Below are 110,858 nucleotides of genomic sequence, written 5' to 3' on the forward strand. Positions count from 1 at the left end.
TCGCCCTATCGCGGCCCTGGAAAAGGCGAACACGCCACGAGTCAACGGAGGGAGCGGGGGCTGGTCTACAGGTAGAAGCCTGTTGCGGACGAGGGGGGCTGCTGGGTGGTGGGGGCCTTCTCGCCCTTGCGGAGGGCGACCAGCTCGGCGAGGGTGGCGCCGTCCGAGGCGATGTCGGCGTCGGGGGCCTCGCCGTCCAGCCAGGCGAGCGACTCGCCGCGGGTGAGCGGGCCCACCTCGATCTGCGCCAGGCAGCGGCCCGGGCGGACGATCGCCGGATGCAGGCGGGTCAGGTCCTCGTTCGTCGTGATGGCCACCAGGACGTCGCGGCCTTGGCCCAGCATCCCGTCGGTGAGGTTGAGCAGCCGGGACAGGCCCTGGCCGGTCGACTGCTTGGCCTCGCCGCGGATCAGCTCGTCGCAGTCCTCCAGGATGAGCAGCCGCCACCGGCGCTCCTCGTCCTCGTCCTCGCCGACCGCGACCTCCATGAGGTAGCTGGGCGTCCCGAACAGCGACTCGGGGTCGAGCACGCAGTCGGCCTGGCACCAGGAGCCCCAGGAACGTGCCAATGCCCGCAGCGCGGTCGTCTTGCCCGTACCGGGCGGGCCGTGCAGCAGCAGGAGGCGGCCCGCCACCTCGTCGCGGGTGAGGCTCATGACCTGGTCGAGCGCGTCGGCGACCGGGGCCGTGTAGTTGCGCCGGATCTCGGACCACGCGTCGGCGGAGATGGCCCGTTCGGTACGGACGGGGCCGTGCGGGCCCATGTGCCAGAAGCCCATCTCGACGTTGGTCTCGTCGGTCTTGGGCGGCTCGGTGGCGTCCCGTACGCAGTCGTCCATGACGGTCTCGGCCAGCGCTTCGGAGACCGCGGAGACCGCGACGTAGGCGGCGCCGTTCTTCCAGCGGTTGACGAGCAGCGTCCAGCCGTCGCCCTCGGCGAGCACCGCTTCCTTGCCGCGCTCGTGCGCGACGCGCAGCAGCCGCGCGTCGCCGGGGCGCAGCGGCGCGTCCGGCTTCACGTGCTCGAGGCGGGCGGACCGCGACCAGGGCTGCTCGCCGGACGCGAACGGGCGCAGCGACAGCACGTCCATCACGTCGGCGGGGGAGTTGTTGTCGCTGAGGTTGAACACCACCGGCAGCGCGGGATCGGCCCCGGGACCGGTGCCGTCCGGTGCCTCCGGCGGCCCGACGAGATGCAAGATCTCCTGCGGCCTCTCTCCCGACACGGTCATGACATTAATGATCAGGGGCGCCCAGGGGAGCGTCCACTGATTTAACCGTCCGTTCCCTTGGCCTTGCGGGCCTCGATCTCCTTGCGGTCCAGCTCCTCGGCCTCTTCGGGCGTGGGGGCCGTACCGCCGAGGTAGGCGGGCTGCCACCAGCGGTCGGCGCCGGTCGGCAGCACCGGGTACTCGCGCTGGGCCTTCTCCAGCAGCCCCGACAGCTGGGCGTGCAGGTCGCGGGTGACCTGGTCGTAGTCATCGCCGCGCTTGGGGTACATCGGCTCGCCGACCAGGATGGTGACCGGGATGCCGCGCTGCAGCAGCCGGCGCTTGCGGCCCTTGGTCCACAGCCGCTGCGGTCCCCACAGCGTGATCGGGATCAGTGGTACGTCGGCGGCGACCGCCATCCGCACCGCGCCGTTCTTGATCTCCTTGACGGTGAACGAGCGGCTGATCGTGGCCTCGGCGAACACCCCGATGATCTCGCCGGACTTCAGCGCGGTCAGCGCCGCCTTGTACGAGGCGGCGCCCGCCTGCCGGTCCACCGGAATGTGGTGCATGCCACGCATCAGCGGGCCGGCGATCCGGTTGTCGAAGATCTCCTTCTTCGCCATGAACCGCACCAGCCGGCCGGCCGGGTGGGCCGCGAGCCCGGCGAAGATGAAGTCGAGGTAGCTGACGTGATTGCTGACGAGCACCGCGCCACCGGTACGGGGGAGGCGCTCGGTTCCTTCAAGGCGGAACTTGATGCCGAGGGCCTTGAAGAGGCCCTGGGCCGCCTTGATCACCGGTGGGTACACGATTTCCGACATGGGAGCACGCTACCGGACCGTGGGCACCGCCCTACGGCGAGTCGCCCGCCGCCGCGAACGATCGCGCGGCGGGGCGTAACTCTGAGAAGGTGGACACCAGTGATCTGAACGCTCCGGTGAAGGGGGATGAGCATGGAACCGTTGGACGCGGCGGTGGACGTGCACGCGCTCATCCGGGACCTGCTGCCGGTCGTGGCGCCCAGCGCCTGGTTCGATCCCGGGACGTCCGAGGTGGTGCTTCCGGTCGGCCGTTCGGAGGCCCGCGCCTCCACCTGGACGGTGCTGGAGCGGTGCGCCCGCGAGCCCCGCGAGACCTGGCCGGGCGTCGTGGACGAGTGGGTCCGCGAGGTCGGCCACCGCGCGTTCCTGGCCGTCGGGGAGATGGAGCTGTTCGGCGACGTGCGCGAGCTGCTGCGGCTGCGGATCGTTCCCAAGCTCGCGCCGCGCGACCGGGAGGGCCTGGTCGTGGTCCCGGCGGGCGACCACTTCGACGCGATGGTGATGATCGAGCATCCGCGGTACGGCGGGCCGCTCACCAAGGCGCGCGCCGGCCTGCTGGGACTGCGCAAGCTCGGCTACGTGATGACCAACACCCATGACCGCGAGCTGGCCGACGTGTCGGTGCGCGACCAGCCGCTCCTGCCTGGCCGCGACGTCCGCGTGGTGACCAAGCCCGGCAGCCGCTACGTGTCCGCGCTGCTCAGCGAGGTGGAGCAGTTCCTGCCCGGCCCGAACGCGCACGGCGCCCTGGTCGGCGTCCCGTGCCACAGCACGCTGCTGCTGTATCCGATCACCTCCACCGCGGTGCTGGAGGTGCTGCCGGTCTTCGCCGACGTCGTCAAGGAGATGCACGCCGACGCCGAGGACCCGTGCGCGCCTGGGGTCTACTGGAGCCACGGCGAGCGCCGTCTCACGCCCCTGTCCGGTGCCCTGGACACGGCCGCGCCCCGCGAGTTCACCTCGCTGCTGCTGCGCCTGCCCGACCTTCCCTAGCGATTCCCAAGGCTTTAGGGAAGCTTCCAGTCCACGGGGGCCGCGCCCTGCTCCTGGAGGAGCTGGTTGGCGCGGCTGAACGGGCGGGAGCCGAAGAACCCGCGATCGGCCGACATCGGGCTCGGATGGGCCGACTCGATGCACGGAACGCCGGGCATGAGGGGCTTGAGGTTGCGGGCGTCGCGGCCCCACAGGATCGCCACCAGCGGGCGGCCGCGCGCCGCGAGCGCGCGGATGGCCTGCTCGGTGACCTCTTCCCAGCCCTTGCCGCGGTGCGAGGCGGGCTTGCCCGGCATCACCGTGAGGGACTTGTTGAGCAGGCAGACGCCCTGCCCGGTCCAGGGGGACAGGTCGCCGTTGGACGGCTGCGGGTGGCCGAGGTCGGTGCCGTACTCCCGGAAGATGTTGATCAGGCTGCCGGGCAGCGGCCGTACCTCGGGCGCGACCGAGAAGCTGAGCCCGACCGGATGGCCCGGGGTGGGGTACGGGTCCTGCCCGACGATCAGCACCCGGACGTCGTCGAACGGCTGGGTGAACGCGCGCAGGATGCGGTCGCCGGCGGGCAGGTAGCGGCGCCCGGCGCCGACCTCGGCGCGCAGGAAGCCGCCCATGGCCGTGATCCGGTCCGCGACCGGGTCCAGCGCCTTGGCCCAGCCCGCTTCGACGATCTCCGAAAGTGGTCGTCCCGTCATGACCGGTCAGCCTAATGCCGTGATCTTCCGGGCGGTCCCGGAACGGGCCTTGATCACGGCAGTGAAGTTATTTGACCAGAAGAGGTCGGAAAGTGTGGATCGCCGACCGGTGCGAGGGATCTCCCAGTTGAGCCCAGTGATACGTCCGGTTAAGTCGCTGTTACTTCCCTATTGCCCGCATTGACGTACCGTCCGGTATTTCATACCTCCTAGAGGAGACAGGCCGGCGTACTGAACGATTCACTCTGGGACGGACGAGTATGAGCCAGCTGACCACCGTTGACGCCACCTTCCTCAACGCCGAGACGAGCACCACGCACGCGCACATCGCGGGCCTGGGCATCCTCGACGCCGCCTCCCGGCCCGGCGGGCGGCTCACCGTCGCCGCCGTGGCCGATCTCGTCCGCGAACGCGCCCACCTGGCGGCGCTGCCCCTGCGGCAGCGCCTCGTCCAGGTACCCCTGAGCCTCGACCGCCCGTACTGGGAGGACGATCCCGGCTTCGATCCCGAGCGGCACATCTTCGAGATCGGGCTGCCCGCGCCCGGCGACGCGACCCAGCTGGCGAACGCGGTCGCGATGCTGCACGAGCGGCCCCTGGACCGCGGCCGCCCGCTCTGGGAGATGGTGCTGATCCAGGGGTTGGAGGGCGGTCGTACGGCCCTCTACGTCAAGGCCCACCATGCCGCCATCGACGGCGTGCTGGCCGCCGAGACGCTCGCCGCCTTGCTCGATCTGTCGCCCGAACCGCGCGAGTTCCCCGCCGACGACGCCGAACCTCAACGCGCGCCCGGAGCGCTCAGCATGTTCAGCACCGGGTTGCTCAAGGCCGCGGCGCATCCGCTGCGCAGCGTCCTGTCGATGGCGCGCACCGCCCCGTACCTCGACGAGATCCCCGGCGTCTCGCAGCTCCCCGGCGTCGGGCGGATGAGCCATCTGATGCAGGGCGCGCTGGGCCGCGAGGAGGTACCGAGGGCGCCCCGGGTCAGCGCGCCGCCCACCTCGTTCAACCTGCCGATCGGACGGCACCGCACGGTCGCGTACGGGGAACTGGACCTGGCCGACATCAAGGAGATCCGCAAGGGGCTCGGCGGCAGCGTCAACGACGTGGTGATGGCGCTGTGCGCGACCGCGCTGCGGCAATGGCTGGACAAGCGCGGCGAACTGCCGGACGGCCCGCTCGTCGTGGGCGTGCCGGTGTCGCTGCGCAAGGACGGCGGCGGCGGCGATCCCGGCAACCAGGTCTCGATCATGACCACGCCGCTGGCCACCCACCTGCCGGACCCGGCCGAGCGCTACGCCGCCGTACGGGGCGATCTGGATCTCGGCAAGCGGCGGTTCGTGGCCAGCTCGGGCAGCTGGCTGCGGGAGCTGACCGGCATCCTGCCCGCGCCGCTGATGGGGCCGATGGCCCGGATGGCGATGCAGGCGCTGCCCAGCCTGGACCTGCGCCCGATGAACCTGATCATCTCCAACGTGCCGGGCCCGCAGTTCCCGCTCTACCTGTGCGGGGCCCGGGTGCTCGGCTACTACCCGATCTCGGTGATCACCGATATCAGCGGCGGGCTCAACATCACCGTGTTCTCCTACGACGGCAAGGTGGACGTCGGCATCGTCGCCTGCCGCGACCTGGTGCCCGACCCGTCCGAGCTGATCGACCACCTCGCCGACGCGCTGGACGAGCTCAAGGCGCTCGCGAAGGCCTAGCGGCCCAATTCCTGTTGGTGCCGCCACGCCAGCCTCAGCGCGGCGGCACCGGCCGGCTGCATCGGGCCCGGGACCGTGCCGTCGAACGCGGCGAGCCTGACCCGCCCCTCGGCGTTGACGTCCACGAGCTCGCCGAAGAGCGCGCCGAACGTCGCGTCATCGACGACCGCGACCGTGAGCACGTCCACCGCGAACGTCAGCGGATCGACCCCCAGCCCGAGGCAGTGGACCCGGATCCGCCCCTCCCGGCGAGCGGCGCTGATGTCCCGATGGAACGGCCATGCCTCCTGGTCGAAGCCGGTCCCGTAGTCCTCGCTCGCGCCCAGCAGTTCCTCGCTGAACTCCCGGACCATGCACCGCCACAGATCCAGGTCCGCGTGCTCGTCCGCCAGGGGCTGGAAGACCCCGACGGGCATCACCTGATGCAGCCCGCCCGCGTGCGCGACCTTCTCCGGGTCGCGCCAGTGCAGTACGTACGAGCCGGACGTGGTGACGGTCAGCGTGGTGATGGCGACCAGCGCCGTACGGCGGGAGAGGTCGCAGGGATCCCCGACACGTCGCCTTAGGGGCAGCCCAGGAGTCTCGGCCGCGAGTTCGTGCGCGGCGGCCTCGCCTACGTTCACCGCATCGAAGTAGCGGCCGGGGCCGAAGGACAGCGTGCCTGCCTTCAGGTCCGCGTCGAGCAGCCGGTAGCTGGGACGGTCCTCGAAGATTCTTGGAGGCGCCAAGGCCGCCAGTGCCTCCGCGTACGTGCGGTAGCCCGGCGGGAGACCTTCTGTGGGGTCGGCCACAGCGGGAGGTTCAGGACGAGGATTCCAGTCGAGCCGTACCGACTCCAAGGGGAGCGGCTCGTCCGGGACCCACTCGGGCCGGGTCAGCAGAGGAGTCCCCTCTACGCGAAGCAGGTCGGGATAATGCCGGCTCGCGGACTGTCCCAGTGCGTGCCGGTTCGCGTTGAGGTGCCCGCAGACCTCGCGCCACCGGTTCTCGTGCCACCTGGAGTCGCCGACATCACCCTGCTCGATGGAACGAGCCATATCCGACCTCGCATATCGTCGTATGACGTGCCTGACGATCCGCCCTCCCCCAGCAAGCCCCCCGCGACATCCCGGGCCCCCAAGCTCGCCTGGGTGCTGTGGTCGGTCGGCATCCTCGCCTACATCGTGGCCATCCTGCACCGCACCTCGTTCGGTGTCGCCGGGCTCGACGCGTCCGACCGGTACGGCGCGTCCGGCGGGATGCTGGCCTCGTTCACCGTGCTCCAGCTGCTCGTCTACGCCGGGCTCCAGGTCCCGGTAGGGCTGCTGCTGGACCGGATCGGGCCGCGCTGGATGGTCGCCGGCGGCGCGCTCCTCATGGCCGCGGGGCAGGCGCTGCTGGCGTTCTCCAACGACATGGCGGGCGCCGTCGCCGCCCGGGTCATGGTCGGCGCGGGCGACGCGATGACGTTCATCAGCGTGCTGAGCATCGTGACGATGTGGTTCCCCGCGCGGCAGATCCCGGTGGTGACGCAGCTCACCGGACTGCTCGGCCAGCTCGGCCAGATCCTGAGCGCGGTCCCGATGGTGGCGCTGCTGCACGGCCCCGGCTGGACGACCGCGTTCGGGTCGGCCGCCTCCCTCGGCGTGCTGGTCGGCGTGCTCGCGCTGGCCTTCCTCCGGAACGGTCCACCCGGAGCCGCGCGTCCCGCCCCGCCGTCGCTGCGCGAGGTGGGCGGCAACCTCGTCGCCTGCTGGCGGCACCCCGGCACCCGGCTCGGGCTCTGGACCCACTTCGTCACGCAGTTCTCGGCGAACACGTTCGCGCTGATGTGGGGCTTCCCCTACCTGGTCTCCGGCCACGGCCTGTCGCCGGGCGCCGCCAGCACGCTGCTCACCGTCTTCGTGCTCACCACCATGGTGTCCGGGCCGATCATCGGGCAGCTGGTCGCCCGGCATCCGCTGCGCCGCTCCTGGCTGGTGCTCGGCATCGTCGGCCTCATGATCACCGCCTGGACGGTCACGCTGGCCGTACCGCCGCCCGCGCCGACCTGGCTGCTGGTCGCGCTGGTGCTGTGCGTGGCGCTGGGCGGCCCCGGCTCCATGATCGGCTTCGACTACGCCCGGACGTTCAACCCGCCGTCCCGGCAGGGCACGGCGACCGGCATCGTGAACGCGGGCGGCTTCGTCGCGGCCCTCGTCGCGATCCTGCTGATCGGTCTCGTCCTGGACGTGATGTCCCCGGGCCGCGAGTTCACCCCCGAGGCGTTCCGCGCGGCATGGACCGTTCAGGCCCTGCTGTGGGCCGTCGGGCTCGTGGGCGTCCTCCGTACCCGGAAGCTGGCGCGCCGCGTCTACCCGGGGAACCTCAGCTCCAGCGTGCAGCACTTGGGACCGCCGCCCGCCTTGCGCAACTCGGAGAGGTCCACCGGTACGGGGTCGTAGCCGTGCCGCCGCAGCGTCTCGATGAGCCCGGTCGCCTCGGCGTTGATGACGACGTTGCGGCCGTCGCAGACCGCGTTGAGGCCGAGCACCGCCGCGTCGCGCTCGCCCGCGATGACGGCGTGCGGGAACAGCCGTTCCAGCACCGCGCGGCTCCCGGGGGAGAAGGCGCCCGGGTAGTACGCGACGTTGTCGTCGCCGAGCGGGAACAGGGCCGTGTCCAGGTGGTAGAACCGCGGGTCGACCAGGCGCAGCGTCACCACCGGGCGGCCGAGGAACTCCTGGGCCTCCTGGTGGGCGGCGAGATCGGTACGGAACCCGGTCCCGGCCAGGATGATGTGGCCGAGCGTCAGGAAGTCGCCCTCACCCTCGTTGGTGTGCAGCCCTTCGAGGACCTCGGCGAAGCCGTTGCTCCGCAGCCACTCCACGTACGCCAAAGCCTCGGCCGCACGCTCGGGGTAGGCGAACCGCGCCCCGTACACCCGGCCGCCGACCACCAGCGCGCCGTTGGCGGCGAAGACCATGTCGGGCAGGCCCTCGATCGGGTCGATCAGGCTGACCTCGTGCCCCAGCGTGATGTACGCGGCGCGCAGCGCCTCCCACTGCTCGACGGCCAGCGCGGCGTCGGCGCCGGTCTCGGGGTCCATCCACGGGTTGATCGCGTACGTGACGGCGAAATGCTCCGGGCGGCACATCAGGTAGCGGCGCTTCAGCGCGGTACGGACGGGCGGCGCGGTACGGACGGGCCGGGCGGTCGGCTCCATCGCCGGCGACACGGTCATGGGCGCTCCTGGTCAATGATCGATCATCTGCCTGAACGATCGAAAGCCTAGAAGCCGCGGCGCCCGGATCACAGCCGCCGACATTGCGCTGACCTGGTAGTTCGTTGCTTTCACGGTCGCGGGACGGCGATTCGTTGCGCGGTCCCGCGACCGGTGCGAAAGCGGGACCGTCACATGTTGATCATGTGGCCGGCCAGTCCGTGCACGGCCTCCTTCATGGCCTCGCCCAGCGTCGGGTGCGCGTGCACGTTGCGGGCCACCTCGTGCACGGTGAGGTCCCACTGCTGGGCCAGGGTCAGCTCCGGCAGCAGCTCGGTGACCTCCGGGCCGATCAGGTGCGCGCCGAGGATCTCGCCGTACTTGTCGTCGCTGATCACCTTGACGAAGCCGTCGCCCTCGCCCATCCCCAGCGCCTTGCCGTTGGCGCTGAACGGGAACTTGGCCACCTTGACGTCGAAGCCCTGCTCCTTGGCCTGCGCCTCGGTCCAGCCGAAGCTGGCGATCTGCGGCTGGCAGTACGTGGCGCGCGGGATCATCACGTACTCGAGCGCCATCGTCTCGGCCTCGGCGATGGACTCGGCGGCGACGATGCCCATCGCCTCGGCCGCGTGCGCCAGCATCAGCTTGGCGGTCACGTCGCCGATGGCGAAGATGTTCGGAACGGACGTGCGGCAGTAGCCGTCGATGTCGATGGCGCCGCGCTCGGTCAGCCGGACGCCGGTCTTCTCGAGCCCGTACCCCTCGACGTTGGGCTGGAAGCCGATCGCCTGGAGGACCTTGTCGGTCTCCAGGACCTGCTGGTTCCCGTCCTTGCCCGTGACGGTGACCTTGACCTTGGGGCCGGAGTCGTCGATCGAGTCGACCCGGGTCGAGGTCAGCACGTCGACGCCGAGCTTGCGGTAGCGCTTGGCCAGCTCCTTGGACACGTCGGCGTCCTCGTTGGGCACCATGCGGTCGAGGAACTCGACGATCGTCACCTTGACGCCGTAGTTGTGCAGCACGTACGCGAACTCGACGCCGATCGCGCCCGCGCCGGCGATGACGATGCTCTCGGGCAGGTCGGCGCTGAGGATCTGCTCCTCGTAGGTCACGACCCGTTCCGACAGGGAGGTACCGGGCAGCAGCTTGGTGTGCGCGCCGGCGGCGATGATGCAGTTGCCGAAGGTGACGGTCTCGGTGCCGCCGTCGGTCCTGGCGACCTGCAGGGTGTTGGGGTCGGTGAACGTACCGCGCCCGTCGAATGTGGTGATCTTGTTCTTCTTCATCAGGAACTGGACGCCCTTGACGAGCTTCTCCGAGACCTCACGGCTGCGCTGGAACGCCTTGCCGTAGTCGAAGGAGACCGGCCCCTCGGCCTTGATCCCGTACTTGTCGGCCTCATGGGTGAAGATGTGGGCCAGCTCGGCGTTCCGCAGCAGCGCCTTGGAGGGGATGCAGCCCACGTTCAGGCAGACCCCGCCCCAGAACCGCTCCTCGATGATCGCCGTCTTCAGCCCGAGCTGTGCCGACCGGATCGCGGCGACATATCCACCCGGGCCCGAGCCCAGGACCACGACGTCAAAGTGATTGCTCATTCTTAGGACGATATTCCGCGGTGGGCGGTGCTCGCATCCCGACCGGCCCGTACGGGCGGCCGTACCCGGCGGGCGCGCCGGGCGGCGGGACACGATCAGTGACGGAAAGCCCTTGATGGAGGCTTCTTCGTCACATGCTGTTAGGCTCAGGGAGGCCCCACATGCCCGCCGACCGAGTTAGGGGCGCGCCTGTGGCGCGAAACTCAACCCGTCCAGGAACATGCCGAGCCGGTCACACCGTTCATGAAGAGCACGGTGTTCATGAAGTGCCAGTGTTCATGAAGAGCCGGGCGGGCACCGGACGAACGTACGCCCCGCGAGCCCGCCGAACACGACCGCGGAACCCTGAGGAACGGGCTGCCCTCGTACGCCCGCACTCGGACCAGGCCCGGGCCACCGCGTGCAGGACCCGGGCCGTTGGACGGCCGTTGGACGACCCGGGCCGTTGAAGACGAAGTAGGGAGGAATGGCGAGTGAGGATCCCCAAGCGCGTCAACGCCGTCCTGGACCGGGCGGAGCGACACGCCGGCGCACTCCTGGCGGTGATCGTCCTGGTGGCCGCCGCCCTGGCGGCGATGTGGGTACCGCTGCTCGCCGGGTTCATCCTCGGGATCGCCTTCGGCGGTTTCGCCGTCCATGTGCGGATGAGCAAGCGGATCGCCAGGTCGCGCCGGGAGATCGACGACCTGCTGCGCGAGAACGGCGGGCTGCGGCACCGCTACACCGTGCTGGCCAGCGGCGTGATCACCCGCGAGGCGCAGGTGACCCAGGCGCTGGTGGCGATCCCCGAGTACGAGCCGAACGAGGACCCGCAGCGCACCCAGGCACTCCCGGCCCTCTTCGACACCGAGGCCGACGAGGCCATCGAGGCCGTCGAGGCCGTCGAGCCGGACAAGGCCGTCGAGTCGGATAGGGCCGCCGAGGCGGACAGGCCTCGCCAGGCCGACAGGGCCCGTAAGGCGGGCAGGGCTCGCAGGCCGGCCAAGAACGGCAAGGCCGCCGACGGTGACGAGGAAGCCGATGACGGCTCCACGTCCGATACCGCCGACCTGGCCGAGATCCGGCAGGCCAAAGCGTCCTAGGGACGAGCGGTCTTAGGGCGGGCGGCGGTGAAGTTGGTCGGCTTTCCCGCGGGCCCCAGCGGTCGCAGCGAGCCGTTGACGTAGACCTTGGCGGCGCTCGCGTCGCTCAACTCGACGTCCAGTCGCGGATCGCCGAAGCGGACGGTCCTGCCGCGCGGCAGCCGTTCCTTGAGCAGGACGGCGCCGTCCGCGCGGCGCACCTTGACGTCGCACGCGGGGCCGGTCACGGCGATCACCAGCGTCTCCGCGCGGCCGATCGGCGCCGACCGGGCCCCGTTCGGTACGGGCACGGCGGTACGCCCCGGGCCGCCGGTCGGCGGTACCCCGGCGACGGCGAAGACGGTCGCGCCCGCTCCGGCCAGGAGGGCGACCAGGACGGCCACGTGAACGCCCGTCCGGCGGTGGTTCTCCGGTCCCTGCCGCTCCCGCGCGCTCGTGTGTCGTCCCATCAAGGGCACATTAGTGACCTTGATGGGATTTATCGTCATTTCTAGTCGAATTGATCGTCCGGACGGCCCGGTCGCCATGATCTTCCCGGCGTTAGGTCACCCGTTCTCGGGGGACAGCTACCGGCATGTCGTTGAAGGACGATCCCGTGTCCGACGGTCCGGGAAAGGGCGAGGACCAGGAGGCTCCCCCGTCCCCGGCGACGGTCCGCAAGGCCGTCGTCGCCTCGGCGATGGGCAACGCGATCGAGTGGTTCGACTTCGGGGTGTTCAGCGCCGGTGTGATCACCTCGATCGTCGGCACCGTGTTCTTCCCGCCGGACGAGGGCGGCAGCGCCACGCTGCGCTCGTTCGCGCTGATCGCGGCGGCCTTCATCGCCCGCCCGTTCGGCGGGATGTTCTTCGGCCCGCTGGGCGACCGGATCGGGCGCAAGCGGGTGCTGGCCATGACGATCATCCTGATGTCGGGCTCCACCTTCGTGATCGGCATCCTGCCGGGCTACGCGACGATCGGGATCGCGGCGCCGCTGGCACTGCTGGCCGTACGGCTGGTGCAGGGCTTCTCCACCGGCGGCGAGTACGGCGGCGCGGCGACGATGATCGCCGAGTACGCGCCGACGGAGAAACGCGGGTTCTACGGCAGCTTCCTGGAGCTCGGCACGCTGTCGGGCTACGTCGCGGGCGCCGCGCTGGTGCTGGGCTTCGATGTCGTGCTGAGCCACGAGGCCATGCACTCCTGGGGCTGGCGCATCCCGTTCCTCATCGCGCTGCCGCTGGGCATCGTCGGCCTGTACGTGCGGACCCGGATCGAGGACACCCCCGCGTTCCAGCACATGGAGGCGGCCGGCGAGACGTCCAAGGCGCCGCTGCGCGAGACGCTGCTGCACGCCTGGCCGATGATCCTCAAGCTGATCTGCATCGTGTTCCTGCTGAACGTCGCCGACTACACGCTGCTGACGTTCATGCCGTCCTATCTCACCGCGTACCTCGGCGTCCCCGAGGTACGGGCGCAGCTGATCACGATCGGCGTGGAGCTGGCGATGATCGCCGTGATCATCCCGCTGGGTGCCTGGTCGGACCGGATCGGGCGAAAACCGCTGCTGATCACGGCCGCGGTCGGGTTCGTCCTGCTGAGCTGGCCGGCGTTCGCGTTCATGCAGTCGGAGCGGGCGCTGGGCGTCGCGGCCGGCTACGCCATGATCGGCGGGATGCTGGTGCTGATGCTGGCGGTGATCGGGTCCACGTTCCCGGCGATGTTCCCGACCAAGGTCAGGTACGGGGCGTTCGCGATCGGCTACAACATCTCCACCTCGCTGTTCGGCGGGACGTGCGCCGTGCTGGTGGGATGGCTGATCAAGGTGACCGGCTCCAACTACATCCCGGCCTACTACCTGATGCTGGCCGGGCTGGTGGCCATCGGCCCGCTGCTGGTGATCCCCGAGACGGCGGGCGTCCCGATCGAGCAGGCCGGACGCGAGGACGCCCCGAAACGGGTGGGTTCCGGGGCGTCCAGGGACGGGTGAGTCCTGCCGTTCGTCGGGCGTTCGTCGAGCCCGCTCAGCGGCGGGCGAAGCGCTTACGGGACCAGGCGGCCAGAGTGGCCGATATCGCCAGGCCGACGCCGGTCTCGAGCAGCAGTGCGGTCCATACGGTTGTCACTCTGGTTCCTCCCCTCGGATGCGCCGGGCCCATGCGCCGGGCCCGATCCTCACTTAGCGCAACTCCCATGATGCGGTCAGGGATTTCCTCCTCAGGCCAATCAGGCACGTGACCTCAGTCACTTCAATCCCCGTTGACCTGGGGCTAAACCGGCGAGAACGCAAAATCACTGGTCATCGCCCTGATCGGCGTCTCGGTCCGGACGGGCGGCTCGGACGCGAGCATGCGGGTGGCTGTCTATTCGATCATACGTTCGACTACAGTGGTGCCGTGCAGCCGACCCGCCGTGAGCATGTGCCGTTCCTGTGCCCTCGGGGCCACCGGCTGGCCCCTGGGCGCGTCATCGTCGGCTGGTCGCCCTGCATGTGCCCGCCCTGCGCCGGACGCGGTCGCGGGCTGCGCGGTCACCGCACCTATCTCTGCCTGAGCTGCAAGGACGAGCATGTGACCACGATGTGCTACGAGCCGTACCACGTCCGGGGCGAGGGCACCGCGTACCGCTGGCCCTGACCGGAGGCGGGTGGCCCTAGTCGGCGGCAGGCCGGTCTAGCGTGCCTGCGCGGTTTGTGGCGGAGGCCATGCCGAGCCAGGTGTGCGGGTTGCCGGCCCAGCACCAGCCGAGCTTGGGCGCGTTCTGGCTGATCCAGATCGCCGGCACCCGGCGGTCTCCGGAGCGCGATCCGCCCAGCGAGAAGCACTTGTTCTTGGCCAGGACGGCGGGGAACTGGGTGACCAGCGCGATGCCCTCCTCGATGGTCAGCAGGGTGCGGCCGCGCCCGGCGATCGCCGCCATCGCGTCGTTCGGTACGGCCCCGCAGAACTCCTCGCCGCGCTCGATGCCGAAGAGCAGGTAGGCGCGGGCGTCGGGGAGGTCGACCTCCTTGGTGGCGACGAAGTCGGTGATCTCTCCCTCGGCGTAGTTCCGGTCGATGATCCCGGGCTTGTCCTTCCTGGCGAGCGTCGTCCGGGCGATGGTCTCCGCGATCGGAGCCAGCTCGCGTGTGACCACCAGGACGAACGGGACCGAGCCTTCGGCCGGCGGCTCCGGCTCGCCGCCGCGCTCGATCGCCGTCGCGCGCAGCGGGGCCAGCAGTGCGGTGAACTCCGCCTCGCCGAGCCCGGCCAGGTGGTGGTAGCCCTTGCCGATCAGCGTCCCGGCCTGCCGGTCGAACTCGCCGCCCACGTCGAACCCGTTGAGCGTCAAAGCGCCTCCATGTCGGTGGTGTCCTGTCCGGGATGCCCGGTGTAACTCTGTACAGCATACAGAGTACCGAATCCATTCCCGGTCCGCGAGGATCGCGATCCGCCCGGGTGCGGTTCCCTTGTGCTCCTCCGCTAGCCTCGCCGCGTGGTGCCCCTACGCAGCAGGCTGGCCGACGGCCGCGAGATCCTCTACTTCGACGAGAAGCCCGGCCGCGTTCCGGTGCCCGATCCGCGCCCCCTCCCGGCCACCGAGCCGCTCTGCGAGACCCGGCGCGATCCCCTCACCGGCGACTGGGTGACGGTCACCGCCCACCGCAACACCCGTACGTTCCTGCCGCCGCCGGACCAGTGCCCCCTGTGCCCGGGCGGTCCCGCCTCGGAGGTCCCCGACGCGTCGTACGACGTCGCCGTGTTCGAGAACCGCTTCCCGTCCTTCTCCTCCCGAACGCCCGGCGTAGCGTCCACGGTCGACGGCCAGGAACTGTTCGCGCGCGCGCCCGGCAACGGCCGCTGCGAGGTCGTCTGCTTCACCGACGACCACGACTCGTCCCTCGCCCTGCTGCCGGTCTCCCGCGTCCGTACGGTCATCGAAGCCTGGGCCGAACGCACCGCGGCCCTGTCCGCTATGCCGGACATCAAGCAGGTCTATGTGTTCGAGAACCGTGGCGTCGAGATCGGGGTGACACTCCACCATCCGCACGGCCAGATCTATGGGTATCCGTTCGTCACGCCCCGGACCGAACGCATGCTCGCCATGGCCTCCGCGCACCAGGGCGACCTCTTCGCCGACGTTCTGGCCGCTGAGCACGCCGCAGGTACGCGCATCATTCACCGGGGCGAGTACTGGACCGCCTTCGTTCCGGCCGCCGCCCGCTGGCCCGTCGAGGTCCATCTCATGCCGCACCGCCACGTACCGGACCTCGCAGGCCTCACCGCCGCGGAACGCGACGAACTGGCCTTCGTCTACAGCGACCTCCTCCGCCGCTGCGACGCCCTCTACGACACCCCGCTCCCGTACGTGGCGGCCTGGCACCAGGCCCCGGTGGACGCGCGCGACCTGGTCCGGCTGCACCTCCAGCTCTTCTCCGTACGGCGCGCCCAGGACAAGATCAAGTACCTGGCCGGCTCCGAATCCGGCATGGCCGCCTGGATCAACGACGTCCCGCCGGAGGACATCGCCCGCTTCCTCCGCAACGGGTGATGGCGTCCGGTTTGCCATAACGGGAGAGGCCGGTGGTGTTACGGCATACGACGCACGGTCAGAGTTAAGGGAGACCAGCGGACAAGCCCGGCAAAAGGAGGGCATCAGCATGGCTCACGGACTCACGGCCCTGGGTGACTTCTCGTGCCGAGCCACTGCCATCGATCTCGGCAGCGCGATGATGCGGATGTACGTCGAAGGCCGCGGCATCGTCGCCAGCGAACCGTCCGCCATAGCCCGCGCCGACGACACGGGGCGGATGCTGGCCACCGGCACCTCGGCGCTCGCGCTGGCGCACCGGGAGTGCGGCGTCCGGCTGATCCACCCGATCCGCAACGGCGTCCCGGCGGAGACCGGCGAGACCGAGGACCTGCTGCGCTACCTGCTGCGCACCCACCACCGGCGCCGCTACATGTCCAAGCCGCGGATGGCCGTCACGGTGCCCAGCGTGATCAACCAGGTCCAGTTGGGCGCCGTACGGACCGCCGCGTTCGCCGCCGGAGCCCGCCAGCTCACCCTCATCCCCACCCCGATCGCCGCCGCCGCCGGCGCGGGCCTGCCGTCCCACGGCGAGGACGTGGCGATCGTGGCCGACATCGGCGCGCACGTGACCGACGTCGGCGTGGTCCTGTCCGGCGAACTGCTGACCGGGCACATCGCCCTGGTCGGAGGCTCCACCATGGACGAGGCCATCGCCGCCTACGTCCGCCGAGAGTACGGCCTCATCATCGCGCCCCTCGCCGCCGAGACCGTCAAGCTCGCCGTCGGCACGGCCACGGTGCCGCGGGAGGACCGCCGTACGCTCGTCCACGGCAAGGACCGCGACACCGACCTGCCCCGTACGGTGGAGGTGTCGTCCGCCGACATCCACGCGGCCATCTCGACCTCGCTGGACGCCATCGTCCGCGCGGTCCGTACCGCAGTGGCCGCCGCCCCACCGGAGATGGCAGGGCACTTCTTCTCCTCGGGGATCACTCTCACCGGCGGCGGCGCCCGCCTGGCAGGCCTGGACGAACTGATCCGTACCGGCACCGGCCTGCGTGCCCGCGTCGCGGAGAACGCCGCCGAGGCCACCGTGCGAGGAGCCGCCAGCCTCCTGCGTCCCATCAAGGGCTTCGAGTCCAACCGGCTCCCGCCCCTGGGCCACCGCCGCCGGGCCCTCGCCCGCCACTGACGAACCCTGTTCGGAGTAGGCCCGACCCAGTGTCGGCCAAGGAACGCGTTGTCCAAGGAATGCGTTGGCCAAGGAATGGGCAAGACACCACGTCGAACGGCACATCGCCTCTGAACGCGACCCTTGGTGACCGTAAGGTCCGCTGGCATGCGCGTGTTGAAAAGACGCTGGAAGGTCGGCGTGGCCGCCGGAGCGACCGCTGTAGCGGCGACCTCGGTGGCTTGGCCCGGGGGCACCGGGACGGCGGCCGGCACCACTGAACGTGGCGCCGGCTGGGTCCTGGTGGCGCAGGAGGGCTTCGACCGGCCGCTGAAGGTGGACGGGGCCCCGTGGCGGCGGGATCCCCACGGGCCGCGCAGCCCGTGGCATGTCGACGCGTTCGACGATGACGGCGAGGCCTGGAAGAAGATCAGCGGACCGCTGTTCGAGCGCCGGCTCGCCGAGCTGAACGTGTTCCGCAAGCGCGTCGCGTTCGGCAGCGAGGGATGGCTGACCGCCGAGGTCGCGGCCGTCGACAAGGACCGGAACGGCCGTCCCGACTCGCGGCCCGGCCTGTCCACCGCGGCACTGCCGGACGGGCAGAAGGTCGCGCGGATCTCGGAGCCGAGCTGGGACGCCGGGGTCCTGATCCGCCCCAGCCGCCCGCTGCCGCCGCGCTACCGCGTGGAGATGACGCTGCGCGGCATCGACTTCGGCGGTGAGCGCGGCGGCCGCTTCGACTACGACGGCAAGCACAACGGCTACACCAGGGAGCCCTGCAAGACCCGGTACCCGTGGACGTTCCAGGGCGCGCTGCCCGGCAAGACGCGCTGCGAGTATCCCGACGTGACGCGGGAGAACGGGTTCTACTACATGACGATCCTCGACTACCCGACCCCCGCGCCGCACGGCAATCCCGGCATCCACTACCGGCGCAAGGTCATCATGGACGGCTACTACAGCGACGACGACCGCTGGAAGAACGCGGGCACCTGCAACCCCAAGACCGGCCGGATCTACCGGACGTTCGACGGCACCTTCAACGGCGTCAACGCGCTGTTCGCGCGCGGCGACAAGTTCCGCGAGGCCGCCAACAACAACATCAGCAACGAGTACTACATCAAGTCCGCCTGCGGGAACGTCTCCATGGACGAGTCGTACGGGCCGGGCGGCCGATTCCAGGGGCACCTCACCAGCGCCGAACTGCGGCCCGAACTCCTGCCGAAGGCCGCGTACCGGTTCGCCGTGGAACGTGACCGCTCCGGGTACACGCTCGAGATGAGCGGCCCGTTCCTGCACACAGGGCAGACCACGTTGCGCGCCCACCACAAGTTCGTGGAGGACGGCCGCCCGATCTGGCACTACAACCAGACACCCGGCGAGTACGACGGCCGATTCGACCGCAAGCTCGTCCACAAGGGCCCCGCCGGAACGTACACGACCGAGCACGCCTGGCCCAAGGGCTCGGCCTACCCGGACTCGTTCATCATCGGCGACCCGCACCTGAACTACTACGAGGGGTCGGCGTACGTCGATGACATCCGCCTGTACGTTCCGAAAGGCGACGGATAGCGCGGGTTATTCCGCGGGCAGCGAGGCGTACAGGTCGATGCCGTTGCCGTCGGGGTCGAGCACGGTGGCGTAGCGCATGCCCCAGAACGCGTCCCACGGTTCCTGGACGCCGGTGTGGCCCGCACCGGTCAGCTCGGCGTACTTGGCGTCGACCTCGGCCGGGGCGGAGAACTGGAAGGCCAGGAAGTTGCGCGGGTCGCCCGTCGGACGGCTCCAGCCGTTGGTCTGCGTGCTGCCGCGGAACTTCTCGGTGTCCAGCATGACGTGCAGCCCGTTCGGCAGGTCGCAGCCGGCGTGGTCCGGGTACGTCGGGTCGACCGTGAACTCCACGCCGAGCCGGCCGTAGAAGGCGATCGCCGCCTGGATGTCGGACACCACGATGTCGATCGAGTTCAGTGTCGCGTTCATGATGGCTCCTCTTCGTTCGCCGATGGACGCCGGGGCCGTTCGGCCCCTTCACCCCCAAGACGAACGAGCGCCGGCCCGATCCGACACCTCGCACAGAATTCTTCAGACCCGCCGGGAGCCGTCAGTCGAGGCGGGTGGGGTCGCCTCTGGTACGGGCGAGTCGGGCCTGCTCGTGAAGGTCGATCGCGTCGCGGACCTTCGTCGCCGCGCGGAGCAGTGTGCCGGGCTCGCGGTCCTGTGCCAGGTGCGTGATGGCATAGAGAGGGACGCAGATGCCCGGGAAACCTATCGGGGTGTTGGCGCGCACCATCGGTACGTTGTCCAGGTAACCGGGCTCATCGGAATGCCGGTAGATCCAGTGGGACGGCCAGGTGCGCAGGATGGTCTCGCCGATGTACCGGACGGCGTCTTCGACGAATTCGTCATCGGCGCGCACCGAGTCGCCATCGGAGAAGCGTTCCAGGATCTGCGCTTCCAGGACCGGCAGGGAAGCCGGCGTGAAATCGAGGCCGGCGGGACGCCGGCGTTCCAGGGCGGTGTCCATGCCGGCCAGCCAGTCGTCCAGGAACCGGCGCGCCGGCTCGCCCATGCGCGCTCGGTCGTCTTCGACGTACCAGGCGGTCGTGCCGGGGGTCGCGGTGATGACGGCGTCGGCTGGGCCGGTGTAGCCCCAGTGGTCCAAGGGCAGGCCGAACTCCTCGCGCAGCATTCGTCCCTGCTCATGGGTGAGGAGGACGTACCAGCCGCTGGCGGCGCCGTCGTCGGTCTCGACATGGAAGAAGTCCCGGTGGTCGGATGGCGCGAGGTCGCCGAAGTTCTCGGCGATCGTGAGCAGATCCACGTAACGGGGCGACAGGTGTTCCAGGCTCCACCAGATGGAACGGCCGTTGCGGCGGAAATGCAGGTAGGGCACACCGTCGACGTCCACCATCTCGATGTCGTCGATCGTCACCGAGCCGCGGGAGCAGGCCGCGGCGTCCTCCAGGATCCCCCGGTAGGCCTCCTCCAGGTCGTCCACCTTGTCGGGAACGTAGGCGGCGATGGGAAGGTCATGGAGGATGGCGAGGAGTTCACCGGGATCGGTCTCCTCGTCGGGGTCCTTCGACCAGGAGCGCACGCGGACCAGAGCGTCCTCGGCCTCCGCGGGAGTGAGTGCGCCAAGCCTTTCGAGGCCGTCGGTCAGGGCTCGGTACGTTCGCGGCATGCCGGCAGCATGGCACAGGGGTCGGTCGATCCATGAGCGGAACGAATCGCTCCGTTCTGTCATGGCGAGACGCGGGCCCGGCCGGTGATCGGGGTCGAGTGATCACCGGCCGGGTGACCGGGTGGGACGGTCAGCGGCGGTACTGGTGCCGTACCTCGGCGGCGGTCGCGGGACGGTCCAGGAAGATCAGCGTGTCCATCCGGCAGTCGCAGGGGTTCTGCTCCCGGGTGTTCTGCGGGAAGCTTCCGCCGATCTTGATGCCGCGGGGGTCGGAGGCGGTGGTGAGGTCGGGTTCGGGCGGGCCTTCGACCGCCCACGGGTCGTCGTCGCGGGTGTAGAAGCCGGCCAGCGGCTTGCCGTCCTTGTAGAGGGCCATCGTTCCGTTGTCGAAGTCGAACGTCGCGGCCAGGTGGACCCAGGCGCCGGTCGGCAGGATGGACTGCCAGTCCTCACTGGCGGCGAAGGTCTGCGAGGCGGCGCCGTCCACCCGGCGGCCGAGCGCGACCAGGCGCAGCTCGCCGTCGACGTTGATCAGCTCCAGCAGCGCCCGGACGTCGTGTCCCTGGGACGTACCGGTCAGGACGCCCGCGAGGCCGACCGCGTTGAAGAAGTCGCCCGGGTCGGGGGTGGTGGAGTTGGGCTTCGGGTTGGTGCCGGTCATCTTGAACCAGCCCATGACCGTGGCGCCGCTCGCGGCGTTGTACGCGCTGAGCGAGGGCACCCCGGTCGGGGAGTAGACGCCCGCCTTCCAGTCGTCGTTGCCCGCGAGGGTGGGGTTGACCTGCTTGAGCTGGAGGGCGTTCCCCTTGCGGCCACGTTCGCGGACGCGCATCGCGTCGCCGCCGTTGACCAGGTCCAGGTCCGTACCGGAACGGCCACGGTCGCGTTCCTGGGCCGGATTGCCCTGTACGGGATGGTCGAAGTCGTAGTAGGCCACGAGGTTGGGTCTGAGGGTCGGGAAGACGTTCGGGCCATGACCCGGGCTCTGGGCCTGGGCCGGAACGGCGGCGAGCGAGGCCCCGAGCAGGGCGGTGAGCAGCACCGCAGGGACGCGACGAACGATCATCCTCGGCTCCCGGGGGCTCGGGTGGCGGTGACCGTCAGGGCGCGGAGGCTGCCTGTGTTGTCGAACGAGCCGAAGCCGACCCGGCCGGAGTCGAACGTGGTGTCCACGGCCGTCATCAGCGGGTGCCTCGCGCCGTCCACGTACACGCCGATCTCGCCGGTACCGGCGCAGTGCTTGACTCGGACGTCGTGCCAGCCGGCGTCCTTGATCGCGGGTGGGGCGCCCTGCGAGCGGTTGGCGTTCCACTGCCCGTCGATGCGCACCCGGTCCGCGCCGTTCACGGCGAAGATCCCGTTGTGCGGGTAGATCTTGTTGTCGCTGGACAGATGGGCGTAGTAGAAGTGCGTGTCGTCCCGGTAGCCGAAGACGACGATCACGTCCCGGTTGCTCACCTCGACCGGGGTGTCGAGCCTGACCTCGGCCCGGATGTCGGTGGAGCCCAGCTCGGGTCCCTTCTTGAGCACGGCGTACTCGAACGGGCGCCGCGGGCCTGGACGGGCCTCGCCCGCCTCGGCGAGCACGACCTCACGGCCGGGGAAGCGCCACTTGGACGGGGTGACGGGAGCCCAGTCCTCGGCGGCCGTCGCGTTGCCGACCCGTACCGGCGAGGTCGTGCAGTCGGCGAAGGTCCGGGTGCCGACGATCTTCCAGATTTTGCCGTTGGCCTTGGCCACCAGGTACGGCTCGCCCTTGACGTCCATGCCGAACCGCAGGTCCACGCGATCGTCGCCGGCGAGTTCGCGCATCGTGACGGGCCTGCCCGTGGTGTCGTACGCGGTGAACTGGTTGATCTGCGCGCGCTTCTGGCCGGCGGGGTCGCGCTTCATCTCGCGCTCTTCGGTGTAGAAGAGGCGGCCGTCCACGATGTCGGTGAACAGGTACTTGCCGCGCAGTGCGGGCAACTTGCCGCCCCGGTAGACGTAGCCGCCGGAGATCGCGTGGCCGCTGTCGGAGGTACAGGAGTGGCCGGGTGGTGGGTCGTGGTCGTACGCCGCGACCGGGTACTCGTAGCCGTTCTCGATGTCGTCGGCGGGCAGCGGGTAGAGGAAGCAGCGGTCGGCCTCGTCGAAGAGGAACCCGCCCTCGCGCTCGCTCCAGCCGAGGTTGCTGCCGGGCGAGATCTGGTGGATCGACTCGATCGCGTGCTCGCCGATGTGGGCGAGGAACATCCGCTTCTTCCCGCCGGTGTCCCAGCTGAACCGGTGCGGGTCGCGCATGCCGTACGCGTAGATCTCGCCGACCTTGCCCGCCTGGCCCGCGAACGGGTTGTCGTCGGGGATGCCGTACTCGCCGTTGGCGCCGTCGTTCCCGGCCGGGTCGATCCGGAGGATCTTGCCCTGCGGGACGCCGAGGTTCTGCGGGTCGCCGCCGTTGGCGCCGACGTTGCCGTTGCCGCCGTCGCCCACGGCCAGGTAGAGCTTGCCGTAGTCGCGGTCGCCGGGCCTGGCGTTGGGGTTGAAGTCGATCTGCTGGATGCCGTGGATCCGGCCGGAGAACCCGACCCGCAGGATCTCGCGCCGGGTGCCCTCGAACGAGTCGGCGGACGGGTCGTTCGTCGTCCACTCGTTGATGACGCCGTGGTAGGCGGTCTTCGGCTGGGGCGTCAGGTCCGGCTTCTTGTTCGTGAGCGCGGATCCGGCCTCGACGTGGATCGTGTAGAACTTGCCGTTCCGCTTGAAGTCCGGGTGGAAGGCCGTGAAGCCGAAGCCCTGGCCGAGCCCCTGGGCGGAGAAGAAGTCCGGCGCGAACGTGGCGCCCACGTCCAGGTAGGTCTTCTGCTCCTTGGTCTTCTTGTCGAGGAAGTACAGCTTGCCGTTGAGGTCGGGGACGAAGAACCGCCCGGACCCGTCGGGGATCTCACCGACGTAGTTGATCCGGTTGTGCCGCTTCAGCCTCGGGTCGGTCACCAGCTCGGGGGGTGTCGGCGTGGACGTGGGGAGCTGGGCGACCTCCTCCAGGACCAGGCCGAGCCCGGAGGCGGCGGGGTCCTCCGGGATCGGGTCCTTGATCGGGTCGGCCGCGTGCGCCGGCGGTATCGCCAGCAGCGACGCGAGCAGCGCCACGGTCGTCGGTACGGTCCATCTCAGTCTTCGCATTCCGGCCGTCCAAGGGGGGTGGGGTGTGGCTGGAAAGCGCTTTCTGTAAGCGCTTTCTGAACGTACGAGAAGCCTCCTGACCCGTCAAGAACGAATCCCGCGCCGTTTGGCGAGGAAGCTGTGCGCCACAGTGGCCAAGGCCGACACCACCAGCCCCACCGGCGCCGCCGCCGCGAAGCCGGCCAGTGTCAAGGTCAGGGCCAGGGCCGCGCCCGGTGCCCAGAGCCACGACGACACGTGCCGTCCGGTCGGCACGTGCCGTCCGGGCGCCGCAGGTGGCTCGGTCGGCGTGGGCCCGTCCTCCGGAGCCGATGACGTACGAACTCCTACCGCCGCGAGGGCTCTCGTACGGCGGCGGCGGAGGGCTTCGGCGGTCATGGGTGGGATCAGGGCGGGGAGGGTGGCGGCAAGGAGGGTGAGCCAGTCGAGCAGGAGGCGGTCCACGCGCATCGCCGCGAGTACGGCGCCGGGGACGGCTATCGCCAGCACGGCGTAGGCCGGGGGCAGCCGGGGAGCGAAGCGGCGTACGGCGAAGACGCCGGAGTGGACGGCGGCCAGGGTCGGGGCGATGACGGCGGCGGCGACGAAGAGGTTGGCGACGGGAAGGCCGTCCGGTCCGGCCAGGACGGCGACGACGTCGGTGGATCCGCTGGAGGCGGCCAGCCCGGCGCCCACGATGGAGGCGGCCAGGGCGGGGACGACGAGGAGGCCGACGCACCACCACAGGTCGCGGCGGCCTCGCAGCCCGACGGTGAAGTCGGGAGCGCGGACGGCGAAGACCGAGACGTATCCGATGTATCCGGCCAGGTCGGCGATCAGGACGAGGGGAGGACCGTCCGGCGCGAGCGTCACCGGCGGTGCGGACGGGGCCAGCCGTACGGCGACGACGGCGATCAGGGCGATGGCGGTCAGGGTGGTGACCAGGGCGACGGCGTTCCAGTTGCCGCCGCCCTTCAGCAGGACCGCGACGATCGGCAGGGTCAGCAGCAGGACGCCGGCGCCGTCGGGCATGCCGGTCAGCGCGGCGACCGCGCCGCCGCCCAGGCCGATGTTGAAGCCGAACCAGCCGATCATGGCCAGGGCGAGGAGGCCGGTCACGGCGCGGTCGGTGAGGGGCGGGAGGTAGCGCGGGGACAGTTCGGCGAGCGTGGCGTTCTCACCGGCGGGTGGGCGCAGGCCGAGCCGTCCTTGGGCGGCCAGGAGCGTGGCCATGATGACACCGCCGATGAGCAGGACCAGGAGAGGGAGCGCGCCGTGGTGGCGCCCTCCCACCTGCGCTCCCAGAACGAGCGTTCCGGGAGCCGTTCCTATGCCGAGCCATGCGCCGGCCGAATTCCGCCAAGTCCGTCCCTGCTCCTTGGCCCCTGTCACACCACGTGCTCCGCGAAGCGGGACAAGGTGAGGGAGAGGGCGTCGGCGCCGGGCATCGCCCACAGCTCCTCGTTGAAGATCTCCACTTCGATGGGGCCCGTGTAGCCGGTGGCCTCGACGGCTTGGCGGAAGCGGCGCAGCTCCACGCAGCCGTCGCCGAGCATGCCGCGTCCGGTCAGGACGCCTTCCGGGAGCGGGGTGGTCCAGTCGGCCACCTGGAAGGCGGCGATGCGGTCCTCGCGGCCCGCGCGGGCGATGCCGTCGTAGGCGGTGGGGTCCCACCACAGGTGGTACGTGTCGATGACGACGCCGACCTCGTCGGGGGAGTGGGGCGAGGCGAGGTCGAGTGCTTGGGCGAGGGTGGAGACGACACAGCGGTCCGAGCAGTACATGGGGTGCAGCGGCTCGATCGCCAGCTGAACGTTGTGCTGCCCTGCGAACGGCGCCAGTTCGGCCAGGGCGTCGGCCACCCGGGTACGGGCGCCGTCGATGTCGCGGGAGCCGTCCGGGAGCCCTCCACTGACCAGGACGAGGACAGGGGCGCCCAGGGCGGCGGCCTCTTCGATGGCTCGCTTGTTGTCGGCGATCGCGTCGGGCTGTTGGAAGAAGCCGCCTCGGCATAGGGACGTGACCGTGAGGCCGTTGTCGCCTACGAGTTTGGCCGTACGGGCCAGGCCGTACTCGGCGACGGGCTCCCGCCAGAGGCCCACGCCACGTACACCCTTGGCCGCGCACCCGGAAAGGAGGTCGGGCATAGGCCAGTGACGTGTCGTCCACTGGTTGAGGCTGAATCGCGGATCGGCGTTCACTGGGGGACCCCCTGGACGGTCAGCCATGCGCGCATACGGGAGGCCGCCAGTTCCGGGTCCGGGTAGAGGCCGTCGGCGAGCTGGAAGAGGCGGACGAGATGGGGCACCGAACGTGCGCTCTCCAGGCCACCGACCATGCGGAAGTGGTTCTGATGGCCGGACAGCCAGGCGAGGAAGACGACGCCCGTCTTGTAGTAGTAGGTGGGAGCCTCGAATATGTGCCGGGCCAGAGCGAGTGTGGGCGTGAAGGCTTGCTCGTAGGCGGAGAGGTCGTTCGCGTCCAATGCGTGCAGCGCGGTCGCGGCGGCCGGGGCGATCGGGTCGAAGATACCCAGCAGAGCGTCGCTGTGCCCCTGCTCATCGCCGCGGATCAGGTCGGGGTAGTTGAAGTCGTCCCCTGTATAGAGGCGTACGGACGCGGGCAGGCGGCGGCGGAGGGCTATCTCGCGGTCGGCGTCCAGGAGGGACACCTTGATCCCGTCCACCTGCGATGCGTGCGAGTCGATGATGGACAGGACGGTGCCGGTCGCCGCGTCCAGGTCGGACGAGCCCCAGTAGCCCTCCAGAGCCGGGTCGAACATGGGGCCCAGCCAGTGCAGGATCGCCGGCCGTTCCGGCTGTCCGAGGAGACGTCCGTAGACCTCGGCGTAGTCGTCCGGACCCTTGGCGGTGGCGGCGAGCTGGCGGCTCGCCATCAGGATCGGAACGGCTCCGGCCTCGGCGACCACCGCGAGCTGCTCCTCGTACGCGGCGACGATGCGTTCCAAGGAGGAAGGCCCCGGCGGGAGCTGGTCGGTGCCCGCACCGCACGCCAGCATGCCGCCGCTAGCGCGCGCGGCGGCACCGCTGCGCAGGATCAGTTCCTGGGTCGTCTTCCAGTCCAGGCCCATACCGCGCTGCGCGGTGTCCATGGCCTCGGCCACGCCGAGCCCGTACGACCACAGGTGGTGGCGGAAGGCCAGCGTCGTGTCCCAGTCCAGTTCGCCGTCACGGAACGGGTCGGGCACGACGTGCGCCGCCGCGTACGCGACCCGCGATCGAGCCGGGCCGGAAGGGCGCGGGTAGGCGCGGGGCTCGCCCAGCGTGAACGGGACGAGGCCGCTCGCGGAAGGGAGGTCGAGCTTCACCGTCCCAGCTCCGGCACGTCGAAGCGGCGGCCCTCCCGCCACGCGCGCAGTCCCAGCTCGGCGAGCTGGACGCCGCGCGCGCCCGCGTAGAAGTCCCACAGGAAGGGCTCGTCGTCGTAGATGTGCCGCAGGAACATCTCCCACTGCACCTTGAAGCCGTTGTCGAACGGCTCGTTGTCGGGGATCTCCTGCCACTGGCCGCGGAAGTCCTCGGTGGCGGGCAGATCGGGGTTCCAGACCGGCTTGGGCGTCATCGAGCGGTGCTGGACGCGGCAGCGCCGCAGTCCCGCGACCGCGCTGCCCTCGGTGCCGTCCACCTGGAACTCGACCAGCTCGTCGCGGAACACCCGGGTCGTCCAGGACGAGTTGATCTGCGCGATGATCCCGCCCTCCAGCTCGAAGATGCCGTAGGCGGCGTCGTCGGCGGTGGCCTCGTAGGGCTTGCCGTTCTCGTCCACCCGCTCGGGGATGTGCGTGGCACCGAGCGCCTGGACGGAGCGGACCGGCGCGATCGCGTCCAGCACGTACCGCCAGTGGGCGAACATGTCGAGGATGATCCCGCCGCCGTCCTCGGCCCGGTAGTTCCAGCTGGGGCGCTGCGCCTCCTGCCAGTCGCCCTCGAACACCCAGTAGCCGAACTCGCCCCGTACCGACAGGATCCGCCCGAAGAAACCGCCGTCGACCAGCCGCTTCAGCTTGCGCAGCCCCGGCAGGAACAGCTTGTCCTGGACGACGCCGTGCCGGATCCCGGCCTCTTCGGCGAGCCGGGCCAGGGCCAGCGCCTCCTCCAGATCCTCGGCCAGCGGCTTCTCGGTGTAGACGTGCAGGCCGGCCGCGATCGCCGCGCGGATCGCCGGGACCCGCGCGGAGGTGATCTGGGCGTCGAAGTAGATCTCGGTGTCGTCGCGCGCCAGCGCGCCGGCCAGGTCGGTCGTCCACTCCGTGAGCCCGTGCCGCTCGGCCAGCGAGCGCAGCTTGTCCTCGCTGCGGCCGACCAGGACCGGCTCGGGCCACAGCACGGTGCCGTCGGCCAGGGGGAGCCCGCCCTCGTCCCGGATCGCCAGGATCGAGCGGAGGAGATGCTGCCGGTACCCCATGCGGCCGGTGACGCCGTTCATGACGATCCCGATGGACCTGCGTGCCATCCCGTTCCTTCCTCAGTCCCTCTGAAGGGCATCGATGTGTGCGAGGGCCGCAGCCCGGGTGGCCCCGTGGTGGGGAGAGCCCGTAGTAGAGAGCCCGTGGTGTGGAAGTGGCGCGTCAGTCCGCCGCCGCGCCCGCCCCGAGCAGTCCCCGGATATGGGAGGCCACCCGGGAGAACTCGGGACGCTCGACGGTCGTGGCGTACTCGCGCTCGGCCGGCAGGTCGACGTCGATGACCTCCCGGACCGTTCCAGGCCGGTCGCTCATCACGACCACCCGGTTGGACAGGTAGGCCGCCTCCGCGATCGAGTGGGTGACCAGCAGCACGGTGGTGCCGGTCTCCCGCCAGATCCGGTTGAGCTCGATGTTGAGCTGCTCGCGGGTGAGGGCGTCCAGGGCACCGAACGGCTCGTCCATCAGCAGCACGGGCGGCTCGTGCAGCAGCGCGCGGCACAGCGCCACCCGCTGCTGCATGCCGCCCGACAACTCGTGCGGCAGCGCGTCCTCGAACCCCTGCAGCCCGGTCATCTCGATCAGCTCGGCCGTGCGGCGGGCGGCCTGCGCGGACGGCATCTTGCGCATCTCCGCCTGGAGCAGGATGTTGCGGCGCGCGCTGCGCCACTCCAGCAGGGCCGCGCGCTGGAACACGTACCCGATGTCGTTCCGCGGCCCCGCCACCGCGTCGCCGCGCAGCCGTACGGTGCCGGACGAGGGCTTCAGCAGGCCCGCGACCAGCTTGAGCAGCGTGGACTTGCCGCAGCCGGACGGGCCCACGATGGACACGAACTCGCCCATGGCGACGTCCAGCGACACCCCGTGCAGCGCGGTCACGTCGCGCTTGCGGGAACGGAAGCGCACGGCCACGTCCTCGATGCGGACGGCGGTCTGCGACGCGGGGTCGGCCGCGGTCTCCGGTTCGCTCATCATCCTCATCGTCAGCCCTGGGGTGCGGAGTCGGCCTGCCAGTACGTGGCGGGCGCGTCGGCCTTGGAGATGACACCGGTCTGGTGGAAGAGGTCGATCGTCGCCTTCCAGTCGGCCTCGGTGTTGACGCCGGGCGCCTTGCCCTTGGTCGCGGCGGTGCTCAGCAGCGTGAGCGTGGTCGTGAACTGCTCGGTGATCACCGGCACCGGCGGGAGCTGCTCGGACGCCCCGGCCATCGACGCCACCGCGCCGGCCTGGTCCGCCTGCGCCGCCGTCCAGGACTCGCTGGTGGCCGCGACCATCTTCTTGACCAGGCCGGCGTCGCTCTTGAGCTTGCGCTCGCCGACCATCAGCCCGTTGGAGAAGAAGTTCAGCCCGAACTCCGAGAAGCGCAGCGCCGAGACCGGCTTCTTGGCCTTGTCCTGCATGATCGGACCCTGGTCGCTGGCGTAGCCGAGCAGCCCGTCGGCCTTGCCCGAGATCACCGCGGCGATCTTGCCGGCCGGGTCGGTGTTCTGGATCTGCACGTCGGACTCGCTCATCCCGTTCTTCTTCAGGAACGCGGGGAACGTGCGCGACAGCGCGTCGCCGGCGGTACCGGCGATCTTCTTGCCCTTGAGGTCGGCGGGCTTCTTGATGCCGGTGGCGTCGAACGCCTGGACCGAGGCCGGGGTGGTCTGCAGGAACACCCCGATGCTCTTGATCGGCATGCCCTTGTCCACGGCCGCCAGCAGCGCCGGCGTGTCGGCCCAGCCGAAGTCGGTCTGGCCCGCCCCGGTGGCCTGGACGGTCTTCTGCGAGCCCTGCCCGGCCTTGATCTCCAGGTCGATGCCGTGCTTCTCGTAGATCTTCTTCTGCTGGCCGTAGTAGAACGGCGCGTGCTCGCCGTACGGGTACCAGTTGAGGGTCAGCGTCACCTTCGTGAGCTTCTCGCCGGACGCGCTGGTGGTCTCGTCGGAGCCGCCGCCGCAGGCGGCGAGGGCCAGCACGGGGACGAGGGCGGCGGCGAACATGCGGAGTTTCATGGGGTCTCCGTAGGGTGGGGGTCCGCTTAGAAAGAGGTGGTCACGGGCTCGCCGCGGCGGCTGGCGTGCCAGGGCAGCAGCAGGTGCTCGGCGAGTTCGACCAGGACGAAGAGCACGACGCCGATCAGCGACATGACCAGCAGCCCGGCGAACAGCATCGGGGTGTCGAGGTTCCCGTTGGCCTGCAGGATCACGTACCCGAGGCCCTCGTTGGCGCCGACGAACTCGCCGACGACGGCGCCGGTGACCGCGAGCGTCACCGCCACCTTGAGGCCCGAGAACAGGTACGGCAGCGAGGCCGGGAACCGGATCTTGGTGAACGTCTGCATCGGCCCGGCGCCCATCGTGGCCGACAGCTCGACCATCTCCGGATCGACCGCCTTCAGCCCGGTGACCATGGAGATCACCACCGGGAAGAACGCGATCAGCACCGCGACGACGATCTTGGGCGCCAGCCCGAAGCCGAGCCAGACCACGAACAGCGGAGCGATCGCGATCTTCGGGATGACCTGGGCGAACAGCAGGATCGGGTAGAGCGTGCGCTCCACCGTGGTGGAGTACACCATCAGCACCGCGGCGGCGATGCCGACGACGACCGCGATGATGAAGCCCAGCAGGGTCTCGTACGTGGTGATCCAGGTGTGGTGCCAGATGTAGGACGACTTGCCGGTCAGCACGCCGAGGGTCGTCCCTGGCGAGGGCACCAGGTAGGGCTCGACGAGCTCCGCCGCGGTGACCGCCCACCAGGCGGCCAGGCAGGCGAAGAGCAGGGCGACCGGCCGCCAGGAGCGTTCGAGCGCGTCGCGGACCCGCTCACCCGCCCCGGGCGCGTCACGTTCGGCGACCCCCTTCGCGGGCGTGACCGTTGGCGCGGGCGTGGTCACCATGGAACCTCCGAGAGCGTTCGCCGAGCGGTGGCGGCGAGGCAGCTGAGTGTCGGGTTCAGAAAGCGCTCTCTGAAAGCGCTTTCTCAGATACTGTGAGTACGACCGTAAGAACGGCGGGCCTCGCGGTCAAGGGGTTGGGGCCTACCAAAACGAAACGGCGTCCCCGTCGGCAGGGCGGGCGGCAGGATGGGTCCCGGGGGTGTCCCTCGGCAAGGAGGCAGCATGACCGAGGCCGATCGGCCGCACATGACGCTGCAGGACGTGGCCCGCCACGCGGGTGTCTCGCTGGCGACCGCGTCCCGCGTCCTGAACGGCACCGCGCAGGTCAGGCCCGACCTCAAGGAACGGGTGCTGGCCGCGGCCGGCGAGCTGGCGTACACGCCGAACGCGCACGCGCAGGCGCTGGCCAGCTCGTCCAGCAAGGTCATCGGGGTGATCTGCCACGATGTCAGCGACCCGTACTTCGCCAGCGTCGCCCGGGGCGTGATGCGCGCCGCCGCCGACCGGGACCTGATGGTCATGCTGGCCAGCACGTTCCGCGATCCGGCCCGCGAGATCGAGTACATCGCGATGCTGCGCGCCCAGCGGGCCCGCGCCATCCTGCTGATCGGCTCGGGCTTCGAGGACCGCGACTGGGAACGCTCGATGGACAACGTGTTGGAGCCGTACCGGCGCGCCGGCGGCCGGGTCGCGGTGGTCAGCCGGCACCGCAGCCTCAAGGTCGACACCGTCCTGCCGCAGAACCGCGAGGGCGCTGAGGCCCTGGCCCGGACGCTGCTGGACCTCGGCCACCGCGACTTCGCCGTGCTCACCGGCCCGCGCGAGCTGACCACCGTCACCGACCGGTTCGGCGGCTTCTCGGCCGCCGTCACCGCCGCCGGCCTCGCGCTGCCGCCGGATCGCGTCGTCGAGGCCGCCTTCACCCGCGACGGCGGCTACGCGGCGGCCACCGAGCTGATCCGCCGCGGCCCCCTCCCCACCTGCGTCTTCGCCGTGACCGACGTGATGGCCATAGGAGCGCTCGCCGCCTTCCGCGACCACGGCGTGGACGTCCCGGCCGATGTCTCCCTGGCGGGCTTCGACGACATCCCCATCGTCCGCGATCTCACCCCGCCCCTGACCACCGTCGCCCTCCCGCTGGACCTGATGGGCGAGCGGGTGATGGAACTGGCCGTCCGCGACCTGACCTCGAACCGGAGCCGGGTGGAGCGGATGCCGGGAGAAGTGATCGTCCGCGCCAGCACCGGCCCGCCCCGGGCCCATGACAGGATCCCCTCGCCCACCCCCGTCGCACGCCGCAGTTGAGGAGTCGAAACCCCTGATGGGCTTGCATGACCTGAAGATCGACCGCGTCGAGACGTTCGCCGTCGCGCTGCCCACCCGCCGCTCGTTCGGTGTCGCCGGCGGAGCCGTCGCGGTGGCCGGCCGGCCGAGCCTGCGGATCCTGGTACGGGTGAGCGCGGACGGCGTGAGCGGCTGGGGCGAGGCCACGCCGATCCCCGCCTGGACGTACGAGACCGCCGAATCGATCGTCACCACCATCGACCGCTACCTGTCGCCCGCGATCATCGGACGGCACGCCTGGGACGTGGACGGGGCCACGGCGGTCTTCGAGCGGGCGATCAACCGCGGCTTCAGCATCGGGGCGCCGCTGGCCAAGAGCGCGGTCGACATGGCCCTGCACGACCTGCTCGGACGGGCCGCGGGGGTGCCGGTCGGCATCCTGTGGGGCGCCCGCCGTACCGAGCGGATCGAGCTGGCCTGGGTCGTCTCCGGGCAGTCGCCCGCCGAGGTGGGCGACAGCGTGGCCGAGGGGCGGGGGCTCGGGTACGGGGCGTACAAGGTCAAGATCGGGCTGCACGACGAGGACGCCGACGCGGCCGTGGTCGAGGCCGTCCGCGAGCATGCCGGCACGGAGGCTCCGCTGTGGGTCGACGCCAACCAGGGCTACACGGTGCACGGTGCCCTGCACATGGCCCGGCGCCTGGAGGGACTCGGGATCACCGCGTTCGAGCAGCCGCTGCCCGCGAACGACGTGATCGGCCTGCGGCGGCTGCGGGACGACTGCCCGATCCCGGTCGCGCTGGACGAGAGCCTGCGGCACCCGTCCGACCTGGCCACGTTCATCCGGCTGGAGGCGATCGATATCGCGATCGCCAAGGTCCAGCGCAGCGGCGGCCTGACCCTCTCGCGGCGGCTGTGCGCGCTCGCCGAGGACAGCGGCGTCCAGCTCATGGGCTCCGGCCTCACGGACTCGGACGTCGGGCTGGCCGCGTCGCTGCACCTGTTCGCCGCGTACGGCATCGACACGCCCGTGGACCTCAACGGCCGCCAGTTCGTGGAGTCGCCGTATGCCATCTCGACGGTACGGGTGGAGGGCGGCACGGCGTACGTCCCCGAGTCGCCCGGGCTGGGCGTCGAGGTCGACGAGGCCGTCGTCAGAAGCCTCGCCGTGGACGTGGTGAGCAACGGAGTCCCCTAGAGGCCCCGTACGCGTCCTGGGATGGGAGAGGCCACGTGGGGCGCCGAGGGGGGCGTCCCGGTGGCCTCGGTCCTACTGTCCCGTGCCCGGCTCGTCGGCCGGGGACGGGGCCGAGTCGGCGGTCGTGGCCGACTGCTCCTGGTCCGGGTTCTCGGAACCCTGCGAGGGCCAGGTCATGAGCTTGGTGCGACGGGGATTGGCCAGGGAGTTGTTCACGGTTGGCGTAGTCCTCCTTCAAGGATGGTCCGGCAACGGCGGGTGCGGCACGGATGGACCCGGCACAGATGGGTCCGGCACCCGGGGATACGGTCTCCGGCGTTCGGCCTGAGAAGGCGATTTTCTGGATCAATGGCCCTCTAACGCAAAATGGTCTAGACCTGCCCCGCCCGGAATCGCCGCTTTCTCCTGTCCGGGTGGCCGGGGTCGGCCGTTCGCCGGGCTACGAGGGGACCGGTTTGCGGCCGTTCACCGGGCCCTTCGGCTGGTCCGGGGCGGCCGGCCGGGTCGCGAGCCAGGCGTGCAGCAGCATGTGGAACTCCAGCCGCCGGCCCGGGTCGTAGATGTCGTCGCCGAAGAAGGTCTCCAGCTGCCGGACCCGGTAACGGATGGTCTGGGCGTGGACCTGGAGGCGCAGCGACACCTGGGTGGCGTTGAAGCCGCATTCGAGGGAGGCCAGGAAGGTCTCGGCGAGCCGGTGGCGCTGGGTGGGGCGCAGCTTCATCAGCGGCTCCAGGCGCTGCGCGGCGGCCCGTTCCAGCAGGTCCCGGTCCTGGGTCATCACCAGGATCGGGATGTGGTCGTCGGCGCGGACGAAGCCGTCGTGCTCGATGATGCCGGACGCGGCGAGCGTGAGCGCCTGCCGGGCCCAGCGCAGCGACTTGGCCAGCTCGGTGATCTCGACGGTCGGCCCGAGCACGCCCACCCAGTCGCGCAGCCCGGCGCGCAGCATCTGCCCGCGGCCGGGTCCGGCCGGGTCCGGGACGAGCAGGCACGGCTCGTCCAGGTGCAGGCCGGGCAGCACCTCGTCGGGGAACGTCGGCGGGCGGACGTCGGGGCGGCGCTCCTTCAGCGCCAGGGCGGCGACGGTGCGCGGCAGCCGCCAGTCGGCCTCGCGCGCGGGCTCGCGCAGGTTGGCGAGGCGGGGCGCGGGTGCCCCGATGAGCAGGTCGAGCAGCTTGCGGCGGCGGTTCTGCCGCTCTCCCACGGCGCGGGCCGACACCTCGTTGTGCCCTTCGGCGACCACGTCGGCCAGGCGGTTGATGTAGGTCAGCACCGACTGCGCGACCTCGGCGATGATGCCGGCGGTGACGCGGTGCCTGGTCCGTTCCGAGGCCTCGGTGAGCCGCCGTACCGCCACTCCGGCACCGGTGCGCAGGGCGCTCTGCAGCGACTCCAGGCTGCGGCCCTCGCGCGCCTCGCCCACCCCGACCTCGCGGAAGAACGCCACGATCTCGGTCGAGGAGGTGTCCGGATCGGCCATCAGCTCGACGAAGTGTGAGATCGACCACTCGACCGCCTGGGCCAGCACCTCCGAGTAGCGGGCGTCGTGCGGCCGCGCGTACTGCGGTACCTCGCGCTGGATCTCGGCGACGGCCTCGGCCACGATCCCGGGCACGTGCTTGCGCAGCGACTTCGCCATCGCGGGGGTCGCGCCCTCGGGAATCTGGAAGTCGATCAATCGGTCGGAAACCTCCACCGTGCCCTGCCTCTCCGCGGCCGCCCCCGCGTCGCGACTCATGCCACTCCCGACAGATCTCCCCCCTCACTTGTAACCCAAGTCACACATCAATGTCCGGGAACTGATGAATTTGTGTGTTTCGGAGTGACCCCCGGTGAGGTGTCCGTCCTTCTGTTAGGGGTAAAGGGCGCGTATGGCAGGGTCGGTCATGGACGAGTCGACGGAGCAGAAGCTGGTGCTGGCGCGGTCCGTCGTCGATGCGGCGCAGCGGGAGATGTGGGGGAAGGCGCGGCGGCGGATCCCGGCGATCCGGTTCGGTGCCCTCGCCGGTACCCTCGGGCTGCTCGCCACCGCCTCCACGTACCGGCTCAACGTGCTGCTCCTGGAGAAGAAGCTGCCGCCCGAGGCCGCCGCGCTGGTCGCGGCCGCCGCGTACTCCGGCGGCGCCGGCTGCGCCGCCCTGGTCGCCGCCCGCCGCTGGCGCGGGCTTCCGGCGCCGCTGCCGACCGAGACGGCCCGCCAGGTCGCCGAGATCCTCGCCGACTCCAAGGACTGAGTCGGGGCATTTCGGGCCGCTTCCCCGGGCCGCTTCCACGGGGCTGACTCACTCCGGCGATCTCGGGTAGGGACGCGACCATGGAGAGTGCTGACGGCTCGGTGGACGTGGCCGGCCTGGAGAGTGTTGAAGGCACTGAGAGTGCCGGCGGCTCGGCTGCGGCGCGGCCCGTGCACGCCGAGATCACCGTGACCGTGAACGGGAGCGAGCAGCGGATCACCGTCGATACGCGGACGTCGCTGCTGGACATGCTGCGCGAACGGCTCGGGCTGACCGGCTCCAAGAAGGGGTGCGACCACGGCCAGTGCGGGGCCTGCACGGTCCTGCTGAACGGGTCGCGCGCGAACGCCTGCCTGGCGCTCGCGGTCGCGCATGACGGCGCCGACATCGTGACCGTGGAGGGGCTGTCCCCGGACGGCGGGAGCGGGCTCGCGCCCGTGCAGGAGGCGTTCCTGGAGTGCGACGCGTTCCAGTGCGGCTACTGCACGCCGGGGCAGCTGTGCTCGGCGACCGGGATGCTCGACGAGATCGCGGCGGGGAGACCGAGCGCGGTCACCGAGGACCTGACGGCGGATCCGGAGCTGAGCGATGCCGAGATCCGCGAACGGATGAGCGGCAACCTGTGCCGCTGCGGCGCGTACGTGAACATCGTCGCGGCGATCCGGCAGGCGGCCGGCGCCCGCGGGCATGAGGGGGTGCGCTCATGAGGCCCTTCGCCTACGAGCGGGCGGACAGCGCGCAGGATGCGCTGGCATTGCATGACGGTGACGCCTTCTACCTAGGCGGCGGCACCAATCTGGTCGATCTGATGCGGCTGGGTGTGGCCGAGCCACGGCGGCTGGTGGACGTCACGCGGCTCCCGTACGACGCCGTAGAGGAGGAGCCCGATGGTGGCCTCGTCATTGGGGCGGCCGTACGGAACAGCGACCTGGCGGCCAATAGTGCAGTGCGGGAGCGGTTCCCGATGCTCGCCCAAGCGGTCCTGGCGGGGGCGTCCGGGCAGATCCGCAACATGGCGACGGTCGGGGGCAACCTGCTCCAGCGCACCCGGTGCCCGTACTTCCAGGACATCAGCAAGCCCTGCAACAAGCGGCAGCCGGGTACGGGCTGTCCGGCCATCAAGGGCGACCACCACAACTTGGCGATCCTCGGCTATTCGCAGGAGTGCGTGGCGACGCACCCCTCTGACATGGCGGTCGCCCTAGCGGCACTCGATGCGCGGGTACGGATTCGCACCCATGAGGGGCAACGGGTCGTACCGCTGGTGGGACGTGGCCCCGAGCCCCTCTACCGGTTGCCGGGCAGCGAGCCGCAACACGACACCACACTTGAGCCAGGCGAACTCATCACGGGCGTCGAGGTGAGTCCGCTCCCCATGCCCTCCCGCTACAGGAAAGTGCGGGAACGGGCCTCGTTCGCGTTCGCCCTCGTTTCGCTGGCGGCCGCCCTGGACGTGGTCGACGGCACCGTGCAGGACAGCCGGATCGCGCTGGGCGGTGTCGCCCACCAGCCGTGGCGGGCCTGGCGGATCGAGGACCGGCTGCGTGGTGCTCCCGCGACCGAGGAGGCCTTCATCAGGGCGGCCGAGGCCGAACTGGAGGCCGCCAAGCCGCTGCGGGACAACACCTACAAGGTACGGCTCGCCCGCAATCTGATCGTACGGACGCTGACGGAGCTGACCGAGGCGGGACGAGGCGGAGCGGGAAGCACGGGGACCGGACGCGACGGGGAGGAGCGGGCATGACGGCGCTGCGGCGGATCGAGGGCCGGGAGAAGGTCACCGGGCTGGCCCGCTACGCGTTCGAGTACCCGGTGGCGGACGTGGTGTACGCGTTCGCCGTCCAGGCGGCGGTCGGCAAGGGCGAGATCCGGTCGGTGGACGACGCGGCCGTGCTGGAGATGCCCGGAGTACTCGCCGTGCTCTCCTGCGAGAACGCGCCCTCACTGGCGTCGGCCCAGGATGGGGAACTGGCCCTGTTCCAGTCCCGTACGGTCTCCTATCGCGGTCAGCTGGTGGCCGCCGTAGTGGGAGAGACCCTGGAGACGGCACAGGAAGCGGCGCGCCTGCTCCGCATCGAGTACGCCCCTGAGGAGCACGACGTACGGCTACGCCGCGACCACCCCACGCTCTACAAGCCGGACACGGTGAACCCTGTGTTCCCGACCGATACCGAGCAGGGGGACCCGCAGAACACCATCTCCAGGTGCGCCGTGCAGGTCGATGCCACGTACCGGACCCCGGCCCAGCACAACAACGCCATGGAGCCGCACACCACGCTGGCGCTGTGGGACGAGGACGGCCGCCTGGTCGTGTACGACTCCAACCAGGGCGCGTCTCCCGTACGGGACACGCTCGCCCAGATCTTCGACTTGGACCCGTCCCTGGTGCGCGTGCTGGCGCCCCATGTGGGCGGAGGCTTCGGCTCCAAGGGGACGCCCCGTCCGAACGTCGTGCTCGCGGCGATGGCGGCCAGAGTGGTGGGCCGTCCCGTGAAGTACGCGGTGACGCGGCAGCAGATGTTCTCCGCCACTGGTTACCGCACCCCGACGATCCAGCGGCTCCGGCTCGGCGCCGATGCCGAGGGACGGCTCGACACCGTGATGCACGAGGTGGTCGAGCAGACCTCGACCGTCAAGGAGTTCGCCGAGCAGACCGCGACGCCGACCCGCGTCATGTACGGAGCACCCAACCGGCGGACCGCGCACCGGCTGAACCGCCTGGACGTGCCCACGCCGTCGTGGATGCGGGCACCGGGCGAGACCCCGGGCATGTACGCGCTCGAATGCGCGATGGACGAGCTGGCCTTCGCCGCCGGCCTCGACCCGATCGAGCTGCGGATCAGGAACGACACCGACACCGAGCCCGAGAGCGGGCTGCCGTTCAGCTCCCGGAACCTGGTGGCCTGCCTGCGCGAGGGCGCCGCCCGGTTCGGGTGGTCCGAGCGCGATCCGGCGCCACGTTCGATGGCCGCACATGGGCGCCTGTTCCGGGGTACGGGCGTGGCCGCGTCGACGTACCCCGCGTACCGGCGGCCGGGCCAGGCCACCGCGCGGCGCGACCCCGACGGGCACTGCACGGTACGGATCGCCGCCGCCGACATCGGCACCGGCGCCCGCACCACGCTGACGATCATCGCCGCCGAGACCCTGGGCGTCGATCCGTCAGAGGTCACGGTGGAGATCGGCGACAGCGATCTGCCGCGCGCCTCGGTGGCGGGCGGTTCCGCGGGCACGGCCAGCTGGGGTACGGCCGTGGCGCGGGCCTGCGCGGGCGTCGACGACGTTCCGGCGGGCACCGAGGTGTCGGCCGACACGACCGAGGAGGTCAAAGCGCAGGAGAAGTACGCCCGGCACGCCTTCGGGGCGCAGTTCGCCGAGGTGGAGGTGGACGCCGACACCGGCGAGATCCGGATACCGCGGATGCTGGGGGTCTTCGCGGCGGGCCGGATCATCAACCCGACGACGGCGCGCTCGCAGTTCATCGGCGGCATGACCATGGGGCTCGGCATGGCGCTGATGGAGCAGAGCGTGATGGACGAGGAGTTCGGCGACTACCTCAACCACGACCTCGCCCAGTACCACGTGCCCGCCTGCGCGGACGTGGCCGACATCGAGGCGGTCTGGCTGGAGGAGGACGATCCGCACCTCAATCCCATGGGCGGCAAGGGCATCGGCGAGATCGGGATCGTCGGGGCGGCGGCCGCCATCGCCAACGCCGTCCACCACGCCACCGGGATCCGGATCCGCGACCTGCCGATCACCCCGGCCACGCTGCTGTCCTCGCTCTGAGGGCCTCACTCCGAGGGCCATGGGGCCCTGAAGACCCAGGGCGTGCCGGGGAGGTCAGCCCTGCCGAGCCTGTGCCGTCTCCACGAGCCGCGGGACGATCTCCTCGATCAGGTTCAGCAGGACCTCCTCCAGCAGCAGGTGGACCTGGGAACGCGTCAGCCGTCCCTGCTTGAGCCATTCGCGCGTGGTCGTCTCGGCGAATCCGGAGTAGGCGCGGAACGCCGACCGTACCTCCCCGTGCTCGTGCGACAGCGCGGTCAGCCCGACCACCTCGGTCATGTGGTGGACCGCGCGGTCGCGCGCCTCATCGAGGATCAGGTCCAGTTCGACGTCACCGCCGGAGGTGCTCATGTCGAGGGCGGCGATCCAGGTCTCCCGGTTGCGTTCGAGCAGTTCGAGCCAGGCGTTGATGCTCTGCGTCACCCGTTCGCGGACACCGGCGTCCGCGAGGGAGGCCGGGACGGGCAGGGGCGGGACGCTCATCATCTCGGCCACGGCGGCCAGGTACAGGTCGCGCTTGGTCCCGAAGTAGTGGTTGAGCAGGCCGCGGCTGACTCCGGCGGCGGCGGCGATCTCGGTGTTGGAAACGGTCGCGTACGGGCGCCGGCTGAACAGGGCGCGCGCGCAGGCCAGGATCTGGTCGCGCCGCTCGTCGGGCTCCTTGCGGACCCGGCGCGGGCGCGGGGCGGGAGTGTGGGTGCTCATCGTCCTCAGAATCTACTCGGGCGGGCGAAGAGGCCGGGCCTGCTCGGATGTGAGATGGTGATACGAAATACGTGTATTCGTCTCACGTTGCGGGAAGGCAGGAATCCATGACCGAACTCGACACGGGCCTCGACACGGGCCGTACCGCCGCCACGGGCACGGCGGGCGCCATCCCGGGCCCCGACTCGCTCATCTGGCGGTACGCGGGGGACTGGCGCGGCGCGCTGACCAGCCGCGCGACCCTGCTGCTCCAGGTGGCGCACCCCGTCGTCGGCGCGGGCGTGGGCGACCACTCCGCGTTCCTGGAGGACCGCTGGGGACGCCTCACCCGGACGATCGAGTCCACGATCGACTTCCTCGGCTACCGGGGCGAGGAGCGCGGCCGGGACGAGGCCGCCCGGCTCCGCGAGCTGCACAAGGACATCAAGGGCGTCGACGCCCAGGGCCGCCGCTACCACGCGCTCAACCCCGAGGCCTATCTCTGGGTGCACGCCACCCTCCTGCACGGCATGATCCAGACGCAGCGGCTGTTCGGCCGCCCCATCCCGCCGCACCGCGAGCGGGTCCTGTACGAGGAGTGGGCGCAGCTGGCCCTCGCCCTCGGCATCACCAAGCGGCACATCCCCGAAGGCCCCGAAGAGTTCCGGGACTACTTCGGCACGGTCGTACGGGAACGGCTGGAGTTCAACGACACCGTCCGGCTGCTCATCGATCTCGACCACAAGCCACTCCCGCCCCCGCCGAAATGGCCGCTGCCGGGCTTCGCCTGGACGGGCCTCGCGGTCCCGTCCACCGTGATGCTGCGCAAGCTCGGCGTGGGCAGCCTGCCGCCCGTCCTGCGCGAACGGTTCGAGCTGCCCTGGACGGCCGGCGACGAGCGCCGCTTCCGGCACTTCGCGCGGACGATGCGGATGGCGGACGGCGTGATGATCGACCGGCTGCGCTACACCCCGATCGCGTCCGGGGCCATGCGCCGTGCCGAGCGGGGGCGCTAGGGTCGGCCCCATCATGACCGAGCCCATCGACCCCGGCCCTGGCGCGACCGGCCCTCTGAACACCGGCCCTATGAACACCGGCCCCGGGGAGCCCGGCCAGGCGGACGGCCTCGTCCTGAGCGAGCTGCTCGCCGGCCCGGCCGCGACCGTACCGCTGAGCCCCCAGGTGGACCGGATCCTGGACGCCGCGCTGGAGCTGTTCGAGACCTTCGGGCTGCGCCGTACCACCATGGACGACGTCGCGCGCGCCTCCGGGCTCGGGCGCGCTACCATCTACCGGCGCTTTCCCGGGAAGAACGACCTGGTCACCGGGGTCCTGCTGCGCGAGGCCCGGCGCTTCTTCGCCGAGCTGGACCGGTCCGTCCCGGCGGACGCCACCCTGCAGGAACGGCTCGTCGAGGGCTTCGCGACCACGCTGCGGATCAGCCGCGAGCAGCGACTGTTCCACCGCCTGCTGGTGCTGGAGCCCGAACTGCTGCTCCCGCACGCCACCGAGCGGGCCGGGCCGCTGCTGGCCGCCGCCCGGGGCTACCTCGCCCGCCGGCTGCGCGCCGCGCAGCGCCAGGGCGACGCGGGCGACTTCGACCCCGAGGTCGTCGCCGAGATCCTGATCCGGCTCACGCATTCGCTGCTCCTGACCCCGGCCGGGCACATCCCGCTCGACGACGAAGGCGCGCGCGCCTTCGCCCTGCGGTACCTGTCCCCGATGGTGGGCCGCTCAGCCGCCGGGTGAGGCGGGATTGCCCTGCGGGGTGCCCTGCTGCTTGCCCTTCGGGTCGGTCATGCTCTCGTTCACGGCGCCGATCGAGGTCACCTCGGTGATCCGCCAGCCGCCGCCCTGCCGTGCGAGCCGCATGTCGAGGTACGAGCCGAGGACCCGGCGCGTACCGGCGGAGCTGCGGACCTCGGAGTCCATCACCACGACCGCCTTGGCGGACGCGCCGTCGACCTGGCTGAGATAGACGCTGCGCACGGTGGCGGTCGCGGTGGCCTTGAGCTTGGTGATGACGCCTTCGAGGCCGCCCGTGAACGCGACGTCGTAGGTCTTGGCGAAGTCGTCCGAGGCCAGTGACAGCACCTTGTTGCGCGCGGCCTGGAGATTGGTGTGGTCGTAGCTCAGCAGCGCCTGCCCGAACTGCCCGGCGCGCTCCTGCACCGCCTTCCGGTCGGCTTCGCGCTGCGCCGCCTCGTCCGCCGCCCGCCACTGCAACCCGGCCGTGGCCACCGAGGCCGCCAGCGCGAGTACCCCGATCGCCTTGAGGGCCGTCCCCTTGGAGAACGCCCGCTTTGTCTTGCCCCCGTGCTTCTCGGGCCCGTGCTTCTCAGGCTCGTGCTTCTCGGGCTCCTTGATCTCCTTGTTCTCGGTGTCTTCGGGTTCGGGCTCGGCCTTTGTTTCGTCGATCTCGTCCGGCTTGGCTTCGGTCTCGGTGCTCATCGGCCCTCCTTGGGGTCAGCGATTGCGGCGGCGTAGCAGCGTGCGGAGGAAGTTCGCGATGACGGCGAGAACGACCGCGGCGCCGATGGCCGGGGGCAGCAGGGGAAGCCATCGCGCCGAGTCGGTGGTCTCCTCGCTGCTGGAGCCGACCGGCCGGATGGGAGTGGTGCTCTCGGGCGCCGGCTCGGCGGCGGGCTGCCGCGTCGTCGTCTTGTCGGTCTTGTCCGCCTTGGCGGCCTTCGCCGTCTTGGGAGTGGACGGGCAGAGCGCGAGCGCCGGTGCCTTCGGCTGGGGGACCGGCGAGCTGTACTCGGCCGCCGCCTTGTACGGCCCCCCGACCGTCAGGACGGGCATGACCCGCAGGGACTTGCCACTGGCGTCGGTCGCGGTGACGTCCGCGACCAGGGCCTGCAGCGTGGGCACCATTTCGAGGACGTGGCGGATCTTCGCCTGGTTCCGCCCGCTGAAGATCGGCGCCGTCGGGACGGCGGCGGCGGTGAGCAGGCAGCCGAATCCGGGACGGGCCTTGTCCAGGAGGGTGTTCACGTTCTTGAGGGCGCCGGGGCCGTACCGCAGGACGGAGTCGAGGTCCTGGCGGGTCTGCCGCATGGCCGCGGTGAGCAGGGCCAGATCGTTCACGCCGGAGACCAGCTGGTGCCGGTGGCCGGTGAGGGTGGCGGTCAGCCGGGTCAGCTCGGCCGACAGCGCGTCCAGGACCTCGGCGTCGGCCGCCAGCGTCCCGGTGAGCTGGTGGGCGTCGGCGATCGTGTCGTTGATGGAGGTGCCGCGTCCCTCCAGGCCCGCGGCCAGCTCGCGCACGAGCGTCCGGGTGTCGCGCGGGTCGATGGCCTTGAGCGTCTGGCCGAGCCCGGTGAACAGCTGCTGGTAGTTGGTGGTGCCGACGGTACGGGCGACCGGGATGTGGTCGCCGGGCCTCAGGACGCCCGGGCCGGGCCGGGCGGGCGGTGTCAGCTCGATGTACGGCTCGCCGATCGCCGACTTCCGCAGCACCCGGGCGCCGACGCCGGCCGGGACCCGTACGCCGCGATCGAGGTCGAGCCCCACGTCGACATGCCCGGTGCGCAGCTCGATCGCGCCGACCTTGCCGACCCGTACGCCCAGATGGGTGACCTCCAGGTCGCTGTTGAGGCCGGGGGAGTCGGCGAACTCGGCGGTGACCCGGAACGGGCGGTCCAGGGCGTCGATGCTGATGATGCTCCGTACGGCCCAGATCGCGAGCGCGACCCCGAGCAGGGCGAAGAACGTCAGGTTGATGACGATGCGCGGGTGTCTCATGGCCGTGGCCCCATCAGCTCGTCCAGCGGGATCTTGGCGGCACCGGACGTACTGGCCGGACCCGGCGAGTCCGAGGCCGACGGCAGGAAGCCCTTGATCCAGAGGAAGAGCAGGGCCTGCCCGCTGTAGGAGACCGACGGGCCGCGCAGGAACGTCAGTACGGATCCCGCGACGGCCTTGAGGTCCTGGCCGCCGCGCACGGCGGCGGCGAGCAGGGTGTCCGCCCGGGCGAGCAGGGTGCCCAGCCGGGCGGCATGGCGGCCGTGGATCTTGGTGTTGACCGAGCGGGCGAGCTTGAGCAGCTGCTGGACGGCCCGCTTGAGCTCGGCGCGCTCGTTCTTCAGCCGTTCGGTCGCCAGCAGCACGTTGCCGGGCAGCTTGTCGATCTCGCCACGGCCCTTCTCCAGCGAGTCGCCGAGCTTGGCGAGTCCGTCCAGGGCGCGGACCAGGTCGGTGCTCGCGGCGGCGTAGGCGTCGGTGACGTCGGCGGCGCGCTTGATCAGCGTGTTGAGCTTGGGGCCCTTGCCGCGTACGGCGGTCGCGGTCTCGCCGGTGATGGTCGAGAGGTCCTGGCCGCTGAGCGCGGCGAGCAGCGGCCCGAGCTTGGCGCTGATCTCCTCCAGGTCCGGCTGTACGGAGGTCTGCGCGAGCGAGGCGCCGCTGGCCAGGAACGGGCCGGTGCCGGCGGTCCGTCCGGGCGGCAGGTCGAGGCGCACGTAGTTCTCACCGAGCAGCGACGTCTTGGCGATCGTCGCGGTGGTCCCGGCCGGGACGCGGCGGTCGCTCTGGAGCGCCATCGTGACGCGGGCGCGGAAGCCGCTGAGCCGGATCCCGGTGACCGAGCCGACCCGGATGTCGGAGATCTGCACACTGTGCCCGGTGACCAGGCTCTGCACGTCGTCGAACGTCGCGGACAGGACCATGTCGCCGCGCGGGGCACCGAGGGTCTGCAGCGAGCAGCCGCTCGCACCCGCCGTACCGGCGGTCAGCGCCAGCGCGCACGCCACGGCGACGACCGGTCGCCTCATCGGGGCGCTCCTTCTCATCCGGGTCCCTGCCATCGGAGTCCGCGTCATCGAGGCGGCTGTCATCGGGGCACCTGCCCGGTGTCGCGGGGCGGGGTGCAGTCGGCCAGCTTCGGCTCGCCTTGCAGGCAGGGGACGGTGCCCCAGCCCATCGCGGTGAACAGCGGCTGCAGCCAGGCGCGTACGGTGCCGTGCACGACGAGCCGGATCACGGCGACGTTGCGATCGCGGTCCCAGGCCTGGACGGCGACGTCGGCGAACCGGCCCAGCGCGTCGATGGTCTGGTTGAGCGCACCGGCGTTGGCCTTGAGCGTCAGCACGATGTTGGACAGGTCGGTGACCGCCGCCGGCAGCGTCTCCTGGTACTGGGTGATCAGCACCTCGCTCTTGCGGATCGCGCTCGCCAGCCCGGCCACGAAGTCGCGCAGCCGGGTCCGTTCCTCGGCCAGCGTGCGGCTGGTGGTGGAGAACGAGCCGAGCAGCGTGCTGAGCTTCTCGTCCCGGGCGTTGAGGTCGGCGGCCAGCGTGCGCAGCCCTTTGGCGAGCGACACGATCCGCTCGTCCTGGGCGGCCAGGTCGTGGGTGAGCGTCGCGGTGCCCTGCAAGGCGCGGTTGACGTCGTCGCCGTGCCCGTCGAGCGCGTCGGCGCCGCGTCCCACGGTGTCCCCGAGCCGCTTCGGGTCGATGGACCCGTTGAGCCGGGCGAACGCGGCGAGCGCGTCGTCGATCTCGACCGGCAGTTCGGTGCGTTCCTGCGGGATGACCGAGTCCGGCGCGGCCTTGGGCTGTCCGGGCAGCCACGCGGGATGCAGCATCACGTACCGCTCGCCGAGCGCGTTGGCCGAGGCGATCGTGGCCCGCACGTTCTGCGGTACGGGGACTTCCCGGTCGAGCAGCAGCCGGACCCGGACCCGGCCGCGCTCGCTCTCGATGGAGGTGATCGTTCCGGCGTTGGCGCCGAGCACCTTCACCCGGGACTGCTCGTACAGCGACGGCGTCTTGGCGAAGTAGACGGTCAGCGGGTACGTGTCGCCGCCCTGCACCACCGTGCAGCCGCCCGTGCCGGCGGTCAGCGCCAGCGCCGCCGCTGCGGCGAGGAGCCGTCTCATGGCCGTCCTCCTGAGGTCGTCCGCGTCTTGCCGGGCCCGGCGTTCGGCGCGATCTCGGCCAGTTCGGCGAGGTCGCGCGGCGAGAGCGGGCCGAGCCCGGTGGCGAGGACTTCGAGCCAGGGCCCGTACCCGCCCGTACCGGCCAGGCCGCTCAGCGTCGGCCCGGCCCAGGCGAGCAGGTTGTTGAAGTCGCCGGTGACCGGGCGCAGCCCGCCGAGCGTGGTGCGCAGGTCGGCGATGGTCGCGACCAGGTCCGCCTGGTGCTTGTCGATCAGCGTCGTCATGCTCCGTACGGTCCGGTCGCCGCTGCCGAGGAACGTCGACAGCTCGGCCCGGCGGTGCCGCAGCTCGGCCAGCATCGCCTCGACGTTGGTGAGCAGCTGGGAGAGCTGGCGGTCCTTCGTCCGGGCCAGGTCGAGGATGCGGTCGCCGTTGCCGAGCAGCTTCTTGATGTCGGGATTACTCGCGTTCACGGTCTCGGCCAGCTCGGTCAGGTTGGTCAGGGCGCGCGACAGCCGGTGCCGGTCCTGCGTGTTCACCCCGCCCAGCTCCGCGACGATCTTGTTGAGGGAGCGGGAGTCGAGCTTGGCGATCGTCCGGGTGGAGGTGTTGAGGACGTCGTTGACCGTCACCGGCACCTTGGTCCGCGACTTGGGGATGCGCCGCTTGGACGGCGGCAGCCCGTCCAGGTGCGGGGCCCCGACGGGACCGGACAGCCGCAGGTAGCGGCCGCCGAGGACGTTCGCCACCTTGATGTCGGCGCGGGTTGCGGGGCCCAGTTCGACCTCGGCGTCGACCTTCCAGGCGACCAGGACCTCGCCGCGGCCGTAGTCGGGAGCGACCTCCGTCACCTCGCCGACCCGGATGCCGGCCACCCGTACCTCGTCGCCGGAACGCAGCCCGCCGGTGTCGGTGAACACGCCGGTGACCGTGTACCGGTCCTGCAGCAGGCCGCGGGTGCCGACCAGGTAGACCGTGAGCACCAGGACGAGCAGCGTGCCCGACGACACCAGGCCGACGGTGATCTTGTTCCGGTCCCGGAACGACCCCAGCGTTCCCATCCGCCGTGGTCTGAGACTTCGCGATATCGGCTTCACTTCCGGCCTCCGAGGATGAGGCGCTCCAGGTCCCCGGACGAGGTGATCGCGCCGGCGGACTCGCGGGGGCCGGGCAGCCGGGTCGGGTACGGGCAGGGCGGCGCGGCGAGGCTGACGCACGGGACGGCCGACTCGACGAAGCGGCCGTTGTCGACGGCGGCGAAGATGTGCCGCAGCTTGGGACTCGCCGACGTCATGATGTCGGCGACGGTTCCGGTGTTGCGGCTGACTCCGGCGGTGAACGTGGACAGCCGGGAGATGACGCGCGCGAGCTGCTCGCTGTTGCCCGCCAGTACCTGGTCGGACGTCCTGGCCATCGCCGCCAGCTGGACGAGCGCCTGGTCGATCAGCGCGCGGTTGTCGGCGAACGCGCCGCTCAGGCTGACCATGTTGTCGATCGCCTGGCCGATCTGCTTGTCGCGGCGGGCGATGACCTCGGTGATCGCGGCGTAGTCGGCGAGCATCTGGCGCAGCGTGCCGCGCCGGGCCGCGATCGTCGACGACAGCGTGTCGACCCCGACGATCAGCCGGTCGATCTCGGCCGCGTTGCCGTCCAGGGCCTGCGCGAGCGAGCCGAGCACCTCGTTCACCTGCGCGGGGTTCACGCTCTGCGTCAGCGGCGCCAGCTGGTCGATCAGCGCGCCGGCGTCGACGACCGACCGGGTCCGGGTGATGTGCGCGCCGGGACGGATCGGGCTCGGGCTCGTACCGGGGATCAGGTAGACGACCCGGCGGCCCATCGCGTCGCGCCACCGGATGGCGGCCTCGCTGTCGGCGGGGATCGAGACCGACTCGTTCACGGTGAGCCTCACCTGGGCGCGGCCCTCGACGACCTTGAGCTCGTCCACCCGGCCCACCGGAGCGCCCGCGATCTTCACCTGGTCGCCTTCGGAGAGCCCGCTGGCGTCGTCGAACGTGGCCGTGAGGCTCCAGCCTCCGGCCACGCTCAGCCGCGCGATCTGGGCCCCGATGAACGCCGTCAGTACCCCGGTGACCAGCACGAACGCGCCCAGCCTGAGTGCCATGCCGGCCCGTGCCCGGTCCCGCGCGTTCCAGCGCGGTGCCTGCCGCAGCCGTCGCATCCGTTGCCTGTGCGCCATCAGCGGCCTCCCGTGGTGGACGGGCCGCACAGCCCGACGAGCAGCTCGCACGGATCGGACGGCAGCAGCGCCTGCGAGCGGATGTAGTTCTTGCCGCCGGGCCCGCGCGCCGAGGTCAGCTCCCCGTACAGGGGAAGGAGGGTGTTGCCGGTACGGACGGCGTTGCCGAGCAGCCCGAGCTGGCCGTAGATGACCGCGGCGGCCCGTTCACCGGAACGGAACGCCTCGCCGAGCTGCCCGCCGCGCTTGTCGAGCCCGTGCGACACCAGCGCGGAGATGGTGGAGAGCTGGTCGGCGAACGCGCCGAGCCGCCCCGTTCCGCCCGCCGCCGTGCTGGAGATGAGCGTGTTGGTGTCGCCGCCGATCGCGATCAGCTCGTCGCCCGAGCCCGACAGTGCGGTGCTGAGCAGGGCGCTGTCGGCGAGGAAGCGGCGGGCCTCGGCGCGCCGCTTGTGCGCGACGTTCAGCAGGACGCCGGACTGGTCGATGGTGCCGCGCAGCCGCGCGCCCTGCCCGTCCAGTCCCTCGGCGAGCGTGTGCACGATCGTCGCCACCTCGGCCGGGTCGATGGCGCCGAGCCCGGCGTCCGCGTCGGCCAGCAGGTCCGACAGGTCGCGCGGGTCGGCGGTACGGGCGATGGACGCGCCCGAGGCCAGGAACGGGCCGCCCCGCTCGTGCGCGCCGGGCTTGAGGTTGACGAACTTGGGCCCGAACGCGGACGCGGGCTCGATCGCCGCGGTCACCGAGTCGGGGACGCGGGTACCCGGCCGGATCCGCAGCTTCAGCCGGGCCCGTCCGGACGCGGCCAGCTCGGTGTCCGCGACCGTGCCGACCGTCACCCCGCGGATCTTGACCGGGGCACCGGAGCCGAGGCCCTGCCCGGCCCGCCCGAACTCGGCGGTGAGCATCGTGCCCTCGTCCTGGAACGGCCGCGCGACCAGCCCGTACACCGCCAGCCCGGTCACGGCGAGCGTGGCGACGCTGATCAGCAGCCGGCGCCGCAGCGGGTACCTCCGGTCGTCCAGGCCGGCCGCGTTCGATCCGTCGGCGCTCATCCGGTCAGCCTCACGGTCGCGCCGCTGCCCCAGAAGACGTAGGACAGCAGCAGGTTCAGGGTGACGATCGTGATGATCGACAGCCGGATCGCCCGGCCCGCCGCCCGGCCGACCCCGGCCGGGCCGCCGCCGGCGTAGTAGCCGTAGAAGCAGTGGATGGTGATCACCGCGAACGAGAAGACGGCCACCTTGATCGAGCTGTAGACCAGGTCGATCGTCGGCAGGTACAGCCGGAAGTAGTAGTCGTAGACGCCCGGCGCCAGATCGAAGAACTGGGTACTGATCAGCCGGGTGGCGAAGAAGCTGGCGAACAGCGCGATCAGGTACAGCGGGACGAGCGCGATCAGCGCGGCCACGACGCGGGTGCACACGAGGTAGGCGAACGAGCCGATGCCCATCACCTCCAGCGCGTCGATCTCCTCGGAGATCCGCATCGCGCCGAGTTCGGCGGTGAACGCCGAGCCGCACTGCGCCGCCAGCGCCACCGCCGCGATCACCGGGGTGATCTCGCGGACGTTGGCGAACGAGCCGACCAGGCCCATGAACGACTCGGCGCCGATCGAGCGCAGCCCGGTGTAGCCCTGCAGCCCCACCTCGGTGCCCACGAAGAACGCCATCGTGAAGATGACGAAGATCATCCCGCCGCCGACCACGGTGGCCCCGGCGCCGACGACGATGTCGCTGACGTGCCGGGCGACGGTCTTGGCGTACTTGCGGCGCAGGATCAGGTCGCGTACCGAGTACACGACCACCCGCTGCATGAACACCGGCCACTGCGCCAGGTCGCCGGTCCGCCGGACGGCCGTGCCCGCCGCCGCCACCGCTCGGGTCCCGGCCCCGGCCGCCGGAATCGGGCCGGCCATCAGATCTTGGGCGGGAACGCGACGAAGTACACCGTCGTGATCACGTAGTTGAGGGCGAACACCAGCATGAAGGCGACCACGATCGCCCGGTTGACCGCCCGGCCGACGCCGACCGGGCTGCTCGCGCAGGTCATCCCCATATGGCAGGCGACGATCGCGGCGATCATCCCGAACAGCCAGGACTTCAGCAGCGTCACCAGCAGGTCGGAGGTCTGCAGCAGCGAGACCGCGCCGTCGAAGTACGCGCCGGGCGTGACGTCCTGCAGCAGCACGTTGAACACGAACCCGCCGGCCGCCCCCGAGGCGATGACCAGCGAGGCCAGCAGCGTCGACACCAGGCTCGCCGCCCACAGCCGCGGCGTGACCAGCCGGTGCACGGGGTTGACCGCCATCGTCTCCATCGCCGACAGCTCGTCGCGGATCCGGCGGGCGCCCATGTCGGCGGTCATCGCCGACCCGCCCGCGCCCGCGATGATCAGCGCGGCGGCGATCGGCGCCACCTCCCGGACCAGGCCCACCACGACCGCGCCGCCGGTCGCCGACTGCGCGCCGAGCTGCCCGGCGAGCTGGCCGACCTGGAGCGCCACCGTCGCGCCGAGCGGCAGTGACACCAGGATCACCGGCAGGCTCGTCACCCGGGCCAGGAACCAGGACTGCTCGACGAACTCCCAGAACCAGGTCCGTACGTCCCAGGTCCGGCGCAGCCCCTCGAGCGCGATCACGAACATCTCGCCGACCTCGGCGAGCAGCCCGTGGACACGGGCCGGCACACCCGACGTGACCATGGCCTCACCCCTTTCGCAGGGGTCACCCTAGAGCGTCGTTGGCGCTGTGCCAATAGCTATTGGCAATCCGCCAGTAGGTGCTGCCGAACGCTGTTGGCATAGCGCCAATAAGTCGCTAGGGTGGCTCGGGTAGCGGGTGGCCTCGCCGACCGGCGATGACGCGAGGCCACCCGCCACCACCCCGCTTCCCCGAGGGCGGACACGGGTCCTTCACGCGGGCACGCGTCCTTCACATGGGCGGCGGCGCGTACGGGTCGTGCTCGCTGAGGAGCTTGTCGAGGCGCGCCTTGTCGACGCGGCTGCTGATCTCCTGGGTCTCCTGCTTGTCCCGGACGCATTTGGCGAGCGTGAACGTGGACGTGATCACGTACAGCATGCCGAGGGCCAGGAACGCGCGGACCCAGGTCTCCACGGGCAGATAGGCGACGCCGACCGCCACGGCGATACTGGAGACGGCGAACGAGATGATGGCCTGGGCGAAGAACGCGGCGGTACTCGCGGGCTGCTGGTTCGGAGGGGTCATGGTCCGAGTGTGCGGACTGGCCGGGCCGGGCGCCTGAGTACGGCGACTCAACCTTTCTGGGTAGTCGCTCCTCCGGGTAGTTGTGCCGCTTTGCTAAAGGGCGGGCGGCGCCTTGTTGGTTTGGCTCTTACGGCCGGCGGGTCATTTTCGGTGGGATTTCGTGCTACTGGACGGCTGAGCCAACCGGACGAGAGGACGCCGACATGACCGTGATCCCGGATCTCGACAATGCCGAGGAGCTGCAGAAGTTCCTCGACGCGATCGACGGGCCCGAAGTGCTGCGCGAGCTGCTGGACGGGCCGGGGATGGACGACGCCCGGATCGAGGAGTTCGTGGAGGCGGCCGGGCCCACCCGGATCCTCGACCGGGTGTTCGCGCTCATGGGGGAGCGGTTCGTCCCCGAGCGCGCGAAGGACGAGGCGGGCATCGTGCAGTGGAACGTGCGGACGCCCTCGGGGGTGTTCACGTACCACGTCGAGATCCGCGACGGCGCGGCCAAGGGCGAGCGCGGCGCCTACAGCGGAGCGAACGTCTCGCTCAAGATCTCGGTGCCCGATCTGCTCCGGGTGTGCGCCGGCCGGCTGAACGCCGTGACCGCGTTCACCAGCGGAAAGATCCAGCTCACCGGCGACATGATGTTCGGCGCGAAGCTGTCGGGCTGGTTCGACTACTGATGTTTCAAGCGCTCGTCCCGGGTAGTGCCCGACCGGGGAGGGAGCGCTCGTGGGTGTGCGGACGTGGATCGAAGGATGGCCCGTCTACAAGCAGGTGACGGGTGACGACCGGCTCGGCCGCGGGGCGGCGGTGGAGTCGGCGCATACCGCCGGGCTGAGACCGCGGGTGTCGACGGCCGACCGCGTGGTGAAGTCGGTCTGTCCCTACTGCGCCGTGGGCTGCGGCCAGCAGGTGTACGTCAAGGACGAGAAGGTCGTCCAGGTCGAGGGTGATCCGGACTCGCCGATCAGCAGGGGGCGGCTCTGCCCCAAAGGATCGGCGACGCTGCAGCTGACGACCGGGTCCGCCCGCGAACGTTCGGTGCTGTACCGGCCGCCGTACGGGACGGAGTGGGAGGAGCTCGACCTCGACACGGCCATGGGAATGGTGGCCGAGCGTGTCCTGGAGACGAGGGCGAGCACCTGGGAATGGGAGGCCGAGGACGCCAGGGTACGGCGCACTCTCGGAATCGCCAGCCTGGGCGGCGCGACGCTGGACAATGAGGAGAACTACCTCATCAAGAAGCTCCACACGGCGCTCGGTGTGGTGCAGGTGGAGAACCAGGCGCGGGTGTGCCACAGCGCGACGGTGGCCGGACTGGGGACCTCGTTCGGCCGGGGCGGCGCGACGACGTTCATGCAGGATCTGCAGAACTCCGACTGCATCGTCATCCAGGGATCGAACTTCGCCGAGGCGCATCCGGTCGGGTTCCAGTGGGTGATGGAGGCCAAGGCCCGGGGCGCCACGGTCATCCATGTGGATCCGCGCTTCACCCGGACGAGTGCGGTCAGCGATGTCTACGTGCCCATTCGCGCGGGATCCGATATCGCCTTCCTGGGCGGCATCATCAACCATGTGCTGACGACGGAGTCGTACTTCCGCGACTACGTGCTCAGCTTCACGAACGCGTCGACGATCCTGCGCGAGGACTTCCGCGACACCGAGGATCTCGACGGGGTGTTCTCCGGGCTGGACGCGGAGACGCGGCACTACGACCTGGACACCTGGCGGTACGAGGGCCTGGACGTGGTCGCGGCCTCCGGCAAGCGTGACCTGGACTACGACCGCCGTACCCGGGACCGCATGGAGAGGGACGAGGCCTCGGTCAAGGAGTCCGGCCGGGGCGAGACCCACGGGGCCGGCGGCGCCGCTCTGGGCAAGGGCAAGCCGCACGTCGACGAGACCTTGCAGCATCCGCGTTGCGTGTTCCAGGTCCTCAAGCGGCACTTCGCCCGCTACACGCCCGAGATGGTGGAGAGGACCTGCGGTGTGCCGCCGGAACTGTTCGCCAAGGTCTGCGATGCGCTGGTACGCAATTCCGGGCCCGACCGTACGAGCGCGTTCGCCTATGCGGTGGGCTGGACGCAGCACACGGTGGGCTCGCAGTACATCCGTACGGCCTCCATCCTGCAATTGCTGCTCGGGAACATCGGGCGTCCCGGCGGAGGAATCCAGGCGCTGCGCGGGCACGCGTCCATTCAGGGATCGAGCGACATCCCGACCCTGTTCGACCTGCTGCCGGGCTACATTCCCATGCCGCACGCCCATCGGGGCCAGACGCTGGAGGATTTCGTCGCGGCCGATTCCGCCCAGAAGGGCTACTGGGGCAACATGCGCCAGTACGTGGTGAGCCTGCTGAAAGCGTGGTGGGGCGACAAGGCGACCGCCGACAACGACTACTGCTTCGACTACCTGCCCCGCCTGACCGGAAGCCACAGTACGTACGAGACGGCCCTCGCCCAGATGGACGGCACGTGCAAGGGCTACTTCCTCATGGGGGAGAACCCGGCGGTGGGGTCGGCCAACGCCAAGGTGCAGCGGCTCGGGATGGCCAATCTGGACTGGCTCGTCGTCCGGGACTTCTCCCTCATCGAAAGCGCCACCTGGTGGAAGGACGGCCCGGAGATCGAGACCGGGGAACTCAGGACCGGGGACATCGGAACCGAGGTCTTCTTCTTCCCGGCGGCCTCCCACACCGAGAAGGAAGGCAGCTTCACCAACACCAACCGGACCCTGCAATGGCACCACCCGGCCGTCCATCCGGAGGGCGACTGCCGGAGCGACCTGTGGTTCATGTACCACCTGGGCCGCATCATCAGGGAGCGGATCGCGGGCTCGACGGACGAGCGCGACCGTCCCGTCCTGGACCTGACCTGGGACTACCCGGTCGAAGGGCCGCATGACGAGCCGTCGGCGAACGCGGTGCTGGCCGAGATCAACGGGTTCGACGCCAACGGGGACCATCTGTCGTCGTACGACCAGCTCAAGGACGACGGGTCCACGTCGTGCGGCTGCTGGATCTACTGCGGGGTCTACGCCGACGGCGTCAACCAGGCCGCGCGCCGCAAGCCGTCCTCGGAGCAGGACTGGATCGCGGCGGAGTGGGCGTGGGCGTGGCCGTCCAACCGGCGCATCCTCTACAACAGGGCGTCCGCCGATGCCAGTGGCCGGCCCTGGAGCGAGAAGAAGGCGCTGGTCTGGTGGGACGCCGAGCAGCGCAAGTGGACCGGGCACGACAATCCCGATTTCCCGGCCGGCAAGGATCCGTCCTTCAGGCCGGAAGCCGATTCCACTGGGCCGTCCGCACTGGCGGGCGACGACCCGTTCATCTTGCAGGCGGACGGTAAGGGATGGCTGTTCGCTCCGGCCGGTCTGGTGGACGGCCCCATGCCGACTCACTACGAGCCGCAGGATTCGCCGTTCGACAACCCGCTGTACGGGCAGCAGCGCAATCCCGTACGGAACACCTTCCCCAGGCAGCACAACCGGATGCACCCCAGCGGTTCGGAGCCGGGGGCGGAGGTCTTCCCGTACGTCGTCACCACGTACCGGCTCACCGAGCACTTCACCGCAGGGGGCATGAGCCGCTGGACGCCCTACCTGGCCGAGCTGCAACCCGAGTTCTTCTGCGAGATCTCACCCGAACTGGCCGCGGAACGGGATCTGGAACACGGTGGCTGGGCGACCATCGTGACCGCACGCAACGCCATCGAGGCGCGTGTGATGGTGACCGACCGTATGGCGCCGCTGAAGGTGCAGGGCCGTACGGTCCATCAGATCGGGTTGCCCTACCACTGGGGACCCAACGGCTACAGCACGGGCGACGCGGCCAACGAGCTGTCCGGTATCTCGCTCGATCCCAACGTGCACATCCAAGAGGTCAAGGCGCTGTCCGCCGATATCCGGGCCGGACGCCGTCCACGCGGTCCCGGCCTGCCCGAGCTGGTGCTCGACTACCAGCGCAGAGCGGGGATTCACGCCGACACAGGCATGGAGGTATGACGATGGGGCGCTTCTCCGGACCGCTGGCGGACGTCGCGGGCGATGCGGGACACGTCGGCCACCCGCCCCGGATGGGATTCTTCACCGATACCTCCGTCTGCATCGGCTGCAAGGCGTGCGAGGTGGCGTGCAAGGAGTGGAACGCCATACCGGAGGACGGGCTCACGTTCACCGGCATGTCGTACGACAACACCCAGGGGCTCGGCGCCGACAGCTGGCGGCATGTCGCGTTCATCGAGCAACGCAAGCCCCTGGGCATGCAGGACCCGGGCGTCGAGCATGGCGATTACAGCGATGTGGACCTGCTCGGCCTGACGGCGGAGGCCGCGGCCCAAGGCGAAGCGGCCGATGGCGAGGATCGTGGCGAGTTCCGTTGGCTGATGGCCTCGGACGTGTGCAAGCACTGCACGCATGCCGCCTGCCTTGACGTGTGCCCCACCGGCTCGCTGTTCCGTACGGAATTCGGCACGGTGGTGGTGCAGGAGGACATCTGCAACGGCTGCGGCTACTGCGTACCGGCCTGCCCGTACGGAGTCATCGACCAGCGCAAGGACGACGGCCGCGTCTGGAAATGCACGATGTGCTATGACCGCATCTCGGACGGCATGGAGCCCGCGTGCGCGAAGGCGTGCCCCACCGACTCCATTCAGTACGGCCCCTTGGACGAGCTAAGGGAACGCGCCGCCACGAGAGTGGAACAGCTCCACGACGCAGGAGTCGAGGACGCCCGCCTCTATGGGCACGACCCCAACGACGGAGTCGGCGGGGACGGAGCGTTCTTCCTCCTCTTGGACGAGCCAGAGGTCTACGGCCTTCCTCCCCACCCGGTCGTCACCACCCATGACCTCGGTTCCATGTGGCGTCACGCGGGTGCGGCGGCCCTGACACTCCTAGGCGGAGTCGCCACGGCCTATCTCGCGACCAGGAGGAAGCGTTGAGCGAGGCAGAGGTCACCCGAGAGGGCGTACAGAACCAGCGTCCCGGCCGTGAGGCCGTACCCGGGGCCAAGGGCGGGCTGGAACGTCCGCACCGCCGCCGTCGCAAAGGCGAGCGGACGGTCGTCCCGGAGGCCGAGTTCGGCTCGTACTACGGCAGGCCCATCATCAAGGCGCCCACCTGGAAGGCCCGCGACATCGCGAGCTACCTGTTCCTGGGCGGCCTGGCCGGGGGTGCCTCGGCGCTGGCCGCCGGGGCCGAGTTCACCGGACGCCCGGCGCTGGCCCGAGCGGGCAAGATCGGCGGCCTGACCGCGATCGGGCTGTCCACCGCGGCCCTGATCCACGACCTCGGCCGCCCCGCGCGGTTCATCAACATGCTGCGCGTCTTCAAGCCCAGCTCGCCGATGAGCATGGGCTCCTGGATCCTGATGGCGTACGGCCCCGCCGCCGGGATCGCCGCCGTCACCGACATCAGCACCCTGCTCTGCGAGGGCGGCCTGTTCCGCAGGGTCGGCCGCGCGGCCACCGGCTGGTCGGCCCTGACGGGCGCCGCCGTGGCCTCGTACACAGCGGTCCTGATCTCCGACACGGCCGTGCCCGCCTGGCATGAGGCGCACCGCGAGATGCCGTTCCTGTTCGTCGGCTCCGGCGCTGCCGCGGCCGCGGGCCTGGGCCTGCTGGCGGCCCCCGTACGGGAGACCGCCCCGGCCCGAGCCACCGCCGCGCTCGGCACAGCCCTCGAAATGGGGGCCTTCCGCCTCATGCGCCGGCGCCTCGGCCCGCAGGCCGAGCCGTACCGCAGCGGCAAGGCGGGCCATCTCATGCGCGCCGCGCAGTTCCTCACCGTTGCCGGTGCCGTGGGGACCGTCACCCGGGCCGGACGTTCCCGCAGGGGTGCCGCGCTGTGCGGCGCCGCCCTCCTCGCAGGCTCCGCCTGCACCCGCTTCGGCGTCTTCGAGGCGGGCCGTACCAGCGCCACCGACCCGCACTACACCGTCCTGGCCCAGCGCCCCGGGTGATCTTGGTGCGTTGACAGGCGGTCCGTGCCGCGCCTAGCTTGCTAGGCGTTCTCGATCGCTAAGCGGCCGCTTAATCCTCGGAAAGGCCTCACGATGACGGATCTGTTCAGCCTCGCGGGCAAGACCGCGCTGGTCACCGGTGGTACCCGAGGCATCGGGCTGATGATCGCGCGGGGTCTGCTCGAGGCGGGCGCGGGCAAGGTGTACGTGAGCTCCCGCAAGGCCGAGGCGTGCGAGCAGGCCGCCGAGGAGCTGTCCCAGTACGGCACCGCGATCCCCATTCCGGCCAACGTCAGCACCGAAGAGGGCTGCCTGGGCCTGGCCGAGGCCGTCGCGGGCCGGGAGGACTCCCTGCACATCCTGGTGAACAACGCCGGGGCCACCTGGGGCGCGCCGCTGGAGGAGTTCCCCGCGCACGCGTGGGACAAGGTCGTCGACCTCAACCTCAAGGCGCCGTTCTACCTGACCCGGGCCCTGCTGCCGCTGCTGCGCAAGGCCGCGACCCCCGACGACCCGGCGCGCGTGATCAACATCGGCTCCATCGACGGGATCATGACGCCCGGCGAGCGCTACTCCTACACCGCGAGCAAGGCCGGGCTGCACCAGCTCACCCGGGTGCTGGCCAAGGAACTGGGCCCCCAGGCGATCACGGTGAACGCGGTCGCTCCCGGTCCGTTCGAGTCCAAGATGATGGCCGCCACGCTGGAGGCGTTCGGCGACGCCATCGCCGCCACCGTGCCGGTGCGCCGCATCGGCCGTCCCGACGACATGGCCGGTGCCGCCGTCTACCTGTCGAGCCGGGCGGGCGCCTTCGTCACGGGAACGGTGATTCCGGTCGATGGCGGCCTGACCGCGACGTGACCGCCCCCGGCGACGGGGCTTCGGCGGCGGCGGTCGAGCGGGCCTGGGCCAAGCGGCCCGAGAGCGCCAGGCGGCTGTTCCGCGCGGCGGTGGAGGTCATCGGGGAGCACGGCTACCACGGCACCTCGACCAGGGCCGTCGCCGCGCGGGCCGGGCTGAGCCCCGCGGCCATGTACATGCACTTCCCCGCCAAGGAGGACCTGCTCTACCAGATCAGCAAGACCGGGCACGAGCTCACCCTGGAGATCGTCCGGGACGCGGCGGCGTCCTCGTACGACCCGGTCGCGCGGGTCCACGCCATCGTCACGGCCCTGGTCCGCTGGCACGCCGAGCACTGCACGATCGCCCGGATCCTCCAGTACGAGCACACCTCGCTCGCGCCGGGCCACCGCCGCGAGATCAGCGCCCTGCGCCGCCGTACCGAGGCCGTCCTGCGGGAGGCGATCGAGGACGGGGTACGGACCGGCCGGTTCGACGCGGCGGCGGTCCCGACCGGCGAGCTGGCGATCATGTCGCTGGCGATCGACGTGGCCCGCTGGTACCCGGCGCAGCGCCGCCGCAAGCCCGACCAGATCGCGCGCGCCTACGCCGACCTGTCCCTGCGCATCTTGAACTGGAACGGCGGCCCGGAGGTCATGGAGCCGGGACCGGGCTGACCAGCGTCCCGTTCTCCAGGAAGCTCCGCAGGTTCCGGAACGCGAGCTCGCCCATCGCCTCGCGGGTCTCGCGGGTGGCGCTGGCGATGTGCGGCAGCAGCAGGACCGAGTCCAGGCCGAGCAGGGGCGAGGGGACGTTCGGCTCGTCGGCGAAGACGTCGAGCGCGGCTCCGGCGAGCCGGCCGCCGGTCAGCGCCGCCACCAGGGCGGGCTCGTCGACGACGCTGCCGCGCGCGACGTTGACCAGGTAGCCCTCGGGGCCGAGCGCGTCCAGGACCCCGGCCGAGACCAGGCCGCGCGTGCCGGGCCCGCCGGAGGCCGCGACGATCAGGGCGTCGCTCCAGGCGGCGAGCTTCTCCGGCGACTCGGCGTAGCCGTACGGCACGCCGTCCACGCGCGAGCGGGAGTGATAGGAGATCTCCATGTCGAAGCCCTCCAGCCGGCGGGCGATGGCCCGGCCGATCCGGCCGAGGCCGAGGATGCCGACCCGCTTGCCGCTGACCTTGGTGGCCAGCGGGAACGGACCGCGCGCCCAGTCACCGCGCCGGACGAACCGGTCGGCCGCCGCGAACCGCCGCATCACGTCGATCAGCCCGCCGACGGCGGTGTCGGCGACGCAGTCGTTCAGCACGTCGGGCGTGTTGCTCACCGCGATCCCGCGCTCGGCGGCCCGGCCGACGTCGGTCGTGTCGTACCCGACGCCGAAGTTCACGATCACCTTCAGCCGGGGCAGCCGGTCCATCAGCTCCCGGCCGACGCCGTACCGCGCGGTGGTCACCACGGCCGCGTAGTCCGCGCCGTGCTCGTCGAGGTGGCCGGACGGCTGCTCGTCGAGCAGGACGGTGTCGTACGCCTCGCGCAGGTTCCGGTGAAGGGACGGCAGCAGCGGTCCGACCTGGAGCACGCGGTTCAAGGTTGTCTCCTGTTCATCGTGGAGCCATGGCGTCGATCGAGCATGGGTGTCGGTTCGAGCCTCAGCGCCGGTCGAGGGCGGGAAGCTTGGGGTCGAACGTCCAGCCCGGGACGAGATACCCCATCTGGGCGGCGTCGTCGCGGCCGCCCAGCCCCTCGTTCACATACAGCCGGTGCGCCTCCTCCAGCCGCTCGGGATCGATCTCGATGCCGAGGCCCGGCCGGTCGGGCAGGGTCAGATGGCCGTCGGTGATCTCGTACGGGGCGGTGGTGAGGCGCTGGCCGTCCTGCCAGATCCAGTGCGTGTCCACGGCCGTGATGGTGCCGGGGGCGGCGGCCGCGACATGGGTGATCATCGCCAGCGAGACGTCGAAGTGGTTGTTGGAGTGCGAGCCCCAGGTCAGCCCCCAGGCGTCGCACAGCTGCGCGACCCGTACCGAGCCGTCCATCGTCCAGAAGTGCGGGTCCGCCAGCGGGATGTCGACCGCGCCGGCGGTGATCGCGTGGCCCAGCTCGCGCCAGTCGGTCGCCACCATGTTGGTGGCCGTGCGCAGGCCGGTCGCCCGCCGGAACTCCGCCATCGTCTCTCGGGCGGAGTAGCCGCCCTCGGCACCGCACGGGTCCTCGGCGTACGCCAGCACGTCGCGCAGCCTCCGGCCCAGCTCGATCGCCTGGTCCAGGGGCCAGGCGCCGTTCGGGTCGAGGGTGACGCGGGCGCCGGGGAAGCGTTCGGCGAGCGCCGTCACCGTCGCGGCCTCCTCCTCTCCCGGCAGGACGCCGCCCTTGAGCTTGAAGTCGGCGAATCCGTACCGTTCCCGGGCCGCCTCGGCGAGCGCGACGACGGCCTCGGGCGTCAGCGCCTCCTCGGCGCGCAGGCGGAACCAGCCGTCGCCGTCCCCTGACCGGTAGGGCAGGTCCGTGCGGTTCCGGTCGCCGATGAAGAAGAGGTAGCCGAGCACCGGGACGCGGTCGCGCTGCCGCCCGGAGCCCAGCAGGTCCGCGACCGGGATCTCCAGGTACTGCCCGAGCAGGTCGAGCAGGGCCGACTCGATCGCGGTCACGGCATGGACGGTGGTGCGAAGGTCGAACGTCTGCGCGCCGCGTCCGGCCGCGTCGCGATCGGCGAAGCGCCGCCGTACCGATTCCAGGATCGCGAGGCGGGTGGCGACGGGACGGCCGGTGACCAGGTCGCGGGACTCGCGGAGCGTACGGACGATCCCCGCCCCGCCCGGCACCTCGCCCACGCCGGTCCGGCCGTCGGAGTCGGTGAGCAGGACGATGGTGCGGGTGAAGAACGGAGCGTGCGCGCCGCTCAGGTTGAGCAGCATGCTGTCGCGGCCCGCGACCGGCACGACCCGCATGTCGGTGATGCGAGGAGAGCCGCTCATACCGGCTTGCCGTCGACCCGGCGCGGTACGCCGAGCGGGTCGCCGTCGCGCAACTCTTCCGGGAGCAGGCCGTCCGGCACGTTCTGGTAGCTGACCGGGCGCAGGAAGCGCTCGATCGCCGACGTACCGACGGAGGTGGTGGCCGGCGCGGAGGTCGCGGGGAACGGGCCGCCGTGCACGATCGCGTCGCCGACCTCGACACCGGTGGGCCAGCCGTTGAACAGGACCCGCCCGGCCAGCGTCTCGAGGGCGGGCAGCAACTCGCCCGCGAGCGCGTGGTCGCCGGGCGCGGCGTGCACGGTCGCGGTGAGCTGGCCTTCGAGCGAGCCGATGATCTCCGCCAGCCGGTCCGCGTCCGCGACCCGCACGAGCAGCGAGGAGGCTCCGAAGACCTCGTCCTGGAGGAAGGAGTGGGCGAGGAAGGTCGCGTCGTCGGTGAGGAAGAGCCCGGCGACGCACGGGGACGCGATCTCGGGATCGTCCAGGCCGCGGGCCAGCGTCCGTACGCCGTCCGTCCCGGCCAGCCTGGCGGTCCCGGCGTCGTAGGCGGTACGGATGCCGGCGGTCAGCATCGGCGCGGGCGGAGCGGCGGCGACCGCGGCGGACGCGGCCTCGATGAACGCGTCGCTCCCGTCCCCGACGAGGAACACGAGGCCGGGACTGGTGCACAGCTGCCCCGCGCCGATGGACAGGGAGGCGACGAAGGCCCGGCCGAGGTCGGCGCCGCCGTCCCGGAGGGCTCCGGGCAGCAGGAACACCGGGTTCACGCTGGACATCTCCGCGTACACCGGGATCGGTACGGGCCGTGCGGCGGCAGCCGCGACGAGCGCGAGCCCGCCGCGTCGCGACCCGGTGAACCCGACGGCCGCGATGCGCGGATGGGTGACCAGCCGCGTCCCGATCTCGTGCCCGGCGCCGTGCAGCAGGGAGAAGGTGCCCTCGGGAAGGCCGTGCTCCTGGACGGCTTCGCGTACGGCGCGGCCGACCAGCTCGCTCGTTCCGGGGTGTGCCGGGTGGGCCTTCACCACGACCGGGGCACCGGCGGCGAGGGCGGAGGCGGTGTCGCCACCCGCGACCGAGAAGGCCAGGGGGAAGTTGCTCGCCCCGAACACCGCGACCGGGCCGAGCGGTACCTGGCGGCGGCGCAGGTCGGGACGGGGCAGCGGCGTACGCTCCGGCAGGGCCGGATCGATGCGGGCACCGAGCCAGTCGCCACTGCGGACGACCTGCGCGAACAGTCGCAGCTGGTTGCAGGTCCGGGCGCGCTCGCCCTCCACCCGGGCCCGGGGGATGCCGGTCTCGGCGACGACGCGCTCGACCAGGACGTCACCCAGGGCCTCGATGCGGTCCGCGATGGTGTCGAGGAACGCGGCGCGGGCCTTGAGCCCGGTGCGGCGGTACGTGCCGAACGCCTGCCAGGCCAGCTCGCAGGCGCCATCCACGTCCTGCGGCCCCGCGGCCTCGTAGCCGGGCTCGAGCCGTTCGCCGGTACGGGGATCGACCGCGTGCAGGGCGGTCTCGGGGCCGCTCACCTGGCCGCCTTCTCGATCAGGGCGGTGAGGTCGGCCAGTTCGGCGGCGTTCAGATCGGTCAGCGGCGGCCGGACCGGGCCGGCCGGGCGGCCGATCGCGGTCATTCCCGCCTTGACGATCGACACGGCGTACCCGGTGTTCCGGTTGCGGATGTCGAGGTAGGGCAGCACGAAATCGGCGAGCTTGCCGTACACCGCCGCCCGGTCCTGGGCGCGGACCGCCTGGTAGAAGCCGATCGCGAAGTCCGGCGCGAAGTTGAACATCGCCGAGGAGTACGTCGTGACGCCGAGTTCGAGGTACGGCAGCGCGTAGGTCTCCGCGGTGGGCAGCCCGCCGACGTACAGCAGCGATTCGCCGAGCGTGGCGTACAGGCGGGACATCAGCTCGATGTCGCCGATGCCGTCCTTGAAGCCGATGAAGTTGGGGCACTCCTCGGCGAGCCGGGCGACGGTGTCCACCGTGTACACGGCGTTGGCGCGGTGGTAGACGATCACGCCGAGCGAGGTGGCGGCGCAGACCGCGCGGACGTGCGCGCGCAGGCCGTCCTGGCTCGCCTCGGTCAGGTACGGCGGCAGCAGCAGGACCGCGTCGGCGCCGGCGGCCTCGGCGTCGCGGGCCATCTCGGCGGCCAGCGCGGTGCCGTACCCGGCCGGGGCGATGATCGGCATGCCCTCGGGCGCCTCGCCGACGGCGGCGCGGACGACCTGTCCCACCTCGGCGGGGGTGAGCGAGAAGAACTCGCCGGTGCCGCCCGCCGCGAACAGCCCGGCGGCCGGACGCTGCCCGAGCCAGCCGATGTGCTCGCGGTACGGTCCCTCGTCGAAGCCGAGGCCGGCCGTCAGATGGGTCACCGGGAACGACAGCAGCCCGGCACCGAGCGCGGATTTCAGTTCGTCGTGGGTGAATCGCGTCATGTGCTCTGACTCCAGGATCGGGGGGCGGGGGGAGATGCCGTCAGGCTAGGGACCGGGCATCATGCGTGTCCAAGTTGGATATGGCATGCACTGATACCTTTCGTGCATCACACGAGGAAGGGTGGGGTGGGCATGGTGACGTACACGCTGGATCAGTTGCGCGGCTTCGTCGCCGTCGCGGAGGAGGGCCACTTCGGCCGGGCGGCCGACCGGCTGCGGATGACGCAGCCCCCGCTCAGCCGCCAGATGCAGAAGCTCGAACGGGCCGTCGGCGTCCCGCTGCTGGTGCGTACCGCGCACGGTGCCACGCCGACGCATGCCGGGCGCGCCTTCCTCGTCGAGGCGCGCCGGCTGCTCAGCCAGGCCGACGCGGCGGTGCTGATGGCGCGCCGCAGCGCCGAGGGGACCAGCGGCACGGTGCGGATCGCCTTCACGGCGATGTCGGCGCTGGCGGTGCTGGGCCGGTGGATCGCGGCGGCCCGCGAGCACCTGCCCGACGTCGATCTGGTGCTGTCCGAGATGGTGACCCGGGCGCAGGTGGACGCGCTGATGGCCGGGGAGATCGATGTCGGGCTGGCGCGCGGCGTCGCGCGATCGGACGTGCTGAGCGCGCGGCTGGTGCATGCCGAGCCGCTGGTCCTGGCCGTACCGCGCGGGCATCCGCTCACCGCGCTCGGCCGCACGCCGAGGCCGGCCGACATCGCCGAGCACGACATCGTCACGTACGCGCCGGTGGAGGCCCGGTACTTCTACGAGCTGGTCATCACGGTCTTCCGGGACGCGGGCGTGGTGCCGCGCTTCGTCCAGCAGATGGCGCAGGTCCACAGCCTGCTCGCGCTGGTCGACGCGGGTCTCGGGGTGGCGCTGGTCCCGCGCTCCGCCGCGGTGCTGCGGCTGCCGCGGCTGGAGTTCCTGGACGTCGCCGGGCCGGCTCCGGATCTGGTCGAGGTGCACGCCGTCTGGCGCGGGACGAGCGATGCCCCGGCGCTGCGGGCCCTGCTGCGGCTGGTCGGTCCCGACTCTTGACGCCGGAAGTTCGGCCGCTCTAAGGTCCCGTCTACCCATAGAGATGAATTTCCTCCCGGTAGACAACCGTCTTCTCCCATCCCTTGTGATTCGGGCCGTGTGATCCGGCCATGCGATCCCGGCCCGTGCGCCGGGCCCGTGCTCAGGCCCCGCTCCCGGGCCCGTTCCCGGGCCCGTGCTCAGCGCTGGGCTCCGCCTCCGCGCCTTCGGTCGCTCACACGTCTCGCGCTCTCGACACGCCCTGTCTGGAGAGGCCATGCCCGCATTCCCGCCCCGCCGCCGACCCCGGGCACCCGTCCGGCCGGTACGTCCCGTACGCCGGGCACGCCCGGTGCCCGCCGTACTCGTGGCCCTGACCCTCGCCGCCACCGGATGCACGGTCGCCAACAGCGACGCGGTGTCCGGCGGCGCGAACGGCGCGCTGCAGATCGTGCTGCCGCAGGAGCCGCCCACCCTGGAACCCTGCGAGTCCTCGCTGACCGCGACCGGCATCGTGGTGCGCTCCAACATCACCGAGCCGCTGATCGAGCGCGACCCGACCTCCGGTGAGCTGAAGCCCCTGCTGGCGACCGGATGGAAGGTCGGCGACGACGGGCGCACCTGGACGTTCACCATGCGGGACGGCGTGCGCTTCCATGACGGCACGGCCTTCGACGCGAAGGACGCCGCGTTCACGATCGAACGGGCCGTCGGCTCCAAGCTCGGCTGCAACGTGGACGGCTACGTGTTCGCCGACAGCGAGCTGAAGGTGGCCGCGCCCGACGCCTCGACGCTGACCGTCACCACCGCGGAGCCGGACCCGATCCTGCCGCTGCGGATGTCGTTCCTGGAGGTCGTCCCGACCGGGACCGACACGAAGAACAAGGTGCGCAAGCCGGTCGGCACCGGTCCGTACCGGATCGCCGACTGGGACATCGGGATCAGCCTGAGCCTGGCGCGCTCCAGCGGCTACTGGGGCACCAGGCCCGCCTACCAGGCCGTCCGGTACGTGTGGCGCGCCGAGAACAGCATCCGCGCCGCGATGATCACCAGCGGTGAGGCCGGGATCGTCACCGGGCTCGGCCCCGAGGACGGCGCGGGCGACCTCGGCGTCGCGTACCCGAACAACGAGACCACCGCGCTGCGGATGAACGGCAACGAGGTGCCGCTGAACGACGTCCGGATCCGGCGCGCGATCAACTACGCCGTCGACAAGGAGGGCATCGTCCAGTCGCTCTTCCTGAAGCTGGGCGAGCCGGCCGGGCAGCTGGTCGCGAACGGCGTGGTCGGCCACGATCCGGCGATCAAGGCCTGGCCGTTCGACATGGCCAGGGCCAGGGCGCTGGTCGCCGAGGCCAAGGCCGCCGGGGTACCGGTGGACACCCCGATCACGCTGATCGCCAGGAACGCGATGTTCCCCAAGGTGGCCGAGACCGCCGAGGTGATCCAGAACGCGCTCGGCAAGGCCGGGCTGAACGTGAAGATCAAGATGCTGGACACCGCCGCGCAGCTGGAGTACCAGCTGCACCCGTTCGTCCCCGACGCCGGCCCGGTGCTGCTGCTGATCATGCACGGCAACCAGGCGGGCGACGCCGGATTCACGACCAGCCAGTACCTGAAGAGCGACGGCCCGCAGAGCCGGTTCGGGACGCCCGAGCTGGACCGCATGATCGACGAGGCGGAGCGCAAGACCGGCGCGGAGCGCGAGCGCGCCTTCGCCGCCGTGCTCCGCCACCAGAACGATCACGTCGTGCAGTACGCGCACATCGCCCACATGCGCGGGCTGCTCGGCATCTCCCCGAACGTCCGCTACAAGCCCGACTCCGCGACCACCGACGAGCTGCGGCTCGCCGACGTCCGCCCGGCCAAATGAGGGGGCCGCACGTGCGGAAGCCCGAGAAGGAGCAGGAATGCTGACCTTCGTGCGGAGACGGATCGTCTCCAGCGCCGTTCCCCTGGTCGTGGTGATCCTGGGCGTGTTCTGCCTGTCCCGGCTCACCGGCGACCCGGCCAAGCTCTACCTTCCGCTGAGCGCGACGGCGGAGATGCGCACCGACTTCATGGAGCGCAACGGGTTCGACCGGCCGATGCTCCAGCAGCTGCTCGACTACCTCGGCGGGGTGTTCACGCTCGACTTCGGCGTGTCCCTCCGTACCGGGCAGGACGCCGCCGGGATGGCGCTGCGCGCGTTCCCCGCGACGCTGCAGCTGGCCGGGGCGACGATGCTGCTGGCCATCGTCGGCGCCGTCGTGATCGGCAGCTGGGCGGCGTACCGGCCCAACTCGCTCGCCGACCGGCTCTCCGGCCTGCTGTCGATGACCGCCGCCAGCATGCCCGACTTCTGGTTCGCGATCATGGGCGTGCTGGTCTTCGCGGTCACGCTGGGCTGGCTGCCCACCTCCGGCGTCGTCGGCGGCCCCGAGGTGTGGGTGCTTCCCCTGCTCACGCTGCTGATCCGGCCGTTCGGCGTGCTGGTGCAGGTGGTCCGGGGCGCGATGGTGTCGGCCCTGTCGGCCCCGTACGTGAAGGTCGCGCGCAGCAAGGGGGCGAGCGAGCCGCGGATCGTCTTCGGGCATGCCCTGCGCAACGCCGCGCCGCCCGTGCTCACCGTGGCCGGCGACCTGGCCGTGGGACTGGTGAACGGCGCCGTGGTGGTCGAGACGATCTTCGGCTGGCCCGGCATCGGCAAGCTGATGATCGACTCGATCCTGCAGCGCGACTTCGCGGTGCTCCAGGCGGCGGTGCTCGTCACCGCGGTGACGATCTTCGCTCTGAACATCCTCGTCGACCTGTGCCATGCCCTGCTCGACGTCCGGGTCCGGGAGGCGGTGCCGGCATGACGCGTTCCGGAGAGACGAAGGGAACCTCGGTGACGCCTGAAGCAGGCCCGGCATCCGAAGAAAGCACGGCATCCGAAGAGAGCACCACACCCGAAGAAGGCACGGCAGCCGCCGCAAAGCCGGAACCGGTCGTCAAGCAGAGCAAGGTCCCCTGGTGGCGGCTGCTGCTGCGGGACCGGGTGGCCACGGTGGCCGCCCTGGTGCTCCTGCTGGTGGTGCTGGCCACGACCGTCGGCCGCGTACTGCTCGGCGACCTGGACACCCGGCAGAACCTGCGTGCCACCAACACCCCGCCGTTCCAGCTGGAGCACGGCTGGGAGTTCCTGCTCGGCAGCGACGCGCTCGGCCGCAGCGTGCTGGCCCGGCTGATCACCGCCGGCGGCACCACGCTGTCGATCGCGGTCCCGGCGGTGCTGATCTCGCTGCTCATCGGCGGCGCCTGGGGGATGTGGGCCGGCTACCACCGGGGGTGGCGGGAGAACGTGTCGATGCGGATCGCCGACATCATCCTCAGCTTCCCCTCGCTGCTGCTCGCGGTGGTCGTGCTGTTCATCTTCTCGCCCAGCGCGGCCAACATCGTGGCGGTGCTGGCCGTCGCCCGGATCCCGGTCTACCTGCGGACGGCCCGGGCCGAGTCGGCCGAGCTGCGCGGCCGGCTGTTCGTGGACGCGGCGCGCACGTTCGGTACCGGCGGCAACGCCGTCATCGTCCGGCACATCGCGCCGGTGGTGGCGCCCACCCTGGTGACCGTGGCCACGGTCGACTTCTGCTTCGTGATGCTGGCCGAGTCCTCGCTGAGCTTCCTCGGCATCGGCATCCAGCCGCCCGACGTCAGCTGGGGGCTGATGGTGGCGCAGGGCCGCCAGTACCTGCAGACCGCCTGGTGGACGGCCGTCTTCCCGGGCCTGGCGATCGTCATCACCACGGTGTCGGCGACCCTGCTGGCCGCCTGGTTCCGGCTGGCCACCGACCCGGCGCAGCGGTGGCGGCTGGCGCTCCCGCGCGGCCGCCGCGGCGCCCGTACCGCGTCCGCCCTTCCGGAGGTGCACCAGTGAGCCCGAGCGAGAACGAGCCGAACGAGGCGGACACGAACGAGGCGACCGAGAACGGGCCGGACGAGAACGGGCCGGTCGCGCTCAAGGTCGAGGACCTGTCCGTCGACCTGCGCACCCAGCACGGTACGGTCCGCGCCGTCGACCAGGCCGACTTCTCCGTACGATCCGGCCAGACCCTCGCCCTCCTGGGCGAGTCCGGCTGCGGCAAGAGCATGACCGCGCAGGCCGTCGCCGGGCTGCTGGACCCGGTCGCGAGCGTGGCCGGAGGGTCGGTACGGCTCAACGGCGACGAGCTGCTGACGATGGACCGCGCCGCCCGCCGCAAGGTCGCCGGACCCCGCCTGTCGATCGTCTTCCAGGACGCGCTCACCGCGCTCAACCCGGTCCAGACGGTCGGCGCCCAGCTCGCCGAGCCGTTCCGGATCCACCGCGGGATGTCGCGGCGCGCGGCGGCGGGCAAGGCCGCGGAGCTGATGGAACGGGTCGGCATCCCGGATCCGGACTCCCGGCTGTCGGCGTACCCGCACCAGTTCTCCGGCGGCATGCGGCAGCGGCTGCTGATCGCGATGGCGGTCGCGCTGGACCCGGAGGTGCTGCTGGCCGACGAGCCCACGACCGCGCTGGACGTGACCGTCCAGGCCCAGATCATGGAGCTGCTGCGGGAGCTGCGCACCGAGCGGAGGATGGCGATCGTGCTGATCACCCACGATCTGGCCGTGGTCGCCGAGCACGCCGACCGGGTCGCGGTGATGTACGCGGGCCGGATCGTGGAGACCGGCCCGGTCGCCGAGGTCTTCGCCGATCCGCGCCACCCGTACACGCGCGGGCTGCTGGAGTCCGTCCCCGCCCGGGTCGGGCGGGGCGAGGAGCTGCACTCGATCAAGGGCGGGCCACCGGAACTGCACGCCGTTCCGGCCGGCTGCGCGTTCCAGGCCCGCTGCCCGATGGTCGAGGACCTGTGCCGTACCGAACGTCCCGAGCCGGCCGGCGTCGCGCCCGGCCGCGCCGCCGCCTGCCACTTCGCGAAGGAGCCGGCCCGTGCTTGAAGGAACAGCGCCTGAAGGAACAGCGCCTGAAGGAACCGAAGTCGCACCCGCCGGCGAGGCGTCCCGGGCCCCGGTGATCGAGGCGCGCGGCATCACCAAGACGTTCCGGGTGAAGAAGAACAAGGCCGGCAAGGACCGGCTGCACGCGCTGGACGGCGTCGACCTCACCCTCGAGCGCGGCGAGACGCTGGGTCTGGTCGGCGAGTCCGGCTGCGGCAAGTCCACGCTGGCGCGCGTCCTGCTCATGCTGGACCGTCCGGACGGCGGCACGCTGCGCTTCGACGGCACCGACCCGTTCGGCCTGGCGGGCAAGGAGCTGCTGGCCTGGCGGCGCCGCGTCCAGATGGTGTTCCAGGACCCGTTCGCCTCGCTCAACCCCCGGATGACGGCGGCCGAGATCATCGCCGAGCCGTGGCGGACGCACCGCGATCTGCTGCCCTCGCGCCGGGACCGGCAGGCCCGCGTCCGGGAGCTGCTCGACCTGGTCGGGCTGCGCGCGGGCGACGCCGGCCGGTACCCGCAGGAGTTCTCCGGCGGTCAGCGCCAGCGGATCGGCATCGCCCGCGCGCTCGCGCTCGATCCCGAGGTGATCGTCTGCGACGAGCCGGTCTCGGCACTGGACCTGTCGGTGCAGGCCCAGGTCCTCAACCTGCTGAACGAGCTGCAGCGCGAGCTCGGCGTGTCGTACGTGTTCATCTCGCATGACCTTTCGGTGGTCCGGCATGTCGCCGACCGGGTCGCGGTGATGTACCTCGGCCGGATCGTCGAGTCCGGGACGGCCGAGGAGGTCTTCGGGACGCCGCGCCATCCGTACACCGCCGCCCTGCTGTCGGCCGTGCCGGAACTGGGCCGGCCCGGGGACCGCGAGCGCGGCGAACGGATCCTGCTGGAGGGCGAGGTGCCGTCGCCGCTGGACCCGCCGTCCGGCTGCCGCTTCCGTACCCGCTGCTGGCAGGCGCGCGACACCTGCGCGCAGACCGTCCCGGAGGGCCCGGACGGCGACGACCCCGCCCACCAGGCCGCCTGCCACTTCCCGCTGGAACCGGCGGTGGCCGGCCAGTCCTCCTAGGCGCTGACGATGTTGCGGAGTTCGCGGCCCTCGGCGAGGGCCGCGAGGTTCGCGGCGATGTCGCGGGCGCGGTTCTCGAACGTCTCGCGCGTGTGGCCGGAGTTGTGCGGCGTGAGCACCACGTTGTCCAGCTCCTCGAACGGCATCGTCGCGCCGCCCCGTCCGGACACGCCGGGAGCGGGCCACCACACGTCGATCCCGGCCCCGCCGATGCGGCCCTCGGCGAGCGCCTCGTAGAGCGCGCGCTCGTCCACGACGGGGCCTCGGGCGACGTTGATCAGGAGGGCGGCGGGCCGCATCCGCGCCAGCTCCGCGGCGCCGATCATGCCGCGGGTGCGCTCGTCCAGCGGGACGGTCACCACGACGATGTCGGCGTCCGCGAGGAGTCCATGCAGCTCGCCGGGCGGCCTGACCCGGTCGAGCACGAGTCCGTCCTCCAGCGGGGCGCCCGGATCGCGCCGTACGGCATCGACCCGCATCCCGAACGCCGACGCCAGCCGGGCCACCTGCCGTCCGGTCTCGCCGAGGCCGAGAAGCCCGAGCGTACGGCCCGCCAGCGATTCCCCGAGGGGGAGTCCGGGGTCGGCGCTTACCGACTCCCAGATGCCCTGCCGCACGAGCCGGTCCTTGCGCCGCACCTGCCGCGACAGCATCAGCGCGACCATCAGCACGTGTTCGGCGATCGAACGGCCGTGGTGGAACGTGTTGGCCACGGCCGTCCCGGGCGCGAGCGCGCCGATCGCGAGGCGCTCGTACCCGGCGCCGGTGCACTGCACCAGCCGCAGCCGGGTCCCCGCGCGGGCCATCGGCTCGGTCATCCGCGAGCAGACCAGCACGTCGGTGCCCGGCAGCGCGGCGACGATCTCCTCGTCCGTCCAGCCGGCGCCGAGCGCGATCTCGTGTTCGCCGCCTGCCGCCAGGACGTCCGCGAACCGGCTGATGATCGGATCGGTGACCAGCACCCGCAGGGGCTCGCGTACCGCCGTCACCAGCGCGGCTTCCTCAGCTCGTACGAGGGGTCCACGCTCCGCATGTAGCCGGTGTCGTCGCGGTCGCGGATGCCGCACTCCACGTACTGCTCGTGCAGGCGGGCCAGCCTGTCGCGGTCCAGGGTGACACCGAGCCCGGGCGCCGTCGGTACGGCGAGGGCCCCGTTCTCGAACGTGAGGGCGCCCGGCACGATCACGTCCTCGTCCGCGTCCTTCCACGGCCAGTGCGTGTCGCAGGCGTAGGTGAGGCCGGGGGAGGCGGCGGCCAGGTGCGTCATGGCGGCCAGGCTGATGCCGAGGTGGGAGTTGGAGTGCATTGACAGGCCGAGCCCGAACGTCTCGCAGATGCCCGCCAGCAGCCGGGACCGTCCGAGGCCGCCCCAGAAGTGATGGTCGGAGAGCACCACGCCCACCGCGTCCCGCCGTACGGCCGGCTCGATGTCGGCGAAGCCCACCACGCACATGTTGGTGGCCAGCGGCATCGGGACCCGCCGCGCCACCTCGGCCATCCCCGCGATGCCCTCGGTGGGGTCCTCCAGGTACTCGATGATCCCGTCCAGCTCGCGCCCGACCCGGACCGAGGTCTCGACCGTCCAGGCGCCGTTGGGGTCGATGCGCAGCGGGTGATCGGGGAACGCGCCGCGCAGCGCCCGGATCGCCGCGATCTCCTCCTCGGGCGGGAACACCCCGCCCTTGAGCTTGATCGCGGTGAAGCCGTACAGGTCGATCATCCGCCGGGCCTGGGCGACGATCCCGTCCGGATCGAGCGCCGCGCCCCAGGCGTCGGGTTCCCGGCCGGGGTGCGCGTCCCACTTGTAGAAGAGGTAGGCCGAATAGTCGACGCGGTCGCGCACGGCGCCGCCCAGCAGCGCGCTCACCGGCAGCCCGGCGGCCTGCCCCTGGACGTCCAGGCAGGCCACCTCGAAGGGGGACAGGACGGCGTCGGCGGTGCTGCTGTTGGTGACCATGCCGGCCATCCCGTGGCCGCCGGTCCCGGTGTCGCCGGCCAGGCTCGCCTTGACCCGCCGGGTGAGCTCGTTGACGTCCCAGACGTCCAGGCCCGCGAGCCCGGCTGCCGCGCGCCGGAGCCGGGCCAGATGCGCGGTGTCAGCGTAGGTCTCGCCCAGTCCGGTCAGCCCGTCCGCGGTCCGGACCTCGACGATCGCCCGGATCGCGTACGGCTCGTGCACGCCGACGGTGTTGAGCAGCGGAAGGTCCCGGAACGCGACCGGGGTGATCGTGATGTCGGCGATGCGCTGGCTGGAGGACGGAGTCATGGAAGGGCACCTCACGTCGCCGGTGGGACGAATGCCCGGCTACGCTAGCAGACCATGTTTTTATATGTAGACGATCGCCCCGTGGGGTAGACGTGATCGGCGCATCGGACGCGGCCCGGTCAGACCCACATGTCCTCGGTGATCGGTGGCGCGCCGCGCTCGATCCGCGCCCGCGCCTCCCGCATCGCCGTGACGATCTCGGCCTCCCGGTCCGGGGTGAGCCGGGCCAGCGGGACCGAGCAGCTGATCGCGTCCCGCGCGGGCCGTCCCTCCGGCGCGTACCGCAGCGCGAACCCGAAGCAGTGCAGCCCGAGGCTGTTCTCCTCGATGTCGACGGCATGGCCGCGCTCGCGGGTGCGGTCCAGATCGGCCGCGAGCGCGTCCCGGCCGGTGATCGTGTGCGGGGTCGAGGGGGCCAGCTCCTCCGGTACGTGCCGGTCCAGTTCCGTCCCGTGCCGCTCGGCGAGCAGCGCCTTGCCGAGCGCCGTGCAGTAGGCGGGCAGCCGCCGCCCGACCCGGCTGTACGGGCGCAGGTACTGGCTGGACTCCCGGGTCGCCAGGTAGACGACGTCGAAGCCGTCCAGCCGGCCGAAGTGGAAGGTCTCGTCCAGCTTCTCGCCCAGCTCGTCCAGCACCGGCTTGACGATCCGCAGGTGCGGGTCGGTGTCCAGGTAGCTGGTGCCGACCAGCAGCGCCCGGATGCCGATCCCGTACATCGTCCCGGAGGCGTCGGTACGGACCCAGCCGTGCTTGGTGAGCGTGCGCAGCAGCGCGTACAGGCTGCTGCGCGGTACGCCGAGCGCCTCGGTCAGCTCGCGCAGCCGGGCCGGGCGGTTCTGCCGGGATGCGAGGAGTTCCAGCAGCTCCAGCGTCCGCGCCGCCGACTTGACCTCGCGGACTCCCGAGCTCTTGTCGCCCGGGGCGGGCTGAGGCGGGAGGGGTCCCTGGGCGTCGTCGGACGGTGCGGCCATGAGGCGGCCTCCAGAACGGGGGGAACGTGCAGGGTGAATGGTCGCGCAAGCCTAATAGATGGGGAGGCGCCGTCTACATTCGGAGAACGCGGCCAGGCGGCCGTCCAGCCGAAAGGGCCCGTGCCGCTCCTAGAAGACGAGAAGCGGTACGGGCCCTTCGCCGGGCTCTGCAGTCAGCCGGTCAGCGGATCAGCCGGTCAGCCGGTCACGGGCAGGTCACCGGTCACCGGGGTCGGCGCCGGGGCGACCTGGGTCGGCGGCGCCGTCGTCGGGGCGGACGGCGACGGCTTCGGGTTCCCCGGCTTGCTCGGCTCGGACGGCTTGCCCGGGGCGCGGCCGCAGGTGGCGGACGCGATGCGGATCGTCTCGGTCTTGCCTGCCCCGAGCGGCAGCGACAGTTCGATCGCGGTGACGGTGAGCCGGCCGTCCGGCGTGCGGCTCTGCTTGTTCAGCACCAGCGAGACCGTGCCCAGCCCGTCCAGCTGCACCGTCACGCCGCTGTTGGGCTTGGCCGCCGCCTTGATCATGCGGCCGTTCACCGTCAGCTTGACCAGATGCGATCCGCCGTTGCCCTGGTCACACCGGGCGGCGACCGCGCTCGCCCGCAGCTGCGCCCTGGGGATGGCGAGGTCGGCCACCGAGGCGCGGGCGTGCCCGGCCCAGGCCGCGGCGTTCAGCACGCTCGCCTTGACGACCGGGTTGGCCGGCAGTTCGGCGACGCTCTTGCGCTCCGGCTTGACGGCGGCCGAGGTGACCGACGGGGTCGCCGGGATCGCGACCGGCCCGGTGGCCGACAGCGCGAACGCCGAGCCCGCCGGGGCGGGGGTGGCGGCACCGGCGGACGGCACGGCCAGCGCCAGCGGCATGGCGACGGCGCCCGCGACCGCGGCGGCCTTGGTCAGGTGCTTCAAACGCATGGTGCTCTCCTTGTACGGGGTGAATCGATGGGGGGAAGGGGACACGCGACCGTCGGTGTCAGGTCGTCAGCCGACGATGTCGACGGGCGTGCCGAGCGGGGCTTTGGACAGCCGGGCCAGCGCGTCGGCGGGGACGCGGATGCACCCGTGCGTGACGGCCTTGCCGAAGACGTCCTTGCTGGGCCACCCGTGGAACGCGACGGTGCCGGGACCGCCGCCGTAGGTCTCCAGGGTCTCCGAGTGGGCACCGACCGGCAGGATGAGCGGGCTGTAGGTCGGCTTGGACGGCTTCAGCAGGGCGAGCAGGAAGGTCCGCCCGGTGGGGGTGGGCGTCTTGCCCTCGCCCACCGCGACGGTCCAGGAACCGACCTTGCGGCCCTTGTCGAGCAGGGTGAGGCGGCGGTCGCCGACGTCGACCTTGACCAGGTAGGAGCTTCGCGCGGTCTCCACCTGGCCGGGCGCGCCGGGGATCCAGCCGGTGACCCGGTTGGGACGGCTCGGGAGCAGGACCCGGTGCCAGCCGGGCCTGGACTCCACCACGGGGACCCAGGTGGGCCCGCCGAGCTGCTTGTCCGGCAGCGTCGCCACCGCGGCCCCGCCCGGCAGGGCCGACACCGGTAGCGGCGCCTTGGGGCGGACCACCGTTCCGGTGTTCTTGCCGAACGGTTCCTTGTCCTCCGGCAGGCCCTTGAGCGTGGTGTACGTGGTCGCCTGGGGCAGCTTCCCGGTGGCGGCGTTCGCCGGAGCGCCGGGCGCCGCCGACCCGTCCTCCTTCCCGCCGCAGCCGACCACGAGCACGGCCGTGGCCGCCATGGCCACGGTGCCCGTCATGAGTCTCCGACCCGGTGTCCTCATCAGCGCCCTTTCTCCCTGCGGCTCGCCCGCGGTTCAAGCCCGCAGGTCGGTCCGCAGCCCTCCTGTGCCCGACACATACGCACGGAGGGTGAGGGGGGTTGCACGCTTTTTCAAGAAGTCTTCAAACCCGGCCTAACGGGTGCCGTACGCGTTTAGGGCGGGGTGTGGGGGAACGGGGGGTTCCAGGTCCCGTAGCACGCGCCGACCTCGGTCAACACCATGGAAGGGGCTCATTTCATGAGCACGGTACGGCCGCCGGAGAGCGGCAGGACAGAATCCGGCACGGCGGAGTCCGACGCCCGGCGCGGTGGCGCGTACGCCGCCATACCCACCCAGCCGCACGGCGCCCGCGAGCATGAGCAGCGCGGCACGCGCGAGCCCGGGCACGGGCGCGAGCACGGGGACGAGCAGGGCATCGGCGAGCTGGTCTCGCGCGCCACGCAGCAGCTCTCGGACCTGGTCCGGGCGGAACTGCGGCTGGCGGTGGCCGAGCTCAAGGACAAGGGCAAGCACGCCGGTACGGGAGCCGGGCTGTTCGGCGCCGCCGGCCTGGTGGCCCTGTTCGGGGCCGGAGCGCTGGTGGCGTGCGTGATCGCGCTGCTGGCGCTGGCGATGCCGGTCTGGGTGTCGGCGCTCATCGTGGGCGTGGTGCTGCTGGCGATCGCCGGCGTGCTCGCGCTGATGGGCCGGGGCCAGACCAAGCGCGCCGTACCGCCGGTGCCCGAGGGGGCCATGGACAGCACCCGGCAGGACGTCGCTGAGATCAAGGGAAGGGCACATCGATGACGAGCCAACCGCGCCACGCGGCCGCACCTGGTACCGCCACGGGTCACGGCGACCCGCGGGGAACGCACGACTCCCAGCACGGAAAGCAGAGCTCCCGGGAAACGCACGACTCCCAGGGGACGCACGGCCATGACGCCCCGGAGGGGACGGAGGAGCTGCGCGAGGAGATCGAGCAGACCCGCCGGGAACTGGGCGACACGGTGGAGGCGCTCGCCGCCAAGGCCGATGTCAAGGCCCGGGCCAAGGACACCGCCGACCGGATGAAGGCGAACGTCTCGACCCGTACCAAGACGATGGCGCAGCAGGCGCGGACCAAGCGCGAGGAGACGGCCCGGCAGGCCCGCGAGACCGCACGATCGCAGGACACGTCCGCGATGGCGCGCCGCGGCGGCGCCGTCACGGCCGGGGTGGCGGGCGCGCTGTTCGCCTACATGCTGCTGCGCCGCCGGCGCCGCGCCCGCCGCCGTCCGATGATGCTCCGGAACGGGCGGTCCCGGCGGCCGATGCGGATGCGGCCGGCGATGCTGCGCAACGGCCGGTCCCCGAAGCCGATGGCCAGGATGCGCCGGGCGGCGCGGCCGACGATGCGGCAGCGCGCCGGGATCGGCATGCGCTCCCGCATGGGCACGGGCTCCCGGACGGGCATGGGCTCGCGGACGGGCATGGGCCCGATGAAGGGCATGGGACAGGCGAGCGGCACCGGCAAGGCCAAGGACATGAGCCGGATGAAGGACATGGCCAAGGCGAGGGGCATGGGCATGTCGAAGGGACTGGGCAAGCCGAAGGGCATGGGCCAGGACAAGGGCATGGCCAAGGCGAAGGACATCAGCCGGATGAAGGACATGGCCAAGGCGAAGGGTAAGGCGGCCAAGGCGAAGGGCATGGGCGGGATGAAGGCGGGGCGCGGATGAAGCTGCTGTTCAAGCCGCTCTCGCTGCTGATCAGTGTGCTCGGCGGTGTGCTGGCGGGGGCCATCTTCAAGCAGGTCTGGAAGCTGGTCGCCGGGGAGGAGGACGCCCCGGACGCCGACGACTTCGAGCGCACCTGGCGGGAGATCCTGGTCGCCGCCATGCTGCAGGGCGCGATCTTCGGCCTGGTCAAGGCCGCCACCCACCGGGCCACCGCGCGGAGCGTGGCCAGGGCGACCGGCCGCTGGCCCGGCGACGAGGACTGATCCGGCGACGAGGACCGACCCGACGACCGACGCCAGGAGACCCGGATGAGCACGAAGGCCGGCACGCCGAGCCGCTTCGAGGGCCCCACGGACATGCCGGGGACCTCGTGGCGGGACGCGCTCAAGCGCACCGTCCGCGAGTTCAAGCGCGACGACCTGACCGACCGGGCCGCGGCCCTGACCTACTACGGGGTGTTGTCGATCTTCCCGGCGATGCTGGTGGTCGTGTCGCTGGTCGGCCTGGCCGGGCGGTCGGCGACGCAGTCGCTGATCGACAACCTGGGCGGGCTGGCGCCGGGCGCGGTCCGGGACGTGCTCGTGAACGTGCTCAAGGAGTTGCAGGGCAGTGGCGGCGGCGCGGGCGTGGTCGCGCTGATCGGTCTGGCCACGGCCCTGTGGTCGGCCTCCGGCTACGTCGCGGGCTTCATGCGCGCCTCGAACGTCATCTACGACGTTCCGGAGGGCCGGCCGATCTGGAAGACGCTGCCGATCCGGGTCGCGGTCACCCTGGTCACGCTGGTCCTGCTGGCGGTGTCGGCGATCGCCGTCGTGGTGTCTGGGCCGCTGGCCCAGAAGGCCGGTGACCTGCTCGGCCTGGGGTCGCAGGCGGTCACCGTCTGGAACATCGCGAAGTGGCCCGTCCTGCTGCTGGTGGCCGCCTTCCTGATCTCGCTGCTGTACTGGGCGTCGCCCAATGCCAAGCACGGGTACCGGTGGGTGACGCCGGGCGGGCTGCTGGCGATCCTGCTGTGGCTGATCGCGTCGGCGGGCTTCGCGCTGTACGTCGCGAACTTCGCCTCGTACAACAAGACCTACGGCAGCCTGGCCGGTGTGATCATCTTCCTGGTCTGGCTGTGGATCACCAATATCGCCATCCTGCTGGGCGCCGAGCTGAACGCGGAGCTGGAGCGCGGCCGGGCCATCGCCGCCGGCATCCCCGAGAAGCGCGAGCCGTACGTGGAACCGCGCGACACCCGCGCCTTCGACGACGACCAGCACGCCGCCGTGGATCCGATCATGGAGGAGAACGAGCAGGCGCGCTCCCGGCACGACCGGTAGGACCTGCCCGTCCGATCCCACTGCGCCTGTCCAATCCCGTTGCGGCCGCGATCGCCGGGCTCGTACTGTTGCCCACGCGACGGCGTGTAGCTCAGCAGCAGAGCACCGGGCTTCTGACCCGGGGGGCGCAGGGGCAGGACCTGCCACGCCGGCATGAACGGCGACGGTGTGACGGCCCGCGAGGGCGAGGTCCGGGTGGGTTCCGGCTACCCGCGCGCTCAGCTGGCCAAGGCGTTCCGCGCGGCCTCCGAGCACGAGGACGAGGCCGCGCGGCTGCGTGCCGAGGCCCGGATCGAGAGCTGGGACCGGGTCCTGGCCGGGATGGCGGACGGCTCGCTGACGATCGGCTCGCGGGCGCCCGTCCGGGGTCTGCCGACCTGGGTGACGCCCGAGGTCGTCCGGGGCGGCTTCGCCACGGGTGAGGCCGCGGCGGGCGGACCGCCGCTGCCGTACGAGATCGAGAAGGCCGAGCGCCTCGGCATCGCCGCCGACCGGCGCGCGCTGTTCTTCCACCACCTCACGGACGCGGGTCTCGCTGAGCTGCAGGAACTGCTGGACAGCGGCCTGTACGAGGTCGACGTCCCGGAGGAGGCGGCGCTGCCCACGGTCGCGTGGCTGCTGCGCGCCGGCGACCGGAACGCGGCGCTGACCCTGCTGGACGAGATCGAGCCGTTCGCCGACCGGCTGCGGTTCACGCCCCGTCCCGTACCGGCCCCGAGTCCCGCACAGGCCGCGAGCCCTGCACGGACTCCGGCCGGGGACGCCGAGATCGTGCACCGGCGGACGGCCGGTGAGACCGTCGCCGCGCTCCGCGGGCGGCTCCCCCAGCCGGCGGTGGCCGCGATGAACGAGGCACTCGGCGTCTGGAACCCGTTCGCCGACGAGTTGCTGGCGCACTGGCTGGAGACCGTGGACGAGGGACGCGTCGCGCGCCTGGAGCCGGACGGCTGGCGGGAACGCGGCGTGGAACTGCTGGAGTGGTACGAGGTCCTCGCGGCCAGGCACACGAGGTGCACCAAGCACCGCAGGCCCAAGGAGAACATCGCGATCCTGCGGACGGCCCTGCAGGAGACCGTCGCGGCACCCCGGGCACGGCCGAGCCGTCCGGGGCTCCTGCAGCACGCGGTGGACTCGATGGTCCGGCGCCGGGGCGCACCCGGTACGGACGAGCACGCCGACCTGCGCGAGCGCCAGCACCAGATCGCCGTCCGCCCCACGCACCACGAGCTGGCGCAGATCCTGGTCGCGCGGCTGGCTCCGCTGCCGCAGGAGAACGGCGTGCCCGCGCCCGAATCGCTGATCGGGCCGGTCACCGAGGAGGAGGCCCTCCGTACGGGCGTGGCCGCGGGCACCGGGATCCCCGCGTCGCTCCGGCAGACCGTGGAGGCCGCGCTCGCCGCCCCCATCGGAACGCTGGTCGAGCGCGGCGTGGTGCCTTCGGCCGAGGTGATGGCGGAGCTCGTTCCGCAGCTGGTGGCCTGGACGACCGCGCAGTCGTACCGGGACGAGGCGCTGCGCGGGCTGATGGCCGCCGCGTACCGCGCGTTCCGCAACCGGCGCTCGCTGCTGCTGCTCCACCTCCAGCACCAGGTCGAGCTCGCCGAGCTGCCCTGGGTACGGGCCGTCCACGAGCACCGGCGCCCCGGCTACGGCTTCCGGAGCGGCTCGCACGCCACGCTGACCAGGCTCGCGGAGCTGGCCCTGCAGGGCTTCCCGGGGACGATCCTGCCCAACCCGCTCATCAGGGAGCTCGGCGAGCTGGCCAAGGCGGCGAACGTCAAGGTGCCGTTCGTGGAGGAGTTGGCGGCCGACATCTTCATGGGCGCGTTCTCCGGCAAGTTCCTGGAGGCGGCGCGGCTGGCCGGAGACCTGCTCGAAGGGACCCTGTACGAGCGGTACTACGGCATCGACTACGCGGCGATCCAGCGGATCGGCGACATCGGCCGGAAGCACGGGCTCGCCGCCCGCACGTCGGATTCGTTCGCCGCCCTGTGCGCCGAGCGCGCCGGGACGAGCCTGGGGAGCCACCGGCCCGCCGAGAACGGGACGGTGATCGAGCAGTCGCAGATCCTCACCACGCACAACCTGGCCGTGCTGGTGCATCCGATCGGTGCCGAGCCGGCCATCGGCTGGGACGGCCTGGCGCGCGGCGCGTTCACGACCGTGTGCCGCCTGGTGACTCAGCTTCACGGGAACCCGCGGCCGCTGGGCACCATCAAGGACGCCGCGTACGCGTGGCGCCAGGCGGTGTTCTTCCTGGCACTGTGCGGCCTGCGTGACCAGATCGCCGTCATCGCCTGGATGCGGGACGAGGCCGAGCGCCGTCCACGCCATGTGGCGGAACGGCTCGAGCCCGTGCTCGACGGTCTCCGCCACGTCCTGGTCGGCGGGAGCCTCGACGAGGACGGCGCGCTCGAAGCCCACCGCACCCGCCGCTTCCTCGGCTGGGACACGGGCCGGCACTGGATGCACGGACTCTCCGACGGGGCCACCCGCCGCTGAGCATCCGCGCCCCGGGAACGTGGCCGATTTGTGAGAATTGTTCGGCTATCAGGGCCATTTCGGGACTAGGCTGAAGACCATTCCGATCACCTCTGGTCACAGCTGGGCACACCGTTCATTCCCGTGACCCTTCGTATCCGTGCGACTCTCCGGATTGGGCAAGGAACCGTCGATGACTGACGAGCAGGCCGCATGGCCGCCGCCGGAACTGGATTTCAGCAAGCCCACCATCGCCCGCGCCTATGACGCGCTGCTGGGCGGCAAGGACAACTTCGCGGTGGACCGCGCCCTGGCAGAGCACGCTATCGCGAACATCCCCGGCCTGGTCGACTCGGCGGTGGAGAACCGCAAGGTCCTGGTACGGGGCGTGCAATGGCTGGCGCAGGAGGCCGGCATCGACCAGTTCCTCGACCTGGGCAGCGGCCTGCCCACGGTCGAGAACACCCACACGGTCGCCCAGTCGGTCAACCCCGACGCCCGCGTGGTCTACGTCGACATCGACCCGCTGGTGCTGGTGCACGGCCGCGCGATCCTCGCCGAGAACACGGTGACGAAGGTCGTCGTCGGTGACGTCCGCGACCCGGCGACCGTCCTGGCCCATGAGGACGTCGCCGGCTTCCTGGACTTCGACCGCCCGATCGCGCTGATGCTCGTCGGCATGCTCCACTACCTGTCGCCCGACGTCGTCGACGATGTCGTCGCCACGCTGCGGGACGCCCTCGTACCGGGCAGCTACCTCTTCATGACCTCGCTCGTCGACACCGGGCTGCCCGCGCAGCAGGAACTGGCCCGCATCACCCGGGAGAACCTCGAAGAGGGCTGGGCGCGTACACCGGCCGAGATCGAGCACCACTTCGGTGACTTCGAGTTGGTGGAGCCGGGCGTCACGTTCACCGCACTGTGGCGGCCGGACCGGGCGGTCGACGCCGGCAACCTCACCCCGGGCGAGCAGCTGGGCATGGCGGGGATCGCGCTCAAGAAGACCTGAGGGCCCCGGACGGCCGAGCCCTCGAACGCCGAGCCCCCGAACGACAAAGCCATCGAAACCGGTTGCGGGCCGTGATCGGCCTCGGCAGACTCGGCGGTGATCACGACCAGCGTGACGACCGACCGAGAGTGGTACGCCGATGAGCGGGGCCGACAAGGGCAACACCTACCTGGAGCAGGTCGTCGCGCAGCAGGCCGTGCTCGAGGACGACCTCAAGTCCAGGCGGAGCCAGTCCCAGCGCGGCGCGCCCCCGTTCCCGCCCGCACCCGCCGGTGCCCCCGGGCAGACCGGCCCGGGCGGGCCGGGAGCGCTGGTCAAGCGGGACCGCGCGCTCGGCGCGGGCGGTTCCGGGCCCGACTCGGGCGGGCCGGGCCCGGTGGACGTCCGGATCAGCGGCTTCTGGCGCTGGAAGAACGTGCTGGTCCCGCCGAACGCGTTCGTGGTGCACACCCGGCGGGGCCGCGAGACGCCGCTGCACATCGGGCTGGGCGTCTCGTTCCGGTTCAACCCGTCCACCGACTCGTTCCTGGTGGTGCCGGGCGCGACCCAGACGATCCTGATCAACGCGTACTGCATCTGCGGGGAGCTGCAGGGTGTCCTGGTGCAGGGGTACGTGCAGTGGATCATCCAGGACTTCTCGATCGCCTACCGCAAGCTGGACTTCGGCGATGACCAGGATCCGATGCGACTGGTGAACCTGCAGCTCAAGGAGCAGGCCGAGGCGGCGATCAAGGACAAGGTCTCGACGATGGGCGTCCGGGACGTGCTGAGCGACAAGCAGCCGATCATCGAGGAGCTGACCGCCCGGCTGCGCGGCGTGGCCGAGGGCGAGGAGAGCGGCGACGAGGGCCTCGGGCTCCGCATCGTCACGGTCCAGATCAAGGAGGCCGTGGTCAGCTCGTCCCGGCTCTGGGAGAACCTCCAGAAGCCGTACCGGGCCGAGCAGGGCCAGCTCGCCCGGCTGGCCGAGCTGCAGGCCGAAGAGGTGATCGCGCAGCGCGAGATGGCGTCCGCCAGTCTCAAGGAGAGCCAGCGCGTCGAGTACGAGCGGGAGCTGGCCGAGCTGCGCGCCCGCAACGAGGCGGCCCGGTTCGACACCGAGGTCGCCGAGAAGCTGCGGCGGACCAAGCGCGAGCACGACGACTCCCGCCAGTTCGCCGAGCTGGAGACCGAGACGACCCGGCACGCGCTGCGGATGGAACGCGACCGGCACGCCGAGGAGGCCGAGACCGGACGGCTCCGGCTGGAGCGGGAGCAGGAGCTCAAGCGCCTCGCCCTGGCCGCCGAGCTGGAGACCGCCCGGGCCAGGGCCGGGTTCCGGCACGAGCAGGCCCTGCAGGAGCTCGAGCGCGACCGGGCCCATGCCGCCATCGAGAACGAGCGCACGCCCGCCAGCGTCCAGGCCGAGCTGATCGCCGCGCTGCCGGGCATCGTGGAGAAGCTGCCCGCACCCGCCGAACTCCGGTCGGTCACCATCGGCGGCACCGACCCCACCAGCGTCGCGGGGCTCGTCGCACAGCTCACCGCCGTCGTCGGAGCCCTCCGCGAGGCCGCGAACGACACCCCACCAGACGCCTGATCCCCGGCTCCACCGCCCGCCCGCCCCGGCCGCCCGCGAGCGGCTATCATCACGGGGTCCATCGGGCGAAACCGCTGGACAGACGGCGTTACCGAGCTGTCAGGTGGGAGGTTCCGTGCGGTCGGTGAAGCGGACGACCGCGGCCGATGTGGCCCGCCGCGCGCAGGTGTCCACCGCGACGGTGTCGCTCATCGTCAACGGCAAGGCCGAGGGGCGGGTCTCGCCCGGGACCCGCGACCGCGTGCTGGCCGCGGTGGACGAGCTCGGCTACCGGGTCGACGCGGTCGCCCGCGATCTGGCGACCGGGCGCCGGCACAGCGTGGCGCTGGTGGTCCCCGACATCGCCAACCCGTACTTCTCCCACCTCACCCAGGGTGTGGCGGGCCGGCTCGGCGGCGGCTACCAGCTCTGCCTGGTCATCGCCGACCCGGCGCACGACCCGCGCCCGGCCGGGCTGGACCGGATCGTCGGCGAGCGGGTCGACGGCATCCTCGCCGAGGCGCCCGCCGTCGATCTGATCCGCCGGCTCGACGGCCGTACCCCGCTGGTCGTGCTCGACCGCCCGTCGCCCGGCTGGGACTCCCCGTACGTCGGCTTCGCGCTGTCCGAGGGCGCGACCGCGCTGATCGACCACCTGCTGGACCTCGGTCACGACCAGATCGGCTACCTCGATGCCGACATCGGCGTGCCGACCTTCAAGGCCCGGCGTGCCTGCATGGACGACCGCCTGCGCGCCGTCACCGGGCACGGTTTCACCGGTCCGGACGTCCAGGCGCGGACCGACATCGACGCGGCGGCCGAGGCGTTCACCGCCCATTGGGACGGCTGGCGCGCGGCCGGGGTCACGGCGCTCGTCTGCGCGGCCGACGTCCAGGCCTACGGGGTCCTGCGCGCCGCCGCGCGGCTCGGTGCGGCGGTGCCCGGCGAGCTGTCGGTCGCCGCGTTCGACGACCTGCCGTTCTCGGCGCTGGTCAGCCCGCCGCTGACGACGGTGAAGCTCTCGGCGTTCGACCTCGGCCATCGCGCGGCCGGCCTGCTGCTGGGGCTGATGGAGGGACGGCCGCTGGACGGCGCCGTACCGCTGCTCCCCGCGAGCCTCCAGGTGAGGGGCACCACCGCCCCGCCCAAGCCCGCCCGGTAGGCACAGCACCCCTTGCGGCACGTTCTCGGGTCCGTCAGGCGCGCCCTCGTGACAGCGGGACGAGGCGTTCGGTCACATGATCGTGTCAGCTCCGTCAAGCGCTTTACTCCAGGGCATTCGTCCCGCTACCGTGCGGCCGGTGAGCGATCTGGGAACTGTGAGTGTAAGGACCGGCGGGCCGATCGTCGCGTCGGAGGAGGTCGCCGAAGCGCTCGCCGCCGGGCGGCCGGTCGTCGCGCTGGAATCGACGATCATCGCCCATGGCCTGCCCCGCCCCCGCAACCTCGAGGTGGCGCGGGAACTGGAGGACGGGCTGCGCGAGGCCGGGGTCGTCCCCGCCACCGTCGGTGTGGTCGGCGGCCGCCCGCTGGTGGGCATGTCACCGGCCGACCTGGAGCGGATGGCGACCGGCGACGACGTCGCCAAGGCCAGCGTGCGCGACCTGCCCGTCGCGATGGCGACCGGAGCCGACGCCGCGACCACGGTCGCCGCCACCGCGTACCTGGCCCGCCGCGCCGGGGTCCGGGTGTTCGCCACCGGCGGGCTCGGCGGCGTGCATCGCGGCGCTTCCGGCACCTTCGACGAGTCCGCCGACCTGCCCACGCTCGCCCGTACGCCGATCACCGTGGTCTGCGCCGGGGTCAAGTCGATCCTGGACGTGGCCGCCACCCTGGAACGCCTGGAGACCCTCGGGGTCACCGTCGTCGGCTACGGCACGGACCGCTTCCCCGGCTTCTACCTCTCCGAGTCCGGGCACTCGATCGACTGGCAGGCCGGCGAACCCGGCACCATCGCCGGAATGATGGCCGCCGCGGACGACCTCGACCTCGATTCGGCGATCGTGGTGGCCAACCCGCTGCCCGAGGCCGAGCAGCTCGACCCGGCACTGCACGACCGGATCCTTGCGGAGGCCCTCGCCGCGGCCGACCGTGAGGGCCTGCACGGCAAGCCGGTCACGCCGTTCCTGCTGGACTACTTCCAGCGGGCGTCCGAGGGGGCCAGCCTGGAGGCCAACGTCCGGGCCGTACGGTCCAACGTGGCCCTGGCGGCGCGGATCGCGCTGGCCTGGTCCCCGGGCGGGCGCCCGAACCGATGACGGTTCTGGTGGTCGGTGACGTGATCGACGACATCGTCGTCCGGCCGCTGCGCGGGGTCACCGCCGACAGCGATACCCCGTCCGCGATCACCGCCTGCCCGGGCGGCTCGGGCGCCAACCAGGCGGCCTGGCTCGGCGTGCTCGGTACGGACGTGCGGTTCGCCGGCCGGGCCGGCGCGGCCGACGTCGACGCGCACACGGCGGCGCTGGCCGCGGCCGGTGTGGACGCGCGGCTGGCCGCCGACCCGGGCACCGCCACCGGCCGGATCGTGGTGCTGGCCGAGGGCGGGCGCCGTGACATGTACACCGATCGCGGCGCGAACCTCAACCTCTCACCCGCCGACCTGCCCGACGACCTGCTCGACGGGGTCCGGCTGCTGCACGTCTCCGGCTACTCGCTGTTCCATCCGGGCGTACGGGACGCGGTCGGCGGGCTCATGCGGCGGGCCCGCGAGCGCGGCGTCGACACCTCCGTCGATCCCGGTTCGGCGGCGTTCCTCGCGCACACCGGCGCGGAGGCGTTCCGGGCCTGGGCCCGCGGCGCCCGGCTGATCTTCCCCAATTTGGACGAGGGACGGCAGCTGACCGGCGAGCACGCCCCGTCCGACGTCGCGGCGGCCCTGGCCACGGACCATGCCGTGGTGGCCCTCAAACTCGGCGCGGACGGCGTGCTGATCGCCGCGGGCGACGGTACGCGGTTCCGGCTCCCCAGCCCGCCGGCCGAGGTCGTCGACCCGACGGGGGCGGGCGACGCGTTCTGTGCCGGATTCCTGACGGCGTGGGCGTCGGACCGTTCACTGGAGGACTGCGCCGGAAGCGGGCTCGCCGCCGCCGCGTCCGCCATCGCCGCCGTCGGCGCCCGCCCGCACCTCAGCCCGCCCGCACCTCAATCCGACAGGGCGCCCTGATCGGATAGAACCCGTACCGCGTCGAGCATGAGGTCCCAGAACCGGCCGCTGTCCAGCTCCAGCGCCACCTGGACGTTGGCCGGGGCGCCCGTCACGCCGTGCAGGTCGACGACCGTGGCACCGCGTGTGTGCTCCCCGGCCAGCTCCACGGCCACCGGCGCCTCGACGCACCGCACCACGTCCGGGTCGATGATCGCCGCGATCGCCACCGGGTCGTGCACGGGCGGCGCGGGCATCCCGTACACCTTCTCGTACGTTCCCGCGAAGAACCGCAGGAGACCGCCGAGCGTCGCGGGCAGCAGCCCGCCGATGGACCGGAGCCGCTCGAACACCTCGGGCGTGGCCAGCGCCTGATGCGTCACGTCCAGCCCGCACATCACCAGCGGAAGGCCGCAGCGCAGGACGCGATCGGCGGCCTCCGGATCGGTGTGGACGTTGAACTCGGCCAGCGGCGTGGTGTTGCCGCGCCCGGCGCTGCCGCCCATGAAGACGATCCGTTCGATCCGCGGCTTCAGATCGGGCCGCCGCTCCAGCAGCGTCGCGACGTTGGTGAGCGGTCCGGTGGCCGCGATCGTCACGGGCCGTTCCGATTCCTCCAGCAGCCGCGCGATGACCGTGACCGCGTCCTCGTCCGCCAAGGGCACCGTCGGCTCGGGCAGCGGAGCACCGTCGAGCCCGGTCTTTCCATGGATGTTCGGCGCGGTACGCCGGTCGCCCAGCAGCGCGCGATCGGCTCCCGCGGCCACCACGGTGCCGTCGAGCCCGGCCAGCGTGCAGATCCGCCGCGCGTTCTCGGTGACCGCGTCCAGCGGCCCGTTCCCCGCCACGGTCGTCACCGCCAGCAGGTCGATCCCCGGATGCGCCGCCGCCAGCAGGATCGCGAACATGTCGTCATGCCCGGGGTCGCAGTCGAGGACGAGGGGCACGCAAAACGAGTCGATCACCGCTCCATTATGTGCTGGCATGGACCGCATGGAACAGGAGATCGGCGACTACTACGGCCTCGGCAAGGAGCGCGCCCGCCTGCGGGACGATCCCCCCGGCCTGCTGGAACTGCTGAGGACCCGGGACGTCCTGTGCCGGGAGATGCCCCCGCCGCCCGCCCGCGTCCTCGACGTCGGCGGCGGGCCCGGCGTCCATGCCGAATGGCTGACCGCCGCCGGCTACACGGTCGAGCTGATCGACCCCGTTCCCCTGCACGTCGAGCAGGCCGCGCGGATCCCCGGGGTCACCGCCTCGGTCGGCGATGCCCGGGAACTCGCCGCCGCATCGGCGTCCCAGGACGTCGTCCTGATGCTCGGGCCGCTGTACCACCTGCTCGATCGCGCGGACCGCCTGCGCGCCTGGCGCGAGGCCCTGCGCGTCGTACGGCCCGGGGGCCTGGTGGCGGCGGCGACCATCAGCAGGTTCGCCTCCATGTACAGCGGCATCCGGGACGGGATGCTCGACGATCCCCGTTTCCGGAAGGTCGTCCAAGGAGCCCTGGAGAACGGCGAGCACCACCCGCCGCCCGACACTCCGTGGTTCACCACCGCGTACTTCCACCACCCGGACGAGCCCGTCGCCGAAGCGCGCGATGCGGGGCTGGAACCGCTCGGCTCGTACAGCCTGGAGGGCGCCGCGTGGATGATGTCCGACGCCGACATCCGGAGTCGGCTCGACGATCCGGAACGGCGCGAGAACCTCATGTGGGGGCTGCGCCAGGTCGAACGCGATCCCGCCCTGCTGGGCATCAGCTCGCACTTCCTCACCCTCGCTCGTAGGGTCTGAGCTGCGCGGACAAGAATTCTCCGAAAAAGTCCGGCGAGATGTCGTTCTGGGGTCGGGTGACTCGACGTGTAGGTGAAGGCAACCTACCGAGGAGAGAACAATGGCCGCCATCACGCAGACCACCGCCCCCGCCCGGTCCACCGGCCGGGCGCTGCGCCGCACCCTCTGGGGAGCCCAGATCCTGCTGGCGTCCTTCCTGCTGTTCGCCTCGGCGCTGCCCAAGTTCGCCGGGCAGCAGGACGCGATCGAGACGTTCGCCAAGATCGGCTGGGGCGACTGGTTCCGGTACGTGACCGCCGTCGTCGAGGCCGCCGGCGCGATCGGCCTGGTGATCCCCCGGCTGGCGGGCGCCGCCGCGACCGCCCTGATCGGGCTGATGATCGGTGCCGCGCTCACCCAGATCCTGGTGCTGGAGCCCGCCTGGGCCCTGATGCCCGTCGTGTTCGGCGTGATCTTCGCCCTGATCGGCTGGCAGCGCCGCGAGGACACCAAGGCCCTCGTGCACGGCCTGAAGCGCTGACCCCGTACGAGCGAAAGCCCGTACGGGCGAGACCGCCCGGTCAAGCCCCCGTCACCCGGCGGGGGCTTGAGGCCGTCCCGGCCCGCCGGGTCCTTGATCTCTTCGGGTAGTGTGGTCGCGGCGAAGGGGAGTAGTCCCGACCGCTGAGAGGTCGACATACTGGCGCGAGCCCGGCCCTCAGGCTGTGACCTGGTCACGGTGGACGAGACCTTCGGTCTGGTAAGGCAGTGCCCGGTCCCACGACCGGGCGCGTACGTCATGCCGGGCCGAGCGGTCCTCTCCTCCCTCCGGGTGGCGTGTCGACGGGCCGCTCAGGCCCGGCCCTGAAGGGAAGGGCCCCGACCCGATGTCTTTCAACCTCGCGACGTTCGCCACCGCGTTCGCCGTCATCTTCCTGGCCGAGCTGCCGGACAAGACGATGTTCGCCTCGCTGGCGATGGGTACCCGGATGCGCCCGCTGTGGGTCTGGTTCGGTACGTCGACCGCCTTCGTGGTGCACGTGGGGGTGGCGGTGGCGGCCGGCAGCGTGTTCTCGTTGCTGCCCAAGCCGCTGGTCCAGGTCGTGGCGGCGGCGCTGTTCGCGTTCGGCGCGTACACGCTGCTGCGCGGCGGCGACGACGATGAGGACGAGGACGGCGAGGCCAAGCAGGTCACCGGCCTCTGGCCGACGTTCCTGACCGCGTTCACCGTCGTCTTCATCAGCGAGTGGGGCGATCTCACCCAGATCACCACCGCCAACCTCGCCGCCACCCAGAGCCCCCTGCCCGTCGCGCTGGGCGCCCTGCTCGCCCTGGTGTCGGTGTCGGCGCTGGCACTGATCGCGGGCCGGTTCATCGCCGAGCGGGTCCCGCTGAAGATCGTCCAGCGGATCGGCGGGCTGGTGATGGTCGCGCTGGCGATCTGGTCGCTGAGTGAGGCGATCTTGGGCTGAACGGTGCCCGCCTTACCCCGGTTTCCGGCAAGATGGCCGCGGGTCTACTCGGGGGAGGTCCGTCCGTTGCGGGTGAGCCGGCGTGAGCGCGTGCGGTACTGGTTCGACAACACCATGGCCAAGGGCACCTCTGCGCTGATCGGCTGGCTCGGGCTGGCCTCGGGTGCCCTCATCCTGGTGGTGACCCTGCTGTCGGTGCTGCTCGCCCCCGGTGATACCGAGCGCCACGGCAGCTGGCCCGGCGTGGTGTGGCGCAGCCTGCTGCGCACCCTCGACCCGGGGACGATGGGCGACGACGAGGGCACGGCGCCGTTCCTCGCGCTGATGCTGCTGGCCACGATCGGCGGCATCTTCCTGGTCAGCTCGCTGATCGGCGTGCTCACCACCGGACTCGAAGGCAAGATCGCCGAGCTGCGCAAGGGCCGGTCCCGGATCGTCGAGCGCGGCCACACCGTCGTGCTGGGCTGGTCCGACCAGGTCTTCACGGTGATCGCCGAGCTGGTCGAGGCCAACCAGAGCCGGCGCCGGTCCTGCGTGGCGATCCTGGCCGACCGCGACCGGATCGACATGGAGGAGGCGATCCGGTCCGCCGTCGGCGACCTCGGCCGGACCCGGGTCGTGTGCCGGCGCGGCGATCCGCTCAAGGTCGCCGACCTGGAGCTGGTCAGCCCCGGTACGGCCCGTTCGATCATGGTGCTCTCGCCGCCGGTGGCCGACGCCGACAACCATGTGATCAAGGTGCTGCTCTCGCTGGGCGCCCGGCGCTGGGACGACGCCCGCCCGCATGTCGTCGCGGCCGTGCACGACTCGGCCAACCTCCCCGCGGCCCGGCTGGCCGGCGGCGAGTCCGCGCACGTCATCGACGCCGACGACATCGCCATCCAGCTGATCGTGCAGTCGCACCGCCAGTCCGGGCTGTCCACGGTCTGCACCGATCTGCTCAACTACCAGGGCCACGAGTTCTACATGCGCCCGGAACCGGCGCTCGTCGGCATCACGTACGGCCAGGCCCTCACCGCGTACGAGCTCGGCATCCCGGTCGGACTGCGCCGCTCCGACGGCAGGGTCGCGGTCAACCCGCCGCACGACACCGTGATCGGAGCCGATGACGAGGTGGTCCTGCTGGCCGAGGACGACCTGCTCATCCGGCTGGCCGACGGCCCGGTCCCGATCGCGGAGGATGCGATCAGCACCGCGGCGCCCCGCTTCCGGGGCCCGGAACGCACCCTGCTCATGGGCTGGAACGAGCGGGCCCCGAAGATCATCAAGCTGCTGGACGCGTTCGTCGAGCCCGGCTCCGAACTGGTCATCGCGGCCCGCTGCCCGGACGACCCGAGCGAGTCGTTCACCTGCCTGGACAACATCAAGGTCGGCTTCGTCCGCTGCGACCCGACCGACCGGACCCGGCTGGAGGACCTGGACGTCGGGATGTACCAGAAGATCATCGTGCTGGGCGACACCGCCCAGGACCCGCAGCGCGCCGACGCCCGCACCCTGGTCACGCTGCTGCACCTGCGCGACATGGAGGAGACCCTGGGCGATCCGTTCTCCATCGTCAGCGAGATCAACGACGATGCCAACCGGGAGGTCGCCCAGGTCACCAAGGCCGACGACTTCGTGGTCAGCGACAAGCTGATCAGCCTGATGCTCACCCAGCTCAGCGAGAACCGCCATCTGCACGACGTCTTCACCGACCTGCTGGACCCCGAGGGCTCCGAGCTCTACCTCAAGCCCGCCGGCGGCTACCTGCGCCCGGGCGCCGCCGCCGACTTCGCCACGATCATCGAGGCCGCCCGCCGCCGCGGCGAGACCGCCCTCGGCTACCGCGTGCACCGGCGGTTCCACGAACCGCCGTCGTACGGCGTCGTCCTCAACCCGGCCAAGACCGCGCCGCTCACCCTCACCGCCCACGACTGCGTGATCGTCCTCGCCGAAGACTAAGCCTCACGTTGACTCGTGGCGTGTTCGCCTCCACAGGCGATGCCAGAAGCGAACACGCCACGAGTCAACGGGGAGTGGCGTCCGCGTGTCAGGCGCTGAAGACCAGGTCCAGGGCTACGGCGGCGGTCCAGGACTGGGGGCGGGCGCCGAGGGCCTCGCCGGTGAACGGGTGGTAGTACTCGGCGAACAGGCCGTCGGAGAGCTGGTCGAGCGCGGAGGCGCGCAGGACGGCGGCGGACTCGGGCTCGCCCGAACGCTCCAGGCCCCAGATGAGCAGCCACGTCATCGGCGGCCACTGCGGGCCGCGCCAGTAGCGGGCCGGGTCGAAGGCGGCGGAGGACGGGCTGGTGCTCGGCGGCAGGGCGGTGGCCAGGGCGGGGTGGCCGCACCAGCCGGGCGAGAACAGCGTGTCGACCAGCCGGCGCCGGACGGCCGGGGCCAGACCGCCGCTCAGCAGCGGGGCGAAGCCGGCGATGGTCTCGGTACGGAGCGTACGGCCGGTGCGCAGGTCGAGGTCGGCGGCGAAGCCGTCCCCGTCGGTGGTGCCGGCGACGCCACGGCGGAAGCGGTCGGCGTGGCCGATCAGCTCGTCCATGCCGGGCAGGGCCAGCTCGTCGGCGACGGTGGCCAGCTCCTCGGCGGCGGCGGCGAAGATCGCGCTGGACAGCACGTCGGCGACCCGGAAGCTGAGCGACGCGCGGGCGAGGGCGTCGTCGTAGCGGGCCTGCCGGAGCTCCTCGATCAGCCACTGGTAGCGGGTGTAGTCGAGGTCGGTGGGCCGCTGCGCGGCACCGCCGCCGAGGGCGTCGAGGGCGTGCACGTCGGCGCGGACGAACGGGACGAACGAGGCGGGCGGGACGACGGCGGCGTACGGGGCGTCCCAGCGGGGCGAGTTGTCCAGCCCGCTCTCCCAGCCGTGGTAGATCGTCAGGAGGCCGCGGTGCTCGGGATCGCGCTGCTCGGCGAGGTAGCGGTGCCAGGCCAGCAGGCGGGGCCAGAGGGCACGGATGCGTTCGATTGCCGACCGGCGCTCGGCGGGGCCGGCCCGGAGGGCGGCGTCCAGGATGCGGCGGATCGCGATGCCGTGGACCGGCGGCTGCATCAGGCCGCTGGTGGCGGCGCCTTCGGGGGCGTCGGCGCAGAGGTCGCGGCAGGCCCAGCGCTCGGGGCCGGGCTCGTACGAGGCGTCGCCGTCGGAGAACACGATGTGCGGGACCATGCCGTTGCGCCACTGGGCCGCGAGCAGGGTCTCCATCTCGGTCAGCGCACGGGCGGGGGACAGGCGGGCCAGCCCGATGGCGATGAACGCGGCGTCCCAGCTCCACATGTGGGGATACAGCCCCGGCGCGGCCACGGTGAGGCGCCCGCGGTCGTTCCCGCGCAGCGCGTACGCCGCGCGGGCGGCGGTCTCCATGTCGGTGAGAGCGCCGTGCCGCCGGGCGATCCGGTTGACCTGTGGCCGGCGGGGACGTGCCTCCGCCGGGGGGATTGCAGCCACGAAGCTCCTAGTGGTCGCGCCCGCCGGTCGGCGGGCACTCGGTCCGTGGGGCCGGATGCCTTGCACGTAACCCGCACGTAACACCAATGCAACATACCCGCCAAGTCGGGGTGCTGACAGTGGCGAAAGGGCAGGTGAGCCGACCCCTACCCAGGTGATCGTTCCGCACTGCAACCGGACCGCCCCGGCCGGGGTTCTGGCTGTCGAGATCAACGCGAACGATGAACCACCACTGAGGAATGAGCTGACATGGATCTGCGTCTGAGCGGCAAGGTCGCCGTCGTCACCGGTGCGTCCAAGGGGATCGGGCTGGCCGTCACCCGCACGCTGCTGGAAGAGGGCGCCCAGGTGGTCGCCGCCTCCCGTACCGCCGGGCCCGACCTGGAGGCCCTCGCCGGGCCCGCCCTCGTGCACGTTCCCGTGGACCTGATGGACCCCGCCACGCCCGCGCTGGTCGTGGAGCGCGCGGTGGAGGCGTTCGGCGGGCTGGACATCCTGGTCAACAACGCCGGCGGCCCGCCGCCCGGCGTGACCCTGCCGAGGTTCGGGTTCCTGACCCCGACCGATGACGACTGGCGCGAGATGTTCGAGTTCAACCTGTTCTCGGCCGTACGGGCCAGCCGCGCGGCCATTCCGCACCTGATCACCAGGGGCGGCGGCGCGATCGTCAACGTCTCCAGCGGGAACGCCCGCCGGCCGGCGCCGATGAACCACGACTACAACGCGGCGAAGGCGGGCCTGAACAACCTGACCAAGGCGCTGTCGGAGGAGTTCGGGCCGCAGGGCATCCGGGTCAACTGCGTGTCGGCCGGGCCCGTCCGTACGGACTGGTGGACCAAGGACGGCGGCGCGGCCGACGTGATCGGGGCGCAGGCGGGCGCCGACCGTACGGCCGTGATCGAGAAGGTGGCACCGGAGATGATGGGCCTGACCACCGGCCGGCTGGTCGAGCCGCAGGAGATCGCCGACGCGGTCGTCCTGCTGGCCTCGCCGCGTTCGGGCAGCACCACGGGCGCGGACTTCGTGGTCGACTCCGGCTTCCTGAAGGAGATCTGACCTCTGACGGAGATCTGGCAGCGGTCCTAGTCCAGGGGACGATCGCCGTCCGGGAACGGGATCGGGCAGTGCGGCTCGTGTGAGCATGCGACCAGGTCGTCGCAGCCTGCGGCGAGCGCGGCCCGCAGCGTCGCGGCGACCCCGGCCAGCTCGGCGATCTCGGACTCCACCTCGGCCAGCTTGGCGCGTGCCCGTTCCCGCAGGTCAGGACCAGTCCTGCGGGAACGGGCCGGGCCGGTGTCCAGCAGCTCGGCCACCTCGCCGAGGGTGAACCCGAGGCGCTGGGCCGTCTTGATGACGCGGAGCACGGTCACCGCCTCCGCCGGATACAGCCGGTGCCCGCCCAGCGTGCGTTCCGGCTCGGCGAGCAGGCCGCGGCGCTCGTAGTAGCGCAGCGTCTGCGGGTTCACCCCGGCGGCCGCCGCGACCTGCCCGCTGCGGAGCCCGGTCATGAGAGGGCGTCCGGTCCCGCGACGGCGTTCAGGGCGTCCCGATACCGGTCGGGTACGGAGATCTCCAGTGTCAGCCCACCGGCCGTGGCCGTGAGGGTGAACGTGAAGAAGGAGCAGCAGCCGGTCTCCAGCACCATCAGTTCCGCTACATGGGAGGCCCTCGTCGGGTCGATGACCAGGCGGAGTAGGGTCGGCGACGGCCGCGACACGTCCGCTTCCGCGAGGAGGGCGCCGAACTCCGCCAGCCGTGGCGGGCGCTCGGCGGGAGGCAGGGTGCATACCTGGTTCAGGTCCATGTACCGACGCTAACCCCGTACCTCGGTACCGGATGCAACCGTTCGCGGCCGGCCCGCGTCCGAAGAGCGATCGAAGATCAAGTTCGCCCCTGGGGGCAAGGTGCCGCTGCGCGAGCCGCACGGCGTCCGTCTGGAGCTCTCTGTGCCGACCCCTCAGGCATGCTGTGCAAGGAGTGGAACCATGCGTATGCGAATCGTCACCCTGGGAATCGCCGGGGTGGCCGCCGCCGGGATGCTGTCCGGCTGTGGCGGCGAAGAGGAACCGGCCGCCGTGGCGCCGTCGTCAGCGCCGTCATCAGCGGCGTCGAGCCCGGCGGCCGCGCCCGTCGAGCAGGATGGCGGCGGTGGCGCGCCGGCGGAGGCGACCAAGCCGGGGACCAAGCTCAAGCTGGGCCAGCAGGCGGTGGTCCCGGTCAAGTCCGGGTCCGTCACCGGCACCGTCGGCATCACGGTCACCAAGATCGAGCCCGGTGACAAGGCCGTGTTCGCGCAGCGGTTCAAGGACAAGGCCAACGGGATGGACCCGTACTACATCCGGTACACGGTCGAGAACAAGGGCGGATCGGACCTGTCCCGGTCGGCGTCACCGCTGCTCAGCGCGGTCGGGCCCGGCGGCGGCAGCACCGGCGCCATCGTGATCGGCTCGGTGGAGGGCTGCGAGCGGGGCCGTCCGGACAAGGCGTTCGCCAAGGTCGGAGCCACGTACGAGACCTGCCGGCTGCAGGCCGCGCGGACGGGCATCGCGGTCAGTGGTGCCGAGTACGACGAGACCGACGGCGGTTACGACGACGCCCCGATCGTCTGGAGCAAGTAGCGGGCGTCCGCGTCCGCCGCCGTCAGGGGCGGCGGACGCGGCGGCGCGGCCGGGCGGCGGGCGAGCCGCTCGGCCGGGCAGCGAGTGAGCCGCGCAGTCGGGTGACAGGCGAGCCGCTCACCCGGGCGGCGGCCCTCAGCCGGGCGGCGGCCCTCAGTCGGGCAGCGGCAGGATCCGCCGCATGATCTCGTGCAGGTAGCCGCGGAAGTCCTCCAGGTCCTCGGGCGTGCGGTGCATGTGCGTTCCGTGCGGGTGGTCGGGCGGCGTGCTGTGCATGATGCCGGTGCTCAGGAATCCCGAGACCAGCCAGACGATCGTCCAGATGGCGTAGTCGACGTCCACGTCCACCGCCGCCTCGGTGCGCAGTGCCTCGGCGATCTGCAGGAACGGCGGCCGGACGTAGACGTCCTCCAGGCCGGAGATGTCGGCGGCGTCGCCCATCCGGCGGTGCAGCCACAGCTCGACGATCTGCGGGCTGCCGGCGTAGAAGTCCAGGTAGGCGTCCAGCAGGCGGGACATGCTGGTCCAGGTCGGCGTGAACGCGCCGACCATGCCCGCGACCGCCGACCGCTCGGCCTCGAAGGCGCGGCCCACGACGGTCCGGTAGAGGTCGGTCTTGCTCCCGACGTGCGCGGTCACCGTCGCCGCGTCCAGCCCGGTGGCGTCGCCGATCAGCCGCATCGAGGCCCCGTCGAAGCCGAGCTGGGCGAACAGCCGGGTGGACACGGCGATGATCTGTTCCGTGGTCTGGTCCGATTCCGGATCGGCAGTCATCCTCACATTCTAAGAAACACGCTGGTCAGGACCGTTGGCCGGACCCTCAGGGCAGGCCGATGCGGTCGGCGAGCCGGTCCAGGTGGAGATCGTCGTCGCCGAAGGCGGGCGCCGCCGCCATCGCGTGCCGGGAGAACAGGTGCAGGTCGTGCTCCCAGGTGAAGCCGATGGCCCCGTGGACCTGGTGGCCGAGCGCGCACACCCGTTCGTACGCCTCGCTCGTCCAGGCCTTGGCCATCGACACCTCGGCGGCCGCCTCCCGGCTGGCCGACAGCCGCCAGATCGCCTCGTACGCGATGAAGCGGGAGCCCAGCACGTCGATCGCCATGTCGGCGCAGTGGTGCTGGACGGCCTGGAACGCGCCGATGGGCTTGCCGAACTGCTCCCGTCCCGTCGCGTACTCGATGGTCAGGTCGAGGACGCGCTGCGCCCCGCCGACCATCTCGGCGCAGGCCGCCGCCGCCCCGTACGCGGAGATCGCGTCCACGGCGGCCGTGCCGGCGCCGAGTACGTGATCGTCCGGTACGGCCACGGAGGCGAAGCGGACGTGATGCGGACGGTCCAGGCCGACCGTCCCGGCCGGTTCGAGCGTGATCCCGGGCGAGCGGGCATCGACCAGGAACGCGCGCGGCTCGCCGTCGAGGTCCGCCGCGACCAGCAGGGCCTCGGCGGCGCGCGCGTACGGGACGAAGCGGGCCGTCCCGTCGATCTCGAAGCCGCCGCCGTCGGCCGCGCGGGCGACCGGGCCTTCCCCGGGACGGTCCCACGGGAGCGGCGCGTGACTCATCACCGCGCCTCGTGCGATGGCGCCGAGCCACTCCTCCTTCTGCGCCCCGGTCCCGAAGCGCGCGATCGGCAGCGCGCAGCAGGCGACGGTGGCCGGCAGGGGGCTCGGTACGAGGGCGTACCCGAGCTGCTCGAACAGCAGGCACACGTCCAGGAAGTCGCCGCCGACGCCGCCGTACTCCTCGGGCAGGGCCAGGCCGGTCCAGCCGAGCTCGACCATCTCCTTCCAGAGCGCGGCGGAGTAGCCGGTGGGGTCGTCCGCCATCGCCCGCGCCCCGGCGGTCGCGTTCCGGGAGGCCAGCAGCTCGCGGGCGGTGGCGGCGATCAGCCGCTGGTCCTCGGTGAGGGTCAGGTCCATGGCGCCGGGATCTTGTCGGAACGCACCCACACGCCCGGCCGCTCCTCCCAGAAGAGCTGGACGAGGACGCCGCCGGTGTGCTTGGGGTGGATGAACGCGTCGCGCCAGGCGGCGCCGTCGGTGCTGCCCTCGTTCTCGCCGAACGTGGGCGTGTCGTGGTGGGCGCAGGCGGCCATCGCGCGGTCCCAGTCGGCGACCTCGAACGTGACGTGGTGCGCGGCGGCGCCGTTGCGGTCCCAGAACCGCTCGATGAACGAGTCCTCGCCGCGCGGCATGATGATCTCCCAGCAGACCGCCGAGCCGGGGATGTTCAGCACCAGGTCGGCCATGTCGGGATGCTCGTCCATCGGCGTCCGCCAGATCGGGACGAACCCGGCCAGGTCGGCATACCAGCGGGCCAGCTCGTCGCGGTCCGGGAACGCCTGGCAGACATGGTCGAGCGCGACGATCCCCAGCGAGGGCGCGTCCCGGGTCTCCGTCGTCTCCGGTACGGCGTCGTCATCCCCGCACATACCGAGTGCGCCCGGCCCGCGCAGCCGGAACAGGACCCCGGGGCCGTGCTCGGGCGGCGACAGCGACGCCTCCAGCCAGCGTCCCCGTACCCCGGCGGTCGGCTTGATGCCGCGTGTCTCCAGGTCGGCTCGTACGGCGTCGATGTCGGGCGTCTCGGCACCGATGTGATGCAGCCCGGCCCGCCCGCCGTGATCGTCCAGCCAGGCCTGGATCGCGGAGCCCTCCCCGACCGGCTCCAGCACCTCCCACGCCTGGCCCCAGCTGCCCGGCACCTCCAGCCGGACGCCCCGGCATCCCTCCTCCGGACTGTCCCAGCTCCGCACGCGCGTGAACCCGAACAGCCCCTCCAGCAGCGCGACCTGCGCGTCAAGGTCGGGCGTCACCTGGCCGACATGGTCGATCCGATAGATCAGCACGAATCTCTCCCTCATTCCTGCCCTGTCGACTCGTGGCGTGTTCGCCTGCCCAAGGCCGTACAAGGGCGAACACGCCACGAGTGAACGCGGATGGGTGATCTAGCTCGGGTGCGGTTCGATCCAGTCGTAGCCGTACGTGACCAGCTCCTTGACCAGGCGCAGGTTGTAGCGGTTCATCGCCGCGATCCGCTCGGCCAGCTCGCCGACCCGCTTGTCGAACTCCTCGGCCGGGTACACGTCGTTCACCAGCCCCAGGCGCATGGCGCGCTCGGCGTCGATCCGCGCGCCGGTGAACAGCAGCTCCTTGGCCAGCGCCTTGCCGATCCGCTGCGGCAGCCGCTTCACGCCGCCCCAGCCCGGGGCGGAGCCGCCGAACTCGGGCTGGTCGGGGTCGCCGTCCTCGGTCATCTTGGGCCGGTACGGGGGCCGCGCGGACAGGGTGATCTCGACCAGGCCCATCTTGGCGTTGTCCGAGGCCACGATGAAGTCGGCCGCCAGCGCCAGTTCGAGCCCGCCGCCGACCGCGTAGCCGTGCACGGCCGCGATGACCGGGACCGACAGCCGTTCCATCATCGCGAACGTCTTCTCGCCGAGCCTGCCCTGCTCGATCCGCTCCCGCTTGGTCAGCTGCTCCGACCAGGCGAGGTCCATGCCCGCGCAGAAGGCCCGCTCGCCGGCGCCGCGCAGCACCACCACGCAGACGTCCTCGTCATCGTCGACGTCGGTGAAGATGCCACGGAGCTCCGCCATCGTGGTGGGGGTGAGGGCGTTGAGCTTGTCCGGCCGGTCGAGGGTCAGCCACGCCACCCGGTCCTCGATCCGCAGGTCGACGGTCTCGTACTTGGTGTCGGGGTCGATGGGCATACGGGCTCCTTAGCTTCGGGGCAGGTGCAGGCCTCGGGTGGCGATGACGTTGCGCTGGATCTCGGAGGCGCCGCCGAGGAAGGTGGCGGCGATCGCGTCCCGCCGCATGTGCGTGAACGCGGCGTTCAGGGGAGCGCCGGAGCGGTCCCAGAGGGTGCCGGAACGGCCGAACGCCTTGGCTCCCGTACGGGCGATCCGCTGGTGCAGTTCGGCGCTGAACAGCTGGTTGACCGAGGCCTCGAAGCCGGGTTCCTCGCCCGCGGCCTGCAAGGAGACGGTGTAGCGGGCCAGGTTGTAGAGCACCCGGATCTCGGTGTGCCGGCGCGCGATCTCGCGGCGGTACGCGGCGCCGCGATCCGTCCGTACGAGGCCGCGCCCCTCCTCCGAACGCAGGTAGCCGACGAGATCGTGCAGGGCCTGCTCGTACTTGATCGTCGCCCCGATGCCGGCCCGCTCGAAGCCGAGCGCGCTCATCGCCACGTACCAGCCCCGGTTCTCCTCGCCGACCCGGTCGCGGGCCGGGACCCGCACGCCCTCGAAGAAGATCTCGCAGTACGGCGCCGCGCCGCGCAGATCGGTGATCGGCCGTACGGTCACGCCCGGTGCCGCCGTCTCGACCAGCAGGAACGTGATGCCGCGGTGCTTCGGCTCCGCGTCGGGATCGGTCCGGACGAGCACGAACAGCCAGTCCGCGTGCTGTCCGAGCGACGTCCACACCTTCTGCCCGTCGATCACGTACTCGTCGCCGTCCCGGATGGCGCGGGTCCGCAGCGAGGCCAGGTCGGAACCGGCGCCCGGCTCCGAGAAGCCCTGCGCCCACGTCACCTCGCCGCGCGCGATGCCCGGCAGGTGCGCGGCCTTCTGCTCGTCGGTGCCGTGCACGAGCAGGGTCGGGCCGAGCAGGAACGCGCCGATCCCGTTCACCGTCGGGACGCGGGCCCGCATCAGCTCCTCGTGCAGGATGAACTCCTCCAGGGCCGACAGCCCCGCGCCGCCGTACTCGGCCGGCCAGTGCGGCGCGATCCAGCCGCGCTCGGCGAGGGCCTCCGCCCATGCGCGCGCGCCGTCCCGGCGTTCCGGATCCTCGCCGGCGCGGTCGGCGGCCCAGTTGTAGCCGCGCACGTCCTCGGGCTCCAGGCTCTGCTCGCCTTCGAGGTCGGGACGGTACGAGGCGGGGAAGCGGTCGCGGACGAACGCCCGGACCTCCTCGCGGAACGCCGCCTCCTCGGGGGTGTCGTCCCAGTTCACGCCGTCCCCTCCCGCTCCCAGGTCACGGGCGGCTCGGGCGCGTCCGGCGCCGGCGCGTCCACCACGGGCGCATCCACTACGGGCGCATCCACCACGGGCGCGTCCACTATCGGCTCAGGTAGCGTCGCGGCCTCCGGGGGCGGCGCCGGCCCCGGTACGGGCGGCCGTTCGCGGTCCCAGGTGGCCGGCGTGATGCCGCTCTTGCCTTCCGCGCGCAGCCGGTACTTGGCGACCTTGTCGGTGGGGGTACGGGGGAGCGCCTCGACGAACTCCACATAGCGGGGGACCATCGAGCGCGGCAGCCGTTCCTCGCAGAACGCGACCAGTTCCTCGGGATCGAGGCCGGTACCGGGCCGCACGACGACGCTGACCTTGATGTCCTCGTCCTCCAGCTCCGAGGGCACCCCGATCGCCGCCGACTCCAGCACCGAGGGATGCATGTTGATCTCGCACTCCAGGTCGAACGCCGAGATGTTCTCGCCGCGGCGCCGGATGGCGTCCTTCATGCGGTCCAGGAAGTAGAAGTAGCCGTCGTCGTCCTGCCATACCCGATCTCCGGTGTGGAACCACATGTTCCGGAAGCAACGGGTCGTGGCCTCCCAATCTCCGTAATAGCCCGTCGTCAGGACGAACGGCTGCTTCGGCCGCAGCACGAGTTCGCCGGGCTCGCCGGGGCCGACCTCACGGTCGTGCTCGTCCACGACGGCCACATGGAAGCGCTCGTCATGGGCCGTACCGCACGAGCCCGTACGCCATTCGCCGTACGGGCTGCCGGTCGCGATGCCGGCCTCGGTGCTGGTGTACGTCTCGACCGAGCGGACCCCGAAGCGCTCGCGCAACGGCTCGTCCAGGCTCGACTTGCCCATGTAGAAGGTCTCCATCGGATGGTCCCGGTCGCGCGGCGAGGGCGGCTGGCCGAGCAGGATCGGGATCATCGAGAAGACGCTCATCGTGACCTGGGCGTCGAACCGGCGCACGTCGTCCCAGAACCGGGACGCGCTGAACCGCTCGACGATCGCGATCGACCCGCCGCCCAGCAGCGCGGACAGCATCCCGTCCCACAGCGCCGCCGCATGGAACAGCGGCAGCGGGCAGTAGATCGTCTTGCCCCACCGGTCGAGGAAGTTCAGCGAGTCGTACGCGCAGGTCAGCGCGAGCGCGTGCGGGATCATCGCGCCCTTGGACGGGCCCGTCGTCCCCGAGGTGTACATGATCGCCTGAAGGTCGGCGAAGCCCGCGACGCCCTCGACCAGGCCGGTGCCGTGCGCCAGCAGGCCGGACATCTCGGTGGCGGGCTTGCCCAGCGCGCCCATCGGTACCCCGGCGGCGGCGCCATCGCGGACGATCACCAGCCCGAGATCGGGCAGCCGGTCGGCCACGGCCGGGATCCGTTCGGCGTACGGGCCGTCCACGATGAGCCAGCGCGCCTGCGAGCTGGCCAGCACGTGCCGCAGCAGCTCGCCCCGGTACGCGATGTTGATCGGCACGGCCACGGCCCCCAGCCGGGCCAGCGCGAAGATGAGATGGACGAAGTCGGCGCAGTTGGGGAGCATCACGCCGACGTGGTGGCCGCGTTCGACCCCGAGCGCGGCCAGGCCGCGGGCCATCCGGTCGGCCATGGCGTCGACCTCGCCGTAGCTGACCTCGCCGTCCCGGAATTTGAGCAGGGGATCCGTGCGGTGCGCGCGGGCCTGCGTCCGGAGGACGTCCCCGAGGACGAGGCTCTCCAGCTTCTCGGTGCCGATCCGCCTCTGCCGCTGCGCTTGTGCCTGGGTGTGCTGTGTCCGCTTGTGCTGCGTCTTCGTGTGCTGGGTCTTCGTCTGCTGTGTCTCCGTGCCTGCCTGAGGACCTGTCCGATTGCGCATCGAACCTCCGCTGCCGCGCGAGACTGCGTGCCGCGTCACGGTCATGTGAGTTCGCGGGCGTAGGGATGGACGCTCGCCCCGCGATGGCCGGAGCCATAAAAGGGATCCGGTACGCATCTCGGGACACTGACCTAAATATCCGAACACGAAACTAGAAAAGCGGCAATAGTGACAAAAGGGAGCAATGTGGTCACCTGAGGGACACCTGGGGCTGTCGGGCACTCGAGTGGCCAGGGGTGAGCCGTGGCTCCCAAGGGCCGGCTCACAGCGGGCCGGCTCAGGGATGCCCCCGAGTCGGACCGGGGGATGACCCGTACGCCGGAACGCCTCCTCGCGCCCGGGGCCGTACATCGGACGGCGCAGCGCAGGTGCCCTCCCCAGGCGGACGCCGGGACCCTGGCCGCATCCGCATGATCTGGGCATCGACGAAACACGATGCGACTGGAGATCCCGAGATGACCACCACGATGACCGCGCCGGCCCCGCAGCTCCCCACCACCGCTCCCGCACCCGCCGTCCGGCCCGAGGCCCCCGCCGGACCGCCCAAGCTCGGCCGCGACGCCCTGCGCCGCGCCCAGCAGGAGACGCTGGACTCACCGCGGATGAAGTACAGCGTCCTGGCCAAGATGATGTTCCTGCCGGTCGACCTGGTCTACGGCCGGAAGGGCTCGTACACGAAGTTCGCCATGCTGGAGATCATCGCGCGGGTGCCGTACCAGGCCTGGGAACGGACCGGCTACTGGGCGCTGCACCGCCACCACGGCCGCTCGGCGCTGGCCCTGCGGGTGTTCGACCGCATCGTGGAGGCGCGCGCCGACCAGGACAACGAGCAGTGGCACCTGCTGATCATGCAGGACCTCGTCCAGCGGAACGGCGTCCGGCAGGGCCGGCTGCTGCACGGCGCGCTGCCCTGGCTGATCGCGTTCTTCTACTACCACGTCTCGTGGGTGCTGTTCCTGGTCAGGCCCGAGAGGAGCTACCGGCTGAACGCCGAGTTCGAGGACCATGCCGAGCACGAGTACATGTCGTTCGTGGCCGAGCACCCCGAACTGGAGTCGGAGGACGACCCCGGGACGTACGCCGCCGAGTACGGCCGGTACGCCTCGGTGGCCGACCTGCTCCGCCAGATCGGGCATGACGAGCGGACGCACAAGCTGGACAGCCTGGCCCACGTCCGGGCACCGCGCTTCCACCAGGTCCCCTGACCCCGACGCCCATGCCCGGGTCGATGAACGTGGCGAGGCGCGTCCCGAGGAAACGAGAGAGCCCCAGAGCGCATGACGGCGCTCTGGGGCTCTGTGGTGGAACCGGTGGATCACCCCGATTCGTCGGGGTCACGGCCGGTCGTGGCGGCCGATGGGAACTCCTGCTCGTGACCGGCCGAGCCGGGAGCGGAGGAGCCGGGGGGAGCAGGGTCGGGGTGGTCCTGCGATGGGCCCGGGGGAGCCACGTTCTGCGGTGATGTCACGGGCGAATTCTGGGCGGGGGCGTCGTTCCCAAAATTCGGTGGTTTCTGCGTGGATGGATTCTGCGTGGAAGGTGCCGCCGGTGCGGGTTCAGTGGCCGCTTCCTGTTTTTCCTTGTTCTTCATGTCCTCGACTTGGCGGGACAGTCGCGGGATCGAGTCTGGCCACTTCTTGACTGCCGGGGCGCCTGGCCGTACTGCCCCGGCGAACTGTCTTTTCCGGTACCGCGATATCTTGTTGATCCGGATTCGCGATCCGCTGTTGGGCGCGTGCACGAAGCGGTTCTTCGAGACGTACATCCCGACATGCCGGCGGCCGTTGAAGAAGATCAGGTCGCCCGGCCGCAGGGACCGCAGCGACACCTTCCGCCGGACCGAGCGGTACTGGGAATGGGTCACCCGCGGGATCTTGACCCCGGCCCGCCGCCAGGCCTTCATCACCAGGCCGGAACAGTCGTAGGCGCTGGGCCCGGTGGCGCCCCAGCGGTACGGCTTGCCGATCTGCTGGCGAGCGAAGCGGATGGCGGTCCTGGCGCGCTGCTCCTGCTTGGCGAGCTTGCGCTTGTACTTGTTGTACGCGCGGACCTTGCGCAGGGAAGCCGGGTCGATCCTGTTCTGCGGCTTCGACGGCTCGCGCTGGGTGGACGGCTGGCTGGCGCTGCGTGGACGGCGGTCGCGGCTGCGGCTGGGCATCGGCCCGGGCCGCGTCCCCGCCGGCCGGAACGGCCACTAACATCGTCGCGGCCAGCAGGCAGGTGGCGGCCTGCGGCACCATTCGGCCGGTCCGCCTCTCGTGGGCCGGCCCGTACGCACCCCGCGGCTGAAGCTGGATGCCCATAGCAAACACCCTTCCGATGTCGAACGCTGATCGTTTCGTTTGCCGAGGAAACGACTACCCGCACGCGTCGCCGGGATATTCGGGGCGCCACGAGGCTTTAAGTGATCATGGCCGTGTCGTGGAAACGCCATGCGCGCCGATTGACGGTCGCGCCGCTAAGAGCCGAACAAGTGCGGCATCTGCCGCGAAATGGTCAGAGTTCTCATTGTCGGAGATCGAGGGCCCGGCGGCCGGTGCCGCCGGGCCCTCTTTCGGAGCGGGCCGCCTTCTTCGGATTCCCGATCAGGCCATCTTCGGATGCCGGATCAGGCCATCATCGGGAGAGTGCCGGCCGCCCCGGAATCTCTCAGACGCCTCCGCAGATGAGCGCCCGGAACGTGATCTTTCCGACCCAGCCGTCGGCGCCGATGCCGACGTCCTGCTGGAACGCGACCACGGCGTTCTTCGTCCCGGACCCGTACACCCCGTCGAGCACGAGTTCGTTGCCGTACTCGTTCAGGGCCCGCTGGACCGCCTTGGTCTTCAGTACGGGAGCCTTGCCCGGACCGATCTCACCGAAGTCGGTGCGGATGTGCTCCCAGGTCTCCGGCCCGACCTTCTTCGCCTCGGACAGGTCGTTGTCCTTCTGGTACGCGGTGACGGCCTTGGCCATCGCCGCGTCATAGACGTTGTTCGGCGTGCCGGAGCCCACGTCCATGTAGCCGTACTCGTCCAGCAGGAACTTGACCGGGATCACCTCCCAGCGCGCGTCGCCCTCGTTCAGGACCGGCCAGGCCAGCGCCTCGACCTTGGCCTTGACGCCCGGCGGCGTGTCGGGCCCGTCCGCCGAGGCGGCGCCCGCTCCCGCGATCGCGGCCGCGACCAGCAGGGCCAGGGCGGCCACCGCCGTGACCGCGGTACGCACCATGCGGTGCCGGATCGTTGCGAGTTCTGCGTGTGTCATCGTGAGATCCCCCATCTCACTCGGTTTTTCGCCGTGCCCTATCTGATGGGCGGACCGTCCCAAATGTTCGTGGCGTCCGTGGGGGGCAACGGTGGCCGCGCCGGTTCGTGCCGCCGGATGCACGCGGAGTCCCCTATCCCCGATGGCTTTCGCGCAGCGCAGGCTGGAGCCAGGGCCACATCAACCGCCCGGCCTCACTCCGTCAGGTGAGTTCGAGACCGCCGTCGATCGTGAGGATCTGGCCGGTGAGCCAGGTGCTGCCAGGGTCGGCGAGGCGGACGACCCAAGTGGCGACCTCCTCGGGCTTCCCGCGCCGCCCCAGCGGGATGCGGGCGGCCTCGTCCCGCTTGATCTGGTCGAGCATGTCCTGGGGCAGCCCCGCGGCAGCCAGCGCCTCACTCTCGGTCGGCCCGGGGGCGAGCGCGTTGACGCGGATGCCGTCCGCGGCCAGCTCCAGCGCCCAGCTGCGGGTCAGCTGCTCGAGTGCGGACTTGGACGCGGCATAGTGCGCGCCGCCAGGGAGGGGTCGGTGGCCGTACGTGCTGGAGACGTTGACGATCGAACCCCGCGTCTCGCGCAGATGCGGCAGTGCCGCCCCTGCGAGCAGGCTTGGTGCGGTGACGTTCAACTCCAGCAGGCCCGCGATCCCTTCGGCGGTGGTCTCGCCCAGCGGCATCACTCGCGTGGCCCCGGCATTGTTGACCAGCACGTCCAGCCGGCCCCAGCGGCCCACCGCGATGTCGACGATCGCCTCGGGTGCGCCGGCGGCCGTGATGTCGGCGGAATGGATGGCGATGCCCGGGTGCAGTTCCGCGGTGGCGTCCAGCGCGTCCTTGCGCCGGCCGACGCCCAGGACGTACGCGCCGGCCTGCGCGAACGCCACCGCCGTGGCCCGCCCGATCCCCGACCCGGCACCCGTGACGATGGCGACCGTGCCCTGCAACGACTCGACGGACATGTCGCCTCCAATGTTCGATGTTCGTAGAACATCGAACAAAGTACCATGAGCCTCATGAAACAGGCGCGGCATCCGGAACCGGAGGAGATGACCCTCATCGAGGTGATGGGGGCCCTCGGCGACCCGATCCGCGTCGGCCTGCTCCGGGTGCTGGCCGACGGCCGCGAACGGGGCTGGGGAGAACTCCGCGCGCCGGTCGCCAAGTCGACCCTGAGCCACCACCTGCGCGTCCTCCGCGACGCCGGAATCACCCGTACCCGCCAGGAGGGCACCCGCTGCTACGTCGAGCTCCGCCGCACCGAGCTGGACGTCCGCTTCCCCGGCCTGGTCGAAGCCGTCCTCAGCGCCGCCGACCTGGAAGACGTCGGCGACCAGGTGGGCCTCACCGTCACCTGATCCTCTCCGCCCGGTGCAACCGACGACCCCCGCGCGGTGTTTCCCCTACGAAGCCGACGCTGGGGAGAGCTGTGATCGTGGCGCGAACGGGATGGGCCGAGCGGGTGGACACCGCCGACTGGGCGGCGCTGGCCGGTGAGGTGAACGAGCACGGGTGCGCGCTGACGCCACCGGTGCTGACGGCCGCCGAATGCACGGAGATCGCGGAGATGTTCGGTGACGTGACCAGGTTCCGGTCGACCGTCGACATGAGACGGGTGCGTTTCGGCTCCGGCGTCTACCGGTACTTCCGGCATCCACTTCCCGAGCCGGTCGTCCGGCTGCGCGAGGCGTTCTATCCGCACCTGCTGGGCATCGCCCGGGACTGGGCCGCCAAGCTCGGCCAGGACGCGCCTTGGCCGGACACGCTGGACGAGTGGCTGGAGATGTGCCACCGCGCCGGCCAGTCCAAGCCCACACCGATCCTGCTGCGCTACGAGACGGGGGACTGGAACGCGCTGCACCGCGACCTGTACGGGGACCTGGTGTTCCCGCTCCAGGTGGTCATCGGGCTGGACCGTCCCGGCATCGACTACACCGGCGGCGAGTTCCTGCTGGTGGAGCAGCGGCCACGCGCGCAGTCCCGCGGCACCGCCCGGACCCTGGAGCAGGGACGGGGCCTGATCTTCACCACGCGGGAACGTCCGGTGCCGTCCGCGCGCGGTTGGTCCAAGGGGCCGATGCGGCATGGCGTGAGCACGGTCCGTTCCGGCGAACGGCACACGCTGGGCCTGGTCCTCCATGACGCCGCCTGAACCGCACGCGCCCGAGGAACTGGTCGCCCTGCTCGGTGCGGCCCGTACCGTCGCCGTCGGGCACGGCCGGGACGCCGCCTCCACGGCCGCCGCCAAGGCTTTCGTACAGGCATGGGAGGCGAGCGGGGGAGAGGTCCTCGCGGTGGTCAGCTGGCCTGAACGGGCCGCGTCCTGGCTCCGGCAGGCCAGGCGCCTCACCGAGCGGGCACCCGACGCCTGGGTCGTGGCCGGAGCCGAGCCGGGCTGGACGCGCATGAGCAGGCGGCTGCGCGAGAGCACCGACTGGGACCCGGAACGGACCTTCGGCTTGGCCCGGTCCGCTCAGGCCACCGAGTAAGGAGAGCCTGGCCGGGTATCGGGCGCCTGGGAGGAACCCGTGATGGTGAAGTCCGAGGCAAGGGCGTCCCAGTTGGCAGGGACGTCCCAGAACTGGCAGATGGTCCTGTGGATCGGGTTGACGCTGTGGGCGGCCACGGTCGTGGTCACGCTGCTCACGTCCAACACCACCCTGGTGCCGACCGTCGTCCTGCTCGGGAGCTTCCTGGTGCCGGTCACGTTCGTGGTGTGGGCGTACGAGCACGGCAGGTCCGGCGAGGTCACGGTGCCGCTGCTGTTCCGGGCGTTCATCGTCGGCGGAGTGCTGGGCGTGCTCGGCGCGGCCCTGCTGGAGGCGTACCTGCTGCGTCCCTCGATCTGGATGTACGTCGGCGTCGGGCTGATCGAGGAGGCGGCCAAGCTGGCCGCCCTCGTCTTCGTGGCCCGGCACCTCCACCCGCGTACGCTGCGCGACGGCCTGGTGCTCGGCGCGACGGTCGGCTTCGGTTTCGCCGCGTTCGAGAGCGCCGGTTACGCCTTCAATGCGCTGTTCACCGTCGAGGGCCTCAGCCTGGGCGCGCTGGTCGAGACCGAGGTCCTGCGTGGCCTGCTGGCCCCGGTCGGCCACGGCCTGTGGACGGCCATTCTCGGCGGGGTCGCGTTCGCCGTCTCCGGCGAGCGCTGGCGCGTCACCGGCGGACTGATCGCGGCCTACCTCGGAGTCTCGCTGCTCCACGCCCTCTGGGACTCGATGCACGGCATCGCGATCGCGGTCACGCTCTTCCTGACCGGCAGCCCCTGGCAGTCGGAAATCCTGAGGCACGGCCACATGCCCCAGACGACGACGAGCCAGGGACATCTGATGACGGCCCTGGACTGGGCGGGACTGGCCGTCATCTCCGTCATCGCCCTGCTCTGGCTGCGCGTGCTGGCGACCCGTTCAGCTGGCCCGGGTCTGGTAGATCGTCTCGATCGGAGTGACCTGGAGTCGCGGTGACACCTGCTCGAACTGCCCGGCTCGCGGCTCCGGCACCGAGGTGATCAGGTGGGACTTGTCCCGCCCGTACAGGAACGCCCCCAGCCCGGTCAGCAGCCGGTGAACGTCCTGCGGCGGCCGTACGACCAGCCGCAGAAAACGGCTCGTGCTTCCCAGCTTGTTACCGCACTCCCGTACGAAGACTCCGTGCTCGGAAAGCAGATAGTCGCGCAACTGCACCCCGTCCCGGTCGTTCGGGAGCTTGACCAGGATGAAATTGCCCTGGGACGCGAACACCTTGAGCCCCGGCAATGACGACAACTGCTGCGCCATGGACCGCCGGTCGAGCGCCAGTCTGGCCAGACTGGCCTGGTATTCGGCTCGATGCTCCTTGAGCAGGAAGACCACGATCTCGGCGAACGAGTTGAGATTCCATTTGGGGAGCGCCTTCCTGATCGTCCCCGCCAGCGCCGGATTCGCGACCAGATATCCGAACCTGATCCCGTGCAGCCCGAAATTCTTGCCGAGGCTCTTCAGCACGATGACGTTCGGCCGGATCGACGCCTCATCGGCCACGCTCGTCACGGCCTCCGCGTCCACGAAGTCGATGAACGACTCGTCCACCACCACCAGATCCAGATCGATCAGCCGGTCCATCATCCGCAGCACGTCCTGGCGCGGCACATATCCGCCGTCCGGGTTGTTCGGATTGCAGATCACCGCCACCCGCGACCGGCGCTCCCGGATGAAATTGATGAACGCCTCCGGATCGAATGCGAAATCCCTGCTCTCCGGCAGCGGGAACATGTCGACCCGCTTTCCCGTCTCCAGCGGCTGGTCCGTCCACCTTCCGAACGTCGGGATCGGCGTCGCCAGGCTCTCCCGTACCAGCAGATGGTCGATCCACGTGATGAGCTCCGTGGACCCGTTCCCCATCGCCACCGTCTGCGGATTGAGCCCCAGCGTCGAGCACAGTTCGGCGGTGATCGTGTCGGCACCGCTCGGGTAGTACTTGAGGATCGTCTCCAGCGTGTCCCGCAGCCGCCCGAACATCTCGGGCGTCGGGAAATAGGGATTGCACGGGATACAGAAGTCGATCAGATCGGCCTGGTGCCCGCCTTCGGCGCGGGCGAGAGCGAAGTACGACGGACTGTGCGCGTTCTGCCTGAGCAGCGCATCGATGGATCCGGCCACCTCGACCTCCTGGGAATGGGCCCTGGACGATGGGCACTGACAGAGGTACGAGCCGACGGCCACCCGGGTTCGATCCACCCGAGTGACCCACGTCTCAGCGCCCCTCCCTGCCCGGTCAAGCCTTCGCCGGCACGGCTTCGAGTTCGGCCCAGACCACCTTCCCGCCACCCGAAAGAGGCCGCGTTCCCCACCGCGTGACCATCCGCGTCATAAGGAACAGCCCTCGTCCCGACTCACTGAGATCGTCCGGCGCCCGTACGACAGGAGGAGCGTCGGAACGGTCCCATGCCTCCACCACGGGCCGCCCGTTCTGCAGATAGGCCCGTACGACGA

106 protein-coding genes and 1 tRNA gene (1 of these 107 running past the window's edge) are annotated in these 110,858 nt (G+C 71.2%); 51 read left to right on the forward strand and 56 right to left on the reverse strand.

The features are described from left to right. Window positions 1–65: 65 nt before the first annotated feature. Together ACH34Q_RS30305 and ACH34Q_RS30310 are read right to left on the reverse strand one after the other, a co-directional pair. Window positions 66–1,232: a DUF5925 domain-containing protein gene (locus tag ACH34Q_RS30305; RefSeq protein WP_395986509.1), complete on the reverse strand. Its 1,167-nt coding sequence runs from the start codon at window positions 1,230–1,232 to the stop codon at window positions 66–68. Between the two features lie 41 nt (window positions 1,233–1,273). Next, a complete protein-coding gene (locus ACH34Q_RS30310) occupies window positions 1,274–2,035 on the reverse strand; it encodes a lysophospholipid acyltransferase family protein (protein WP_395986510.1) in 762 nt (253 codons plus the stop codon). Window positions 2,036–2,167: 132 nt separating this feature from the next. On the opposite strand from ACH34Q_RS30310, the gene ACH34Q_RS30315 reads away from it, so the two are divergent. Continuing rightward, a complete protein-coding gene (locus ACH34Q_RS30315) occupies window positions 2,168–3,028 on the forward strand; it encodes a hypothetical protein (protein ID WP_395986511.1) in 861 nt (286 codons plus the stop codon). 14 nt (window positions 3,029–3,042) lie between these two features. On the opposite strand, the gene ACH34Q_RS30320 is transcribed toward ACH34Q_RS30315, so the two are convergent. After that, window positions 3,043–3,720, reverse strand: coding sequence for a uracil-DNA glycosylase (locus ACH34Q_RS30320; protein WP_395986512.1), 678 nt, complete (start codon window positions 3,718–3,720; stop codon window positions 3,043–3,045). A 260-nt stretch (window positions 3,721–3,980) separates the two neighbouring features. On the opposite strand from ACH34Q_RS30320, the gene ACH34Q_RS30325 reads away from it, so the two are divergent. Further along, window positions 3,981–5,426, forward strand: a complete 1,446-nt coding sequence (locus ACH34Q_RS30325; RefSeq protein ID WP_395986513.1) for a wax ester/triacylglycerol synthase family O-acyltransferase — start codon at window positions 3,981–3,983, stop codon at window positions 5,424–5,426. On the opposite strand, the gene ACH34Q_RS30330 is transcribed toward ACH34Q_RS30325, so the two are convergent. Next, window positions 5,423–6,463, reverse strand: a complete 1,041-nt coding sequence (locus tag ACH34Q_RS30330) for a hypothetical protein (protein WP_395986514.1) — start codon at window positions 6,461–6,463, stop codon at window positions 5,423–5,425. The two genes, ACH34Q_RS30325 and ACH34Q_RS30330, sit on opposite strands and share 4 nt — an antisense overlap. Window positions 6,464–6,490: 27 nt before the next feature. Here ACH34Q_RS30330 and ACH34Q_RS30335 point away from each other — a divergent pair, with 27 nt between their 5' ends. Beyond that, a complete protein-coding gene (locus tag ACH34Q_RS30335) occupies window positions 6,491–7,849 on the forward strand; it encodes a nitrate/nitrite transporter (protein WP_395986515.1) in 1,359 nt (452 codons plus the stop codon). Here the strand turns inward: ACH34Q_RS30335 and ddaH are convergent. After that, window positions 7,759–8,628, reverse strand: a complete 870-nt coding sequence (gene ddaH, locus ACH34Q_RS30340; RefSeq protein WP_395986516.1) for a dimethylargininase — start codon at window positions 8,626–8,628, stop codon at window positions 7,759–7,761. The two genes, ACH34Q_RS30335 and ddaH, sit on opposite strands and share 91 nt — an antisense overlap. Window positions 8,629–8,798: 170 nt before the next feature. Further along, window positions 8,799–10,202 carry a dihydrolipoyl dehydrogenase gene (gene lpdA, locus ACH34Q_RS30345; protein ID WP_395986517.1) on the reverse strand — a complete coding sequence of 468 codons (1,404 nt, stop codon included), beginning with the start codon at window positions 10,200–10,202 and terminating at the stop codon, window positions 8,799–8,801. Between the two features lie 473 nt (window positions 10,203–10,675). On the opposite strand from lpdA, the gene ACH34Q_RS30350 reads away from it, so the two are divergent. Next, the gene (locus ACH34Q_RS30350; RefSeq protein ID WP_395986518.1) at window positions 10,676–11,284 is read left to right on the forward strand and encodes a hypothetical protein; all 609 of its coding nucleotides are present in this window, start codon (window positions 10,676–10,678) and stop codon (window positions 11,282–11,284) included. Here ACH34Q_RS30350 and ACH34Q_RS30355 read toward each other — a convergent pair. Further along, window positions 11,281–11,733, reverse strand: a complete 453-nt coding sequence (locus ACH34Q_RS30355; RefSeq protein ID WP_395986519.1) for a RodZ domain-containing protein — start codon at window positions 11,731–11,733, stop codon at window positions 11,281–11,283. The two genes, ACH34Q_RS30350 and ACH34Q_RS30355, sit on opposite strands and share 4 nt — an antisense overlap. A gap of 146 nt (window positions 11,734–11,879) precedes the next feature. Between ACH34Q_RS30355 and ACH34Q_RS30360 the strand changes: the two genes are divergently transcribed. Further along, complete coding sequence (locus tag ACH34Q_RS30360; RefSeq protein WP_395986520.1) at window positions 11,880–13,253, forward strand: MFS transporter; 1,374 nt, start codon at window positions 11,880–11,882, stop codon at window positions 13,251–13,253. 406 nt (window positions 13,254–13,659) lie between these two features. After that, window positions 13,660–13,899, forward strand: a complete 240-nt coding sequence (locus tag ACH34Q_RS30365) for a hypothetical protein (protein ID WP_395986521.1) — start codon at window positions 13,660–13,662, stop codon at window positions 13,897–13,899. Window positions 13,900–13,915: 16 nt separating this feature from the next. On the opposite strand, the gene ACH34Q_RS30370 is transcribed toward ACH34Q_RS30365, so the two are convergent. After that, window positions 13,916–14,593 carry a DUF5701 family protein gene (locus tag ACH34Q_RS30370; protein WP_395986522.1) on the reverse strand — a complete coding sequence of 226 codons (678 nt, stop codon included), beginning with the start codon at window positions 14,591–14,593 and terminating at the stop codon, window positions 13,916–13,918. A gap of 144 nt (window positions 14,594–14,737) precedes the next feature. On the opposite strand from ACH34Q_RS30370, the gene galT reads away from it, so the two are divergent. From galT to ACH34Q_RS30385, 3 genes are all read left to right on the forward strand, one after another. After that, entirely contained in the window at window positions 14,738–15,793 is a 1,056-nt protein-coding gene (gene galT, locus ACH34Q_RS30375) for a galactose-1-phosphate uridylyltransferase (protein ID WP_395986523.1), read from the forward strand. Between the two features lie 109 nt (window positions 15,794–15,902). After that, a complete protein-coding gene (locus ACH34Q_RS30380) occupies window positions 15,903–16,967 on the forward strand; it encodes a rod shape-determining protein (RefSeq protein WP_395986524.1) in 1,065 nt (354 codons plus the stop codon). Window positions 16,968–17,114: 147 nt separating this feature from the next. Then, window positions 17,115–18,518, forward strand: coding sequence for a hypothetical protein (locus tag ACH34Q_RS30385; protein ID WP_395986525.1), 1,404 nt, complete (start codon window positions 17,115–17,117; stop codon window positions 18,516–18,518). A 6-nt stretch (window positions 18,519–18,524) separates the two neighbouring features. Here the strand turns inward: ACH34Q_RS30385 and ACH34Q_RS30390 are convergent, their stop codons facing one another. The 11 genes from ACH34Q_RS30390 to ACH34Q_RS30440 all read right to left on the reverse strand — a co-directional run bounded on the left by ACH34Q_RS30390 (window position 18,525) and on the right by ACH34Q_RS30440 (window position 30,578). Next, window positions 18,525–18,926 carry a VOC family protein gene (locus ACH34Q_RS30390; protein WP_395986526.1) on the reverse strand — a complete coding sequence of 134 codons (402 nt, stop codon included), beginning with the start codon at window positions 18,924–18,926 and terminating at the stop codon, window positions 18,525–18,527. A gap of 121 nt (window positions 18,927–19,047) precedes the next feature. After that, window positions 19,048–20,130 (reverse strand): hypothetical protein, encoded by a 1,083-nt coding sequence (locus tag ACH34Q_RS30395; protein WP_395986527.1) that lies wholly within the window; start codon window positions 20,128–20,130, stop codon window positions 19,048–19,050. A 130-nt stretch (window positions 20,131–20,260) separates the two neighbouring features. Further along, window positions 20,261–21,196, reverse strand: coding sequence for a hypothetical protein (locus tag ACH34Q_RS30400; RefSeq protein ID WP_395986528.1), 936 nt, complete (start codon window positions 21,194–21,196; stop codon window positions 20,261–20,263). Continuing rightward, window positions 21,193–23,292: a PQQ-dependent sugar dehydrogenase gene (locus ACH34Q_RS30405; RefSeq protein WP_395986529.1), complete on the reverse strand. Its 2,100-nt coding sequence runs from the start codon at window positions 23,290–23,292 to the stop codon at window positions 21,193–21,195. The genes ACH34Q_RS30400 and ACH34Q_RS30405 overlap by 4 nt, the downstream gene beginning before the upstream one ends. An 84-nt stretch (window positions 23,293–23,376) precedes the next feature. After that, window positions 23,377–24,564: a hypothetical protein gene (locus tag ACH34Q_RS30410; protein WP_395986530.1), complete on the reverse strand. Its 1,188-nt coding sequence runs from the start codon at window positions 24,562–24,564 to the stop codon at window positions 23,377–23,379. A gap of 95 nt (window positions 24,565–24,659) precedes the next feature. Further along, window positions 24,660–25,499, reverse strand: a complete 840-nt coding sequence (locus ACH34Q_RS30415; RefSeq protein WP_395986531.1) for a sugar phosphate isomerase/epimerase family protein — start codon at window positions 25,497–25,499, stop codon at window positions 24,660–24,662. Further along, on the reverse strand, window positions 25,469–26,599 hold the full coding sequence (locus ACH34Q_RS30420; RefSeq protein WP_395986532.1) for a dihydrodipicolinate synthase family protein: 1,131 nt from the start codon (window positions 26,597–26,599) through the stop codon (window positions 25,469–25,471). Before ACH34Q_RS30420 ends, ACH34Q_RS30415 begins: the two co-directional genes overlap by 31 nt. Continuing rightward, window positions 26,596–27,744, reverse strand: coding sequence for a Gfo/Idh/MocA family protein (locus ACH34Q_RS30425; RefSeq protein WP_395986533.1), 1,149 nt, complete (start codon window positions 27,742–27,744; stop codon window positions 26,596–26,598). Before ACH34Q_RS30425 ends, ACH34Q_RS30420 begins: the two co-directional genes overlap by 4 nt. Window positions 27,745–27,859: 115 nt before the next feature. After that, the gene (locus ACH34Q_RS30430; protein WP_395986534.1) at window positions 27,860–28,666 is read right to left on the reverse strand and encodes an ABC transporter ATP-binding protein; all 807 of its coding nucleotides are present in this window, start codon (window positions 28,664–28,666) and stop codon (window positions 27,860–27,862) included. 11 nt (window positions 28,667–28,677) lie between these two features. Continuing rightward, complete coding sequence (locus tag ACH34Q_RS30435) at window positions 28,678–29,691, reverse strand: ABC transporter substrate-binding protein (RefSeq protein ID WP_395986535.1); 1,014 nt, start codon at window positions 29,689–29,691, stop codon at window positions 28,678–28,680. Window positions 29,692–29,717: 26 nt separating this feature from the next. Continuing rightward, window positions 29,718–30,578, reverse strand: coding sequence for an ABC transporter permease (locus tag ACH34Q_RS30440; protein ID WP_395986536.1), 861 nt, complete (start codon window positions 30,576–30,578; stop codon window positions 29,718–29,720). Between the two features lie 222 nt (window positions 30,579–30,800). On the opposite strand from ACH34Q_RS30440, the gene ACH34Q_RS30445 reads away from it, so the two are divergent. Both ACH34Q_RS30445 and ACH34Q_RS30450 read left to right on the forward strand, forming a co-directional pair. Then, complete coding sequence (locus ACH34Q_RS30445; RefSeq protein WP_395986537.1) at window positions 30,801–31,883, forward strand: LacI family DNA-binding transcriptional regulator; 1,083 nt, start codon at window positions 30,801–30,803, stop codon at window positions 31,881–31,883. Between the two features lie 16 nt (window positions 31,884–31,899). Further along, the gene (locus ACH34Q_RS30450) at window positions 31,900–33,060 is read left to right on the forward strand and encodes a mandelate racemase/muconate lactonizing enzyme family protein (RefSeq protein ID WP_395986538.1); all 1,161 of its coding nucleotides are present in this window, start codon (window positions 31,900–31,902) and stop codon (window positions 33,058–33,060) included. A 72-nt stretch (window positions 33,061–33,132) separates the two neighbouring features. Here the strand turns inward: ACH34Q_RS30450 and ACH34Q_RS30455 are convergent, their stop codons facing one another. Together ACH34Q_RS30455 and ACH34Q_RS30460 are read right to left on the reverse strand one after the other, a co-directional pair. Further along, window positions 33,133–33,276: a hypothetical protein gene (locus ACH34Q_RS30455; RefSeq protein ID WP_395986539.1), complete on the reverse strand. Its 144-nt coding sequence runs from the start codon at window positions 33,274–33,276 to the stop codon at window positions 33,133–33,135. 223 nt (window positions 33,277–33,499) lie between these two features. Then, a complete protein-coding gene (locus tag ACH34Q_RS30460; protein ID WP_395986540.1) occupies window positions 33,500–34,798 on the reverse strand; it encodes a helix-turn-helix domain-containing protein in 1,299 nt (432 codons plus the stop codon). Window positions 34,799–34,946: 148 nt separating this feature from the next. Here ACH34Q_RS30460 and ACH34Q_RS30465 point away from each other — a divergent pair, with 148 nt between their 5' ends. The 4 genes from ACH34Q_RS30465 to ACH34Q_RS30480 all read left to right on the forward strand — a co-directional run bounded on the left by ACH34Q_RS30465 (window position 34,947) and on the right by ACH34Q_RS30480 (window position 39,083). Continuing rightward, window positions 34,947–35,294: a phage holin family protein gene (locus tag ACH34Q_RS30465; RefSeq protein WP_395986541.1), complete on the forward strand. Its 348-nt coding sequence runs from the start codon at window positions 34,947–34,949 to the stop codon at window positions 35,292–35,294. Window positions 35,295–35,464: 170 nt separating this feature from the next. Then, entirely contained in the window at window positions 35,465–36,001 is a 537-nt protein-coding gene (locus ACH34Q_RS30470) for a 2Fe-2S iron-sulfur cluster-binding protein (protein ID WP_395986659.1), read from the forward strand. After that, window positions 35,998–37,038: an FAD binding domain-containing protein gene (locus ACH34Q_RS30475; protein ID WP_395986542.1), complete on the forward strand. Its 1,041-nt coding sequence runs from the start codon at window positions 35,998–36,000 to the stop codon at window positions 37,036–37,038. Before ACH34Q_RS30470 ends, ACH34Q_RS30475 begins: the two co-directional genes overlap by 4 nt. Further along, the gene (locus ACH34Q_RS30480) at window positions 37,035–39,083 is read left to right on the forward strand and encodes a xanthine dehydrogenase family protein molybdopterin-binding subunit (RefSeq protein ID WP_395986543.1); all 2,049 of its coding nucleotides are present in this window, start codon (window positions 37,035–37,037) and stop codon (window positions 39,081–39,083) included. Before ACH34Q_RS30475 ends, ACH34Q_RS30480 begins: the two co-directional genes overlap by 4 nt. Before the next feature lie 54 nt (window positions 39,084–39,137). Here ACH34Q_RS30480 and ACH34Q_RS30485 read toward each other — a convergent pair whose 3' ends face one another. Then, window positions 39,138–39,788, reverse strand: a complete 651-nt coding sequence (locus tag ACH34Q_RS30485) for a TetR/AcrR family transcriptional regulator (protein WP_395986544.1) — start codon at window positions 39,786–39,788, stop codon at window positions 39,138–39,140. Window positions 39,789–39,895: 107 nt separating this feature from the next. On the opposite strand from ACH34Q_RS30485, the gene ACH34Q_RS30490 reads away from it, so the two are divergent. Beyond that, the gene (locus tag ACH34Q_RS30490; protein WP_395986545.1) at window positions 39,896–40,783 is read left to right on the forward strand and encodes an oxygenase MpaB family protein; all 888 of its coding nucleotides are present in this window, start codon (window positions 39,896–39,898) and stop codon (window positions 40,781–40,783) included. 13 nt (window positions 40,784–40,796) lie between these two features. Beyond that, window positions 40,797–41,516: a TetR/AcrR family transcriptional regulator gene (locus ACH34Q_RS30495; RefSeq protein ID WP_395986546.1), complete on the forward strand. Its 720-nt coding sequence runs from the start codon at window positions 40,797–40,799 to the stop codon at window positions 41,514–41,516. On the opposite strand, the gene ACH34Q_RS30500 is transcribed toward ACH34Q_RS30495, so the two are convergent. From ACH34Q_RS30500 to ACH34Q_RS30545, 10 genes are all read right to left on the reverse strand, one after another. Then, on the reverse strand, window positions 41,502–42,218 hold the full coding sequence (locus ACH34Q_RS30500) for a hypothetical protein (RefSeq protein ID WP_395986547.1): 717 nt from the start codon (window positions 42,216–42,218) through the stop codon (window positions 41,502–41,504). The genes ACH34Q_RS30495 and ACH34Q_RS30500 overlap by 15 nt on opposite strands. A gap of 15 nt (window positions 42,219–42,233) precedes the next feature. Then, the gene (locus ACH34Q_RS30505; RefSeq protein ID WP_395986548.1) at window positions 42,234–43,514 is read right to left on the reverse strand and encodes an MCE family protein; all 1,281 of its coding nucleotides are present in this window, start codon (window positions 43,512–43,514) and stop codon (window positions 42,234–42,236) included. Then, complete coding sequence (locus ACH34Q_RS30510; RefSeq protein WP_395986549.1) at window positions 43,511–44,542, reverse strand: MCE family protein; 1,032 nt, start codon at window positions 44,540–44,542, stop codon at window positions 43,511–43,513. The genes ACH34Q_RS30505 and ACH34Q_RS30510 overlap by 4 nt, the downstream gene beginning before the upstream one ends. Window positions 44,543–44,601: 59 nt before the next feature. After that, window positions 44,602–45,648: an MCE family protein gene (locus ACH34Q_RS30515; RefSeq protein ID WP_395986550.1), complete on the reverse strand. Its 1,047-nt coding sequence runs from the start codon at window positions 45,646–45,648 to the stop codon at window positions 44,602–44,604. Further along, window positions 45,645–46,709, reverse strand: coding sequence for an MCE family protein (locus tag ACH34Q_RS30520; protein ID WP_395986551.1), 1,065 nt, complete (start codon window positions 46,707–46,709; stop codon window positions 45,645–45,647). Before ACH34Q_RS30520 ends, ACH34Q_RS30515 begins: the two co-directional genes overlap by 4 nt. A gap of 32 nt (window positions 46,710–46,741) precedes the next feature. Further along, window positions 46,742–47,845, reverse strand: a complete 1,104-nt coding sequence (locus ACH34Q_RS30525) for an MCE family protein (RefSeq protein ID WP_395986552.1) — start codon at window positions 47,843–47,845, stop codon at window positions 46,742–46,744. Then, entirely contained in the window at window positions 47,845–48,900 is a 1,056-nt protein-coding gene (locus ACH34Q_RS30530; protein WP_395986553.1) for an MlaD family protein, read from the reverse strand. The genes ACH34Q_RS30525 and ACH34Q_RS30530 overlap by 1 nt, the downstream gene beginning before the upstream one ends. Further along, window positions 48,897–49,763, reverse strand: a complete 867-nt coding sequence (locus ACH34Q_RS30535) for an ABC transporter permease (RefSeq protein WP_395986554.1) — start codon at window positions 49,761–49,763, stop codon at window positions 48,897–48,899. The genes ACH34Q_RS30530 and ACH34Q_RS30535 overlap by 4 nt, the downstream gene beginning before the upstream one ends. Further along, complete coding sequence (locus ACH34Q_RS30540) at window positions 49,763–50,548, reverse strand: MlaE family ABC transporter permease (protein WP_395986555.1); 786 nt, start codon at window positions 50,546–50,548, stop codon at window positions 49,763–49,765. The genes ACH34Q_RS30535 and ACH34Q_RS30540 overlap by 1 nt, the downstream gene beginning before the upstream one ends. Window positions 50,549–50,777: 229 nt before the next feature. Next, window positions 50,778–51,071 carry a YiaA/YiaB family inner membrane protein gene (locus tag ACH34Q_RS30545; RefSeq protein ID WP_395986556.1) on the reverse strand — a complete coding sequence of 98 codons (294 nt, stop codon included), beginning with the start codon at window positions 51,069–51,071 and terminating at the stop codon, window positions 50,778–50,780. A gap of 203 nt (window positions 51,072–51,274) precedes the next feature. Between ACH34Q_RS30545 and ACH34Q_RS30550 the strand changes: the two genes are divergently transcribed. The 6 genes from ACH34Q_RS30550 to ACH34Q_RS30575 all read left to right on the forward strand — a co-directional run bounded on the left by ACH34Q_RS30550 (window position 51,275) and on the right by ACH34Q_RS30575 (window position 58,541). Beyond that, window positions 51,275–51,745: an SCP2 sterol-binding domain-containing protein gene (locus ACH34Q_RS30550; protein WP_395986557.1), complete on the forward strand. Its 471-nt coding sequence runs from the start codon at window positions 51,275–51,277 to the stop codon at window positions 51,743–51,745. 49 nt (window positions 51,746–51,794) lie between these two features. Beyond that, window positions 51,795–55,067, forward strand: a complete 3,273-nt coding sequence (gene fdh / locus ACH34Q_RS30555) for a formate dehydrogenase (protein WP_395986558.1) — start codon at window positions 51,795–51,797, stop codon at window positions 55,065–55,067. Between the two features lie 71 nt (window positions 55,068–55,138). After that, the gene (locus tag ACH34Q_RS30560) at window positions 55,139–56,005 is read left to right on the forward strand and encodes a 4Fe-4S dicluster domain-containing protein (protein ID WP_395986660.1); all 867 of its coding nucleotides are present in this window, start codon (window positions 55,139–55,141) and stop codon (window positions 56,003–56,005) included. Beyond that, on the forward strand, window positions 56,002–57,024 hold the full coding sequence (nrfD, locus tag ACH34Q_RS30565) for an NrfD/PsrC family molybdoenzyme membrane anchor subunit (RefSeq protein ID WP_395986559.1): 1,023 nt from the start codon (window positions 56,002–56,004) through the stop codon (window positions 57,022–57,024). The genes ACH34Q_RS30560 and nrfD overlap by 4 nt, the downstream gene beginning before the upstream one ends. A 93-nt stretch (window positions 57,025–57,117) precedes the next feature. Next, complete coding sequence (locus ACH34Q_RS30570) at window positions 57,118–57,885, forward strand: SDR family oxidoreductase (protein ID WP_395986560.1); 768 nt, start codon at window positions 57,118–57,120, stop codon at window positions 57,883–57,885. Next, window positions 57,882–58,541 carry a TetR/AcrR family transcriptional regulator gene (locus ACH34Q_RS30575; protein ID WP_395986561.1) on the forward strand — a complete coding sequence of 220 codons (660 nt, stop codon included), beginning with the start codon at window positions 57,882–57,884 and terminating at the stop codon, window positions 58,539–58,541. Before ACH34Q_RS30570 ends, ACH34Q_RS30575 begins: the two co-directional genes overlap by 4 nt. Here the strand turns inward: ACH34Q_RS30575 and ACH34Q_RS30580 are convergent. From ACH34Q_RS30580 to kdgD, 4 genes are all read right to left on the reverse strand, one after another. Further along, entirely contained in the window at window positions 58,519–59,445 is a 927-nt protein-coding gene (locus ACH34Q_RS30580; protein ID WP_395986661.1) for a 2-hydroxyacid dehydrogenase, read from the reverse strand. The genes ACH34Q_RS30575 and ACH34Q_RS30580 overlap by 23 nt on opposite strands. Before the next feature lie 70 nt (window positions 59,446–59,515). Continuing rightward, entirely contained in the window at window positions 59,516–60,841 is a 1,326-nt protein-coding gene (locus ACH34Q_RS30585) for an enolase C-terminal domain-like protein (RefSeq protein ID WP_395986562.1), read from the reverse strand. Further along, complete coding sequence (locus tag ACH34Q_RS30590; protein WP_395986563.1) at window positions 60,838–62,373, reverse strand: aldehyde dehydrogenase (NADP(+)); 1,536 nt, start codon at window positions 62,371–62,373, stop codon at window positions 60,838–60,840. Before ACH34Q_RS30590 ends, ACH34Q_RS30585 begins: the two co-directional genes overlap by 4 nt. Next, window positions 62,370–63,287: a 5-dehydro-4-deoxyglucarate dehydratase gene (gene kdgD, locus ACH34Q_RS30595; RefSeq protein WP_395986564.1), complete on the reverse strand. Its 918-nt coding sequence runs from the start codon at window positions 63,285–63,287 to the stop codon at window positions 62,370–62,372. The genes ACH34Q_RS30590 and kdgD overlap by 4 nt, the downstream gene beginning before the upstream one ends. Window positions 63,288–63,419: 132 nt before the next feature. Here kdgD and ACH34Q_RS30600 point away from each other — a divergent pair, with 132 nt between their 5' ends. From ACH34Q_RS30600 to ACH34Q_RS30625, 6 genes are all read left to right on the forward strand, one after another. Beyond that, window positions 63,420–64,313: a LysR family transcriptional regulator gene (locus tag ACH34Q_RS30600; RefSeq protein ID WP_395986565.1), complete on the forward strand. Its 894-nt coding sequence runs from the start codon at window positions 63,420–63,422 to the stop codon at window positions 64,311–64,313. Between the two features lie 256 nt (window positions 64,314–64,569). Beyond that, a complete protein-coding gene (locus ACH34Q_RS30605; RefSeq protein WP_395986566.1) occupies window positions 64,570–66,165 on the forward strand; it encodes an ABC transporter substrate-binding protein in 1,596 nt (531 codons plus the stop codon). A gap of 37 nt (window positions 66,166–66,202) precedes the next feature. Next, window positions 66,203–67,132, forward strand: coding sequence for an ABC transporter permease (locus ACH34Q_RS30610; protein WP_395986567.1), 930 nt, complete (start codon window positions 66,203–66,205; stop codon window positions 67,130–67,132). Between the two features lie 29 nt (window positions 67,133–67,161). Further along, on the forward strand, window positions 67,162–68,187 hold the full coding sequence (locus ACH34Q_RS30615; protein WP_395986568.1) for an ABC transporter permease: 1,026 nt from the start codon (window positions 67,162–67,164) through the stop codon (window positions 68,185–68,187). Continuing rightward, window positions 68,184–69,233, forward strand: a complete 1,050-nt coding sequence (locus ACH34Q_RS30620; protein WP_395986569.1) for an ABC transporter ATP-binding protein — start codon at window positions 68,184–68,186, stop codon at window positions 69,231–69,233. The genes ACH34Q_RS30615 and ACH34Q_RS30620 overlap by 4 nt, the downstream gene beginning before the upstream one ends. Beyond that, a complete protein-coding gene (locus tag ACH34Q_RS30625; RefSeq protein ID WP_395986570.1) occupies window positions 69,226–70,302 on the forward strand; it encodes an ABC transporter ATP-binding protein in 1,077 nt (358 codons plus the stop codon). The genes ACH34Q_RS30620 and ACH34Q_RS30625 overlap by 8 nt, the downstream gene beginning before the upstream one ends. On the opposite strand, the gene ACH34Q_RS30630 is transcribed toward ACH34Q_RS30625, so the two are convergent. The 5 genes from ACH34Q_RS30630 to ACH34Q_RS30650 all read right to left on the reverse strand — a co-directional run bounded on the left by ACH34Q_RS30630 (window position 70,299) and on the right by ACH34Q_RS30650 (window position 75,287). Next, complete coding sequence (locus ACH34Q_RS30630; RefSeq protein WP_395986571.1) at window positions 70,299–71,291, reverse strand: 2-hydroxyacid dehydrogenase; 993 nt, start codon at window positions 71,289–71,291, stop codon at window positions 70,299–70,301. The two genes, ACH34Q_RS30625 and ACH34Q_RS30630, sit on opposite strands and share 4 nt — an antisense overlap. Further along, window positions 71,288–72,568: a glucarate dehydratase family protein gene (locus ACH34Q_RS30635; protein ID WP_395986572.1), complete on the reverse strand. Its 1,281-nt coding sequence runs from the start codon at window positions 72,566–72,568 to the stop codon at window positions 71,288–71,290. The genes ACH34Q_RS30630 and ACH34Q_RS30635 overlap by 4 nt, the downstream gene beginning before the upstream one ends. A 119-nt stretch (window positions 72,569–72,687) precedes the next feature. Beyond that, a complete protein-coding gene (locus ACH34Q_RS30640; RefSeq protein WP_395986573.1) occupies window positions 72,688–73,539 on the reverse strand; it encodes an IclR family transcriptional regulator in 852 nt (283 codons plus the stop codon). 197 nt (window positions 73,540–73,736) lie between these two features. Continuing rightward, window positions 73,737–74,456 carry a choice-of-anchor P family protein gene (locus ACH34Q_RS30645; protein WP_395986574.1) on the reverse strand — a complete coding sequence of 240 codons (720 nt, stop codon included), beginning with the start codon at window positions 74,454–74,456 and terminating at the stop codon, window positions 73,737–73,739. Between the two features lie 66 nt (window positions 74,457–74,522). Then, window positions 74,523–75,287 carry a L,D-transpeptidase gene (locus ACH34Q_RS30650; RefSeq protein ID WP_395986575.1) on the reverse strand — a complete coding sequence of 255 codons (765 nt, stop codon included), beginning with the start codon at window positions 75,285–75,287 and terminating at the stop codon, window positions 74,523–74,525. A gap of 261 nt (window positions 75,288–75,548) precedes the next feature. On the opposite strand from ACH34Q_RS30650, the gene ACH34Q_RS30655 reads away from it, so the two are divergent. From ACH34Q_RS30655 to ACH34Q_RS30705, 11 genes are all read left to right on the forward strand, one after another. Then, window positions 75,549–76,097, forward strand: a complete 549-nt coding sequence (locus tag ACH34Q_RS30655; RefSeq protein WP_395986576.1) for a phage holin family protein — start codon at window positions 75,549–75,551, stop codon at window positions 76,095–76,097. Beyond that, window positions 76,094–77,008 (forward strand): DUF3618 domain-containing protein, encoded by a 915-nt coding sequence (locus ACH34Q_RS30660; RefSeq protein WP_395986577.1) that lies wholly within the window; start codon window positions 76,094–76,096, stop codon window positions 77,006–77,008. The genes ACH34Q_RS30655 and ACH34Q_RS30660 overlap by 4 nt, the downstream gene beginning before the upstream one ends. Next, a complete protein-coding gene (locus ACH34Q_RS30665) occupies window positions 77,005–77,271 on the forward strand; it encodes a DUF4235 domain-containing protein (RefSeq protein WP_395986578.1) in 267 nt (88 codons plus the stop codon). Before ACH34Q_RS30660 ends, ACH34Q_RS30665 begins: the two co-directional genes overlap by 4 nt. A gap of 45 nt (window positions 77,272–77,316) precedes the next feature. Beyond that, window positions 77,317–78,330, forward strand: coding sequence for a YihY/virulence factor BrkB family protein (locus tag ACH34Q_RS30670; protein WP_395986579.1), 1,014 nt, complete (start codon window positions 77,317–77,319; stop codon window positions 78,328–78,330). A gap of 80 nt (window positions 78,331–78,410) precedes the next feature. After that, a tRNA-Arg gene (locus tag ACH34Q_RS30675) sits at window positions 78,411–78,482 on the forward strand. Between the two features lies 1 nt (window position 78,483). After that, the gene (locus ACH34Q_RS30680) at window positions 78,484–80,832 is read left to right on the forward strand and encodes a transcriptional regulator (protein WP_395986580.1); all 2,349 of its coding nucleotides are present in this window, start codon (window positions 78,484–78,486) and stop codon (window positions 80,830–80,832) included. A gap of 172 nt (window positions 80,833–81,004) precedes the next feature. Next, the gene (locus ACH34Q_RS30685; RefSeq protein ID WP_395986581.1) at window positions 81,005–81,820 is read left to right on the forward strand and encodes an SAM-dependent methyltransferase; all 816 of its coding nucleotides are present in this window, start codon (window positions 81,005–81,007) and stop codon (window positions 81,818–81,820) included. A 139-nt stretch (window positions 81,821–81,959) separates the two neighbouring features. Further along, complete coding sequence (locus ACH34Q_RS30690; protein WP_395986582.1) at window positions 81,960–83,399, forward strand: SPFH domain-containing protein; 1,440 nt, start codon at window positions 81,960–81,962, stop codon at window positions 83,397–83,399. Window positions 83,400–83,523: 124 nt separating this feature from the next. Then, window positions 83,524–84,540, forward strand: coding sequence for a LacI family DNA-binding transcriptional regulator (locus ACH34Q_RS30695; protein WP_395986583.1), 1,017 nt, complete (start codon window positions 83,524–83,526; stop codon window positions 84,538–84,540). A gap of 139 nt (window positions 84,541–84,679) precedes the next feature. Next, window positions 84,680–85,636 (forward strand): pseudouridine-5'-phosphate glycosidase, encoded by a 957-nt coding sequence (locus tag ACH34Q_RS30700; protein ID WP_395986584.1) that lies wholly within the window; start codon window positions 84,680–84,682, stop codon window positions 85,634–85,636. Beyond that, window positions 85,633–86,544 (forward strand): carbohydrate kinase family protein, encoded by a 912-nt coding sequence (locus ACH34Q_RS30705; protein ID WP_395986585.1) that lies wholly within the window; start codon window positions 85,633–85,635, stop codon window positions 86,542–86,544. The genes ACH34Q_RS30700 and ACH34Q_RS30705 overlap by 4 nt, the downstream gene beginning before the upstream one ends. Here ACH34Q_RS30705 and ACH34Q_RS30710 read toward each other — a convergent pair. Continuing rightward, entirely contained in the window at window positions 86,523–87,488 is a 966-nt protein-coding gene (locus tag ACH34Q_RS30710) for a nucleoside hydrolase (RefSeq protein ID WP_395986586.1), read from the reverse strand. The two genes, ACH34Q_RS30705 and ACH34Q_RS30710, sit on opposite strands and share 22 nt — an antisense overlap. A 19-nt stretch (window positions 87,489–87,507) precedes the next feature. Here ACH34Q_RS30710 and ACH34Q_RS30715 point away from each other — a divergent pair, with 19 nt between their 5' ends. The 4 genes from ACH34Q_RS30715 to ACH34Q_RS30730 all read left to right on the forward strand — a co-directional run bounded on the left by ACH34Q_RS30715 (window position 87,508) and on the right by ACH34Q_RS30730 (window position 91,706). Next, window positions 87,508–88,314, forward strand: a complete 807-nt coding sequence (locus ACH34Q_RS30715; RefSeq protein ID WP_395986587.1) for a class I SAM-dependent methyltransferase — start codon at window positions 87,508–87,510, stop codon at window positions 88,312–88,314. Window positions 88,315–88,414: 100 nt separating this feature from the next. After that, window positions 88,415–88,834: a DoxX family protein gene (locus ACH34Q_RS30720; protein WP_395986588.1), complete on the forward strand. Its 420-nt coding sequence runs from the start codon at window positions 88,415–88,417 to the stop codon at window positions 88,832–88,834. A gap of 346 nt (window positions 88,835–89,180) precedes the next feature. Beyond that, window positions 89,181–89,765, forward strand: a complete 585-nt coding sequence (locus ACH34Q_RS30725; RefSeq protein ID WP_395986589.1) for a TMEM165/GDT1 family protein — start codon at window positions 89,181–89,183, stop codon at window positions 89,763–89,765. Between the two features lie 72 nt (window positions 89,766–89,837). Continuing rightward, a complete protein-coding gene (locus tag ACH34Q_RS30730; RefSeq protein WP_395986590.1) occupies window positions 89,838–91,706 on the forward strand; it encodes a potassium transporter TrkA in 1,869 nt (622 codons plus the stop codon). Between the two features lie 88 nt (window positions 91,707–91,794). Here the strand turns inward: ACH34Q_RS30730 and ACH34Q_RS30735 are convergent, their stop codons facing one another. Then, window positions 91,795–93,204 (reverse strand): amylo-alpha-1,6-glucosidase, encoded by a 1,410-nt coding sequence (locus tag ACH34Q_RS30735; RefSeq protein ID WP_395986591.1) that lies wholly within the window; start codon window positions 93,202–93,204, stop codon window positions 91,795–91,797. Window positions 93,205–93,453: 249 nt separating this feature from the next. Here ACH34Q_RS30735 and ACH34Q_RS30740 point away from each other — a divergent pair, with 249 nt between their 5' ends. After that, a complete protein-coding gene (locus tag ACH34Q_RS30740; protein ID WP_395986592.1) occupies window positions 93,454–94,260 on the forward strand; it encodes an SDR family NAD(P)-dependent oxidoreductase in 807 nt (268 codons plus the stop codon). 26 nt (window positions 94,261–94,286) lie between these two features. Here the strand turns inward: ACH34Q_RS30740 and ACH34Q_RS30745 are convergent, their stop codons facing one another. Further along, the gene (locus ACH34Q_RS30745; protein ID WP_395986593.1) at window positions 94,287–94,712 is read right to left on the reverse strand and encodes a MerR family transcriptional regulator; all 426 of its coding nucleotides are present in this window, start codon (window positions 94,710–94,712) and stop codon (window positions 94,287–94,289) included. After that, window positions 94,709–95,008 carry a hypothetical protein gene (locus ACH34Q_RS30750; protein ID WP_395986594.1) on the reverse strand — a complete coding sequence of 100 codons (300 nt, stop codon included), beginning with the start codon at window positions 95,006–95,008 and terminating at the stop codon, window positions 94,709–94,711. The genes ACH34Q_RS30745 and ACH34Q_RS30750 overlap by 4 nt, the downstream gene beginning before the upstream one ends. Before the next feature lie 181 nt (window positions 95,009–95,189). On the opposite strand from ACH34Q_RS30750, the gene ACH34Q_RS30755 reads away from it, so the two are divergent. Beyond that, window positions 95,190–95,822: a hypothetical protein gene (locus ACH34Q_RS30755; RefSeq protein WP_395986595.1), complete on the forward strand. Its 633-nt coding sequence runs from the start codon at window positions 95,190–95,192 to the stop codon at window positions 95,820–95,822. A 153-nt stretch (window positions 95,823–95,975) separates the two neighbouring features. On the opposite strand, the gene ACH34Q_RS30760 is transcribed toward ACH34Q_RS30755, so the two are convergent. From ACH34Q_RS30760 to ACH34Q_RS30785, 6 genes are all read right to left on the reverse strand, one after another. Further along, on the reverse strand, window positions 95,976–96,596 hold the full coding sequence (locus tag ACH34Q_RS30760; protein WP_395986596.1) for a TetR/AcrR family transcriptional regulator: 621 nt from the start codon (window positions 96,594–96,596) through the stop codon (window positions 95,976–95,978). Between the two features lie 46 nt (window positions 96,597–96,642). Continuing rightward, the gene (locus ACH34Q_RS30765) at window positions 96,643–97,770 is read right to left on the reverse strand and encodes an acyl-CoA dehydrogenase family protein (RefSeq protein WP_395986597.1); all 1,128 of its coding nucleotides are present in this window, start codon (window positions 97,768–97,770) and stop codon (window positions 96,643–96,645) included. Further along, window positions 97,731–98,669: a VOC family protein gene (locus ACH34Q_RS30770; protein ID WP_395986598.1), complete on the reverse strand. Its 939-nt coding sequence runs from the start codon at window positions 98,667–98,669 to the stop codon at window positions 97,731–97,733. The genes ACH34Q_RS30765 and ACH34Q_RS30770 overlap by 40 nt, the downstream gene beginning before the upstream one ends. Before the next feature lie 99 nt (window positions 98,670–98,768). Further along, window positions 98,769–99,533, reverse strand: a complete 765-nt coding sequence (locus tag ACH34Q_RS30775; protein WP_395986599.1) for an enoyl-CoA hydratase/isomerase family protein — start codon at window positions 99,531–99,533, stop codon at window positions 98,769–98,771. A 9-nt stretch (window positions 99,534–99,542) separates the two neighbouring features. Continuing rightward, on the reverse strand, window positions 99,543–100,781 hold the full coding sequence (locus ACH34Q_RS30780) for an acyl-CoA dehydrogenase family protein (RefSeq protein WP_395986600.1): 1,239 nt from the start codon (window positions 100,779–100,781) through the stop codon (window positions 99,543–99,545). Further along, window positions 100,778–102,646 carry an AMP-binding protein gene (locus ACH34Q_RS30785; protein ID WP_395986601.1) on the reverse strand — a complete coding sequence of 623 codons (1,869 nt, stop codon included), beginning with the start codon at window positions 102,644–102,646 and terminating at the stop codon, window positions 100,778–100,780. Before ACH34Q_RS30785 ends, ACH34Q_RS30780 begins: the two co-directional genes overlap by 4 nt. A 455-nt stretch (window positions 102,647–103,101) precedes the next feature. Here ACH34Q_RS30785 and ACH34Q_RS30790 point away from each other — a divergent pair, with 455 nt between their 5' ends. Then, entirely contained in the window at window positions 103,102–103,851 is a 750-nt protein-coding gene (locus ACH34Q_RS30790; protein ID WP_395986602.1) for an alternative oxidase, read from the forward strand. A gap of 110 nt (window positions 103,852–103,961) precedes the next feature. On the opposite strand, the gene ACH34Q_RS30795 is transcribed toward ACH34Q_RS30790, so the two are convergent. The 3 genes from ACH34Q_RS30795 to ACH34Q_RS30805 all read right to left on the reverse strand — a co-directional run bounded on the left by ACH34Q_RS30795 (window position 103,962) and on the right by ACH34Q_RS30805 (window position 106,850). After that, window positions 103,962–104,804, reverse strand: coding sequence for a C40 family peptidase (locus ACH34Q_RS30795; RefSeq protein ID WP_395986603.1), 843 nt, complete (start codon window positions 104,802–104,804; stop codon window positions 103,962–103,964). 491 nt (window positions 104,805–105,295) lie between these two features. After that, window positions 105,296–105,892, reverse strand: coding sequence for a peptidoglycan-binding protein (locus tag ACH34Q_RS30800; protein ID WP_395986604.1), 597 nt, complete (start codon window positions 105,890–105,892; stop codon window positions 105,296–105,298). Between the two features lie 202 nt (window positions 105,893–106,094). Continuing rightward, window positions 106,095–106,850, reverse strand: a complete 756-nt coding sequence (locus tag ACH34Q_RS30805) for an SDR family NAD(P)-dependent oxidoreductase (RefSeq protein ID WP_395986605.1) — start codon at window positions 106,848–106,850, stop codon at window positions 106,095–106,097. Between the two features lie 54 nt (window positions 106,851–106,904). On the opposite strand from ACH34Q_RS30805, the gene ACH34Q_RS30810 reads away from it, so the two are divergent. The 4 genes from ACH34Q_RS30810 (at window position 106,905) to ACH34Q_RS30825 (ending at window position 109,352) form a co-directional block, all read left to right on the forward strand. After that, entirely contained in the window at window positions 106,905–107,246 is a 342-nt protein-coding gene (locus tag ACH34Q_RS30810) for an ArsR/SmtB family transcription factor (RefSeq protein ID WP_395986606.1), read from the forward strand. A gap of 77 nt (window positions 107,247–107,323) precedes the next feature. Then, window positions 107,324–108,040 (forward strand): 2OG-Fe(II) oxygenase, encoded by a 717-nt coding sequence (locus tag ACH34Q_RS30815; protein WP_395986607.1) that lies wholly within the window; start codon window positions 107,324–107,326, stop codon window positions 108,038–108,040. Continuing rightward, complete coding sequence (locus tag ACH34Q_RS30820) at window positions 108,027–108,377, forward strand: hypothetical protein (protein ID WP_395986608.1); 351 nt, start codon at window positions 108,027–108,029, stop codon at window positions 108,375–108,377. The genes ACH34Q_RS30815 and ACH34Q_RS30820 overlap by 14 nt, the downstream gene beginning before the upstream one ends. Window positions 108,378–108,419: 42 nt before the next feature. Next, window positions 108,420–109,352, forward strand: coding sequence for a PrsW family intramembrane metalloprotease (locus ACH34Q_RS30825; RefSeq protein WP_395986609.1), 933 nt, complete (start codon window positions 108,420–108,422; stop codon window positions 109,350–109,352). Here ACH34Q_RS30825 and ACH34Q_RS30830 read toward each other — a convergent pair. Beyond that, the gene (locus ACH34Q_RS30830) at window positions 109,296–110,525 is read right to left on the reverse strand and encodes a pyridoxal phosphate-dependent aminotransferase (RefSeq protein WP_395986610.1); all 1,230 of its coding nucleotides are present in this window, start codon (window positions 110,523–110,525) and stop codon (window positions 109,296–109,298) included. The two genes, ACH34Q_RS30825 and ACH34Q_RS30830, sit on opposite strands and share 57 nt — an antisense overlap. Before the next feature lie 115 nt (window positions 110,526–110,640). Next, on the reverse strand, window positions 110,641–110,858 hold the 3' portion of the coding sequence (locus tag ACH34Q_RS30835; RefSeq protein WP_395986611.1) for an ATP-binding protein. The gene runs 175 nt beyond the window's last position; only the last 218 of its 393 coding nucleotides appear in the window; its start codon lies beyond the right edge, outside the window; its stop codon occupies window positions 110,641–110,643.

This window comes from Actinomadura sp. 9N407, assembly GCF_044326315.1.
In the GTDB taxonomy this organism is placed as follows: domain Bacteria; phylum Actinomycetota; class Actinomycetes; order Streptosporangiales; family Streptosporangiaceae; genus Spirillospora.

What these genes read in the sequence shown, in the direction of transcription:
- ACH34Q_RS30305 (WP_395986509.1), bottom strand. Translation starts at nt 1,232, where the DNA reads ATGACCGTGTCGGGAGAGAGGCCGCAGGAGATCTTGCATCTCGTCGGG.
- ACH34Q_RS30310 (WP_395986510.1), bottom strand. Translation starts at nt 2,035, where the DNA reads ATGTCGGAAATCGTGTACCCACCGGTGATCAAGGCGGCCCAGGGCCTC.
- ACH34Q_RS30315 (WP_395986511.1), top strand. Translation starts at nt 2,168, where the DNA reads ATGGAACCGTTGGACGCGGCGGTGGACGTGCACGCGCTCATCCGGGAC.
- ACH34Q_RS30320 (WP_395986512.1), bottom strand. Translation starts at nt 3,720, where the DNA reads ATGACGGGACGACCACTTTCGGAGATCGTCGAAGCGGGCTGGGCCAAG.
- ACH34Q_RS30325 (WP_395986513.1), top strand. Translation starts at nt 3,981, where the DNA reads ATGAGCCAGCTGACCACCGTTGACGCCACCTTCCTCAACGCCGAGACG.
- ACH34Q_RS30330 (WP_395986514.1), bottom strand. Translation starts at nt 6,463, where the DNA reads ATGGCTCGTTCCATCGAGCAGGGTGATGTCGGCGACTCCAGGTGGCAC.
- ddaH (WP_395986516.1), bottom strand. Translation starts at nt 8,628, where the DNA reads ATGACCGTGTCGCCGGCGATGGAGCCGACCGCCCGGCCCGTCCGTACC.
- lpdA (WP_395986517.1), bottom strand. Translation starts at nt 10,202, where the DNA reads ATGAGCAATCACTTTGACGTCGTGGTCCTGGGCTCGGGCCCGGGTGGA.
- ACH34Q_RS30355 (WP_395986519.1), bottom strand. Translation starts at nt 11,733, where the DNA reads ATGGGACGACACACGAGCGCGCGGGAGCGGCAGGGACCGGAGAACCAC.
- ACH34Q_RS30380 (WP_395986524.1), top strand. Translation starts at nt 15,903, where the DNA reads ATGGCTCACGGACTCACGGCCCTGGGTGACTTCTCGTGCCGAGCCACT.
- ACH34Q_RS30385 (WP_395986525.1), top strand. Translation starts at nt 17,115, where the DNA reads ATGCGCGTGTTGAAAAGACGCTGGAAGGTCGGCGTGGCCGCCGGAGCG.
- ACH34Q_RS30390 (WP_395986526.1), bottom strand. Translation starts at nt 18,926, where the DNA reads ATGAACGCGACACTGAACTCGATCGACATCGTGGTGTCCGACATCCAG.
- ACH34Q_RS30395 (WP_395986527.1), bottom strand. Translation starts at nt 20,130, where the DNA reads ATGCCGCGAACGTACCGAGCCCTGACCGACGGCCTCGAAAGGCTTGGC.
- ACH34Q_RS30400 (WP_395986528.1), bottom strand. Translation starts at nt 21,196, where the DNA reads ATGATCGTTCGTCGCGTCCCTGCGGTGCTGCTCACCGCCCTGCTCGGG.
- ACH34Q_RS30405 (WP_395986529.1), bottom strand. Translation starts at nt 23,292, where the DNA reads ATGCGAAGACTGAGATGGACCGTACCGACGACCGTGGCGCTGCTCGCG.
- ACH34Q_RS30415 (WP_395986531.1), bottom strand. Translation starts at nt 25,499, where the DNA reads ATGGCTGACCGTCCAGGGGGTCCCCCAGTGAACGCCGATCCGCGATTC.
- ACH34Q_RS30425 (WP_395986533.1), bottom strand. Translation starts at nt 27,744, where the DNA reads ATGGCACGCAGGTCCATCGGGATCGTCATGAACGGCGTCACCGGCCGC.
- ACH34Q_RS30430 (WP_395986534.1), bottom strand. Translation starts at nt 28,666, where the DNA reads ATGAGCGAACCGGAGACCGCGGCCGACCCCGCGTCGCAGACCGCCGTC.
- ACH34Q_RS30435 (WP_395986535.1), bottom strand. Translation starts at nt 29,691, where the DNA reads ATGAAACTCCGCATGTTCGCCGCCGCCCTCGTCCCCGTGCTGGCCCTC.
- ACH34Q_RS30440 (WP_395986536.1), bottom strand. Translation starts at nt 30,578, where the DNA reads ATGGTGACCACGCCCGCGCCAACGGTCACGCCCGCGAAGGGGGTCGCC.
- ACH34Q_RS30445 (WP_395986537.1), top strand. Translation starts at nt 30,801, where the DNA reads ATGACCGAGGCCGATCGGCCGCACATGACGCTGCAGGACGTGGCCCGC.
- ACH34Q_RS30450 (WP_395986538.1), top strand. Translation starts at nt 31,900, where the DNA reads ATGGGCTTGCATGACCTGAAGATCGACCGCGTCGAGACGTTCGCCGTC.
- ACH34Q_RS30460 (WP_395986540.1), bottom strand. Translation starts at nt 34,798, where the DNA reads ATGAGTCGCGACGCGGGGGCGGCCGCGGAGAGGCAGGGCACGGTGGAG.
- ACH34Q_RS30465 (WP_395986541.1), top strand. Translation starts at nt 34,947, where the DNA reads ATGGACGAGTCGACGGAGCAGAAGCTGGTGCTGGCGCGGTCCGTCGTC.
- ACH34Q_RS30475 (WP_395986542.1), top strand. Translation starts at nt 35,998, where the DNA reads ATGAGGCCCTTCGCCTACGAGCGGGCGGACAGCGCGCAGGATGCGCTG.
- ACH34Q_RS30480 (WP_395986543.1), top strand. Translation starts at nt 37,035, where the DNA reads ATGACGGCGCTGCGGCGGATCGAGGGCCGGGAGAAGGTCACCGGGCTG.
- ACH34Q_RS30485 (WP_395986544.1), bottom strand. Translation starts at nt 39,788, where the DNA reads ATGAGCACCCACACTCCCGCCCCGCGCCCGCGCCGGGTCCGCAAGGAG.
- ACH34Q_RS30490 (WP_395986545.1), top strand. Translation starts at nt 39,896, where the DNA reads ATGACCGAACTCGACACGGGCCTCGACACGGGCCGTACCGCCGCCACG.
- ACH34Q_RS30495 (WP_395986546.1), top strand. Translation starts at nt 40,797, where the DNA reads ATGACCGAGCCCATCGACCCCGGCCCTGGCGCGACCGGCCCTCTGAAC.
- ACH34Q_RS30500 (WP_395986547.1), bottom strand. Translation starts at nt 42,218, where the DNA reads ATGAGCACCGAGACCGAAGCCAAGCCGGACGAGATCGACGAAACAAAG.
- ACH34Q_RS30505 (WP_395986548.1), bottom strand. Translation starts at nt 43,514, where the DNA reads ATGAGACACCCGCGCATCGTCATCAACCTGACGTTCTTCGCCCTGCTC.
- ACH34Q_RS30510 (WP_395986549.1), bottom strand. Translation starts at nt 44,542, where the DNA reads ATGAGGCGACCGGTCGTCGCCGTGGCGTGCGCGCTGGCGCTGACCGCC.
- ACH34Q_RS30515 (WP_395986550.1), bottom strand. Translation starts at nt 45,648, where the DNA reads ATGAGACGGCTCCTCGCCGCAGCGGCGGCGCTGGCGCTGACCGCCGGC.
- ACH34Q_RS30520 (WP_395986551.1), bottom strand. Translation starts at nt 46,709, where the DNA reads ATGGGAACGCTGGGGTCGTTCCGGGACCGGAACAAGATCACCGTCGGC.
- ACH34Q_RS30525 (WP_395986552.1), bottom strand. Translation starts at nt 47,845, where the DNA reads ATGGCGCACAGGCAACGGATGCGACGGCTGCGGCAGGCACCGCGCTGG.
- ACH34Q_RS30530 (WP_395986553.1), bottom strand. Translation starts at nt 48,900, where the DNA reads ATGAGCGCCGACGGATCGAACGCGGCCGGCCTGGACGACCGGAGGTAC.
- ACH34Q_RS30535 (WP_395986554.1), bottom strand. Translation starts at nt 49,763, where the DNA reads ATGGCCGGCCCGATTCCGGCGGCCGGGGCCGGGACCCGAGCGGTGGCG.
- ACH34Q_RS30540 (WP_395986555.1), bottom strand. Translation starts at nt 50,548, where the DNA reads ATGGTCACGTCGGGTGTGCCGGCCCGTGTCCACGGGCTGCTCGCCGAG.
- ACH34Q_RS30545 (WP_395986556.1), bottom strand. Translation starts at nt 51,071, where the DNA reads ATGACCCCTCCGAACCAGCAGCCCGCGAGTACCGCCGCGTTCTTCGCC.
- ACH34Q_RS30550 (WP_395986557.1), top strand. Translation starts at nt 51,275, where the DNA reads ATGACCGTGATCCCGGATCTCGACAATGCCGAGGAGCTGCAGAAGTTC.
- ACH34Q_RS30560 (WP_395986660.1), top strand. Translation starts at nt 55,139, where the DNA reads ATGGGATTCTTCACCGATACCTCCGTCTGCATCGGCTGCAAGGCGTGC.
- ACH34Q_RS30570 (WP_395986560.1), top strand. Translation starts at nt 57,118, where the DNA reads ATGACGGATCTGTTCAGCCTCGCGGGCAAGACCGCGCTGGTCACCGGT.
- ACH34Q_RS30585 (WP_395986562.1), bottom strand. Translation starts at nt 60,841, where the DNA reads ATGAGCGGCTCTCCTCGCATCACCGACATGCGGGTCGTGCCGGTCGCG.
- kdgD (WP_395986564.1), bottom strand. Translation starts at nt 63,287, where the DNA reads ATGACGCGATTCACCCACGACGAACTGAAATCCGCGCTCGGTGCCGGG.
- ACH34Q_RS30600 (WP_395986565.1), top strand. Translation starts at nt 63,420, where the DNA reads ATGGTGACGTACACGCTGGATCAGTTGCGCGGCTTCGTCGCCGTCGCG.
- ACH34Q_RS30605 (WP_395986566.1), top strand. Translation starts at nt 64,570, where the DNA reads ATGCCCGCATTCCCGCCCCGCCGCCGACCCCGGGCACCCGTCCGGCCG.
- ACH34Q_RS30610 (WP_395986567.1), top strand. Translation starts at nt 66,203, where the DNA reads ATGCTGACCTTCGTGCGGAGACGGATCGTCTCCAGCGCCGTTCCCCTG.
- ACH34Q_RS30635 (WP_395986572.1), bottom strand. Translation starts at nt 72,568, where the DNA reads ATGACTCCGTCCTCCAGCCAGCGCATCGCCGACATCACGATCACCCCG.
- ACH34Q_RS30640 (WP_395986573.1), bottom strand. Translation starts at nt 73,539, where the DNA reads ATGGCCGCACCGTCCGACGACGCCCAGGGACCCCTCCCGCCTCAGCCC.
- ACH34Q_RS30645 (WP_395986574.1), bottom strand. Translation starts at nt 74,456, where the DNA reads ATGCGTTTGAAGCACCTGACCAAGGCCGCCGCGGTCGCGGGCGCCGTC.
- ACH34Q_RS30650 (WP_395986575.1), bottom strand. Translation starts at nt 75,287, where the DNA reads ATGACGGGCACCGTGGCCATGGCGGCCACGGCCGTGCTCGTGGTCGGC.
- ACH34Q_RS30655 (WP_395986576.1), top strand. Translation starts at nt 75,549, where the DNA reads ATGAGCACGGTACGGCCGCCGGAGAGCGGCAGGACAGAATCCGGCACG.
- ACH34Q_RS30660 (WP_395986577.1), top strand. Translation starts at nt 76,094, where the DNA reads ATGACGAGCCAACCGCGCCACGCGGCCGCACCTGGTACCGCCACGGGT.
- ACH34Q_RS30665 (WP_395986578.1), top strand. Translation starts at nt 77,005, where the DNA reads ATGAAGCTGCTGTTCAAGCCGCTCTCGCTGCTGATCAGTGTGCTCGGC.
- ACH34Q_RS30670 (WP_395986579.1), top strand. Translation starts at nt 77,317, where the DNA reads ATGAGCACGAAGGCCGGCACGCCGAGCCGCTTCGAGGGCCCCACGGAC.
- ACH34Q_RS30680 (WP_395986580.1), top strand. Translation starts at nt 78,484, where the DNA reads ATGAACGGCGACGGTGTGACGGCCCGCGAGGGCGAGGTCCGGGTGGGT.
- ACH34Q_RS30685 (WP_395986581.1), top strand. Translation starts at nt 81,005, where the DNA reads ATGACTGACGAGCAGGCCGCATGGCCGCCGCCGGAACTGGATTTCAGC.
- ACH34Q_RS30690 (WP_395986582.1), top strand. Translation starts at nt 81,960, where the DNA reads ATGAGCGGGGCCGACAAGGGCAACACCTACCTGGAGCAGGTCGTCGCG.
- ACH34Q_RS30705 (WP_395986585.1), top strand. Translation starts at nt 85,633, where the DNA reads ATGACGGTTCTGGTGGTCGGTGACGTGATCGACGACATCGTCGTCCGG.
- ACH34Q_RS30715 (WP_395986587.1), top strand. Translation starts at nt 87,508, where the DNA reads ATGGACCGCATGGAACAGGAGATCGGCGACTACTACGGCCTCGGCAAG.
- ACH34Q_RS30720 (WP_395986588.1), top strand. Translation starts at nt 88,415, where the DNA reads ATGGCCGCCATCACGCAGACCACCGCCCCCGCCCGGTCCACCGGCCGG.
- ACH34Q_RS30725 (WP_395986589.1), top strand. Translation starts at nt 89,181, where the DNA reads ATGTCTTTCAACCTCGCGACGTTCGCCACCGCGTTCGCCGTCATCTTC.
- ACH34Q_RS30740 (WP_395986592.1), top strand. Translation starts at nt 93,454, where the DNA reads ATGGATCTGCGTCTGAGCGGCAAGGTCGCCGTCGTCACCGGTGCGTCC.
- ACH34Q_RS30745 (WP_395986593.1), bottom strand. Translation starts at nt 94,712, where the DNA reads ATGACCGGGCTCCGCAGCGGGCAGGTCGCGGCGGCCGCCGGGGTGAAC.
- ACH34Q_RS30750 (WP_395986594.1), bottom strand. Translation starts at nt 95,008, where the DNA reads ATGGACCTGAACCAGGTATGCACCCTGCCTCCCGCCGAGCGCCCGCCA.
- ACH34Q_RS30755 (WP_395986595.1), top strand. Translation starts at nt 95,190, where the DNA reads ATGCGTATGCGAATCGTCACCCTGGGAATCGCCGGGGTGGCCGCCGCC.
- ACH34Q_RS30760 (WP_395986596.1), bottom strand. Translation starts at nt 96,596, where the DNA reads ATGACTGCCGATCCGGAATCGGACCAGACCACGGAACAGATCATCGCC.
- ACH34Q_RS30775 (WP_395986599.1), bottom strand. Translation starts at nt 99,533, where the DNA reads ATGCCCATCGACCCCGACACCAAGTACGAGACCGTCGACCTGCGGATC.
- ACH34Q_RS30785 (WP_395986601.1), bottom strand. Translation starts at nt 102,646, where the DNA reads ATGCGCAATCGGACAGGTCCTCAGGCAGGCACGGAGACACAGCAGACG.
- ACH34Q_RS30790 (WP_395986602.1), top strand. Translation starts at nt 103,102, where the DNA reads ATGACCACCACGATGACCGCGCCGGCCCCGCAGCTCCCCACCACCGCT.
- ACH34Q_RS30795 (WP_395986603.1), bottom strand. Translation starts at nt 104,804, where the DNA reads ATGCCCAGCCGCAGCCGCGACCGCCGTCCACGCAGCGCCAGCCAGCCG.
- ACH34Q_RS30800 (WP_395986604.1), bottom strand. Translation starts at nt 105,892, where the DNA reads ATGACACACGCAGAACTCGCAACGATCCGGCACCGCATGGTGCGTACC.
- ACH34Q_RS30805 (WP_395986605.1), bottom strand. Translation starts at nt 106,850, where the DNA reads ATGTCCGTCGAGTCGTTGCAGGGCACGGTCGCCATCGTCACGGGTGCC.
- ACH34Q_RS30810 (WP_395986606.1), top strand. Translation starts at nt 106,905, where the DNA reads ATGAAACAGGCGCGGCATCCGGAACCGGAGGAGATGACCCTCATCGAG.
- ACH34Q_RS30820 (WP_395986608.1), top strand. Translation starts at nt 108,027, where the DNA reads ATGACGCCGCCTGAACCGCACGCGCCCGAGGAACTGGTCGCCCTGCTC.
- ACH34Q_RS30825 (WP_395986609.1), top strand. Translation starts at nt 108,420, where the DNA reads ATGGTGAAGTCCGAGGCAAGGGCGTCCCAGTTGGCAGGGACGTCCCAG.